This window comes from Gottfriedia acidiceleris, assembly GCF_050457485.1.
GTDB lineage: Bacteria > Bacillota > Bacilli > Bacillales > Bacillaceae_G > Gottfriedia > Gottfriedia acidiceleris_D.
The window spans coordinates 1-115,343 of sequence record NZ_JBCMJM010000015.1 but is presented as its reverse complement, the minus strand read 5'-3'; the positions used below and the strand labels follow the sequence as shown (position 1 = coordinate 115,343).

114 protein-coding genes, 3 pseudogenes and 1 other annotated feature are annotated in these 115,343 nt (G+C 32.3%); of the genes and pseudogenes, 99 read left to right on the top strand and 18 right to left on the bottom strand.

Going from position 1 to position 115,343, the window contains the following annotated elements; translation table 11 throughout:
• Nucleotides 1-377: 377 nt before the first annotated feature.
• The 3 genes and pseudogenes from ABEY15_RS15450 to ABEY15_RS15440 all read left to right on the top strand — a co-directional run.
• Complete coding sequence (locus ABEY15_RS15450; protein WP_429891050.1) at nt 378-908, top strand: hypothetical protein; 531 nt, start codon at nt 378-380, stop codon at nt 906-908.
• 166 nt (nt 909-1,074) lie between these two features.
• The gene (locus tag ABEY15_RS15445) at nt 1,075-1,431 is read left to right on the top strand and encodes a DUF2500 domain-containing protein (RefSeq protein ID WP_429891049.1); all 357 of its coding nucleotides are present in this window, start codon (nt 1,075-1,077) and stop codon (nt 1,429-1,431) included.
• A 132-nt stretch (nt 1,432-1,563) separates the two neighbouring features.
• A pseudogene (locus ABEY15_RS15440) lies at nt 1,564-1,836 on the top strand (helix-turn-helix domain-containing protein); the annotation flags it as partial.
• Nucleotides 1,837-1,967: 131 nt separating this feature from the next.
• On the opposite strand, the gene ABEY15_RS15435 reads toward ABEY15_RS15440, so the two are convergent.
• On the bottom strand, nt 1,968-2,891 hold the full coding sequence (locus ABEY15_RS15435) for a DMT family transporter (RefSeq protein WP_429891048.1): 924 nt from the start codon (nt 2,889-2,891) through the stop codon (nt 1,968-1,970).
• 231 nt (nt 2,892-3,122) lie between these two features.
• Between ABEY15_RS15435 and ABEY15_RS15430 the strand changes: the two genes are divergently transcribed.
• The 21 genes from ABEY15_RS15430 (at nt 3,123) to ABEY15_RS15330 (ending at nt 22,438) form a co-directional block, all read left to right on the top strand.
• A complete protein-coding gene (locus ABEY15_RS15430) occupies nt 3,123-3,605 on the top strand; it encodes an Lrp/AsnC family transcriptional regulator (RefSeq protein ID WP_429891047.1) in 483 nt (160 codons plus the stop codon).
• A 101-nt stretch (nt 3,606-3,706) separates the two neighbouring features.
• Nucleotides 3,707-4,024 carry a helix-turn-helix domain-containing protein gene (locus ABEY15_RS15425; RefSeq protein WP_429891046.1) on the top strand — a complete coding sequence of 106 codons (318 nt, stop codon included), beginning with the start codon at nt 3,707-3,709 and terminating at the stop codon, nt 4,022-4,024.
• Between the two features lie 301 nt (nt 4,025-4,325).
• Nucleotides 4,326-5,627: a S1C family serine protease gene (locus ABEY15_RS15420; protein WP_429891045.1), complete on the top strand. Its 1,302-nt coding sequence runs from the start codon at nt 4,326-4,328 to the stop codon at nt 5,625-5,627.
• A 535-nt stretch (nt 5,628-6,162) separates the two neighbouring features.
• A complete protein-coding gene (locus tag ABEY15_RS15415) occupies nt 6,163-6,936 on the top strand; it encodes an SDR family oxidoreductase (protein WP_429891044.1) in 774 nt (257 codons plus the stop codon).
• Between the two features lie 36 nt (nt 6,937-6,972).
• On the top strand, nt 6,973-7,722 hold the full coding sequence (locus tag ABEY15_RS15410) for a 2-phosphosulfolactate phosphatase (RefSeq protein ID WP_429891043.1): 750 nt from the start codon (nt 6,973-6,975) through the stop codon (nt 7,720-7,722).
• A 62-nt stretch (nt 7,723-7,784) separates the two neighbouring features.
• Complete coding sequence (locus ABEY15_RS15405; protein ID WP_429891042.1) at nt 7,785-9,023, top strand: acyl-CoA dehydrogenase; 1,239 nt, start codon at nt 7,785-7,787, stop codon at nt 9,021-9,023.
• A 31-nt stretch (nt 9,024-9,054) separates the two neighbouring features.
• A complete protein-coding gene (locus ABEY15_RS15400; protein ID WP_429891041.1) occupies nt 9,055-9,807 on the top strand; it encodes an SDR family NAD(P)-dependent oxidoreductase in 753 nt (250 codons plus the stop codon).
• 60 nt (nt 9,808-9,867) lie between these two features.
• Nucleotides 9,868-11,490 carry a long-chain-fatty-acid--CoA ligase gene (locus tag ABEY15_RS15395; protein ID WP_429891040.1) on the top strand — a complete coding sequence of 541 codons (1,623 nt, stop codon included), beginning with the start codon at nt 9,868-9,870 and terminating at the stop codon, nt 11,488-11,490.
• 184 nt (nt 11,491-11,674) lie between these two features.
• Complete coding sequence (locus ABEY15_RS15390) at nt 11,675-12,244, top strand: TetR/AcrR family transcriptional regulator (RefSeq protein WP_429891039.1); 570 nt, start codon at nt 11,675-11,677, stop codon at nt 12,242-12,244.
• Nucleotides 12,245-12,316: 72 nt separating this feature from the next.
• Nucleotides 12,317-12,718, top strand: a complete 402-nt coding sequence (locus ABEY15_RS15385) for an acyl-CoA thioesterase (protein ID WP_429891038.1) — start codon at nt 12,317-12,319, stop codon at nt 12,716-12,718.
• Between the two features lie 31 nt (nt 12,719-12,749).
• Nucleotides 12,750-13,817, top strand: a complete 1,068-nt coding sequence (locus ABEY15_RS15380; protein WP_429891037.1) for a phosphotransferase family protein — start codon at nt 12,750-12,752, stop codon at nt 13,815-13,817.
• A gap of 24 nt (nt 13,818-13,841) precedes the next feature.
• Nucleotides 13,842-14,621 carry an enoyl-CoA hydratase/isomerase family protein gene (locus ABEY15_RS15375; RefSeq protein WP_429891036.1) on the top strand — a complete coding sequence of 260 codons (780 nt, stop codon included), beginning with the start codon at nt 13,842-13,844 and terminating at the stop codon, nt 14,619-14,621.
• Nucleotides 14,622-14,642: 21 nt separating this feature from the next.
• Entirely contained in the window at nt 14,643-15,623 is a 981-nt protein-coding gene (locus tag ABEY15_RS15370) for a quinone oxidoreductase family protein (RefSeq protein WP_429891035.1), read from the top strand.
• 50 nt (nt 15,624-15,673) lie between these two features.
• A complete protein-coding gene (locus tag ABEY15_RS15365) occupies nt 15,674-16,852 on the top strand; it encodes an acyl-CoA dehydrogenase family protein (protein WP_429891034.1) in 1,179 nt (392 codons plus the stop codon).
• Nucleotides 16,853-16,870: 18 nt separating this feature from the next.
• Nucleotides 16,871-17,629 (top strand): 3-oxoacyl-ACP reductase FabG, encoded by a 759-nt coding sequence (fabG, locus tag ABEY15_RS15360; RefSeq protein WP_429891033.1) that lies wholly within the window; start codon nt 16,871-16,873, stop codon nt 17,627-17,629.
• A gap of 19 nt (nt 17,630-17,648) precedes the next feature.
• A complete protein-coding gene (locus tag ABEY15_RS15355) occupies nt 17,649-18,098 on the top strand; it encodes a MaoC family dehydratase N-terminal domain-containing protein (protein ID WP_429891032.1) in 450 nt (149 codons plus the stop codon).
• Nucleotides 18,095-18,499 (top strand): MaoC/PaaZ C-terminal domain-containing protein, encoded by a 405-nt coding sequence (locus tag ABEY15_RS15350; RefSeq protein ID WP_429891031.1) that lies wholly within the window; start codon nt 18,095-18,097, stop codon nt 18,497-18,499. The genes ABEY15_RS15355 and ABEY15_RS15350 overlap by 4 nt, the downstream gene beginning before the upstream one ends.
• A gap of 142 nt (nt 18,500-18,641) precedes the next feature.
• Nucleotides 18,642-19,499, top strand: a complete 858-nt coding sequence (locus tag ABEY15_RS15345; protein WP_429891030.1) for a hypothetical protein — start codon at nt 18,642-18,644, stop codon at nt 19,497-19,499.
• A gap of 383 nt (nt 19,500-19,882) precedes the next feature.
• Nucleotides 19,883-20,947, top strand: a complete 1,065-nt coding sequence (locus ABEY15_RS15340) for an undecaprenyldiphospho-muramoylpentapeptide beta-N-acetylglucosaminyltransferase (RefSeq protein ID WP_429891029.1) — start codon at nt 19,883-19,885, stop codon at nt 20,945-20,947.
• Between the two features lie 98 nt (nt 20,948-21,045).
• The gene (locus tag ABEY15_RS15335) at nt 21,046-21,870 is read left to right on the top strand and encodes a GNAT family N-acetyltransferase (protein ID WP_429891028.1); all 825 of its coding nucleotides are present in this window, start codon (nt 21,046-21,048) and stop codon (nt 21,868-21,870) included.
• 118 nt (nt 21,871-21,988) lie between these two features.
• The gene (locus tag ABEY15_RS15330; RefSeq protein WP_069032426.1) at nt 21,989-22,438 is read left to right on the top strand and encodes a dCTP deaminase domain-containing protein; all 450 of its coding nucleotides are present in this window, start codon (nt 21,989-21,991) and stop codon (nt 22,436-22,438) included.
• Between the two features lie 54 nt (nt 22,439-22,492).
• On the opposite strand, the gene ABEY15_RS15325 is transcribed toward ABEY15_RS15330, so the two are convergent.
• Nucleotides 22,493-23,887: a peptide MFS transporter gene (locus ABEY15_RS15325; RefSeq protein WP_429891027.1), complete on the bottom strand. Its 1,395-nt coding sequence runs from the start codon at nt 23,885-23,887 to the stop codon at nt 22,493-22,495.
• 687 nt (nt 23,888-24,574) lie between these two features.
• On the opposite strand from ABEY15_RS15325, the gene rsgA reads away from it, so the two are divergent.
• The 16 genes from rsgA (at nt 24,575) to ABEY15_RS15245 (ending at nt 40,158) form a co-directional block, all read left to right on the top strand.
• Nucleotides 24,575-25,621: a ribosome small subunit-dependent GTPase A gene (rsgA, locus tag ABEY15_RS15320; protein ID WP_429891026.1), complete on the top strand. Its 1,047-nt coding sequence runs from the start codon at nt 24,575-24,577 to the stop codon at nt 25,619-25,621.
• 594 nt (nt 25,622-26,215) lie between these two features.
• Nucleotides 26,216-26,953 carry a cell wall-active antibiotics response protein LiaF gene (gene liaF / locus ABEY15_RS15315; RefSeq protein ID WP_098863084.1) on the top strand — a complete coding sequence of 246 codons (738 nt, stop codon included), beginning with the start codon at nt 26,216-26,218 and terminating at the stop codon, nt 26,951-26,953.
• A complete protein-coding gene (locus tag ABEY15_RS15310; protein ID WP_429891025.1) occupies nt 26,950-27,966 on the top strand; it encodes a sensor histidine kinase in 1,017 nt (338 codons plus the stop codon). The genes liaF and ABEY15_RS15310 overlap by 4 nt, the downstream gene beginning before the upstream one ends.
• Before the next feature lie 11 nt (nt 27,967-27,977).
• Entirely contained in the window at nt 27,978-28,616 is a 639-nt protein-coding gene (locus ABEY15_RS15305; RefSeq protein WP_056476946.1) for a response regulator transcription factor, read from the top strand.
• Between the two features lie 138 nt (nt 28,617-28,754).
• Complete coding sequence (locus ABEY15_RS15300) at nt 28,755-31,952, top strand: SNF2 helicase associated domain-containing protein (RefSeq protein WP_429891024.1); 3,198 nt, start codon at nt 28,755-28,757, stop codon at nt 31,950-31,952.
• Between the two features lie 168 nt (nt 31,953-32,120).
• The gene (gene gabT, locus ABEY15_RS15295) at nt 32,121-33,485 is read left to right on the top strand and encodes a 4-aminobutyrate--2-oxoglutarate transaminase (protein WP_429891023.1); all 1,365 of its coding nucleotides are present in this window, start codon (nt 32,121-32,123) and stop codon (nt 33,483-33,485) included.
• 1 nt (nt 33,486) lies between these two features.
• Nucleotides 33,487-34,920: an aldehyde dehydrogenase family protein gene (locus ABEY15_RS15290; protein ID WP_429891022.1), complete on the top strand. Its 1,434-nt coding sequence runs from the start codon at nt 33,487-33,489 to the stop codon at nt 34,918-34,920.
• Between the two features lie 294 nt (nt 34,921-35,214).
• Nucleotides 35,215-35,718, top strand: a complete 504-nt coding sequence (locus ABEY15_RS15285; protein ID WP_429891021.1) for an N-acetyltransferase family protein — start codon at nt 35,215-35,217, stop codon at nt 35,716-35,718.
• 259 nt (nt 35,719-35,977) lie between these two features.
• Nucleotides 35,978-36,208, top strand: coding sequence for a hypothetical protein (locus tag ABEY15_RS15280; protein ID WP_429891020.1), 231 nt, complete (start codon nt 35,978-35,980; stop codon nt 36,206-36,208).
• A gap of 51 nt (nt 36,209-36,259) precedes the next feature.
• Nucleotides 36,260-36,499 (top strand): phosphatase, encoded by a 240-nt coding sequence (locus ABEY15_RS15275; RefSeq protein WP_429891019.1) that lies wholly within the window; start codon nt 36,260-36,262, stop codon nt 36,497-36,499.
• Between the two features lie 172 nt (nt 36,500-36,671).
• The gene (locus ABEY15_RS15270) at nt 36,672-36,866 is read left to right on the top strand and encodes a DUF6199 family natural product biosynthesis protein (RefSeq protein WP_429891018.1); all 195 of its coding nucleotides are present in this window, start codon (nt 36,672-36,674) and stop codon (nt 36,864-36,866) included.
• Nucleotides 36,867-37,345: 479 nt separating this feature from the next.
• Entirely contained in the window at nt 37,346-37,552 is a 207-nt protein-coding gene (locus ABEY15_RS15265) for a hypothetical protein (RefSeq protein WP_429891017.1), read from the top strand.
• A 195-nt stretch (nt 37,553-37,747) separates the two neighbouring features.
• Nucleotides 37,748-37,993: a hypothetical protein gene (locus ABEY15_RS15260; protein WP_429891016.1), complete on the top strand. Its 246-nt coding sequence runs from the start codon at nt 37,748-37,750 to the stop codon at nt 37,991-37,993.
• A gap of 12 nt (nt 37,994-38,005) precedes the next feature.
• Complete coding sequence (locus tag ABEY15_RS15255; protein WP_429891015.1) at nt 38,006-38,458, top strand: hypothetical protein; 453 nt, start codon at nt 38,006-38,008, stop codon at nt 38,456-38,458.
• Between the two features lie 48 nt (nt 38,459-38,506).
• Nucleotides 38,507-38,800: a hypothetical protein gene (locus ABEY15_RS15250; RefSeq protein ID WP_429891014.1), complete on the top strand. Its 294-nt coding sequence runs from the start codon at nt 38,507-38,509 to the stop codon at nt 38,798-38,800.
• 659 nt (nt 38,801-39,459) lie between these two features.
• The gene (locus ABEY15_RS15245; RefSeq protein WP_429891013.1) at nt 39,460-40,158 is read left to right on the top strand and encodes a YoaK family protein; all 699 of its coding nucleotides are present in this window, start codon (nt 39,460-39,462) and stop codon (nt 40,156-40,158) included.
• Between the two features lie 41 nt (nt 40,159-40,199).
• Here ABEY15_RS15245 and ABEY15_RS15240 read toward each other — a convergent pair whose 3' ends face one another.
• Together ABEY15_RS15240 and ABEY15_RS15235 are read right to left on the bottom strand one after the other, a co-directional pair.
• Nucleotides 40,200-40,904 (bottom strand): DUF554 domain-containing protein, encoded by a 705-nt coding sequence (locus ABEY15_RS15240; protein WP_429891012.1) that lies wholly within the window; start codon nt 40,902-40,904, stop codon nt 40,200-40,202.
• 26 nt (nt 40,905-40,930) lie between these two features.
• Nucleotides 40,931-41,905, bottom strand: coding sequence for an NAD(P)H-quinone oxidoreductase (locus ABEY15_RS15235; RefSeq protein ID WP_429891011.1), 975 nt, complete (start codon nt 41,903-41,905; stop codon nt 40,931-40,933).
• Nucleotides 41,906-42,124: 219 nt separating this feature from the next.
• Here ABEY15_RS15235 and ABEY15_RS15230 point away from each other — a divergent pair, with 219 nt between their 5' ends.
• From ABEY15_RS15230 to ABEY15_RS15220, 3 genes are all read left to right on the top strand, one after another.
• Entirely contained in the window at nt 42,125-42,691 is a 567-nt protein-coding gene (locus ABEY15_RS15230; protein WP_429891010.1) for an RNA polymerase sigma factor, read from the top strand.
• Nucleotides 42,666-43,181: a hypothetical protein gene (locus ABEY15_RS15225; RefSeq protein WP_429891009.1), complete on the top strand. Its 516-nt coding sequence runs from the start codon at nt 42,666-42,668 to the stop codon at nt 43,179-43,181. Before ABEY15_RS15230 ends, ABEY15_RS15225 begins: the two co-directional genes overlap by 26 nt.
• A gap of 73 nt (nt 43,182-43,254) precedes the next feature.
• Complete coding sequence (locus tag ABEY15_RS15220) at nt 43,255-43,722, top strand: hypothetical protein (RefSeq protein WP_429891008.1); 468 nt, start codon at nt 43,255-43,257, stop codon at nt 43,720-43,722.
• A gap of 76 nt (nt 43,723-43,798) precedes the next feature.
• Here the strand turns inward: ABEY15_RS15220 and ABEY15_RS15215 are convergent, their stop codons facing one another.
• On the bottom strand, nt 43,799-44,311 hold the full coding sequence (locus ABEY15_RS15215) for an N-acetyltransferase family protein (RefSeq protein ID WP_429891007.1): 513 nt from the start codon (nt 44,309-44,311) through the stop codon (nt 43,799-43,801).
• A gap of 518 nt (nt 44,312-44,829) precedes the next feature.
• Between ABEY15_RS15215 and ABEY15_RS15210 the strand changes: the two genes are divergently transcribed.
• From ABEY15_RS15210 to ABEY15_RS15195, 4 genes are all read left to right on the top strand, one after another.
• Nucleotides 44,830-45,660 carry an alpha/beta hydrolase gene (locus tag ABEY15_RS15210; protein ID WP_429891006.1) on the top strand — a complete coding sequence of 277 codons (831 nt, stop codon included), beginning with the start codon at nt 44,830-44,832 and terminating at the stop codon, nt 45,658-45,660.
• Between the two features lie 93 nt (nt 45,661-45,753).
• On the top strand, nt 45,754-46,941 hold the full coding sequence (locus tag ABEY15_RS15205) for an ATP-grasp domain-containing protein (RefSeq protein WP_429891005.1): 1,188 nt from the start codon (nt 45,754-45,756) through the stop codon (nt 46,939-46,941).
• Between the two features lie 17 nt (nt 46,942-46,958).
• A complete protein-coding gene (locus ABEY15_RS15200) occupies nt 46,959-47,699 on the top strand; it encodes an esterase family protein (RefSeq protein WP_429891004.1) in 741 nt (246 codons plus the stop codon).
• 46 nt (nt 47,700-47,745) lie between these two features.
• A complete protein-coding gene (locus tag ABEY15_RS15195; RefSeq protein ID WP_429891086.1) occupies nt 47,746-48,165 on the top strand; it encodes a DUF4279 domain-containing protein in 420 nt (139 codons plus the stop codon).
• A gap of 99 nt (nt 48,166-48,264) precedes the next feature.
• On the opposite strand, the gene ABEY15_RS15190 is transcribed toward ABEY15_RS15195, so the two are convergent.
• Nucleotides 48,265-48,936 (bottom strand): TetR/AcrR family transcriptional regulator, encoded by a 672-nt coding sequence (locus tag ABEY15_RS15190; RefSeq protein ID WP_429891003.1) that lies wholly within the window; start codon nt 48,934-48,936, stop codon nt 48,265-48,267.
• Between the two features lie 156 nt (nt 48,937-49,092).
• On the opposite strand from ABEY15_RS15190, the gene ABEY15_RS15185 reads away from it, so the two are divergent.
• Both ABEY15_RS15185 and ABEY15_RS15180 read left to right on the top strand, forming a co-directional pair.
• The gene (locus ABEY15_RS15185; RefSeq protein ID WP_429891002.1) at nt 49,093-50,034 is read left to right on the top strand and encodes an aldo/keto reductase; all 942 of its coding nucleotides are present in this window, start codon (nt 49,093-49,095) and stop codon (nt 50,032-50,034) included.
• 243 nt (nt 50,035-50,277) lie between these two features.
• Nucleotides 50,278-50,463, top strand: a complete 186-nt coding sequence (locus ABEY15_RS15180; protein ID WP_429891001.1) for a hypothetical protein — start codon at nt 50,278-50,280, stop codon at nt 50,461-50,463.
• 216 nt (nt 50,464-50,679) lie between these two features.
• On the opposite strand, the gene ABEY15_RS15175 is transcribed toward ABEY15_RS15180, so the two are convergent.
• Nucleotides 50,680-50,976: a barstar family protein gene (locus ABEY15_RS15175; RefSeq protein WP_429891085.1), complete on the bottom strand. Its 297-nt coding sequence runs from the start codon at nt 50,974-50,976 to the stop codon at nt 50,680-50,682.
• Nucleotides 50,977-51,113: 137 nt separating this feature from the next.
• Nucleotides 51,114-51,491 carry a hypothetical protein gene (locus tag ABEY15_RS15170; RefSeq protein WP_429891000.1) on the bottom strand — a complete coding sequence of 126 codons (378 nt, stop codon included), beginning with the start codon at nt 51,489-51,491 and terminating at the stop codon, nt 51,114-51,116.
• A gap of 555 nt (nt 51,492-52,046) precedes the next feature.
• Here ABEY15_RS15170 and ABEY15_RS15165 point away from each other — a divergent pair.
• The 13 genes from ABEY15_RS15165 to ABEY15_RS15105 all read left to right on the top strand — a co-directional run bounded on the left by ABEY15_RS15165 (nt 52,047) and on the right by ABEY15_RS15105 (nt 66,364).
• Entirely contained in the window at nt 52,047-52,439 is a 393-nt protein-coding gene (locus ABEY15_RS15165; protein WP_429890999.1) for a hypothetical protein, read from the top strand.
• A 368-nt stretch (nt 52,440-52,807) separates the two neighbouring features.
• Nucleotides 52,808-55,081, top strand: coding sequence for an AAA domain-containing protein (locus tag ABEY15_RS15160; protein ID WP_429890998.1), 2,274 nt, complete (start codon nt 52,808-52,810; stop codon nt 55,079-55,081).
• A 96-nt stretch (nt 55,082-55,177) separates the two neighbouring features.
• A complete protein-coding gene (locus ABEY15_RS15155) occupies nt 55,178-56,353 on the top strand; it encodes an amino acid deaminase/aldolase (RefSeq protein WP_429890997.1) in 1,176 nt (391 codons plus the stop codon).
• On the top strand, nt 56,341-57,648 hold the full coding sequence (locus ABEY15_RS15150) for a D-arabinono-1,4-lactone oxidase (RefSeq protein WP_429890996.1): 1,308 nt from the start codon (nt 56,341-56,343) through the stop codon (nt 57,646-57,648). Before ABEY15_RS15155 ends, ABEY15_RS15150 begins: the two co-directional genes overlap by 13 nt.
• 289 nt (nt 57,649-57,937) lie before the next feature.
• A complete protein-coding gene (gene efeO / locus ABEY15_RS15145) occupies nt 57,938-58,786 on the top strand; it encodes an iron uptake system protein EfeO (protein ID WP_429890995.1) in 849 nt (282 codons plus the stop codon).
• Nucleotides 58,787-58,788: 2 nt separating this feature from the next.
• Nucleotides 58,789-60,039: an iron uptake transporter deferrochelatase/peroxidase subunit gene (gene efeB, locus ABEY15_RS15140; RefSeq protein WP_429890994.1), complete on the top strand. Its 1,251-nt coding sequence runs from the start codon at nt 58,789-58,791 to the stop codon at nt 60,037-60,039.
• A 9-nt stretch (nt 60,040-60,048) separates the two neighbouring features.
• A complete protein-coding gene (locus ABEY15_RS15135; protein ID WP_429890993.1) occupies nt 60,049-61,761 on the top strand; it encodes an FTR1 family protein in 1,713 nt (570 codons plus the stop codon).
• Nucleotides 61,762-62,004: 243 nt separating this feature from the next.
• Nucleotides 62,005-62,523, top strand: a complete 519-nt coding sequence (gene msrA / locus ABEY15_RS15130) for a peptide-methionine (S)-S-oxide reductase MsrA (protein ID WP_429891084.1) — start codon at nt 62,005-62,007, stop codon at nt 62,521-62,523.
• A 116-nt stretch (nt 62,524-62,639) separates the two neighbouring features.
• Nucleotides 62,640-64,079, top strand: a complete 1,440-nt coding sequence (locus tag ABEY15_RS15125; protein ID WP_429890992.1) for an MDR family MFS transporter — start codon at nt 62,640-62,642, stop codon at nt 64,077-64,079.
• Between the two features lie 25 nt (nt 64,080-64,104).
• Nucleotides 64,105-65,040 carry an EamA family transporter RarD gene (gene rarD / locus ABEY15_RS15120; RefSeq protein WP_429890991.1) on the top strand — a complete coding sequence of 312 codons (936 nt, stop codon included), beginning with the start codon at nt 64,105-64,107 and terminating at the stop codon, nt 65,038-65,040.
• A 36-nt stretch (nt 65,041-65,076) separates the two neighbouring features.
• A complete protein-coding gene (gene ybaK, locus ABEY15_RS15115) occupies nt 65,077-65,553 on the top strand; it encodes a Cys-tRNA(Pro) deacylase (protein ID WP_429890990.1) in 477 nt (158 codons plus the stop codon).
• 37 nt (nt 65,554-65,590) lie between these two features.
• Nucleotides 65,591-65,836: a DUF1294 domain-containing protein gene (locus ABEY15_RS15110; protein ID WP_205753859.1), complete on the top strand. Its 246-nt coding sequence runs from the start codon at nt 65,591-65,593 to the stop codon at nt 65,834-65,836.
• Nucleotides 65,837-66,016: 180 nt separating this feature from the next.
• Nucleotides 66,017-66,364, top strand: coding sequence for an SMI1/KNR4 family protein (locus ABEY15_RS15105; protein WP_429890989.1), 348 nt, complete (start codon nt 66,017-66,019; stop codon nt 66,362-66,364).
• Between the two features lie 369 nt (nt 66,365-66,733).
• Here ABEY15_RS15105 and ABEY15_RS15100 read toward each other — a convergent pair whose 3' ends face one another.
• The 4 genes from ABEY15_RS15100 to ABEY15_RS15085 all read right to left on the bottom strand — a co-directional run bounded on the left by ABEY15_RS15100 (nt 66,734) and on the right by ABEY15_RS15085 (nt 70,533).
• Nucleotides 66,734-67,957, bottom strand: coding sequence for an MFS transporter (locus tag ABEY15_RS15100; protein WP_429890988.1), 1,224 nt, complete (start codon nt 67,955-67,957; stop codon nt 66,734-66,736).
• 331 nt (nt 67,958-68,288) lie between these two features.
• A complete protein-coding gene (locus ABEY15_RS15095) occupies nt 68,289-69,308 on the bottom strand; it encodes an ABC transporter permease (protein ID WP_429890987.1) in 1,020 nt (339 codons plus the stop codon).
• Complete coding sequence (locus ABEY15_RS15090) at nt 69,305-69,886, bottom strand: ABC transporter permease subunit (RefSeq protein ID WP_429890986.1); 582 nt, start codon at nt 69,884-69,886, stop codon at nt 69,305-69,307. The genes ABEY15_RS15095 and ABEY15_RS15090 overlap by 4 nt, the downstream gene beginning before the upstream one ends.
• Nucleotides 69,887-70,368: 482 nt before the next feature.
• Nucleotides 70,369-70,533, bottom strand: coding sequence for a hypothetical protein (locus ABEY15_RS15085; protein ID WP_429890985.1), 165 nt, complete (start codon nt 70,531-70,533; stop codon nt 70,369-70,371).
• Nucleotides 70,534-70,762: 229 nt separating this feature from the next.
• Here ABEY15_RS15085 and ABEY15_RS15080 point away from each other — a divergent pair.
• Nucleotides 70,763-71,371, top strand: a pseudogene (locus ABEY15_RS15080) (DUF4272 domain-containing protein); the annotation flags it as partial.
• 93 nt (nt 71,372-71,464) lie between these two features.
• On the opposite strand, the gene ABEY15_RS15075 reads toward ABEY15_RS15080, so the two are convergent.
• Nucleotides 71,465-72,157 carry a DUF899 domain-containing protein gene (locus ABEY15_RS15075; protein ID WP_429890984.1) on the bottom strand — a complete coding sequence of 231 codons (693 nt, stop codon included), beginning with the start codon at nt 72,155-72,157 and terminating at the stop codon, nt 71,465-71,467.
• A 358-nt stretch (nt 72,158-72,515) separates the two neighbouring features.
• Between ABEY15_RS15075 and ABEY15_RS15070 the strand changes: the two genes are divergently transcribed.
• The gene (locus ABEY15_RS15070) at nt 72,516-73,010 is read left to right on the top strand and encodes a GNAT family N-acetyltransferase (protein WP_429890983.1); all 495 of its coding nucleotides are present in this window, start codon (nt 72,516-72,518) and stop codon (nt 73,008-73,010) included.
• 124 nt (nt 73,011-73,134) lie between these two features.
• Here the strand turns inward: ABEY15_RS15070 and ABEY15_RS15065 are convergent, their stop codons facing one another.
• A complete protein-coding gene (locus tag ABEY15_RS15065; protein ID WP_429890982.1) occupies nt 73,135-74,319 on the bottom strand; it encodes an alanyl-tRNA editing protein in 1,185 nt (394 codons plus the stop codon).
• 174 nt (nt 74,320-74,493) lie between these two features.
• Between ABEY15_RS15065 and ABEY15_RS15060 the strand changes: the two genes are divergently transcribed.
• The 4 genes from ABEY15_RS15060 (at nt 74,494) to ABEY15_RS15045 (ending at nt 77,741) form a co-directional block, all read left to right on the top strand.
• Complete coding sequence (locus tag ABEY15_RS15060; RefSeq protein ID WP_069032479.1) at nt 74,494-74,754, top strand: autorepressor SdpR family transcription factor; 261 nt, start codon at nt 74,494-74,496, stop codon at nt 74,752-74,754.
• A 13-nt stretch (nt 74,755-74,767) separates the two neighbouring features.
• Complete coding sequence (locus ABEY15_RS15055; RefSeq protein WP_429890981.1) at nt 74,768-75,406, top strand: SdpI family protein; 639 nt, start codon at nt 74,768-74,770, stop codon at nt 75,404-75,406.
• A 124-nt stretch (nt 75,407-75,530) separates the two neighbouring features.
• The gene (locus ABEY15_RS15050) at nt 75,531-77,153 is read left to right on the top strand and encodes an ABC-F family ATP-binding cassette domain-containing protein (RefSeq protein WP_429890980.1); all 1,623 of its coding nucleotides are present in this window, start codon (nt 75,531-75,533) and stop codon (nt 77,151-77,153) included.
• 129 nt (nt 77,154-77,282) lie between these two features.
• On the top strand, nt 77,283-77,741 hold the full coding sequence (locus tag ABEY15_RS15045; RefSeq protein WP_429890979.1) for a YkvA family protein: 459 nt from the start codon (nt 77,283-77,285) through the stop codon (nt 77,739-77,741).
• A 67-nt stretch (nt 77,742-77,808) separates the two neighbouring features.
• On the opposite strand, the gene ABEY15_RS15040 is transcribed toward ABEY15_RS15045, so the two are convergent.
• Nucleotides 77,809-78,285, bottom strand: a complete 477-nt coding sequence (locus ABEY15_RS15040; RefSeq protein ID WP_429890978.1) for a nucleoside deaminase — start codon at nt 78,283-78,285, stop codon at nt 77,809-77,811.
• Nucleotides 78,286-78,688: 403 nt separating this feature from the next.
• Between ABEY15_RS15040 and ABEY15_RS15035 the strand changes: the two genes are divergently transcribed.
• Entirely contained in the window at nt 78,689-79,861 is a 1,173-nt protein-coding gene (locus tag ABEY15_RS15035) for an alpha-hydroxy-acid oxidizing protein (protein WP_429890977.1), read from the top strand.
• Nucleotides 79,862-79,927: 66 nt separating this feature from the next.
• Here the strand turns inward: ABEY15_RS15035 and brnQ are convergent, their stop codons facing one another.
• Nucleotides 79,928-81,262: a branched-chain amino acid transport system II carrier protein gene (brnQ, locus tag ABEY15_RS15030; protein ID WP_429890976.1), complete on the bottom strand. Its 1,335-nt coding sequence runs from the start codon at nt 81,260-81,262 to the stop codon at nt 79,928-79,930.
• A gap of 210 nt (nt 81,263-81,472) precedes the next feature.
• Between brnQ and ABEY15_RS15025 the strand changes: the two genes are divergently transcribed.
• Entirely contained in the window at nt 81,473-82,225 is a 753-nt protein-coding gene (locus ABEY15_RS15025; protein ID WP_429890975.1) for an ABC transporter ATP-binding protein, read from the top strand.
• Nucleotide 82,226: 1 nt separating this feature from the next.
• Nucleotides 82,227-83,753 (top strand): ABC transporter permease/substrate-binding protein, encoded by a 1,527-nt coding sequence (locus ABEY15_RS15020; RefSeq protein WP_429890974.1) that lies wholly within the window; start codon nt 82,227-82,229, stop codon nt 83,751-83,753.
• Nucleotides 83,754-84,121: 368 nt separating this feature from the next.
• Here ABEY15_RS15020 and ABEY15_RS15015 read toward each other — a convergent pair whose 3' ends face one another.
• Nucleotides 84,122-84,310, bottom strand: coding sequence for a hypothetical protein (locus tag ABEY15_RS15015; RefSeq protein WP_056477121.1), 189 nt, complete (start codon nt 84,308-84,310; stop codon nt 84,122-84,124).
• A 262-nt stretch (nt 84,311-84,572) separates the two neighbouring features.
• Between ABEY15_RS15015 and ilvE the strand changes: the two genes are divergently transcribed.
• From ilvE to ABEY15_RS14920, 19 genes and pseudogenes are all read left to right on the top strand, one after another.
• Entirely contained in the window at nt 84,573-85,463 is an 891-nt protein-coding gene (gene ilvE / locus ABEY15_RS15010) for a branched-chain-amino-acid transaminase (RefSeq protein WP_069032489.1), read from the top strand.
• A gap of 6 nt (nt 85,464-85,469) precedes the next feature.
• Nucleotides 85,470-87,137: a dihydroxy-acid dehydratase gene (gene ilvD / locus ABEY15_RS15005; protein ID WP_429890973.1), complete on the top strand. Its 1,668-nt coding sequence runs from the start codon at nt 85,470-85,472 to the stop codon at nt 87,135-87,137.
• Nucleotides 87,136-87,372: a binding site (T-box leader), on the top strand. It overlaps the preceding gene by 2 nt.
• Nucleotides 87,373-87,471: 99 nt before the next feature.
• On the top strand, nt 87,472-89,160 hold the full coding sequence (gene ilvB / locus ABEY15_RS15000; protein WP_429891083.1) for an acetolactate synthase large subunit: 1,689 nt from the start codon (nt 87,472-87,474) through the stop codon (nt 89,158-89,160).
• Entirely contained in the window at nt 89,160-89,675 is a 516-nt protein-coding gene (gene ilvN / locus ABEY15_RS14995) for an acetolactate synthase small subunit (protein WP_097977647.1), read from the top strand. The genes ilvB and ilvN overlap by 1 nt, the downstream gene beginning before the upstream one ends.
• Nucleotides 89,676-89,715: 40 nt before the next feature.
• Nucleotides 89,716-90,726 carry a ketol-acid reductoisomerase gene (ilvC, locus tag ABEY15_RS14990; RefSeq protein WP_429890972.1) on the top strand — a complete coding sequence of 337 codons (1,011 nt, stop codon included), beginning with the start codon at nt 89,716-89,718 and terminating at the stop codon, nt 90,724-90,726.
• Nucleotides 90,727-90,729: 3 nt separating this feature from the next.
• A pseudogene (locus ABEY15_RS14985) lies at nt 90,730-91,851 on the top strand (2-isopropylmalate synthase); the annotation flags it as partial.
• A gap of 41 nt (nt 91,852-91,892) precedes the next feature.
• Nucleotides 91,893-92,960 carry a 3-isopropylmalate dehydrogenase gene (leuB, locus tag ABEY15_RS14980; protein ID WP_429890971.1) on the top strand — a complete coding sequence of 356 codons (1,068 nt, stop codon included), beginning with the start codon at nt 91,893-91,895 and terminating at the stop codon, nt 92,958-92,960.
• Entirely contained in the window at nt 92,957-94,351 is a 1,395-nt protein-coding gene (gene leuC, locus ABEY15_RS14975; protein ID WP_429890970.1) for a 3-isopropylmalate dehydratase large subunit, read from the top strand. The genes leuB and leuC overlap by 4 nt, the downstream gene beginning before the upstream one ends.
• Nucleotides 94,329-94,904: a 3-isopropylmalate dehydratase small subunit gene (gene leuD / locus ABEY15_RS14970; protein WP_429890969.1), complete on the top strand. Its 576-nt coding sequence runs from the start codon at nt 94,329-94,331 to the stop codon at nt 94,902-94,904. Before leuC ends, leuD begins: the two co-directional genes overlap by 23 nt.
• A gap of 209 nt (nt 94,905-95,113) precedes the next feature.
• On the top strand, nt 95,114-95,962 hold the full coding sequence (locus ABEY15_RS14965; protein ID WP_429890968.1) for a DegV family protein: 849 nt from the start codon (nt 95,114-95,116) through the stop codon (nt 95,960-95,962).
• A gap of 952 nt (nt 95,963-96,914) precedes the next feature.
• On the top strand, nt 96,915-97,919 hold the full coding sequence (locus tag ABEY15_RS14960) for a zinc-dependent alcohol dehydrogenase family protein (RefSeq protein WP_429890967.1): 1,005 nt from the start codon (nt 96,915-96,917) through the stop codon (nt 97,917-97,919).
• Nucleotides 97,920-98,104: 185 nt separating this feature from the next.
• Complete coding sequence (locus ABEY15_RS14955) at nt 98,105-99,253, top strand: acyl-CoA dehydrogenase family protein (RefSeq protein ID WP_429890966.1); 1,149 nt, start codon at nt 98,105-98,107, stop codon at nt 99,251-99,253.
• Between the two features lie 29 nt (nt 99,254-99,282).
• A complete protein-coding gene (locus ABEY15_RS14950) occupies nt 99,283-100,434 on the top strand; it encodes a thiolase family protein (RefSeq protein ID WP_429890965.1) in 1,152 nt (383 codons plus the stop codon).
• 30 nt (nt 100,435-100,464) lie between these two features.
• The gene (locus tag ABEY15_RS14945; RefSeq protein ID WP_025568444.1) at nt 100,465-101,235 is read left to right on the top strand and encodes a 3-hydroxyacyl-CoA dehydrogenase; all 771 of its coding nucleotides are present in this window, start codon (nt 100,465-100,467) and stop codon (nt 101,233-101,235) included.
• A 276-nt stretch (nt 101,236-101,511) separates the two neighbouring features.
• Nucleotides 101,512-101,940, top strand: a complete 429-nt coding sequence (locus ABEY15_RS14940) for an SMI1/KNR4 family protein (protein WP_429890964.1) — start codon at nt 101,512-101,514, stop codon at nt 101,938-101,940.
• A 172-nt stretch (nt 101,941-102,112) separates the two neighbouring features.
• The gene (locus ABEY15_RS14935) at nt 102,113-102,325 is read left to right on the top strand and encodes a hypothetical protein (protein ID WP_429890963.1); all 213 of its coding nucleotides are present in this window, start codon (nt 102,113-102,115) and stop codon (nt 102,323-102,325) included.
• A 296-nt stretch (nt 102,326-102,621) separates the two neighbouring features.
• The gene (locus ABEY15_RS14930) at nt 102,622-102,927 is read left to right on the top strand and encodes a hypothetical protein (protein WP_429890962.1); all 306 of its coding nucleotides are present in this window, start codon (nt 102,622-102,624) and stop codon (nt 102,925-102,927) included.
• Nucleotides 102,928-103,720: 793 nt separating this feature from the next.
• Nucleotides 103,721-104,146, top strand: coding sequence for an SRPBCC family protein (locus ABEY15_RS14925; RefSeq protein WP_429890961.1), 426 nt, complete (start codon nt 103,721-103,723; stop codon nt 104,144-104,146).
• A gap of 237 nt (nt 104,147-104,383) precedes the next feature.
• Nucleotides 104,384-104,641, top strand: a complete 258-nt coding sequence (locus tag ABEY15_RS14920; protein WP_429890960.1) for a hypothetical protein — start codon at nt 104,384-104,386, stop codon at nt 104,639-104,641.
• Between the two features lie 37 nt (nt 104,642-104,678).
• Here the strand turns inward: ABEY15_RS14920 and ABEY15_RS14915 are convergent, their stop codons facing one another.
• Complete coding sequence (locus tag ABEY15_RS14915) at nt 104,679-105,521, bottom strand: hypothetical protein (RefSeq protein ID WP_429890959.1); 843 nt, start codon at nt 105,519-105,521, stop codon at nt 104,679-104,681.
• Between the two features lie 387 nt (nt 105,522-105,908).
• Between ABEY15_RS14915 and ABEY15_RS14910 the strand changes: the two genes are divergently transcribed.
• The 9 genes from ABEY15_RS14910 to ABEY15_RS14870 all read left to right on the top strand — a co-directional run bounded on the left by ABEY15_RS14910 (nt 105,909) and on the right by ABEY15_RS14870 (nt 115,030).
• Complete coding sequence (locus ABEY15_RS14910) at nt 105,909-106,940, top strand: alpha/beta fold hydrolase (RefSeq protein ID WP_429890958.1); 1,032 nt, start codon at nt 105,909-105,911, stop codon at nt 106,938-106,940.
• Between the two features lie 29 nt (nt 106,941-106,969).
• Nucleotides 106,970-107,548 carry a TetR/AcrR family transcriptional regulator gene (locus tag ABEY15_RS14905; protein ID WP_429890957.1) on the top strand — a complete coding sequence of 193 codons (579 nt, stop codon included), beginning with the start codon at nt 106,970-106,972 and terminating at the stop codon, nt 107,546-107,548.
• Nucleotides 107,549-107,743: 195 nt separating this feature from the next.
• Entirely contained in the window at nt 107,744-108,964 is a 1,221-nt protein-coding gene (locus ABEY15_RS14900; RefSeq protein WP_429890956.1) for a phospholipase D-like domain-containing protein, read from the top strand.
• A gap of 179 nt (nt 108,965-109,143) precedes the next feature.
• Nucleotides 109,144-110,175, top strand: a complete 1,032-nt coding sequence (argC, locus tag ABEY15_RS14895; RefSeq protein ID WP_429890955.1) for an N-acetyl-gamma-glutamyl-phosphate reductase — start codon at nt 109,144-109,146, stop codon at nt 110,173-110,175.
• 13 nt (nt 110,176-110,188) lie between these two features.
• Nucleotides 110,189-111,412, top strand: coding sequence for a bifunctional ornithine acetyltransferase/N-acetylglutamate synthase (gene argJ / locus ABEY15_RS14890; protein WP_429890954.1), 1,224 nt, complete (start codon nt 110,189-110,191; stop codon nt 111,410-111,412).
• A 14-nt stretch (nt 111,413-111,426) separates the two neighbouring features.
• Entirely contained in the window at nt 111,427-112,197 is a 771-nt protein-coding gene (argB, locus tag ABEY15_RS14885; protein ID WP_429890953.1) for an acetylglutamate kinase, read from the top strand.
• Nucleotides 112,190-113,353: an acetylornithine transaminase gene (locus ABEY15_RS14880; RefSeq protein ID WP_429890952.1), complete on the top strand. Its 1,164-nt coding sequence runs from the start codon at nt 112,190-112,192 to the stop codon at nt 113,351-113,353. Before argB ends, ABEY15_RS14880 begins: the two co-directional genes overlap by 8 nt.
• 156 nt (nt 113,354-113,509) lie before the next feature.
• Nucleotides 113,510-113,977 carry an NUDIX domain-containing protein gene (locus tag ABEY15_RS14875; RefSeq protein ID WP_429890951.1) on the top strand — a complete coding sequence of 156 codons (468 nt, stop codon included), beginning with the start codon at nt 113,510-113,512 and terminating at the stop codon, nt 113,975-113,977.
• Nucleotides 113,978-114,118: 141 nt separating this feature from the next.
• Nucleotides 114,119-115,030 (top strand): aminoglycoside phosphotransferase family protein, encoded by a 912-nt coding sequence (locus tag ABEY15_RS14870; protein ID WP_429890950.1) that lies wholly within the window; start codon nt 114,119-114,121, stop codon nt 115,028-115,030.
• Nucleotides 115,031-115,343 lie beyond the last annotated feature (313 nt).

Genomic DNA, 115,343 nt, shown 5'->3' with positions numbered 1-115,343 from the left:
CATACAGTTTTTCAGTAATTTCCAATTAACTTGCGAGTAAAACAAGAATAAAGCAATAAATATATTCAAAAAGAGCATATTTATATATATCTTAATTGTAATTGAACGAGAAATATATTTGACCTATAAAATGATCTGAGTATTCGAACTATGATAGAGTGAGAATAGGGTGTCTGTAAATCTTATATTTTTAGTTTGATAGTTTTTAAGTAGCATGCTTTAGTTGAATCAATATGATCGGCTATAAAGTCTTTTTTATGGAAATAAATGACAGATTAGAAATTTATTGTAAAAAAGGACCAAAATCCCCAAATACAAAAACTTATATAGTTGATACAATTAAAGGAACATTAAAAAATCGAGGATAAGGTTTCAACATGAAAACTACGAAAAAAGTATTTGTCAGAAATTTATTAGTCATTTTTTCAATGATTATTATGATTGGATTGGGAATTTTCATTTATTTTAAATCGAATTCATATCCAATAACAAAAGCTAATGAAACTAAAGTAGAAAAAATAAATTCTTCACTAATAATTGTAAGATCAGATTTAAATCAGCTAGAAAAAATATTAGAAAATGAAAATGAGAAAAATAAAGTAATTGAATTGGAACAAAAATCGATGGAGGATATCGAGAAACTAGATGAGGTATTAGAGAATTTTAAATTTAAAAAAACGCCTGATAAGGGGCTTTTATTATGGATTATTTGTGCAAATTCATCTAAAGATGCCTATTTAATGGATTTGATGAGTTATAGTAGCGGTGATCCTAAAGGAAATGAAGCATTTTCTAAAAGTACAATCGATCATCTAAATGATAGTCTTATAGAAATGAAAAATAAACATAAAGAAGCTTATAGATTCTTTAAGCGAAATGATTACTTAGAAGGTTTTTACAATCAATAAGAAAATCAATTAAAAATGCAATTAAATATCATTTAAATTATTTCAATATCTATAAGACCATATAATTATCCTTTTGATTACTTGTTGAACAAAAAGCAATGCATTAGTTGATAAATTTGATCGTAGTTAACAGCATGAAAATGGAAATGATACAAGGAGGGGTAAAATGTTTGAAGGCGAAGATTTTATGTTTACGTTCGGTCCAATTTTCATAGGTATTACTTTTGTAATTGTTATATCCATTGTTTTATTCTCAATCATAAAAGGAGTTACACAATGGAATAAAAATAATAACTCACCAAAATTAAATGTAAATGCCAAAGCTATAGCTAAAAGAACAGCAGTACATGGTGGTAGGGAACATTCTTCATATAGTAATTATTTTGTAACGTTCGAAGTAGAAAGTGGAGATCGGTTAGAATTCGAGGTAAAGGATACTGAATACGGAATGATTGTTGAAGGTGATGTTGGAGAACTTACATTTCAAGGCACAAGATATCAAGGTTTTATTAGAAACAGATAAGATCAAAGTGCTCATTAATTTTAGCTGGCCTCATTGGTATATTATTTTATAGCAACTATTGAACTAACGCTACTTTAGTTAAACAAAAATAGCAGCCATTGGCTGCCATTTTATTAAATTAATAAATACTTCTTGGAAAATGTTCTTAAGCTCGATGAGATATGTAATGAACTTAATTTATCGAAATTCAAGTTTATCAGATACTTTAAGACTCATACCGGAATTTCACCGTATCAATACTTTCTTAACTGTAAGATTGAACGCGCAAAGCAGTTGATCGAAAAAAATAGAGATATTTATTCAGCGGTATCGGAATGTAACTTTGTAGATTTAACCCATTTAAATAAACATTTCAAAAGCGTATATGGAACAACAGCATATGAGTATATGTCTTATTTAGATTAAGGAGAATTTATCATTGTTCATTTAAGAAAACAAGAATAAAATAAAAAGCCTGTATCTAAGATTACCAAGTAATCGTAGATACAGGCTTTAATAATATTTGTTAATTCAACTAAAGTACAACTGATAATACTTTAAGCTGGAGATTTCATTGCTTTCTTTACAATTCGTTTGTTTTTAGACATTCTATTTGTTTTAAAGTAAGTGAACAAGAAACTACCTAGTATAACGATTATGCTCCCAAGTCCTTGAACCCATGTCATTTTTTCATTTAATAAGAAAAACGCTAAAATGGCTGTGAAAATTGGATTGAAGTTTAGGAAAATACCTGCTGAAGTTGCCCCAATTTTTTGGACACCAATATTCCAAAAGAGCATACATAAGACAGTTGAAATAATCCCAGTATATAAAATTGAGAAAATAAATGAGCCATTCATTTTTACAAGCGTAAAATCTGTGAGATTAAAAGGGAGGATTACAACGAGTCCAAATATCCCTGAGTATAGTGTAGACATCATAGGTGATATAAGCCTTGTTGCCCATCTACTACATACCGAATAGATCCCCCATATGCATACAGCAATGACCATCCATAAATCTCCTAAATTCAATTTCATTGAGAATAGTAAATTCATATCTCCTTTTGAAAGCACAAGAATAACTCCAAAGAACGAAATAATCATCGAAAATATTTGTAAAAAGTTCATTCTCTCTTTTAAAAATAAAGATGAAAATAAAGCAATAGAAATTGTATTTAAGGTCGAAATTAACCCAACATTCATTGCAGATGTCTTTTCTAATGCCATAAATTGAAAAAGATTAAAAAGGACAACACCTGTAACTCCCATCATGAAAAGTGGAAGAATAGCTTTACGTGGTGGTAAAATCTTTTTTTCTTTCCACCATACTATTGGTAATAATAAAATAATTGCAATTCCCCATCTTAAAGTCGTCAAGGTCATGGGAGAAGCATGACCAACAAGGGATTTTCCAACGACAAAATTTCCTCCCCATAAAAAACTTGTTAATAATAACAGCAGTATATATAAGATTGGCATATCTAAACCCCCTAGTTCACTGTTCTTAAGGTTTAAAAAAAGACTTTACACAGTGATTTCTTACTATTTTTTAAATAGTTTAACATAATTCTTTGTTTTACCGTTAAAAATTTTGTATAATGGTAAAAATACAAAATAATATTAAATTAATGTATCATTTTAAAGAATATAATTCATTTTATCTGTTGGATCCAAACCATTTTCCGAATAATTGAAAGGGAGTAGATAATTGTGGAATATCAAGGAAATAAAGTGTTAGATGAAGTAGATCTTAAAATATTAGATAAGCTACAAAAGGAAAGCCAAATAAGCAATATGGAACTAGCTCGACATGTGAATTTGTCACCACCAGCTACACATGCGAGAGTTAAACGATTAGAAAATGAAGGATATATCGATCGGCAAGTTGCGATCTTAAATCAAGAAAAGCTAGGATTTGATTTACTTTGTTTTATTTTTATCAATACAAATATCCATCAAGCCGATAAATTAGAAGTGTTAGAGAGAGAATTGAAATCTATGCCTCAAGTTTTAGAGTGTCACTTATTAACTGGAGAGTATGACTATCTATTAAAAGTTGCGAACAGAGAACGAAAGGAATTGGAGAATTTTATTAGGAAGTTAAATCAACTCGGAATTACAAGAATTCAAACAAGTTTAGCTTTAAGAGAAATCAAAAATTCTACTGTTTTGCCTTTATGTGAAAAGGAATAATAATATTTTATAAACCTTACACCCTTGGTTTTAATATGAAATCATCTATTAAAAAAGGGTAATGTATGCCCTTGTTGAATTAAATCAACAGAGGTGATCAAATGAAAAATTATATTATAGCTATATCAATATTTCTTTTAGGGGTATGTATTGTAATTGGAAGTTGGAAGATTTCTAATGGATTGGGAACAAAAGCTACAACGAGTAGTGTTGAGCAGCATCATTTATTAACACAGACGGAATTAGTCGATTATTTAGGATTAAGTAAAGAAGAAATTCAAAAACTAACAGAGTTAGATGATGGAGACGGTGGTTATTCAAGTGAACTTCCTCATATAAAAATTGGCTCTGAGTTTTACTATCCTAAATCAGCAATCGATAAATGGTTAATAAATGTAGATTTAATAACGATCCCTTAATTTTGTAAAAAATAACTTTTCAATTACCGTATTTTTACAAAGGAAGAAGTTATAATTGATTAGCGAAGAAATTTTCAATAATTAAATCTTTTTTATATTTAATTACCATACAATAGTAAAAGAGTTTAAGCTGCATAAATGCGGCTTTTTCTTTTGCATTAAAGATAAAGAAAATAAAATAACTAATCTAGTTTATTTGTGGCATGAATCCATGGGGAAAAAATGATTTATTTTATAATGTAAATATGAGAAAGGGTGTTATCTCATTTTTTTGCTTTAGTGTATGTACTCCGATTGGGAGATGATCGTAAGCAAAACAAATGAAAGGATGTTTGGAATGAAAAAAAAGGCATTCGTGACCATTCCATTTTGTATTGTATTGGCGATCTTAATCGCTACATCGTTTGTGCTCACTTCGACAAATCCATCTGCACCTGATCTACTCAAACCTCAGCAATTAGCTGAAACGACAAAACCAGCGGTTGTTCGAATTGTTGATTATGCGATTGTGAAATGGACGATTACTTTAGATGATAAACGCGTAACGAGTGTGTTGAAGAAATGGGATTATAAAACTGAACTGGACGGTTTTGGATCTGGCGCTATCATTAATTCGGACGGCTATATTGTGACAAACGCTCATGTTCTCGTTTATTCTCATCAATTGTCTGATCATGATATTGTTTCAGAGGCATTTTCAATTCTTGTGGATGATGTTGCAACGGAAAATAATTGGACGCACAAATACACAGATGCGTACTTGAAACAGTATACTAGTTACGAAATCTTCCAAAAAGGCGTCGACGTGTACTTACCGACTGTAGATGATCCTATTAGCGCAGTCGTCAAAAGGTATCAACAACCTACCGATCATGGAAAAGATATGGCCCTTTTAAAAATCGATGGCTCCAACTATCCTACAATTCCCCTTGGAAACAGTGATTCCATTCAAGATCAAGATAATATTTGGGTGATTGGTTACCCAGCTGCGGCAGATTCTGAATTGCTATCCATGCATAGTTATGTTATCCCCACGATGAATAAAGGGCAAATCTCAGCAATCTCAAAAACTACATTAGCAGGTAGCCCGGTCCTTCAAATCAATGCAGCTTCTACCCATGGGAATAGTGGAGGACCCATCATCAATAACAAAGGACAATTGATTGGCTTACTCACCTTCCGAGGAGATACGGTTAATGACCAGGAAGTGCAAGGATTTCATTTTGCTGTACCTGTGAACACATTGAAAAAAGTTGTCAAAAAAGCGGAAGTTCATGACACAAAAAGCCAAACTGATAAATTGTTCAAAGAAGGATTAACTTTCTACTGGGCCGGCTATTACAAAGATGCACTGTCAAAATTTGAAGCAGTCCAACAAATCTATCCGAACCATCCAGAAGTAAAACGATACATTCATGAATCGAAACAAAAAATGGGCTCAAGCAAAATACTTTGGGCAAATCACAAAACGAGTTTTTACATTCAAGATATTGTTGCAAGTATACTAATCCTCATACTTCTTCTTTACACTTTCACGTATAACAGCAAACCAAAATCAATTACCACAACGAATCCACCATCAGCCGATAATGAATCCGATTAAACTTTAGTATGATCCTGCCCTCAACCAGCAAAGTAAACATCATAAATAATGAAAAATATATTCGAATAGAAATAGTTTTTCATAATGAACAAAACGGCTCCATTTTGCTTATCGTAGGTTGCAATTGGAACTAATAAGCGGGATAAAAAATCCTACCCAAGCCAATTGTAGAGCTACAAACAAAAGGAGCCGTATAAATGAAGGATGGTCAATAATTTATTAGTTTAAACATTTCAAAAGTTTTTTGTTGTTAGATTTACCTAGAAATAGTAGTTTTAAAAAATGCCATTTCAAAATATGTATCCTAACTAAAACTAAAATAGTAAGCAAATAATTTAGTAGAAATGAATATGGATAAAAAGTAACAAAAAAAATTAAACAAGATTTGATATTGAATATTCAGAATTTTTCTTGTATTATCTAATTAACAAACATACCGACTGGTTAGTATCTAACGTTTGTTTAAAATTAAACGAAAGTTTTGAGCAAAAATAGAGGCTTTATGAAATAAATACTAATTTTAGGAGGATTTGAAATGCACGTAAAAGAGTTATTTGATTTAACTGGTAAAGTAGCAATTGTAACTGGTGGTGGACGAGGTCTTGGTGAACAAATTGCGAAAGGATTCGCTGAAGCAGGTGCAAATGTTGTACTTTGTTCTCGAAATGTAGAAGCATGCCAGGAAATTAGTGAAGAATTGAAAAGTATAGGTGTAGAATCTTTCGCATTGAAGTGTGATGTAACAAACAAAGAGGATGTGCAAAGAGTAGTTGACGAAGCGAAAGAAAAATTTGGCCGAATTGATATTTTAGTAAACAATAGTGGTGCTTCTTGGGGAGCACCTGCTGAAGAAATGCCATTAGAGGCCTGGAATAAAGTAATGAATGTTAATGTAACCGGTACGTTTTTAATGTCACAAGCAGTAGGGAAAATCATGTTAGCACAAAAATCTGGAAAAATTATAAATATTGCTTCGATTGCTGGCTTAGTGGGAACGAATCCAAACGTAATGGATGCTGTTGGTTATAGTGCAAGTAAAGGTGCAGTGATCAGTTTTACAAAAGATTTAGCTGCGAAATGGGGTCCAAGTGGCATTTATGTAAATGCATTAGCCCCTGGATTTTTCCCGACAAAAATGTCTAAAGATGTTATTTCCCACGGAACAGATGAAATATTAGAATCTATACCACTTAAGAAATTTGGAAATGAAGACGAGTTAAAAGGTGCGGCTTTATTTTTAGCAGCGCCAGCTTCGAATTATGTGACTGGGTCTGTTCTAGTTGTTGATGGTGGAACATCGATCGTTTAATGTTTGAAACATCATAATCAAAAAGGAGTTTTGTAAATGGGCAAACTTCATATTTTAATGAAAAAAGAAGAAATTGATGATCAAAAACTAAACGATGAAAAGATAGTAGTCGTTTTTGATGTATTGCTTGCTACTTCAACAATTACAGCGGCATTAGCCTTTGGTGCTAAAGAGGTCATACCTGTAATGAATGGACAAGAGGCAGTTCTTTTCACAAATAAAAATTTGGACAAAGAATATTTATTAATAGGGGAATATGAAGGGAATACTATCGAAGGTTTTTTATCTCCTAATCCATTAACATTAAAGAAAATTGTTTCTGATCAGTCAATCGTATTATCAACAACGAATGGAACAGTGGCGTTAAAAAATTCTCAAAATGCAAAGAGAGTATATGCTGCATCGATTTTGAATGCAAATGCAGTTGCAAATCACTTAAGACAATCCTACAAAGATGAGTCAGTTATTTTAGTATGTTCGGGATCTTCTGGACAATTTAATATGGAAGATTTTTATGGAGCAGGTTATTTTATTGATTGCTTAGTAAATGATTCATGTCCTTTCGATTTATCCGATGCAGCTAAATCTGCCCATTATTTATACTTAGGGTTGAAAGAAAATTGTAATGAGATTTTAGCGGAATCGAATGTTGGTAAAATGTTAATTCACTATGGATTTGAAGAGGAATTAAAATTCGTTAGTTGTAAAAGCATTTTTAATGTTGTACCAATATTTGCTGATGGTAAAAGCGTAGTTAATGTCGATTTTTCAAAGGAAACTATTTAAATATTGTTCAATTAAACACTGTAACTTGTTAGGCAAAAACTAGTTGTGAAAGGGATGATTGAATGGATTTTTTATATTCGCAAAAAAGTAAAGAGCTTCAATTAAAATTAACAAAATTTATGGAAACTTATGTTTATCCTAATGAGCGAATATATGAGCAGCAGCTAAATGCACAAGAAACTCGGTGGAGTAATGTTCCTCCGATTATGGAAGAACTAAAACAAAAAGCAAAACAAGAAGGATTATGGAATTTATTTTTACCGGAAAGTGACCTAGGAGCAGGATTAACGAATTTAGAATACGCTCCATTATGCGAAATTATGGGACGATCTATGATTGGACCGGAAGTGTTTAATTGTAGTGCACCAGATACAGGGAATATGGAAGTTTTAGAAAGATATGGCACGAAAGAGCAAAAGGAAAATTGGTTAGAACCACTTTTAAATGGTGAAATTCGCTCATGTTTTTCAATGACCGAGCCTGAGGTTGCTTCTTCTGATGCAACAAATATAGAAGCGAGTATCAAGAAAGATGGTGATTATTATATTATCAACGGTCGAAAATGGTGGTCATCAGGGGCAGGGGATCCTAGATGCAAAATTGCAATATTTATGGGTAAAACGAATCCAGATGCATCCAAATATGATCAGCAATCTATGATTCTAGTACCGTTAAATACACCTGGTGTAAAAATCGAAAGGGTATTACCAGTATTCGGTTATGATCATGCACCGCATGGCCATGCAGAAATTACCTTTACAAATGTAAAAGTTCCTGCAAGTAATATTTTATGGGGAGAAGGGAAAGGATTTGCGATTGCACAAGGTAGACTTGGTCCAGGTCGTATTCACCATTGTATGAGATTGATTGGTGCTGCCGAACGGGCACTCGAAGAAATGTGTAAGCGTGTTCAAAATCGTGCAGCATTTGGTAAGCAAATTGCAAATCAAGGCGTAGTTCAAGAATGGATTGCAAATTCAAGAATAGAAATTGAGCAAGCTAGATTACTAACCTTAAAGGCCGCATATATGATGGACACTGTTGGTAATAAAGAGGCGAAAGCAGAAATTGCTATGATAAAAGTCGTCGCTCCTTCAATGGCTTTACGAGTAATTGACCGCGCTATTCAAGCCTTTGGAGCTGCAGGTGTATCTGATGATTATACGTTAGCTGCTCAATGGGCAAATGCCAGAACGTTAAGATTAGCTGATGGTCCGGATGAAGTGCATCGAGCGCAGTTAGCAAGATTAGAATTAAAAAAACATGCTGCAGAAAAAAACTTCTCTACAATAAAAAGTTAATTCAAATTAAATAGATTGAGAGAGGATCGAAATGAGATTAAAAGATAAAGTCGCAGTTATTACAGGCGGAGGCAGTGGTATCGGGCGTGCAACTGCTATCCGCTTCGCAAAAGAGGGAGCAAAAATTGTTCTAGCTGACATTAATGAAGTTACTGGTGAAGAAACGCTAGGTGTAATAAAAGAACAAAATCCAGAAGCTATTTTCGTTAAAACAAATGTTGCCGAAAGCAAAAGCATTCAAAATTTGATGAATCGAGCAGTTGAATATTTTGGTAGAATTGATATTCTGTTTAACAATGCTGGAATTGGAAACTCCGAAGTAAGAAGTGTAGATTTAGCAGAAGAGGAATGGGATCAAGTAATCGATATTAATCTAAAAAGTGTATTTTTAGGCATAAAATATGCAATTCCTGAGCTTAAAAAATCTGGCAATGGTGTAATAATTAATACAGCTAGTTTACTAGGCTTAAAAGGAAGGAAATATGTAAGTGCTTACAATGCTTCTAAAGGTGGAGTAATATTATTAACGCAAAATGCAGCATTAGAGTACGGAAAATATAATATTCGAGTAAATGCAATTGCGCCAGGAATAATTGATACAAATATTATTAAGGAATGGAAAAATGATGAAAGAAAGTGGCCGATTTTATCCCGTGCAAATGCTCTTGGTAGAATAGGGACTCCAGATGAAATCGCATCAGTTGCACTATTTTTAGCCTCTGATGAAGCATCGTTCGTGACTGGAGCAACGCTATCAGTTGATGGTGGAGGATTAATATTCTAATCTATTAGATTTGAAAAGTTGTTTTAAACAATATTCATGATCAGAAATGGAGAGTTATGTATGTCAACAAATAAAGTTTGGTTAGCTCACTATCCTGAATATATTGCAAAAGAACTATCAATTCCGACAAAATCAATTCCAGAAATGTTTAACGAAACTGTTGAAAATTATCCTAATCATATTTGTCTATCATTTTATGGTAAAAAAAATAATTATAAAGAAGTACAGTCGGCAGTAAAGAGATTTGCTTCTGCTTTACAAAAAAATGGCATTCAAAAAGGTGACCGTGTAGCAATCATGCTTCCAAATTGTCCACATTATGTTATTTCATATTATGGAATTCTAACTGTAGGTGGAATCGTAACCCAAGTAAATCCAATGTCTGTTAAAAGAGAGCTAAAAGAATTATTAAATGACTCAGGAACTGAAACAATTGTAGTATTAAACAGTTTGTACCCGATCGTCAAAACGTTAAGTGATGAAACAAAATTACGGAAAATTATCGTAGTAAATTTAACTGGTATAGAAGAGAATTATGACGAAGCAATAACATTTGGAAGCTTTTTGCAAAGCGGAAATCAAGAACTAAAGCCAGTTACGATTGATTCTCATGAAGATGTGGCAATTCTTCAATATACAGGTGGAACAACTGGACGTTCAAAAGGAGTAATGCTAACCCACCGAAATCTATATGCAAATATAATGCAGCAAGGTGAATTTTTTAAAGGCGCATTCAATCCTGGTTGTGAGCGGGTCTTATCTATCATTCCGTTTTTCCATGTTTATGGAATGACCGTATGTATTAATTTAAGTGTTTTCATGGCAAACGAAATGATCATCCTACCTCGTTTTGAAATTGAAGAAGTTTTAAATACAATAAAAAATGAACAACCTACGCTATTTCCAGGCGTCCCAACAATGTATGTTGCATTAATTAATCATCCTGAGTCTGAAAAATATGGGATTGATGCAATTAAGCTTTGCAATAGTGGCAGTGCACCGATGGCAGTAGAACTAATGAAGCAATTCGAAACAAAGACAGGTGCTACTATTTTAGAAGGATATGGATTATCTGAAGCGTCCCCAACGACTCATAGTAATCCTGCATTTGCAGCAAGAAAGCCTGGCACTGTGGGAATCCCTTATCCATCTACTGATTCAAAAATTGTTGACATAGCTAGCGGATTAGACGAAGTTCCAGTAGGGGAAATTGGTGAATTAATCATTAAAGGTCCTCAAGTGATGAAAGGTTATTGGAATTTGCCAGAAGAAACTGCAATTACAATTAGGGATGGATGGTTATATACTGGTGATATTGCGAGCGTCGATGAAGATGGTTACGTCTCAATTTTAGATCGAAAAAAGGATATGATTATAGCAAGTGGCTTTAATGTATATCCCCGTGAAATTGAAGAAGTAATTTATGAACATCCCTACGTAAAAGAGGCTGTTGTAATAGGTGTACCAGACTCGTATAGAGGTGAAACAGTTAAAGCAGTGATTGTACTTAAAGATGATAAACATCTTACTTTAGAAGAAATGAAGGAATACTGTAAAAATCATTTAGCGACGTATAAAGTTCCACGATTGATCGAATTCCGAAACGAACTACCTAAAACGAATGTTGGCAAAATATTAAGAAGAGCGATTAGAGAAGAGGAAAGCTCTATATATCAAGGGTAATGGATAGATAGGGTATAGGTAAAATTCTTTAATACTGCCATTACGCCCCGCGAAAAATCGAGCATCCTGCAGTGGAAATCAATCACACATACTTATTTAAAACATATAAAAATTAGATTATGATAAAACCTTCCTTGTACTATGATATAATTCTATTGAATTTTTAAGATTGCGAGGACATCTAATGAAACAAAAAATAAAGGAACACTCTATACAGCTATTTGATAAAAAAGGATTTACGAGTACATCCATTCAAGATATCGTCGAATCGATCGGAGTTACAAAAGGAACTTTTTACTACTATTACACAAGCAAAGAACAGCTTCTTATGGAAATTCACCTTCAATTTATTGATGAAGTATTAAATGAGCAGGAAGAAGTTATTAATGATTCAAAGAAAAGCTTTTCAGATAAGCTATTTGAAGTCATTTATTTAAGCTTAATGGACATTAAAAAGCAAGGTCCAAGCGCAAAAGTATTTTATCGTGAAATGAGACATTTAAATCCTGAAAGTTTAACAGAAATTAAAGCAAAAAGAGATTTATACAGATTTAATATTGAGAAACTTCTTAATGAAGGAATTAAAAATGGTGATTTAAGATCAGATTTAGACGTACCAATCGTTTCATTCGGTATTTTAGGTGTAATGAACTGGAGTTATGAATGGTATAATGCAGAAGGACAAAAAAATGCATTTGAAATAGCAAAGTCATTCCAAGAGATGATCTTAAAAGGGATTAATGTAGAGGAGTAATCTTTTGTCTCCTTCTACTTTACATACCGACCAGTTAGTATTGGTAAAAAATTGATAAAGGTAGGTTGTTTTATGGAAAAATTCACCGTTACCCCGAGATTTTGTGAAACCGATGCATTGGGTCATATTAACAATACTAGTTACTTTATTTATTTAGAAGAAGCGCGAATTAAATTCTTCCAATCGCTTGGCTATTCAATGAATCTAGATGATTGGAAGTTTATTCTAGCGTCAACAAAATGTGATTTTGTGAATCAATGTCACTTTAATCAAAAATTATCAGTATCGACCTATATTTCAAAAATAGGAAACAAAAGCTTTCATCTCGAACATGAAATTTGTTGTGAAGAGACAAAGCAAATGATTGCTACAGGTAATGCGATCATCGTATTTTTTAATTTTAAAGAACAGCGTAGTGAAGTACTTCCTGAGTTATTTAGAGAACAGCTAGAAAGGCATTTAATTGTAAAATAAACTGAATTTTCTAAAATGAAGGAGAGGTAATATGGCTGAAAAGGTAGAATTGGAAACGATTCTAGTTCGAAAAGGTGAAGAGTTAAATCCTCATGTTTTACATAAATTTTTAGCAAAAAATATTGATGATCTTCCAGATGGAGAATTAACGATTCGTCAGTTCTCAGCAGGTCATTCAAACTTAACCTATTTATTAAAAATTGGGGAATGGGAAGTTGTGTTAAGACGGCCGCCACTTGGCCCAGTTGCTCCAAAAGCACATGATATGAAAAGAGAATTTCGTATTTTATCTGAAATACATCCACATTTTTCGGCAGCGCCAAAGCCAATTTTATATTCTGAAAATGAAGTAATTGTAGGTAGTCCATTTTTCATTATGGAAAGAAAAAACGGTGAAGTATTTGACTCATCATTTCCTCCACATTTAAACGTAACAATTGAAGATCGTAAAAGATTATCTACTGTAATGGTAAATAAATTGGTTGAGTTACACTCCATTGATTATACAAAAACAAAACTCCAAGAAATAACAAAACCTGAGAATTTTATGGAAAGACAAGTAAACGGCTGGATTGGGCGGTATAACAGGGCAAAGACTAGTGAAGTTGCCGAGGTTGATCGACTAATGAGTTGGTTAATCAATAATGTACCAAAAAATCATCAGTCATCAATTATTCATTATGATTTTAAATTGAATAATTCGATGTTTAGTCATGATTTAAAAGAAATGATTGGACTGTTTGATTGGGAAATGGCAACAATTGGTGATCCGTTAGCTGATTTAGGTGTTGCTTTATGCTATTGGATTCAAAATGACGATCCAGATTTATTAAAATTTGGATTAGGTAAGCCACCTGTTACGATTCAAGAAGGATTTATTACAAGAAATCAATTTATTGAGGCATATGCAAAGAAAAGTGGCAGAGATTTATCAAACATTAATTACTACATGGCTTTCGCCTATTTTAAATTAGCAGTAATAGTACAACAAATCTTCTATCGATTTAAAGCAGGACAAACAAGTGATCAGCGTTTTGCAAAGTTTGACCAATTCGCAGAAAATCTGATTAGGATTGCCAATGATATAGCAGTTAAATAGATTCATATAAAAGGAGTGTAATAAATGAGTAAACAACATTTATTAGTAGAAGTTAATGAGCGGATTTTAACTTTAACGCTAAATAGGCCCGAAAGTCTAAATTCTTTTAGTTATGAAATGTTAAATGGTATTACTGAAACGCTTAATCAAGCAAAACTAAATCCGGAAATTAAAGCAATTGTACTAAATGGTGCAGGTCGTTCATTTTCAGCAGGTGGAGATGTAAAAACGATGGGAAACGTCACTCCAAATGCAGTATATGAACATATAGGAATCCTAAATGCAGTTATTAAAACGATTCGTGAAATCGAAAAGCCTGTAATTGCTTCAGTTCATGGATTTGCAGCTGGTGCTGGTTTTAACTTGGCTTTAGCATGTGATTTAATCATCGCAGCAGACAATAGTAAATTTGCATTAAGCTTCTCTCAAGTGGGATTAATTTCAGATGGAGGCGGTTCTTATTTCCTACCAAGGTTAATCGGACCATATTTAGCAAAACAGTTTTTCTTTACTGCAGAGCCAGTTCCTGCTGAAAGAATGTATCAGCTTGGTATGATTAACACACTCGTACCACCTGAAAATTTAGCTGATGAAACCGTAAAATTTGCAAATATTGTAGCGGCAGGACCTGGAAAAGCAAATGGTATGATGAAAAAATTAATTAATCAATCTTTTACATCTACTTTAGATGAAATGCTAGAACTTGAAAGAATTACTCAGCCATTAATGGTAGCAACTGAAGACCATCAAGAAGGTGTCGCTGCATTTAAAGAAAAAAGAAAAGCGATTTTTACTGGTAAATAAAAAACTGAAAGGAAGTTTACGATGCAATCAATTCAATTTAAACAGTTTGGTGGTCCTGAGGTATTAGAAAAGGTCGAACTTGAAAGACCAGTACCAATGGGGAAAGAAGTATTAATTGAAGTACATGCAGCAGGTGTCAATTATGCTGATACAGCGCGAAGAGAAAATCAATATGTAGTCAAAACTACTTTGCCGTATGTACCTGGTGCTGAGGTTGCTGGAGTCGTAGTGGAAATTGGAGAAGAGGTTACTTCAGTAAAAATTGGTGATCGAGTTGTTTCAATGTTGGAATGTGGTGGATACTCAGATTTTGCCGTGACAGATGAGCGGTCGATTATTCCGTTACCGATCGAAATGGATTTTAAAATAGCCGCAGCATTACCCGTCCAAGGATTAAGTGCTTACCATATCTTAAAAACGATGGGTATGTTAGAACCAGGTGAAACCGTTTTAGTTCATGCGGCAGCAGGTGGTCTAGGTACGTTAGCAGTGCAATTAGCGAAGCTTTTTGGAGCCGGCAAAGTAATCGCTACAGCAAGTACAGCCGAAAAATTACAGCTAGCTAAAGAGATGGGCGCAGATGTATTAATCAATTATACAGAAGAAGGCTGGCAACAAAAAGTACTTGAAGCTACAAATGGAAATGGTGTAGATGTTGCCTTAGAGATGGCAGGTGGCGATGTTTTTTACAAAACGTTAGATTGCTTAGCTTATTTCGGAAGATTAGTTATTTATGGTGTAGCAAGTGGCCAGCAAAGTAAATTTTACCCATCGTCTTTAATGGCAAAAAATCAATCAGTAATTGGTTTCTTCTTACCACCACTTTTGAGAAAAAAGGCATTAATTAAACAAAGCTTAGAAGAGTTATTTACATATTTAGCTGAAGGAAAATTAAAGATCACGATTGGAGAGGTATTTCCATTAAGTGAAGCAGCCAATGTCCATACGATATTGCAATCAAGAAAAACAGTTGGAAAAGTGATTTTAGAGCCGAGAAAATAATAAATTTTTGATATGAAAAAATTTGATCAGATGAAACGGGGGAAATTTAAATGCATTTACGCCTGACTGACGAACAAAAAATGATTCAAAAAACAATTCGAAAATTTGTTGAAAAAGAATTAATCCCTTTAGAAAATGAAGTACTTAGAAATGAACGTGAGGGTAGATCAAGCTTAGATCCTGCGGTTGAAAAGGAGCTACAATTAAAAGCAAAAAAAGCTGGTTTCTGGGGAATTAATACACCTACTGAATATGGTGGTGCTGATTTAGGCCAAATGATGCTAGCGATTATTTATATGGAAATTTCAAAAACATTCGTTCCTTTTAAATTTGGTGGTTATGCGGATAATATTTTGTTTTATTGTAACGAAGAACAAAAAAAGAAATACCTTATTCCTACAATAAATGGCGAAAAAAAATCATGCTTTGCCATGACGGAACCTAATGCTGGCTCTGATACTCAAAACATTAAAATGACCGCTGTAAAGGATGGGAATGAATGGGTATTAAACGGTGAAAAAACATTTATTACAGGTGGAAACGAAGCAGATTTTGTAATGGTCATTGCAATTACGGATAAAGAAAGACATCAAAAAACTGGTGGAAGAGAAGGTGTAACTTGTTTTATAGTCGACCGGGACATGGGCTGGAGGTCTGAATTTATCCATACAATGGGCGAATGGGGACCAGCTGGTTTAGTATTTGATAATGTCCGTGTGCCTGAAGAAAATATTTTAGGTGAATTAAATGGTGGCTATAATTTAGGTCTTGAATGGATTGGATTTGCAAGATGGATAGTTGGGGCCACAGCAGTTGGAGCAGCTGAACGTTTATTACAAATGGCCATTGATTATTCAAAAGAAAGGGAAACATTCGGAAAACCAATTGCCGAACGACAAGCTATACAATGGCAAATAGCGGATTCTGCTGTTGAAATAGAAGCTGCCAAATGGCTCGTATTAAATGCAGCATATACACTCGATCAAGGAGAAGACAATAGACATTTAGCATCAATGGCAAAACTATATGGTTCGAATATGGGAAATCGAGTTGTTGACCGCGTACTTCAAATTCATGGTGGAATCGGATATACAAAAGAACTTCCAATTGAAAGATGGTACCGTGAAGCAAGATTGTGGAGAATATACGACGGAACCGATGAAATTCAACGCTTAATCATTTCACGTAATTTACTAAAAGGACATGTTAAATTAGGACAATACGTTTAAAAGATGGGAGAGAAGAATATGGCAGGAAGATTTGAAGGTAGAGTAGCCTTTGTAACAGGTGGTAGTAGAGGAATAGGAAAAGGAATTGTAGAATTATTTGCAAAAGAAGGAGCAAAAATAGCGATTATTGATGTGAATGAAGAAGCACTATCACAAACTGCTTCAGAATTTAAGCAATTTGAAATATACACTAAAGTTGCAAACGTTACAAATTCCAATGAAGTTGAAACTGTTATGAAAGAGGTTCATGATAGATTTGGTTCATTAGATATTGTAGTCAATAACGCAGGTGTTATTCGCGATAATTTATTATTTAAAATGACAGACTCAGATTGGGATACTGTTATGGATGTCCACTTGAAAGGTTCATTTAATGTTGTACGTGCAGCACAAGCCTATATGGTTAAACAAAAATATGGAAGAATCATTAATATTTCTTCAACATCTGCACTTGGCAACCGTGGACAATCAAACTATGCCACTGCAAAGGCTGGTTTACAAGGTCTAACGAAAACACTTGCAATTGAACTTGGTAAATATGGAATCACATCTAACGCTGTGGCACCAGGGTTTATTGAAACTGAAATGACGAAGGAAACTGCAAATCGAATCGGTATTACTTTTGAACAGCTCGTTGAGGCAAGTTTAAGCCAAATACCAGCCGGAAGAACAGGTAAACCAGAGGATATTGCAAATGCAGTTGCTTTTTTTGCTGATGAAAAGTCTTCGTATGTAAATGGGCAAGTTTTATATGTTGCAGGTGGACCTAAAGCTTAAAAAAAATGAGGTGAATTTAATGTTTAAATCGTTTATTGGTAAACGCTCTAAATCAGTAAAAAATACTGTAGAACGTGGTGCTGTGAAAAAATTTGCTAAAGCAATTGGGGATTTACATCCAATTTATGTTGATGAAGAATATGGAATACAATCTAGATATGGACAAAATATTACTCCGACAACATTTCCTAGGGTATTTGATTATGGAAAAATAGAGAACTTTAACCTACCTAATGTTGGCCTTATTCATGGTGAGCAAACATTTGAATATAAAAGGCCACTTTTAGTTGGTGAAACCATTAATTGCTATACAGAGATAAAGGACTATTATGAAAAACGTGGTGGACATGGCTTTATGGGGTTTCTAGTACTGTCAGATAACGGAGAAGATCAAGCAGGCAATATTATATTTACTGCTAAATCAGTCGTTATCATAACTGAAGAGGTTAGGAAGGTGCTAACGGTATGACAGTATTATTAGACTTACAAATTGGCGACTCGTTGAAACCAGTCGTACTTGAACCAGTATCTCGAATGGATTTAATAAAATACGCAGGAGCATCAGGTGATTATAATCCTATTCATACAATTGATGAGGAAGCAAAAAAAGCTGGTTTACCAGGGATTATTGCACATGGCATGTGGACAATGGGGAATTTAGCAAAGCTTTTTTCAGATTATTTAGAAGTCGGATTTATTGAAAATTACTCCATAAGATTTAAAAATATGGTTTTTCTAAAGGATGTCATTACATTAAATTCAACACTTGATAAAGTTGATCAAAACATACTGCATTTTAAAGTAAATGCAAAGAATCAGAACGATGTAGTAGTTATTACTGGTAAAATTTTATTTAAATTATATGAATGATACTGAATCTAATTGGGACTTCTAAAAGGAGTCCCTTTTGTATTTTGCAATTTCAACTTTGATTAATGTTAATTTTACATTAAATAGGATTTGGATACAGTGGATTTACACATAATATTAAAAAACGAAATAGGTGAAAAAAATGGATCTTTCATTTGATAAATTATTAGAGCAATTTGATTTGAAAAAAAATGAACACCAAAAAAATTTGCATAAGGTTAACAAAAGAATAGATGAAATAGAGTCTCATATGGAAGAAATTAAAAAGCAATTACATAATTTTGACCATCAAATTGTTAATATAGAAAAAGAATTAAAAACTACACTATCAATGATTAATAGTGAAAATGAATCAAACTTACACCACAATATAGATCATAATAAAGGTCATCACCAGCAAAACGAGCATCAAGAACATGAAGACCATCAAGAGCAAAACAGACATCACAAGCATCACAAAGGTCATGAACACCATCCTGATCATCCTAATTGGGCTAAAAATTTAATCCATAATGTGGAGGAATTTTCAGCAAGTATTTTTGAGCCTAAAAATGAAAGTCATGAAAATCATCAAGAGCATCATGAACATCATGAGCATGAAGATCATCAACAAAAACAAGAGCATCAAGAACATGAACATTTCGAGGAAAAGCAACATAACTCAAGAGTAGCTAATAGGAAAAAGTATAATAATCAAAACAAAGAAAATATAAACCAGTATTCTGCAAGTACAATGGACGAAAGTCAATCAAGCGGCATAATAACTGGATTAACGAGCATTAATGAAAAAAATTACTCGGAATTATCATCAGATTTTACAAATCATATTGAAGAACAACCCCAACAGTACAATCATGGCAACGTCTCTAATCAAAAGAAGACATCGGAACAATTATTAGAAACGGATTTTTCTGATTTATCAATTGATGATTGGGAGGACTCTACTACCAACTTATCAATGTCAGAATGGTTTGAAGTTGATCCTAATGATAAAAGATAGTATTAGTTGATTTAATTCATGAATTTGGGAGCTTTAACCTATTTGATACATTAGCCAATTAAATGATATTCAACAAAATGGAGTTAGTTGGAAAACTATTTTACACAGAGTAAATGCATTACTTCAATAAGGTGAAGTAATGCATTTTTACTTTTTAAAGGAAAAACGCTTTAATTTGGTGAATTTATCAAAGAATACTTTGCCTAATTATGCATTTTTTAGCTATGAAGGTTCATAAGGATATAAAATTGAGAATAAATAGAGAGTTAATATAGTGGGGGCGATAAGGATATTCCAGTAAGCTATTTTGGTCCAAGTATGGGCTTTGTGAAAATTTATGATTATGTTAATTAGTTTGAAAAAGAAAATAGATAGGAGTTAATATGTCTAAGAAAACAATTTTATTTACCGGTGGTGGCTCTGCGGGGCATGTAACACCAAATATCGCCATTATTAATGAGTTAAATAAAAATGATTGGAATATCCATTATATTGGATCTAAAAAAGGAATTGAAAAGGAACTAATAAAAAAAATGGAATTACCTTATTACGGGATTTCAAGCGGAAAATTAAGACGATATATAGATTTTGAAAATATTATTGATATGTTTCGAGTAATAAAAGGCTGTCTTGACGCAAGAAAAGTATTAAAAAAAATTAAGCCGAGTTTAGTTTTTTCAAAAGGTGGTTTTGTTTCTGTACCAGTAATCATTGCAGCTAGCACATTGAAAATTCCAATTTTTATACATGAAAGTGATATGACACCTGGACTTGCAAATAAGATTTCCCAGCGATTTGCTACAAAAATTTTTACGTCATTTGAAGAAGCAAAAAATTATTTTCCAAAAAATAAAACAACAGTAATTGGTTCACCTATAAGAAAAGAACTATTAAATGGCTCAAGGCAAAAGGGTTTAGAATTCCTTAATTTTAAAAGTTATATCCCAATCTTAACAATTATGGGTGGAAGTTTAGGTGCAAAGAAAATCAATGAAACTGTTAGAGAGTCATTACAGGATCTAACGAAAAAGTATCAGATTGTCCATCTATGTGGTAAAGGAAATGTTGATGAAAGTTTAAAAAATATTCAAGGATATAAGCAATTTGAATACGTTCATGACGAACTAGCAGACGTATTGGCTACATCTCAAATGATTATCACTAGAGGTGGCTCAAATGCAATATTTGAATTTTTAGCGCTACATAAACCGATGATCATCATCCCACTTACGAAAAATCAAAGTAGGGGAGACCAAATCTTAAATGCAAATTCTTTTAAAGAAAAAGGCTTTGCATTAATGATGGAAGAAGAGGATTTAACAAATAAATCACTACAAGATTCAATTGAAGAACTTCAAACTAAAAAGGACTTTTTCATTACCAATATGAAATCATCGAATCAAAGTAATGCACTTGATATACTTCTTGAGGAAATAAATAGTAATTGATTCGATTAAAGCATTCTTCTAAATAAAGGAAGACATGCTTTTTTGTTGAATATCTTTAATGGGACTATGAGAAATATTGTAAGAAGAAGGTGGAAAATTTGATTACAGAAAAACAATTAAACGAAATTAACATTTTACAAGATACATGTGAAAAATTTGATGAAATAACTTTAAAGTTAAATTGGGAAATGTTAAGAAATCGAAGAAAAGATGTAAAAGAAGATTTCTTCCACTATGAAGAAAATCAATTAGTTGGATTTTTAGCGACTTACTATTTTGGAGAAAAAGTTGAAATCTGCGGTATGGTTCATCCGGATTTTCGACGAAAAGGAATTTTTTCAAGTTTGTTAAATGAAGCACTGAATTCTATAGCTCCAACCACTACCATTTTATTAAATGCTCCTGAAGCTTCCGCATCAGCGAAAGAATTTATTGGAAATCAAAAAAATTGTAACTATTCTTTTTCTGAATATCAAATGGCTTGGAAAAACCAAGAGGTAAAAGAATTTACACCAATCGTTAAATTCACGAAAGCAGAGCAATTTGATTTCGCATTTATCTCAAATTTAGATGTTGTATGTTTTGGATTTGAAAATAGTGATGCAGAGAAGTACAATCAACGCATTTTAAATGAACCAGATCGTGATTTATTTATAATAGAAGTAAATGATGAAAAAGTTGGTAAAATGAGTTTGCTTCGTGAAAAGAATGAGAGTTGGATTTATGGATTTGCAATACTTCCAGAATACCAAGGTAGGGGATATGGAAAAAATGCATTACTCCAAACCATTCAAAAAGAAAACGAGATTGGAAACGAAATACATTTAGAAGTTGCTTTAGAAAATAGTAACGCGAAGAAATTATATATCGATTGTGGATTTAGACAATATAACACTCAAGATTATTATAAAATTAGCCAATAATTTGTAAGAGACTGTCTGTTTTATAAGACAGCCTCTTTTTTACTTCAATAATAATTTTATCATTATGAAAATATCTATGTTACACTAGAAATGGATTAAATGGTAAAGGGTGAAAGTTTTGGAAAAAATAAGAGGATTTGAAGTAGCAAAAGGATTCGAAAATTGTGGAGTGAATCTTCCGAAAAGAGCAACGACTCATGCAGCTGGTTATGATATCGAATGTATTGAAGAGACAATTATAAATCCAAACGAGATCAAACTTGTTGGTACAGGATTAAAAGCGTATATGCAAAAAGACGAATTTTTAGCATTATTTGTACGCTCGTCTACACCACTAAAGAAAGGTTTAATGAAAGGAAATGGGGTAGGGGTTATTGATTCAGACTACTACAGCAATCCTTCAAACGATGGCCATATCATGATGCAATTAATAAATGTATCAAAGGAGCCTGTGATCATTCAAAAAGGTGAGAGAATTGGACAAGCTGTTTTTCAAAAGTTCTTATTAGCTGATGATGATTTCGCAGGGGAAGAACGAGTAAGTGGTTTTGGAAGTACTGGTAAATAAAAATGCAGAAATAAAAAAAGAACTCGATATGCTCGAGTTCTTTTAATTTTGTAATTAGTCTAACATTTTTGCAAGTTTTGGTGATAAAGCAAGTAAGATTAAGCCTGCAACGATTGCTGCTCCACCTACTACTAAGAATACTTGTAACATACCAAGAGTTGTTGTAAATGCAGCTAATTGACCACCAACTAAGTTTGCAATGAAACTTGATGATAACCATACACCCATTAATAATGAAGCAAGTTTAGCTGGTGCATAGCGAGATACTGCTGATAATCCAACTGGTGAAAGTACTAATTCAGCAATTGTATGGAAGAAATATGTCATAACCATGAATAACATGTTTGCTTTTACAGTAATATGATTTGGATCAGAACCTGTTTTCATAACTGCCATAATTGTGAATGCGAAACCAACACCTAATAGGATAAGACCCATTGCCATTTTCGCAGGAACACTAATGTTTTTACCATTTCTTGCCATTTTAATCCAGATCATAGAAAGAACCGGAGCGAAAAGCATGATGAATAATGGGTTAACAGATTGGAACCATGCAGATGGTACATTGAAGCTTCCAACTTTAAGATCTAAGAAACGTTCAGTATAAAGCGTTAATGATGAACCTGCTTGTTCAAATCCAGCCCAGAAAAATACTACGAATGCAGCTAGGATAAAGATAACAGTCGTACGTTGTTTTTCCTTTTTAGTAAGAGGAATATCCTTAACTGAAGCGCTGTTACCCTCTTTCACAACTTTTGCATTAGGCTTTGTACCTAAATCACCAAGATATTTTGATGCTAATAAGTTGAAAATAATTTGACCAATAATCATACCGATCGCAGCTGCTAAGAAACCATAACGGTAACCGAATAAATCATCACCAGCAGCATTTTTAGACATGAATAAAGTTTGTGCTAAATAACCAGTTACAAGTGGAGCAAAGAATGCACCTAAGTTGATACCCATGTAGAAGATTGTGAATGCACCATCACGACGTGGGTCATCTCCTTCATAAAGTTCACCAACAATTGTTGAAATGTTTGGCTTGAAGAAACCATTACCGATAATCATTAAAATTAAACCAAGGTATAAACCAGTTGAAGAATGAATACCGAATAATGCGATATTACCAGCTGCCATAATAATACCACCAATAGTTATCGCAGCACGCTTTGCAAGGAAATTATCTGTAATCCAACCACCAATGATTGGAGTGAAATATACTAGTCCAGTAAATAATCCATAAAGTTGTAGTGCCCAAGCATCTTTAAATCCAAGTCCACCTTGAACTACTGAAGTTGTTAAGTAAAGAACTAAAAGTGCACGCATTCCATAATAACTAAAGCGCTCCCAAGCCTCAGTTGCAAAAAGTAAGTAAAGGCCAGGTGGGTGTTTCGTTTTTTGATTTTGCTCGTTTGATGAAACGTTTTGTTTTGTTGCTACGCTCATTCAAATTCCTCCCTCATAAGTGCTATTCTGTGTAATTTTCTGTATGAATATTTATTGTCGCCAATTCATATACTATTCTGTCAATTTACTGTAAAAAATAATTTCCGAATTCAACAAATTTCGACAATTTGAGTTAAAAAAAATTTCTAACTTTTTTCAACAGAACAATGCTACTAAATTTATATCTAGATCCGCTAAAAATAACTTGGGACCAATTTACTATTTTAGTATAACACACAATAGCTTATTTCTGTAAAGTTTTTTATATTGTCAGACAAATCTTGCAATACTGATTTTTCTTATTAAACTAGTATTTTTAGACTTTGTCGATTGACCTGTATTAGTACAGCCTGAACAAAAAGACCTATACCTAAATAATAATAAGTTTTTGAAATATTTCAAGGGTTTTTATTATTTTTTACTTTAATATTATAAAAGTTTAATTAAACAAAAGAATGAGAATTGTCAAAAAATGTCGAAGTGATAATAGAATGTTTCGTCCTTTTTTAATATTCAATTAATTCGTATGGACGATTTTCTAAAATTTGGATATACTAAAAGTACTATATATGAAACGGAGTGATGAATATGGGAAAGTTAATTAATTTAGTTCAGAAGAAGGTAAATAGCAGAGGACAAAAAATGGAGTAAATCTTCATTATTGTCCTTATACAATTGGAGGACAAAATGAATTTAAAACAATTAGGTTGGAACGCAGCGTTCGGAGAAAAGGATCAAAATACTGTAGTTGCAAGAGTTATATCTGAACAAAGACAAATTTATAAATTGCATGATGGAGAAAATGAACTAACTGGTGAAGTTTCTGGGAAATTTCAATTTCAGGCAAAAGTAAAAAGTGATTATCCATCCGTTGGAGATTGGGTTGTAATTGAACCGTTAAAAGGTGAAAACAAAGCAATTATTCAAAAGGTATTGCCGAGAATAAGTCAATTCTCAAGGCAATCTGCTGGAGAAAAAATTGAAGAACAAATAGTAGCTGCTAATATAGATTACGTGTTTTTAGTAATGGCATTAAATAATGATTTTAATATAAGAAGATTAGAACGTTATTTACTTGTTGCTTATGATAGTGGAGCAAATCCAATTATTGTTTTAACAAAAAAGGATTTATGCACTGACCTACCAACCAAAATTGCAACAGTTGAAGAAATTGCATTTGGTGTACCGATTTATTCTGTAAATAGTACAAATGGAGAAGGTATTGAAGAACTGAAACAGCTCATTTCAGAAGGGAAGACTGTTTCATTACTTGGTTCTTCTGGTGTCGGTAAATCTACATTATTAAACGCGTTAATCGGTGAAGTAATACAAATAACTCAGGACGTACGTGAAGGTGACGATCGCGGTAAACACACAACTACACACCGCGAATTATTTTTCCTACCATCTGGCGGAATGGTCATCGATACACCAGGTATGCGCGAATTACAGCTTTGGGGTGGAGAAGAACATATCAGCTCGACATTTACAGATGTCGAAGAATTAGCTAAATCATGTAAATTCTCTGACTGTACACATGCAAATGAACCAGGATGTGCGGTCAACCAGGCAATCGAAAACGGCGAACTAGATCAACAAAGACTCACAAGCTATCGTAAATTAATGAGAGAACTAGCGTATGCAGAACGTAAACAAGACGCATCACTAGCTAGACAAGAAAGAGATAAGTGGAAAAAAATTAGTAAAATGATGAATACTAAGTCTTATAAGTAAGAGAGAAGAGTATTTATACTCTTCTTTTTCTTTTGAGATTTTGTGTCACAAAAACGGTTAATGAGTAAGGAATAAGGCAAGAATCCACGATCTACTAACTCATAAGAGGTTCATGAAGAAGTAAAAAGGCAGGAATCCGTGGTTTAGTACATCATAGTGGGTTCATGAGGAAGTAAAAAGGCAAAAATCCATGATTTAGTACCTCATAAAGGGTTCATGAGGAAGTAAAAAGGCAAAAATCCACGCTTTAGTACCTCATAAGTGGTTCATGAGGAAGTAAAAAGGCAAAAATCCATGATTTAGTACCCCATAAGTGGTTCATGAGGAAGTAAAAAGGCAAAAATCCACGCTTTAGAACCTCATAAGTGGTTCTCAAGTTAAAAAGTAAAAAAATCAAATTAACCTTACTCATAACGAGTCCAAAGTTAGTTACATAATTCTTTAAAAAAATCTCAGTCTTAAGACTGAGATAAGACAATACTTAAGTTTGTATCAAAACCATCAAAAAATAGATAAACTACATAGTAGAATAGTTAATAACAAAAGCTTTCAATTGCTATTAACAAGCTAGTTTAGTGAATAGAGGAGAGCTATATGAAGCGATTTAGACGATTGTCTAGCAATGAATTAACTGGATTATTATTCATAATTGCAGGCATTGGATTATTATTTGATCTATTTTTAAATCCTTTTGCAATAATCGCAGCTGGGGTAGGTATTTATTTATTTCAGTACGGGGCAAAAAAACGTAAAGTTTACCCTTCTACATCTGCGAATATCGCGTTTTTTGGAGGAATTATTTTATTTATCAGTAATGTATTTCAATTGAAATCAATCTTAGGGGTATTATCCTTTATTGTGATTTATGTTGGATATTTGATATTCGTTAATTCTAAATTTAATGCAAAAGTCATTATACCAAACATAGTTGAAACAACGAATACAGGTGTCTTTGAAACAAATTCTCTTATTTCAAATCGATTTTTTACAAATATCCATCTAAAGAATGATTCATTTGAGTTAGAAGATGTAGATTATTATTTTGGAATTGGAGATGTGATAATCGATCTTTCGGAGTCATTTATTCCTGAAGGAGAGACAGTGTTGGTATTAAATGGAATCATCGGTAATATTACTTTGTATGTGCCTTATGATCTAGAAGTTTCTATCCAGCATTCTACTTTATATGGCAAAATTAATATCCTTAAAAATAAATTGAACGGGTTTAACAAGAATTGTAAGTTCACTTCTAATGATTATAAAGAAGCATCAAGAAAGTTAAAAATTGTTACTTCTTTAGCAATCGGAAATATAGAGGTGACAAATAAATGAAAATTGACAAAGGTATCTTTTTATCAATATGTCTTGCTGCGTTTACATCTAGTATTTTAATCTGTGGTGTTGTTTATTATTTCGTTGATCATACTTTCCTTGATAAATTGTTCTTGTATAAAATTGGAAATTTTTCTTTACTATTAATATTATTTGTAGCAATCATAATCATATCAATTGTTTATAGTACAGCTGTTTTGAGCACGATTCGTCATAATGAAAAAGCTTTATTGGAAGGTATCGAAAAGGCAGAAAATGGAATTTATCATAAAGAAACAGAGCATTCAATTCGCTCAATTGATAACGAAATTGAATTAAAACTTCAAAAAATATCTAAACAAATAGAAGATTCAAGGAAGACCGTTCAAAAATTAGTAGATGAAAAGAAATTAATTGAATCTCAGACAATTGAAGATGTCGTAACGAAAGAGCGACATAGACTTGCAAGGGAATTACATGACTCAGTTAGCCAACAATTATTTGCGATTTCGATGATGATTTCTGCGATCAATGAACTTGGTGAAACTACGTTTAAAGAACAATTACAATATATTGAAAAAATGGCGATTAATGCGCAATCAGAAATGCGTGCACTTTTATTACATTTAAGACCAGTTCAGTTAGAAGGTAAAAGCTTAAAAGAAGGCGTAGAAAAGCTTCTAACTGAATTAACAAATCGTCAAGCACTTCAATTAAAATGGAAAATCGATGATATTACACTCTCAAAAGGTGTAGAGGATCATTTATTTAGGATTATTCAAGAAGCATTATCGAATACTTTAAGGCATGCAAATGCAAAAACTTTTGAAATACGAATTAGAAAAATAGAAGATTTTGTATTAGTTCGAATGATTGATGATGGAATTGGTTTTGATGTCGAAAACCGAAAAACTGGTTCGTATGGTTTGCAATCAATAAGTGAACGTTCTTCTGAAATTGGTGGAACGGCAAAAATAGTAAGTATACCAAAAAGAGGAACCCAGATAGAAGTAAAAGTTCCAGTAATTGAATAGAGGTGGGAAATTTGATCAAAGTCGTGTTAGTTGATGATCATGAGATGGTAAGAATGGGTGTATCTACATATTTAAGTACTCAATCTGATATTGAAGTGGTTGGTCAAGCAAGTAATGGAAAAGAAGGCGTAGAACTTGTATTAGAAAAACGTCCTGATATTGTATTAATGGACTTAATTATGGAAGTTATGGATGGAATTGAAGCGACAAAACAAATTATTTCAAAATGGCCAGAAGCAAAAATCATTATTGTTACAAGTTTTATTGATGATGAAAATGTTTATCCTGCAATTGATGCTGGTGCAATTAGTTATATGTTAAAAACATCTAGAGCTAGTGATATCGCAAATGCAATACGAACGACACATAAAGGTGGATCAGTTTTAGAACCAGTTGTTACTGGGAAAATGATGAATAGAATGAGAAAATCTACCCAACGTGAATTACATGATGATTTAACAGCTAGAGAACAAGAAGTGCTTCATTTAATGACTGAAGGTAAGTCAAATCAAGAAATCGCCGATACTTTGTTTGTTTCATTAAAAACGGTAAAAACGCATGTAAGTAATATCTTAACGAAATTAGAAGTGGTTGATCGAACTCAGGCCGTGATTTATGCTTTTAGACATGGAATTGTAGAACAAAAATAGAAATATTTACAAAAAGAAGTCAAAAATGGCTTCTTTTTTCTATTTTTATAAGAAGATTTGAAGCAATATTTTAGATAAATAAATAATTAATGGTAAGATAGTTATATTCGTTTTATTCATTTTGGAAGGAGCAGTTAATTGAAGATAAAATTGAATCATAAAATCATAAAAGAACGCTGCGGTACAGTCTCCTTCAAAAGGGGTGACTCTTTTTATCGCGCAAATAAAGTACAAATCGAAAAATATAATGATGATACTTGTATAGCAACAGTTATAGGAAATGAAGTTTTTACCGTTCATGTTATAAGAGAAGAAAATGGCGATTTTTATTGTAAGTGCACTTGTCCTAAACTAGCTTCAATTAAAACGGATTGTCAACATATAGCTGCAGTTTTAATTTCGATTTTTGAACGTCAGAAAAAAGAGGTAAATCCTACAGAAATAGATGTTTTTATAGAAAACTCCGATTTATATAGGTCGAATGGTATTTTAGAACTTTTTCATGATAAAACGTTTCGTAAAAGCGGACAATTAAAACATTTTGACGAGCGGCAAATAATTGATTTCGAGTTTATTTGCGAAGTGGTTGAAATGAATGAAGGTTATAAAATACTTGGAATTTCTATGGCATTTGGAAAAAAGAAAGTAGAAAATCTACGAAACTTTTTAAAGGATGTTAAAGTGGGGAAACCAAGTAAAATTTCGGCTGATATTATTTTTGATCCTAATTTACATTGTGTTCAAAATGAAGTTAATCGTATTTGGGACCTTTTAATAAAGTTGTTGGATGATGAAAAAATGTTTAATGATCCTCTTACTAAGAATAATGAATATATGTTAATTTCTCCGACAATTTGGAGCCAATTCATTAATTTATTAACGGTTTCAGAAAACGTTAAAATAATTGAAAACGGAAAACCGTTTAATGGAATTTCATTTACCGAAGATAAATTACCAATGGAATTTGAAATAGAGCATATAGATGGTCAATACTTTTTAACTGTAAAGGGAATTGAGCAATTAACGATAATGGAAGCTTATTCAACAGTCTTATATCGTGGAAGAATTTATAATCTTAAAGTAGATGAATTTAATCGACTTGTTGAGTTAAAACAAATAGTTAAAAACAAAGCACATGAAAAAATAAATATTCCAACAGACCAAATCCATCTTTACGTTGAGAAAGTAATTCCAGGTCTTTTAAAGCTTGGTAAGGTGCAAATACCTACTTCAATATCAAACCAATATTCAGAAACCCCGTTAAGAGCAAAGCTATATTTAGATCGTATTAAAAATAAATTACTTGCAGGGCTTGAATTTCATTATGATCGCATCGTAATAAATCCGCTAGATAAAAGAGAAATTCAACTTAGTAAAACGTTAATTAGAGATGAAGAAAAAGAATTAGAAATATTACAATTAATGGAAGATAGTTCATTTTCAAAAACGGAAGGTGGCTATTTCATACAAAATGAAGAACTTGAATATGAGTTTTTAAGAAATATAGTACCGAAACTTGAAAAACTAACTGAAATTTATGCAACGACCGCTGTTCGAAATAGAATTTTTAAAGAAAATAAGAAACCTCAAATACGCGTTAATTTAAAAAGAGAACGAACGAATTGGTTGGAATTTAAATTTGAATTAGACATTCCTGAGAAACAAATCAAAGAAGTATTATTAGCACTGAAAGAGAAACGGAAATATTATCGGTTACATGATGGTACTTTGTACTCGCTTGAAACGAGAGAATTACAAGAGATAAAGCGATTTTTAAATGCAGTACCTGAGCAAGAATTTGAATATGAAAATGTATTAAACTTACCGATAAAAAATAGTCTATATTTATTAGATTCTACGGAAGAAACTAGTTTATTTAAAATTGAAGATCGATTGCATCATTTTTACGAGAGTTTAATAAATCCTAATGAAATTGTAGAAGAAATGCCTAAAACAATGAAAAATCTGTTACGAGACTATCAAATTTTTGGGTATAAATGGATGAAGAATTTAGCTAAATTCGGTTTTGGAGGAATTTTAGCAGATGATATGGGATTAGGTAAAACAATTCAAAGCCTTGCTTATATACAATCCGTCTTAAACGAAATCCGTTCATTTAATACACCAATCCTAATTGTTTGTCCTACGGCATTAACGTATAACTGGTTAAGCGAGGTATTCAAATTTGCACCTGAAATTCAAGCACTTGTCATCGATGGAAATAAAAATGAGAGGTTGAAAATCCAAAAAGAACTAGTCAATATCGATGTATTAATTACCTCTTATTCGATGTTAAGAAATGATATAAAGTGGTACGAAAAGCAAAAGTTTCATACAGTATTTTTTGATGAGGCACAAAATTTCAAAAATCCTTTTACTCAAACAGCTAAAGTCGTAAAAAGGATAAATGCTGATCAACGGTTTGCTTTAACAGGTACGCCAATTGAAAATTCACTCGAAGAACTTTGGGCAATTTATCATGTAGTTTTTCCAGAATTATTTGGAGGGTTAAAGGAATTTAGTAATTTGACTAGGAGAACAATCTCTAAAAGGGTTCGACCTTTCTTATTAAGAAGATTAAAAGAGGATGTACTTAAGGAACTGCCAGAGAAAATCGAATCGAAGGAATCCGTCGAATTGTTACCAGAGCAAAAAAAATTATATGCAGCATATTTAGCAAAACTACGACACGACACACTAAAGCACTTAGCAGTGGATAAATTTACATTAGGCAAAAATCATATTAAAATTTTAGCTGGTTTAACTCGCTTAAGACAAATTTGTTGCCATCCAGCTTTGTTTATAGATGGTTACGAAGGTAGTTCAGCTAAGTTTGAACAGCTATTTCAACTAATTGAGGCATCAAAAATAGCAGGGAGAAGAGTGTTGATCTTCTCTCAATTTACGAAAATGTTAGATTTAATCGGTAGAGAACTATCAATCATGGGAGAACAATTTTTTTATCTTGATGGACAAACTCCGTCAGAAGAACGTTTATCTATTTGCAATCGATTTAACGCTGGTGAACATAACTTCTTTCTAATTTCATTAAAGGCAGGAGGAGTGGGACTCAATTTAACTGGAGCTGATACAGTTATTCTTTATGATAATTGGTGGAATCCTGCGGTTGAAAACCAGGCAACAGATCGAGCTTACCGTTTTGGTCAAATGAATGATGTTCAAGTGATCAAGCTAGTCGCTAAAGGTACGATTGAAGATAAAATGAATGAACTACAAGAGAAGAAAAAACAATTAATAGGAGAAATTATTGAAACGAATGGAAAACCTTCATTTAATTTAACAGAAGAAGACATTCGCGAATTATTAATGTTCTAAAATATTTGCCGCTCACCTGAGTGGCTTTTTCCTTTCACTCAAAAAAGCCCTTGACCTAGTTTTATTTCATTCTTAAAAGTTTGTAAGCGAGTATATTAATAATGAAGCTACTAATTTAATAATTTTATAGATTGAAATGAAATTATTTTTATGAGAGGGAGAGTTAGCATGAGCAATAATCGAAAATTTGTTAATGTCTCAGTAGGAGTTCCAGGGGCAAAAGGAAAAGAACTCATTGAAATACGTAATGAGTTTGTTCCAAATGGAGTTGGAAATAATACACCTGTTTTTGTAGAAAAAGCAAACGGTACGATCGTGGAGGATGTTGATGGTAATAAATTTTTAGATTTTGCTGGAGCGATTGGTACGTTAAATGTAGGACATACGCCAAAGAATGTTGTACAAGCGATTAAAGAACAATCAGAGCGATTAATCCACTCTTGCTTTCATGTAGGAATGTATAAGTCATATATTGATTTAGCAAAAAAATTAACTGAAATAACGCCTGGGAATTTTTCTAAAAAAACAATTCTATTAAATAGCGGTGCTGAAGCAGTTGAAAATGCTGTTAAAATTGCGAGGAAGTACACTGGGCGATCAGGAATTATTTCGTTTACTCGAGGATTTCATGGGCGAACTTTATTAGGAATGTCTTTAACAAGTAAAGTAAAACCATATAAATATAAAATGGGTCCATTTGCTCCAGCTACATATAAAGCTAAATTCCCTTATTTATCAAATAGACCAAAAGAGTTATCTGAAGAAGAATATATTAATTTTTGTATCTCTCAATTTAAGGATTTTCTTTTAACAGATGTGTCACCAGAAGAAGTGGCAGCGGTTATTATGGAGCCCGTCCAAGGAGAAGGAGGATTTATTGTTCCCCCAAAGAAATTTATTAAAGAAGTATATACTATTTGTAAGTCACATGGAATTTTGTTTATAGCGGATGAAATTCAAACAGGATTCGGGCGAACAGGTGAATTATTTGCATCAACGGTTTTTGAAATTGAACCTGATTTAATCACAATGTCAAAATCAATCGCAGCGGGTGTACCAATTAGTGCGGTGACAGGTCGTACTGAAATAATGGACGCGGCATCACCTGGTGAACTAGGTGGAACTTATGGAGGAAGTCCTTTAGGTTGTGTAGCAGCGCTCGAGGTGATTGAAAAAATTGAAAGTGAAAAATTATGGATTCGAGCTAGAACGATTGGAGAAAAAATTAAATCATTTTTTGATCAATTGAAAAATGATTTTCCAATAATTTATGATATTAGGGGACTAGGAGCTATGGTAGGAATCGAATTTATAGATCCTACTTCTGGTCAACCAGCAAAAGAGTTTGTTGCAGCATTAACCAAAAAATGTTGCGAAAATGGAGTCATTATTCTTAGCGCGGGTGTTCATAGTAATGTTCTTCGTTTCTTAACGCCATTAATTATTTCTGACGAGGAATTAGATGAAGGTCTGGATATTATAAAACAATCAATACATCAAGTTGCTAGCCAGCTTGTAACTGAGGTGAAATAGAATGAAAAAGCATTTTTATATAGATGGAAGTTGGGTTGAAGGGGTTAAACATGAAAATCTTGTTGCCCCTCATTCTGGTGAAGTGTTAGCTGAAATACCAATCGCGTCGATAGATAATTTGGAAGAAGCGATTAAAGCGGCTAATAACGCGAAAGCTCAAATGGAAAAGCTCAGCTCATTTGAGAGAAGTGTCATTTTAGAGCAATTAGTTGAACAGTTTAAAGAAAATCGCTCAAAACTTGCTGAAATTTTAGCATTAGAGGCATCCAAACCTTTAAAGGCTGCTTTAGGTGAAATCGATCGAACAATTGCAACATATAAAATAGCCGCGGAAGAAGCAAAAAGAATATACGGAGAAACAATCCCTCTTGATGCAGTAGCAGGTGGTGAAGGTCGAGTCACATATACAGTCAGAGAGCCAGTTGGGGTAATTGGTGCAATTACACCGTTTAATTTCCCGTTTAATTTAGTCGCACATAAAGTTGGTCCAGCAATTGCTGCAGGAAATACAATTGTTTTAAAACCTGCTAGTCAGACTCCACTCTCTGCAATTGCATTAGCTGAAATGATTGATAAAACGGATTTACCTAAAGGGGCGTTTAACCTGATTACTGGAAAGGGCTCCGAAATTGGTGATGCTTTAGTAAAACATCCTGACGTGAACGCAATTACATTTACCGGCAGTCCTGAAGTCGGTATCTCATTAAAAAACAAAGCAGGGTTAAAAAAAGTAACTTTAGAACTAGGGTCAAACTCAGCGTTGATCATCGATGAAGAAGTCAAGTTAACTGATGAATTAATCAATCGTTGTGTATGGGGAGCCTTTATTTATAACGGCCAAGTTTGTATTTCATTACAAAGAATTTTTGTACATCATACACTTTATAATGAATTCCTTTTAAAGATGAAAAATGCTACTGAATTATTAAATATAGGTTCGCCATTAGACCTTCAAACAGATATTAGTGCTCTGATTTCTAAAAAAGATGTTGCTAGAATAGATGAATGGGTTAAGCAATCACTTAAAGATGGAGCTGATCTAGTAACTGGTGGCGATATAATTGACGAACGTCTTTATAAACCTACTATTCTATCAAACGTAAAGAACAGCAGTGATGTATCCTGCAAGGAAATTTTTGGTCCAGTTGTCGTCATTAATTCATATGAACAATTTGATGAAGCAATAAATGAAGTAAACAATAGTCGATTTGGGTTACAAGCTGGAGTCTATACAAACAACTTACAAAGAGCATTATATGCTACTAAAAAATTACATGTAGGAGGCGTGCTAGTAAACGATGTTCCTACTTTTAGAGTTGATTTAATGCCTTATGGTGGCGTAAAAGAAAGTGGTTATGGAAGAGAAGGCATAAAATATGCAATACAAGAGATGACTGAATTGAAACTAGTCTCTATTAAACTTTCAGACTGCTGACAAACGCTCGCTTTCTTTGTTGCTTCGCCTGTTGAGCGGTGCTCATAACCTATTAAGGTAACTCCGCTCCTCACATGCTTCGCTCCTGCAATCAGTTTGATTATCATGGGTTTTGGAATTTGTCTTTACAATACAAGGACTGATCATGTTTAATATATGATCAGTCCTTTTTTTATTCTAAAACTTCAGAATTATATGTTATATTTGTAAGATACGAAGTAATTGGTTTACGTGAATTGTAAAAAGTCTTGTTAAAAATTTGAAACATTTATGAGCTTCGAAGGGAGATTAAGTATGGAAATTCGAAAATTAATAATTAAAGATTTACCTGAGTTTATTCGATTAAGAAGTGAAGGACTAACATTATCACCAGAAGCATTCGGGGAAAGTTTAGAAGAGTATGAAAGCAAATCAATCGAACAGCATACAAATAATTTTCCTAAGACTTTTGATAATTTTATTATTGGCGCATTCGACAAAGGCGTACTTGTTGGCGTTGCTGGCTTCTACCAAAAAAGATCTGAAAAAATGAAACATAAAGGAACAATTTGGGGAATGTATGTTACTCCAGATTACCGTGGTAAAGGTGTAGGGAAAAAAGTTTTAAGCCAAGCGATTCAAGATGCTATGGAAATTGAAGAAATACTACAAATTGAATTGGCAGTCATTTCATCAAATCAATCTGCAAAAAGACTATATGAAGCTGTAGGCTTTGATAGCTTTGGAACAGAAAAAAGAGCATTATTTGTTAATGGTGAATTTTACGATGAGGATCATATGGTTAAGATTATTAAATAAGAAGAAAGAGATGATCAAATGAATGGTTTGATCGTCTTTTTTATTTTAAAGGCTCTGTTAAAGTAGATTGTTGATTCTTATTTAACTGAATGTTAGTTAGATGAAGAAGGATTATTTTTATAATTTCGGTTGTGCTTAATGAAGGAAGTGCATGAAAAGGCGAAAAATATCTAATCGAATTTTAATAAAAAATGGTAAAATATAGTAAATACATAAGGTATTTAAATTGCAAAATAACAAAAAAAGGTAGGTGAAATCTATGGAAAGAACGCACGAATCAGAAACGACTCAAAGCAAAGTTTACATGGATGATCAGAAAGTATTTTCACCAATAGAGGATCTACAAAAAATGGAGGGTGTTATTCCTTTAAAAAGAAAAAGCTTCGAATTTGGGAAAAAACCAAAGCTAATAAGATATTTAGGATATTTCTTTATTACATTTATCGTATTAACAATGTTATTTGGGTTAGTTGCAAGCTTCTTAGACTAATAGAATATTTAATTCGGAAAGAACTATATAAGAAACCAGGGAGAATAAATTATGAAGAATCTAATCGTTGGAGGAATTGGAGTTTTAACAAGTATTTTATTATTTGGATTAACACTTATTTCGGCATCAATCTATTCTTTGTACCTATCTCAACCAGCTGGAGATGGATGGGACTCAAATATAGGAGTTTTCGGAACAGCGTTGTTTAATATTGGAACAATTCCATTGTTAATAAGTTTTGTATTCTTTATCATTGGTGTTCGTTATGTATATAAGGGAATCAAGGAGTAACCTATAAAGGGAGGATTCATTTGGAAAACTTAATGTTATTTACCCCAATTATTGTATGGCTATTAATCTTTGCTGCTATTGCCTTTGGAATTATCTTTTTTGTAAAAAAAATATTAAGAAAATAAGAAAATGAGCGAGTAAAAATCACAAAATATTTTGGAGGTCTTCTTATATGTTTATAGGAATATTACTCATTTTATTTGGATTTTTACTAATAGTGAATCCAGAAGCATTTTGGGTTGTTACAGAAAGTTGGAAATCCGATGGTGCAACAGAACCATCTTCTTTTTATAAGTGGAGTACACGTTTTGGGGGATCGATGTGTGTTTTAATTGGTGCTGCTAGTATCATCGTGTCAACGGTATAATATAAGAAGTAAAGATCACAATTAATGTGGTCTTTTTCTGTGTAAAAAATGAATGACGGGTCAATCCTTATGTAACTAAATGAAAGGTTAGTTCAATAAGGAATGGATGTTAATCTAAAATTAACGGCTAAAAAGCGTTGTTGTAATTTGTCGTTTAATTTTCATATAATTGATTAATTTCCTTATTTTAGAAATTGTATCAATTGTCATTATAATATGTGTATATAAATTAAAGGAGAGTTATAAATGGTTAATTTTAATCTTAAAGGTTTAATATTATGTATAGCGATATTTGCATTGGTTGTTTATGGTGCGTACATCTTTATAAGAAAAGCATTTAGATAATTTTAATATTGATATAACTATAAAAGAATGATTTATTAATTGACTATCGAGTTGAACAAGGAGCTTTGTTGATTTTATCGAATTATTTAATTTTAATAAATCGATTAAAATTTGCAACGAGAGGAATGGATAAGGTGGTAAAATTTTGTTTTATTATAGGTGCAATTCTTTTACTTATTTCAGGAATATTCATTGGAGCATTTCAATCTCCAGAACAACAGCGAGTAGTAAAAGAAGATTTTTTAAAATTAGGACATTTTAATAAGATTAAATTTTCTATTTGGACTGGAATTATAGGAGTTATTTTTATTGCATTTGGAAGTTTAGTTTACTATATCTAATTTAATTAACGCATGGATAAATTTAAGATCTTGAGTCGCTAAATGTGGCTCTTTTTAATTCAACATAATGGCAGTTTAGTTAAATAAGTATTTGTCGATTGTTTTTCATGAGTTGAATGATTTTATAAATTTATAATTCATATCAATTTTCCTTATAATTGCTTTATACAAATAAAAAGAGTAAAGGTTGGTTATATGACTGGATTATTTATTCAACTTATCATTTTTGTAGCAATCATAGGATTAATATTATTTATCTTCAAGGTTTTCGGAAGATATAAAATTTTTATTGCTCTAGCTATTATTTTTAGTAGTGATTTAATTTTTATCTATAGTGCTCATGGTAAATACGATAGTCAATTTTGGTCAATTATTTTGATTAGTGGTATACCTGCTTCTACAATAATTAGAAATATGTTAAAAACTAAAACTATAGAATAGAGGAGATAAAGCATGTTAAATAAGCTGGTAATCGCATTATTATCAACAATTACTTTTTCATTTTTGTTCACTTGTCTTAAGTATAAATCGCTTGGTGATGGCGATTTTTTAGGAATGTTCATGGCTGTTATCCTTTATTCTAGCGTTGTATTTGTTATTGGAGGAACCATCTTATCCATCGGCGTTGATAAATGGCACTTGAAATATAACTATCATTCAAAAATTTTGTCTTATTTAGCGAAAGTAGGAATGTATTCAGTTGCTGGAATGAGTGTTATGTTCATTCTTTATGCCTTGGAAAGTCAAAGTATAAATGAAAGTATTTTTGATGATCTTCTCGCTTTCTCACTTCTTTTGCTTTTTGGTTGTTTCGCTTCGAATGTGTTTTATCATGTTGAATTATTATTTAATTTCATTTTAAAAAAGAAACATAATAACAACATTTCAAAACCCTTATTGAACTAGCTCATGTATAATTTAAACAAGATTCCAAGGAGATGTAAAAAGAAAGTATTGCTTGAACTAATTAGAATTGTATTTATATTACTATTGTTAGGATTAATATTAAGTACATTGTTACGAAACTTATACTTATCAATGGGTGTAAATTTAGATAAATTTGGTTGGATGGGTTCGGTTGCGATTTTTTCTTTGTTATTTGTTTTATATAGAAATAAACTTCAATTTAGTGGTTGGTACACTGGAAAATCGAGAGTTAAACTTTCAAAAAAGGTAGCTACTTTACTTGTATCTGTATCGGTATTATTAATAATTTCACTACCAATCCTAAGTTACTTATTGAACTAAAGCATCCGATAGTTTAAGATCTTGGGCTACTAATGTGCGGCTTTTTTTATTCAACAAAATAGTTTAGTTACATAAGATTTTTTATACAAGAAGGAGAGGGAATAATATTAAATTAAGTAACCGTTTTTTTTAGAACAGGGTAAAGCCTATTGCTATTACTCAGATGGTACTTGGAATTCCATACATAGTATTTATTGTTTTTTCTTTAAAATCATTTCCTGTTAATTTTGTCTATTCTGGACTTATAGGAATAACGATGGCGGCTACCATGTTTTTATCGGGGATAGAGAATTATATTTTAAAAAAGAAAAGTTGGTCAATTGGCTTCTTTGTCTTATCTTTAATTATAATTTTAGTTGCAGCACAAAGCTTTTATATATCACAACTAAATAGATAATGAAATGTAGTGCAGTAATTTATGCAATTAACACAGTGCATTAGTTCGATAAGTGTTCCTAAAGGTTGTCTAATTTGACAGCCTCTTTTTTATTTCAAAAATCAACATTTTAATTTAACAGAGCCATTTTAAAAAAGCAAACAACAAAAGTGGTAAAATGATTATTTTTAAAATGTATTTGTTGGATTATTGTTCACATTTATTTACATAATAAGTGTGTTATGATTGTGCTAAGTTTAGTAATAGAAGTAGGAGAACTAGATTGAAATCTAAACAAAAAATAATTCCATCATTATCATCAAATTCAGTCTATCTTGGATTATTGTTAGCTTTAGTAGGTGGTTTTTTAGATGGGTATACTTTTATAAGTAGAGACGGTGTGTTTGCCAATGCGCAAACGGGAAATCTTGTTCTTTTGGCAATAAATCTATCATTTGGAAATTGGAAAAACTCTGTGGATTATATTCTACCTATTATAGCCTTTATTCTAGGTGTATTAGTTGCTGAATCCGTTAAACATCCACGTTTAAGAGAACTATTATTCAGCTATAGACGTTCAATTCTCTTATTAGAATGTAATGTATTATTGATTGTAGGATTATTACCTAGTAGTGTTCCTAATATAGTTGTAACAGTTTGCATCTCCTTTGTCTCATCATTACAAATTTCAACCTTCACTCATTTAGATAAATGGACATACAATTCAACGATGACAACCGGTAATATTAGAATTGCTTCACAGGCAGCATATATAGCTTTTGTAAATCAGGACAAAGAAGCAAAAACAAAATTTAAAGAGTTTCTCGTTATTATCCTTTCCTTTTCATTTGGCGCACTGTTTGGAAGTCTTTCGACAAAGTATATTGGGAATCAAGCTGTTTGGATCGCTGCAGGAGTATTAATAGTAGCGTTAATCTTATATCACAAAGACAAAGGTTATTTTAGAAAGAAACTCCATTAATATAAAAAATGAGCCCTTTTTCGGGGCTCATTTTAGTAATCTTATTTGAAAAACTGAATGAAACAAACAATAATAAGTGCAAATAAAATAGAAGGTAACATATTTCCAATTTTTATTTTTATTAAACCTAATGAATTCAAGCCAAGAGCAATTAATAAAATTCCTCCTGTACCTGAGATTTCAGCAATAATTGAATTTAATAAATGCTGTGTTACTAGATTCGGTACAAATGAGGCAAAAATGGCAATGAATCCTTGATAGATTAAAACCGGGACAGCAGAGAATAACACGCCAATGCCAAGAGTCGAAGTTAAAATGATTGATAAAAAGCCGTCCATCATTGATTTTGTATATAATATTTCGTGATTATGACGGAGTCCACTATCTAATGCTCCGAGTATAGCCATCGCACCAACACAGAATAATAAAGTTGATGTAACAAACCCTTTAGAAATAGAGCCTTCGCTTTTAGAATGAAATTTACTTTCGATAAATAGACCTAATTTATCTAATTTACTTTCAATATCTAACCATTCTCCTACAACCGCACCTAGTGATAAGCTGAAAACGACGATTAGAACTTGATTTGTTTTCATAGCTAAAGTAAATCCTATGACAATAATTACGAGAGAAATTGACTGAGTTACTAGGTTTTTCATTCGATCTGGAATTCTTTTAATAAACAAACCTAGTAAAGAGCCAAAAATAATAGCTGCTGCATTAACAATTGAACCGAGTAGTACCATGATTATCCCCTTTAACTTACATATAATTAATCTATTTTTAAGACTATTTTTCCGATATTTAAATTGTTCTCCATTCGAGTATGCGCTTCATTCACTTCTTGCCAACTATACACTGAATCGATAATCGGTTTTATTTTCTTATTCGTAAAAAGTGGTAAGACATATTTTTTGAATTGATTCGTTAAATAGATTTTTTGCTCAAGTGTTTGTGAACGCAAAGTACTCCCTATAATGGAAATTCTCTTTGTCAAAAGTGGTAATAAGTTTACATCGTTCACTTTAACTCCACCCATTGTACCAATTAAAATTAGCCTACCATTACTATTTAATGATTGCAGGTTTTGATGGAAATAGGATGCACCAATAAAATCTAAAATGACGTCCACCCCTACATGATCAGTAACTTTTTCGACTACAGTTTTAAAATCTTCATTTTTATAGTTAATCACATAGTTTGCACCTAAATCAGTACAAGCTGTAAGTTTCATTTCATTCCCTGCAGTGACAATTGAACTTGCACCAAATTCTCTTGCAAGCTGAATAGCAGCAGTCCCAACACCACTAGCTCCGGCATGAATTAATACTGTTTCATTTTCTTTTAATCTACCTAATTCAAATAAATTTAAGAATGCTGTCAAAAACACTTCAGGTATAGCCGCAGCCTCTTCGAACGAAAAATGATCTGGAATAGAAATTGCCAAATCTGAAGGAATAGAAACATACTGCGCATAACCTCCGCCTGGCAATAAGCTACAAACACGATCTCCTACTTTCCAGTTTGTTACATTAACCCCAACTTGTTCAACAATCCCTGACATCTCTAATCCTAAAATAGGTGATGCGCCTTTAGGTACGGGATACTTACCATGTTTTTGAAGTAAGTCAGCTCGATTAATAGCCGTAGCATGAACTTTTACAAGTAGTTCATGCTCACCTAAAACAGGCATATGATAATCGTCAATAAATAAATGCTTTGATTCATCAATTTGAACTGCCTTCATTCTAAAAACCTACCTTTAATTAATTTAATTCCTATCATACTATATAACTAATCGAAAGAATATTTTAAAAACTCGGATTGATGAAATTTGTATATTTTCTTAACATAATTCCTACTCACTTTTTTAAAATTAATTTTGGAGAAAAAATTTTTAAAAAAACTTCGAACTTTAATCGGTTTTTAAGTGTATATAGAGTATGTGGTGAAAGGAGGAGAAATAGTGTCTGAAAGAATTGACAAAGATCGTTTAGAAGAATTATTTAATAATCACTCGTCAATGGTGTATCGTACCGCTTACTTTTTAACCAAATCAAAAGTAATGGCAGATGATATTACGCAAGAGACGTTCATTCGTATCATAAAAAAATTCCATCTGTTTGATCAAACAAAAGCAATTGAACCTTGGATTTATCGAATGACAGTAAATATCACCCGTAATATGATACGTAAACAAAAAATTAAGAAACTTTTCGGCATTCATTATGATGTTCTAACTGAAAATGAAGTTGAACAATCAATTTTACAAAATGAAATGGAAGATCAGCTATGGATAGAGATAAATTTATTACCGCAGAAGAGTAAGGAAGTGATAGTTCTTCATTATTATTTAGAACTTAAATTAGATGAAGTGGCGGACTCTTTAAATATTCCAATCGGTACATGTAAATCAAGGCTTAATTACGCGCTGACAAAATTAAGAAATCGATTATCGAAAAACGAACTGTTTAAAGTAGAAGAAAAACTGAAAGGGGGAGAACTTAATGGTGGAAAACAATCCTATTTCTGAAATTAAACACACCCTTCAGAAGAAATTAGATCAACATAATCCTTCCGTCACATATGATCAAATATGGAATAAAGCCAATTCAAATTGGGGGTATAATCGAATTCGAAAATCGTTTGTTTCAGTTGGGATTCTTTTGTTTCTGGCATTTTCTATTTTTATTAATTCACCTATTAAAAAGGGACTAAAAGAAGACATTGGAATTACAAATGAATCTAAAAGTACTTCTGCAGATGCCAGTATTGGACTATTAATTGTAAACGGGGCAGGTTATCGATTTGAAGGTGTTTTACATAATAAGGAATTTATACTTAATGACCAAATTGGTGTAGTTAAAGAAGTTGTTAAAAATAATAGGATTCCGAAAGACAATTTTTCCTCTAATATGTTAAAGATTGGCGATAAAATTTATTTAACGAATGAAGACCCAAAAGTAATTATTGTAAAACAAGAGGACGGAACAATCTTAAAGTTTTTAAAAACTGAAAAATGATTGATAGATTGACTATTTAAAATAAAATTTGAGTCATATTAATAGTCCAATTTGAAAATAGGGAGTGTTCAAAATGTCAAAATTGTTAAGTGCATCGATACTTTTTTTCTTTCTCATTTTCACTGGATGTTCAGCAAATTATGGATTGAAAGGTAATAAACCTCCAAAAACAATGGTTCAAGTAGAGAATCAAACATATGATACGAAATTAGGTTCTTATTGTTGGATTACGAAAGGAAAAGGAGAATGTGCAGATACGGCTGGACCAGTCAAACTACTAGAGGGGAAAAAGCCGATTGAAGTAAAACCTGGCGAAACCGTTAAAATTAAAATGAATTATAATCCTAAACCAAATGAAATCCACTTGGTTCAAATAAATGATAATAAGGAAATTGAAATAGAGGTAGTGAAGAATCAATTTTCAGCACCTATTAATAAAGGGGTATATTATTATTCATATGGAGTATGGTGGATGGATAAAAAAGATGAGCACTTATCACATGGCGATGCTTTTTATGCTTTTGCTTTAGAGGTAAAATAGAATGTTTTTCGTTAGAATAAGTAAGGGTATGTTTTGAAAAATATTGTTCAAAACATACCCTTAATAGATTACTAATTTATTCTTCTGTAGGGATCTTTGGTCCATCAAGATCTAATTGATAAAAGGACAAGTCAAGCCATCTATTAAATTTATAACCTGCCTTTTTAATTGTGCCTGAATAAACAAATCCGAAGTTTTTATGCATGGCAATACTTTTTTCATTATCTGCATCAATTCCAGCAATTAAAGTCATATACTCTCTTTCTTTGGCAATAGAGATTAATTCTTTCATTAATGAAGTGGCAATACCCTTTTTTCTGTATTCACTATTTACATAAACTGAATGCTCAATCGAATATTTATAGGCAGGCCAAGCTCTAAAAGGACCGAATGTAGCAAATCCAACGACTTTTTGATCAAGTTCGAAGACTAGTATTGGAAACCCTTCATTCATCTTTTGTTCAAACCAAATTTGTCTGCTTTCTAGCGTTTGTAATTTATATGTATAAACTGCAGTTGTATTAAGAATGGCATCGTTATAAATCTCTAAAATGTCCATTAAGTCGTTTTGAGTAGCATCCCTAATCATTTTTTCTTTCCCCCCAATTTAATTTATTATCTCTTCTTATTTTAGAACTTTTTATACAAACCGTAAAATTGAAATTTATATTTGTTTGTAATAGATCGGTTTGTTCATATTAAAATCCTAATTTTTAATTGTTTATAGCTTACATTATAAACCTTGTTCCTTAGTAAATTATCTTCCAATAGTGAGAAATAGAGGATATTCATTTACCGGTTATCCTCTATATCATTATTTGACATGATTGTTCAAGAAGGAATCTAATCTATTTTCGTTGAATTAATTACAAATGATTTTTTAGACTGATGTGGTAACTGCTGGGCAAAACAATTATTTAGGCAGCTGGTTAGCATCTAAGTTTAATAGATTTAGATTAAATGTAGATGATAGAACATAGGAGTATATAAAGTTATTGAAGAATTCTCTTCCTAGTGTGAAATATATTATCAAACACTTATTTTATTAGAAGAACTTAAGCAGTTGGATTTTTCTAAAGGTAAGGTTAAAGGAGCGAGGAAGTTAAAATGAATCAATCCTATTTTTATTTAAAACTAGAATCACATCAATTACATATGTCTTATAAAAATGAAAAACGTCGCGTGCGTGTTTTATTGCCGAAAAATTATGAAGAAGACAAGGATCAAAATTATCCAGTTGTTTATATGCATGATGGTCAAAATATTTTCTACAGTAGTGAATCTTATAGCGGGTATTCATGGAAAGTGATTCCGGCAATTAAACTAAACCCTGATTTACCGAAGATGATTGTTGTTGGGATCGATAACGGTGGACAAGACCGAATTAATGAATATACGCCATGGAAAATTACTGAAAGCCCTCTTCCTGAAGATTATGAACTAGGTGGGAAAGGGGTGGAGTTTGCTAATTTTGTCATGACAGTCGTGAAGCCGTTCATTGATAAGCAATATCGAACTAAATCGGATAAATATCATACAGCGGTGATTGGTAGCTCGCTTGGAGGTAATATTTCGGCTTTTATGGGTGTTGAATATAAAGAGCAAATTGGTGGTTTAGGTATATTTTCTTTAGCCAATTGGATTACAAGTAATGCATTTGATCATTATATTGCTAGTGAAGAGTTGGATCCTGAACAACGAGTGTATATTCAAGTTGGTACTCAGGAAGGCGATGATACCGATCGTCAATTGATGTATGGAAATATGAAGCAGGCATATATCGATTGCTCGCTTAAGTATTATAAACAACTGATAAAAGGCTCTGTCCCAATAGATAGCATTTGTTTAAATATTTTTGCAGATGAAGTACATGATGAAAAAGCTTGGGCAAAACACTTACCAGAATGTTTACATTTCTTAAGTGAGAAATGGTCTTAAATGAACTGATTTATAAAGAAGCTTACATTAATTTAAAATTAAAATAAATTGTGTAAATAATAAATTTTTTGATATTAAGAAAGGAGCATTTTTATGAATTATATTTTGATCTCTCCATATTATCCAGAGAATTTCCAGGCATTTGCTCATCGTTTGAAAGCCGCAGGTGTAAATGTATTAGGTATTGGCGAAGAGCCATATGACCAATTAGGTTCGAAACTACAAAACTCTTTAACAGAATATTATCGTGTGAATAATTTAGAAGATCTAGATGAAGTGAAACGTGCTGTTGCATTTTTATTTTATAAACATGGTCCTATTGATCGCATTGAATCTAATAACGAATACTGGTTAGAACTTGATGCGCAGTTGCGTGAACAATTTAATGTATACGGTAATAAACCGAGTGACTTGAAAAAAGTTAAATATAAATCTGAAATGAAAAAGCTGTTTAAAAAAGCAGGTGTGCCTGTTGTAGATGGAAAAGTCGTTAAAACTAAAAATGAGTTAACGAAAGCCATTGATGAATTAGGACTGCCAGTTATTGCTAAACCGGATAATGGTGTTGGATCAGCTGCAACCTTTAAATTATGTTCAGAAGAGGCTGTACGCCATTTTGAAGAAGTATGGGATGAAGAACAAGTGTACTTCATTGAACCATATGTCGAAGGAGGCGTGCTTTGTACATTTGATGGTTTAGTCGATCAAAAAGGGAATATTGTTTTCCAAACAAGCTTTACATATAATGTGCCAACTCTGGAACTTGTTAAAGGTCAGTTGGATTTAGCTTATGTGATTCAAAAAGAAATTGATCCTAGGCTCGAAACTTATGGGAAAGCGATTGTGAAAGCTTTTGGGATGAAAGAACGCTTTTTCCATATTGAGTTTTTTAAATTAGAAGATGGGGATTATGTTGCACTTGAATATAATAATCGCTTAGCTGGTGGCTACACGATTGATATGTACAATTTTGCGTACTCCATTGATTTATTTGCTCAGTATGCTTCTATTGTGACAGGTGCAGAAATTAAGGAATCCGAAATCGATAACCAGTATTGTGTCGGTATAACACAGCGTGATGCTTATGAGTATAACCACGATACAAATGCTATTTATGAACGATTTGGCGACCGTGTGAAGTTTGAAAAGCGCATGCCAGATGCATTTGCGGAACTCCAAGGAAATCAATTTTATGCGATTAATGCAGATTCACAGGAAGAAGTCGATAACATCATTCGTTTTGTACATGAACGAAAAAATTGCAGCGTTGTAAACGTATAAGGATAGGAGATTTTTCAATGAATATAGAAAATTTAAGCCATTGGAGTGGGGAATTAGGACGCGAAATGCAGTTGAACAGATATGGACACAGTGGCATGCCAATCCTAGTTTTTCCTTCATCTGGGGGGACGCATTTTGAATACAATAATTTTGGAATGATTGATGTGTGTCATGACTTTATTGAATCCGGAAGGGTTCAGTTTTTTACACTGTCTACAATAGATAGCGAAAGTTGGCTACACGGCTCAAAATCGGTACATGACCGCGCATTAGCTCATGAAGCATATGATCGTTATGTGATTTCAGAAGCTATTCCATTTATTAAACATAAAACAGGTTGGTTTGATCCAATGATGACAACAGGTTGTAGTATGGGTGCATATCATGCGTTGAACTTTTTCCTAAGACATCCGGATGTCTTCCAAACAACTGTTGCACTTAGCGGTATTTACGACGTGCGTTTCTTTTTTGGAGACTACGGAAATGATCCTCTTGTATACGAAAATTCACCAAGCGATTACATATGGAATCAAAATGACGGCTGGTTTATAGATCGATACCGTTCTGCAGATATCATAATATGTACAGGACTAGGTGATTGGGAACAAGACGGGCTGCCTTCATTCTTTACATTAAAAGAAGCCTTTGAAGAAAAACAAATTAAAGCATGGTTTGATGAGTGGGGTGAGGATGTTTCGCATGACTGGGTTTGGTGGCGAAAACAAATGCCGTATTATTTAGGAGAATTATTTAAATAAGCACTTAATACTTTTTTAGGGCTACTCTATTTAGGTAGCTCTTTTTATATTTTCCAATAGAATATGTAATGAATTATTAGGGATTAATCCAACTTATTCTTGTTTTAAAGGGGAAGAAATTAAACGAATAAAAAATCCTAAAATAATCTCAACAAAGAGACCGGTAAGAACATATACTAATTGGCAATTAAGGACAGATTATGTTGAGACACTAGATGCTAGTAAACAGGCTAATGAAATAATTGCACCTCTATTAAACAAAATTAATGAATTAATTTTGTTTAAAAAGAAATATGAGTGTCAGTTTATTCTTATGCAAGTTCCAATTATAGAAAATGGATGCTGCCCAGCGTTGGTGTATGATCAAGAAATCATTAATTTTTGTTCAAAGATTGGTGCATCAATAGAAATAGACTTATATGCAAATCCATATGAGAGTGATTGGGACATTGTATTGAAGACTTAATTATCTCTCAAAGTAGTTAAAGAATGCACTAAAATTTATTAAAAAAGGCGGATTCAACAATATAGAATCCGTCTTTTAGTTTACCTTGCTATCTCATTTTTAATATAATACCCTCGATATTTTCTGAGATAAATATTCAATTCTAGGGATCATAAGGGAGTCATCTACGCTCGAAATTTTCTCTGGTTTAAACAGTTGCAGTTTCCTTAACTCATAAAAATCAAAAAGTACTTGCTCAAATGTTAATTGGTTTTTCATTAAGTACTTTAGATCAAGAATAGAAAACAACATCTGATCCTGTAATATCAAGAGTCTTCCGTTAATTTCGTTAAAGACTCCATTTCGAATACCTTCATTGTAAAAATTAAGTAACTGGTTTTCACGGGTTTGTAGCATCTCCCATAGCTTATCGTACATTAAGGGGAATGTGCCCTGAAGCTCTTTTAAAAAATCATCAGTTATAAAAAGTGCAAGTGATACTGATTGCTCAAAAATTTGTTGAAATCTAGGAGCAAATAAACTTTCCTCATTCGTCATTTCTGAGGTCATATCTTTAATATACTGCACAAATCCGTCTGTAACTCTATAAAATAAATCTTCTTTTGTAGGAAAATATTTATAAAGTGTTGCTCTACTTATTCCAACGATTTTCGCAATCTCTTCCATGCGCAATGCCTGAAAGCCGTTTGTTCGAATAGTGGGCATTAGCTTTAATATTATTTCTTCTTGTTTATGTATGAACTTTTCTGTCAGCTTATTTTCGTTGGTCACCTTACTGCCTCCTTACTGTGAGTATTATATCAAAAGTGTAATACATATTATACAAGGAAGATAAAGTAGACAAAAAATATCTTTTTTGTATAAATTGTATATTTCCTATGATACAATGACAAAGAAGTCAATTTCACTTGAAAGTGAGGATACAAAATGAAAACAAGAAAATTAGGTAATAGTGATTTAGAAGTTTCAGCAATTGGACTTGGATTGATGGGAATGTCTCCAGGAATTTACGGTTCTATAAATGACGAAGAATCAATTAAGACTATACATCGAGCTTTGGACCTTGGAGTTAGCTTATTAGATAGTGCTGACACTTATGGTAATGGACATAATGAAGAACTTCTTAGCAAAGCATTGGCGGGAAGACGCGATAAAGCTATTGTATCGACGAAGTTTACATTTGGACCTAATTGGGAGTTCATTGGCGGACATCCAGATTATGTAAAAAAAGCAATTGATGAGAGTCTTAGACGATTAGGTCTTGACTATATTGATCTGTATTATCAGCATCGAGTAGATCCTAATGTACCAATTGAAGAAACAGTTGGAGCGATGTCCGATTTAGTGAAAGCAGGAAAAGTTCGTTATCTTGGGCTTTCAGAAGCGGATTCAGACACTATTCGACGTGCAAATGCTATCTATCCAATCTCAGCATTACAAACGGAATATTCACTTTGGAGCCGAGACATCGAGCATGAGATTCTTCCAACAGTAAGAGAACTTGGAATTACTCACGTGGCATATAGTCCTCTAAGCAGAGGTTTCATTTCTGGCGAATTACGAAAATTTGAGGATCTTGATCAAAATGATATTCGCAGATTTTTACCAAGATTCCAAGGTGATAACTTCCAAAAAAATGTCGACATAGTAGACAAACTTCGTGAAGTTGCAAAGGAAAAGAACGTAACAATTTCCCAACTGGCGCTAGCATGGACTATAGCAAAAGGAGCGTTACCAATTCCAGGTACTAAACGAGTAAAATATCTAGAGGAAAATGTTGAGGCACTTAACATAGAACTGACTGAAGAAGACTTAAAACAACTTGAAGAGGTTAGTCCAGAAAACTCTGTTCATGGCGGACGCTATTGAAATTAAACTCATGAGCTTAAACTATTTAAAAGTATGCGCCTCGTATCTTTTTACGAGGTGTTCTTTAATAAAAAAAGAGTTGCCCAAGCAACTCAAGTTGTTCAACTAAATTCTCCCTTTAGTCATAATGAACGAAACGCCTCCTTTTGCTTAGCGTAGGCTGCACTTGGCAATATTGGGAGTTACCTAAAAGCCTACCCAATCCAATTGTAGAGCTACAAACAAAAAGGAGCCGTTTATATTATGATAGATAGTCAAAAAATTATTGGTTTAGACGTGTCAAAAGACATTATTTCTGTTGTTATTCCTGAAGAAGGACGTGGAGAACCACGATTTCACGGTAATATTCAAAACACACCCGAAAGCATTCGTAAACTTTTTAAGAAGTTATGCGATCCAGAAAAGCTACCCATGCATATTAGACTGTAAATCACCGTTAATTTATTTGCCTTCGTGCCAAGCTTTTGAGTCAATTATTCTTTAAAATTGGAAACTAAAAATACTTCTAATGTAAATGATACATTCACACTTAGAAATATAATTTTTAAAAACTAAGTTGGTAGTCTTACTTTGAGTCTGCTTAAAACAGGTAAATTCGGGTTTTTAAAGCCTTTTGGGTATGGTGATTTGCCAGTTTCGTTCATATCAGTTGAATAAGAACTCACATTTCCATTCGGGGAATTCATCATTATGTTCTAGAAGACACTCTTTCATTATTTTCGAATCTTCAGGTAATCTTCTCGCCATTTCTGACCACCCAACAAATTCTATTTTATTTGGCAACTCTACGATTCCAGTAATGGTATCCCAAAAAGCGTCCCAATTTTCACTATAATAAGCTGGAAATTTCAGTTTTTCTTTCAATAGCATATGCAATTCATTGCTAGTTCTTACTTTCGTTACATCAATTATTAATTTAGGTACTTTTGATTTTTTCTCTATTTCATTTTCAATTATGTATAGTAAAAGAACAAAATAAGGCAAGAAGAATAAAAAAAGAAATATTAAAGAACTTTGAACAGTAACTATCATCCTATTTCCCCTTAAATATCAAAAATTACTAAGACTACTATAGTTATTTAATTATTTGATAATTTTTCTCCAGTAATAATTTCGTATAAAGTCGCTGAATCTACTTTTGATAATTGTACATATCGGCCACTTTTAGTTATTTCCAACATGTTGTCACTTGAATTAACCCATACTCTGTAAAGTATTTGTTTTACTTGAATATCAGGATTTTTAAACTGAAAAGCCAATTCATATTCAGGATGGCGGGACATTTTCTCCTCTTTAACTTTCCATTCAGAATTTCTAAAAATTTCTTGTGCTTTTAATACGTCTTTATCTATTGTAACTTCTCTATAATTCTCGTATTTATGACTACTATATTTTTGAACCAATATCTTTTGTTTTTCAGTTTCTACTTCTTTCGAGCATCCTATTGCTGTGATCAAAAAAATCGTAATTAGGCAAAAGAAAATCTTGTTGAACTTCAGAACTATCACCTCCTGACTTCATTATACATTTTTAATGGTAATATTTGGTAAAAAAATTAAAATATTTTAATTTTTTTGCACAAAAAAAGACTGCTGAAACAGTCTTTCGTCAACTAACGGACATGTTCGTTGAAATAGGAAATTTAGATTTTAAATAAGCTAAATTTAATATTCTTTTATTTTTTTCATCATCTTCAGTATTAAATAAATCTGTTAAAGTCATTTGAAAAATAAATCCTTGCAGAAGAATCCTGGTTGAAAACAAATTAAGAATACCTACAACAAATAATATCCAACCAAAGCCTCTTAATAAAACAGGTCCAACAAAATTATTAAAATACGTTAGAGTTACAATTAATAGACCAAATCTAACTTACAATTGTAGGAGGAACCTAACTATGAAGTTAGCTTGCCTAACTCAAGTTTAGTGAGACTTACAGCAAGCTATTTTACAATTTCTAATTGGTGTATAATAGTGTGAAGAAATTGAATTTTAACGGGGTGGTAATAAAAATGAAGATTTTGTTTGATGAAACTTATACTTCCAATGACGGAAAAAGAACAAGCAGGAATATTTGGTATGGGGATGCTGATTTAACTGTTGATGGTGAATTTGGAAAAATCCTTAATCTTAATGAAGATTTTATGGAGAAATTATGCGAAATAATAAAAAATGACATATCTAAAAATGCAGCAAATAAGGCTACTGAAACTAACTGGTATTTTTATGGAAGTGGTGTAACTCAGGACACGATTGGAGACAATATCCGTCCAACAATTATGGTTCGTGAGAGGTCTGACGAATATATAACTAATTTTAATATCAGTGACCACGATTTTGCTTTAAATATCGATGCTATTCTGCTGTTTAAGGCGGATTTTGAAAAACGCTTAGCTAGCCATTGAGGAGCTACATCAGTATGGAATTTACATACTATTCGAGGGGAATGATTTCATAATGAAATCATTCTCTTTTTTCATCTGTGAGTCTTTTTTGTGGGGGAAAAGAACATTTAATTGGTACAGATTATGAATAATTACTCTTAAATTCAATGAAAAAATCAACAATATTTTAACTAATTAGATAGGTTGTAATAATTTAATAAACTGTATGAACTAGTGTATGATAAGTAAATTACTATAAAAGTTTAAACTTTCTATGGTCATAGTAAAGGAGCGTTTGTTTGTTAAAATGATATCTCAAAATTTAAGGGAGCTCATTAACGCAATATAAATCTTTAAATATCAATTTTAAAATTAATAAGGTGAAATAAATGATTGTAAATACACTAAATGACGTAAATAATTTAATTACAGAATGGCAAACTGCAATTGAAGCGGAACGAAATTATTTGAAATTTCATGGTGGGAGAAGCTATACCCTTTCAAAGGGGACTCCACTTTATCAAATTGGACAAAGTACGGTGATCTTGTTTACGATTTATGCAGAAATTTTTGTCCCAGAAGGAACGCCGGTTCGAATCAAAATAGAAAATCAAGAGTATCAAGGTGAATTGTTGTCATTTAAAGGCTCTCAAGTTGAAATTAAAATAAATGAAAGAATTACTTCAACGATTCCATATGCTGAGCTTTTTAATGAACCATGGGAGTTACTAGATCAATTAATTGAAAGACTTGAGGAAATAAAAGATTATCGTAGTAAACAAAAAAGAATTATGAAGCTAATGAATGCTGATTCAACTGCTAAACATTTAAGTAAAATGAAGAAAGAAAGTTCAACAAAGCAGGAGTTAATTTATCGTTCATTTTATAATGCAACAACATATATATGGGGACCACCGGGTACTGGGAAATCATATAATTTAACGAATATTATTTTAAAACATTACGAAAAAAATAAGTCAGTTTTAGTAATAGCTCATTCTAATGCTGCAGTAGATGTTTTAATGAAAAATGTAATTCATGAATTAGAAAAGAAAGATAAATGGAAAAGTGGCGAGATTGTCCGCTATGGGTATACAAAAGATGAGGTGTTATTACAACACGAAGATGTCCTTTCCTCAAAGCTTGTTGAAGTAAATGGAAGCATAAATCAATATGAGTTAGAAAATTTAGATGAACGAAAGCACTCCATGTTAAGAAAAGCTAGAAGAGGTGCAGCTTCAAAAAAAGAATTAGATGATTTAAGTAAAATTCAAAATAAGTTAAATAAAATTCGAGGGGAAATTCGTGAAAAAGAAAAAGAATTGGTTGATCAAGCAAAAGTGATAGGAACTACACTATCCAAATGTTCAATCGATCCTTTAATCTATTTACGCCAGTTTGATTTAGTTATTGTTGATGAAATTAGTATGGCGTATACACCACAAATCGCCTTTGCTTCAACATTAGGGAAACGAATTGTTGTATGTGGAGATTTTAAACAATTACCGCCAATTGCATCATGCTTTCATAATGAATATGTGAAAAAATGGCTACAAGAAGATTTATTTCATCATACCGGAATTGTCCAAAAAATAGAAAATGGGGAGCCATTAATTAATTTAGTTTTACTGAATCAACAAAGGAGAATGCATCCGGCCATTTCTGGATTTACAAATAATGAAATCTATCATTCTTTAGTGTTTGATCATCCTTCAGTTAAAAAAAGACAGGAAATCGCTAAACATAGACCATTTCCAATGCAAGCGAATAGTTTAATAAATTCACAATTTCTTAAAACCTATGCTTTAAAAGATTCAAATACAAATTCTAGATATAATTTAGGGTCTGCGATTATTGCAATTCAATGTATTCTTTCAAGTATAGTAGATGGGGTCAAGTCAATTGGAATTGTTACGCCATATAGAGCACAAGCAAAGTTACTAACGGCACTCCATAAAGAGATTATCGGCAAAACAAAATATCGCGAATTACCAATACAAATCGCAACAGTTCACCGATTCCAAGGAGCGGAGTGTGACGTAATCATTTTTGATTCAGTTGATACGAAACCACAATATTCTCCTGGATTACTGCTTACAGATCAAAACAGTGAAAGATTAATTAATGTTGCTTTGACTAGAGCTCGAGGCAAATTTATTCATATTGCAGATATTCCATTTATAAAAAGTAAAACAAATTCAAAAAAGACGATTAATAAGTTAATTCATTTCCAAATGGATAATGAATACAAGGTGAGTAAAGAAGAGTTTGAAAAGGTTTTTTCAAAGAGTATATCAAAGAGGTTAAGACTGTTTTCAAATGATTCAATGGAAATGAAAAATGAATTAGTAAATGATTTAAAAAATGCTAAGAAAAAAATAATTGTCTCCATGCCTAATTTATCTGAAATGTCTTTGGAAATTCGAAAACTTATCAATGAAGTTGAGATACCTATTCTCTTTATAAGTGAATCGTATTTTGAAAATCAAAAAAATAGAAGTTTTATTAAAAAAGATCAAGTACAGCCTTTCATTATGATTGATAATGAACTTTTATGGTATGGAATACCTTTGTCACATGTTAGTTTAAACCAATCAAATAACTCTGCGAGACTGAATTGTCCTTTAACATGTCAAATATTAAAAGGCTATATCGATTTTTAAAAGTTACATAGAAAGTATTCTATGTAATTTTTTTTATTCTTATTAAATAATCTTGAGCATAAATTAAAAATAAAATGCTACGGGATAGGTGAATAAATGGTCGATCGATCGGTATTTTCTAAATTGTCTATGCCATGTGCTTTTTTAGATTGGGATGCTTTTGTTCAAAATGTGGATGATATTGCAGCTAAATCAAACGGTAAGAAAATACGAATTGCTACTAAATCAATTCGTAGTGTACAAGTTTTAAAATATATTTTAGAGAGCAATGATTGTTATGAAGGGCTAATGTGTTATAACCCCCATGAAGCAGATTTTCTTGCTGAAAATGGATTCGATAATTTATTAATTGGTTATCCAACGGTTGATGTAATAGGATTAAATAAAATTGCATTACAAATAAAAAAGGGTAAAAAAATCATTTGTATGGTGGATCAGACTGAACAAATTAATATGATTGAAAAAATTGCAGCAAAAAATGAGATTGTTATTCCACTTTGTATCGATATAGATATGAGTACATCTTATTTTGGTTTTCATTTTGGCGTTAGAAGGTCACCAATAAAAGAACCTAGAGATTTAGTACCGCTACTAACTCATATTTTGCAATCCTTGAATGTGCGCTTGGAAGGAATTATGGGATATGAGGCACAAATTGCAGGGGTTGGAGATGCCGCAAAAAATAAAGTTTTGAAAAATAAAATAATCCAGTTTTTAAAGACGAAATCATTAGGTGAAATAGCGAAAAAAAGAAGAGATATTGTTAAATACATTGAAAAAGATGGCTACCACCTTGATTTTGTAAATGGTGGAGGTACTGGAAGTCTTCATTCGACGACAAAGGAAAAAGTGGTTACTGAAGTAACAGTAGGCTCTGGATTTTACGCTCCAACATTATTTGATGAATACAGAAGTTTTCAATTTCAACCAGCAATAGGCTTTGCTTTACCAATCATTCGAAAACCAGCGGATAAGATTTATACATGCACTAGTGGAGGATTTATCGCATCAGGTGCTGTAGGAAAAGAAAAATTACCAACTCCGTATTCCCCAGAACAATGTACTTTATTGCCACTAGAAGGTGCTGGTGAAGTTCAAACACCAGTTTTTTATTCAGGACATGAAGAGTTAAAAATAGGAGAAGCAATTTTATTTAGACCAAGTAAGTCTGGTGAAATTGCCGAGCGTTTTTCTCATTTATATGTAGTAAGTAAAAATAAGATCATCGACCGTTTCACAACATACAGAGGAGATAGGGGGTGTTTCCTATGAAAAGTATGTTATGGAAAAACTGGTCTGGAAGTGTAAAGTTTAAACCGAATCAAGTATTGTATCCATCATCGATTGAAGAAGTTGTAAACCTCGTTAAAAAAGCTAACTCGGAAAATAAGAAAATAAGAGTAGTAGGCTCAAGTCACTCATTTACTCCACTAATTTCAACAAACGACTATTTACTGTCATTAGATAATTTAAATGGCGTTATTTCAATCAACAAAGAGGAAGAAATTGCCGAAGTCTGGGCTGGAACTAAGCTTGAGCAATTAGGAAATGAATTATACGAATCAGGTTATTCGCAAGAAAATTTAGGTGATATTAATGTTCAATCGATTGCGGGAGCATTTTTAACAGGCACACACGGCACAGGAATTGATCACGGAATTTTATCTACACAAATCGAAGAGATGACAGTAGTATTACCATCAGGTGATCTATTAGATTGTTCAAAGACAAAAAATACAGATATTTATAGGGCAATTGGCGTATCGTTAGGTCTACTTGGCATAGTTGTAAAATTTAAAATTAGAATAAAGCCTGCTAAAACGTACCGTTATGAGAGTAAAAAAGTAATGATTGATGAAATTTATAGTAATCTACTAAATTTGAAAAAAGAAAATGAACATTTTGAGTTTTACTTATTCCCTTATTGTGATCAAGTTCAAGTAAAGATAATGAATGAAACTAGAACGAAGAAACATTCATTTAAATTTGAGAAATGGAAGGTAGCAACCATTGAAAATAAAGCATTCTGGTTATTAAGTGAATTTAGTAGAAACTTTCCAAAAAGTAGTTCTCAAATTAGTAAAATAAGTGGTAGCAGTGTTCCAAATTCAAGGATGGTCGGACCGAGTCATGAATTATTTTCAACAACTCGAAATGTAAAATTTAACGAAATGGAATACAGTATTCCAGCTGAATATATGAATGATGCGACGTTAGAAATACAAGAAGAGATAAAAAATAAACGATTTAACGTCCATTTCCCAATCGAATGTCGATTCGTAAAAGGAGATCATTTTTTAATAAGTCCTGCTTCGATGCGTGATTCAGCGTATATCGCAATCCATATGTATAAAGGAATGCCTCATCAAGACTATTTTAATAGAATAGAAGAAATTCTTCAAAGCTATAACGGCAGACCACATTGGGGAAAAATGCATTCAATGAATATAGAAAAACTAAATCATTTGTATCCATCATTATCTAATTTTCTTACTATTCGAAGTCAATTAGATAAGAATAATATTTTTGTGAATGCTTATTTAGCGAAATTATTTAAGATTGAATAATAGTTGTTGGTTATATGCCTTGCTGTTAAATGATTTAATAGTTCAGCTTTAGTACCTTAATTATATAAGAGTTAAAATTACAAAGTACGAACATTAAGTGAAATTAATTGGAAAACTTGGTCTAATTAATGGTACATTTCTAAATAGCTTAAAATGACTGAACAAGCTTCAGTCATTTTTTTATGAAAATCTAATTGAAAATATTTATCAATTGTATTATGATAAGTAATGAGAAAAGTTATCAATATCAATTACATATATTTAATTTAGATTTTTCGGGGGTATTTTTATGAAGAAGCAAACTACTATGATCGCAATTTCTCTTGCTACAAGTTTAATGATGGCAGGTTGTGCACAAAAAAGTGAAGAAGCTAGTAACGTAAAAAAAGAATCAAAAGCAGAAGCAAAAATAAATTTAGATTCTGAGATTAATAATTATAGAGATTTCGTTGTATCTCAAACGGAAGAGTTCGTATCAAATACACAGAAGTTCGTTGATGCAATTAATGCAGGAAACATGGCAGAAGCCAAACGTTTATATCCAATTAGTCGTTCATATTACGAAAGAATTGAACCAGTAGCAGAATCATTTGGCGATTTAGATCCAAAAATCGATGCACGTGAAGGTGATGTACCTGCAAATGAATGGACTGGTTTCCATAAAATTGAGCAAGTTCTTTGGGTTCAAAATACAACAAAAGGTCTTGAAAAATATACAGAACAACTTATGAAGGATGCTAACTACTTAAGGGCAAAAGTAGAAACAGCTGAAATTGATCCTGTATTATTTGTAACTGGTCCTGTAGAATTATTAAATGAAGTATCATCTTCAAAAGTTACTGGTGAAGAAGAACGATATTCACATACTGATTTAGCTGATTTTGCAGCTAACGTGGAAGGTTCAGATAAAATCGTTCAATTATTATCAGAAAAACTAAAAGCAAAAGATGCTGATTTAGCTTCAACAATTGAAACTAGATTTAATGATTTAATGACAACATTAAATACTTATAAAAAAGGTGATCAGTACGTTGATTACAAACAGTTAAAAGAAGATGAAGTAAAAAAATTGGCTCAACAAGTAGATGCATTAGCAGAACCGATTTCTCAAGTTGGGTCAACATTAGGGGTTAAATAATTATGAAAAAATTAGAAACGAATAAAGTTTCTAGAAGAGACGCATTAAAACTTATTGGAGTTGGTGGAGCTGGTATCCTTATTGGTGCAACTGGAATTGAAGCAGCTTCTGAAAAGGTAACTAATTTCTTTTCACCAGCTAAAGCGGATGCAAGAGAAATTCTTCCGTTTTATGGAAAGCAACAACAAGGTATTACAACTCCTGCTCAAGATTTTATGTATTTAGCGTCATTTAAACTAGAAACTACATCAAAAGCAGATGTCAAAACAATGTTTAAAAAATGGACTGAAGCAGCAGCGTTAATGAGTGAAGGAAAAGAACTAGGTGATTCTGAATTTCCTTCATCACCTCCAACTGATACGGGTGAAGCAACAGGTTTACAACCAATGAAGCTTACGTTTACATTTGGCGTTGGTCCTTCATTTTTTGACCGATTATCAATTCAATCAAGTAAACCATCGGGGTTAAAAGATTTACCTCATTTCCCTGGTGATGATTTAAGAGAGGAATGGAACGGTGGAGACATCGTAGTTCAAGTTTGTGCAAACGATCAACAAGTTGCTTTTCATGGCGTAAGAAACTTAATTCGAATTGGACGTGGGACTGTTAGTTTAAAATGGATGCAGCACGGTTTTCAACGTTCATCTGGAGCGGATCCATCTGGTAGTACACCTAGGAACCTAATGGGCTTTAAAGACGGTACTGGAAATCCAGATACAAAAGATGAAAAAGAAATGAATACACATATTTGGGTACAAAATGGCGATGGTCCAGCTTGGCTAACAGGTGGTTCTTATTTAGTTGCAAGACGTATTCGTATCCGAGTTGAGGAATGGGATCGTAGTTCATTACAAGATCAAGAACAAACATTTGGTCGTCACAGATCATCTGGTGCACCAATTGGTGAAGGTAGTGAATTTGCTAAAATTGATTTAAAGAAAACAGATGATAATGGGAAATTATTGATTCCTGCAGATTCACATGTTGCCTTAGCAAGAGGAAAAGGTAAAATTAAAATTTTAAGAAGATCTTATTCATATACTGACGGACTTGATATCCAAACGGGAAAATTAGATGCAGGCTTACTATTTGTTAGTTTCCAAAGAGACTTAGAAAAACAATTTATTCCTTTACAAGATAAATTAGCGAAAATGGATTTATTGAACGAATACATTGAACATAATGGTAGTGCAGTATTTGCATGCTTCCCAGGCGTTAAGAATGGAAGCTATATTGGTGAAGGATTACTTTAGGTGAAGTGCATGAAAAAAAATATATTTTTAATAGCTAGTTTACTATTTTTTAGTTTAATATTAAGTCCGTTTCATAAAACATTTGCTGAAACTGATATTCAAGAACAAGTACTTTCACATATTGGTAACTCTTTAACAGAAGTTAAAAATGGTGAAAAAGATAAAGTAAAAACAGATTTATTAGCGATTAAAGATTTAATTAAAAATGAGAAAAAAACTTCAAAATTAAATAAACTAGTAGACCAAGCGATTAAAGATATTGATCAAAATGAACTTGCAGCAGTAAAAGATGATATTCGTGGGGTAGCTTTTGAAACTGAAAAGTGGATTGAAAATACGAATGTTAAAAAAGATCTTTCTCAAATTAATCTTACTAAACTAGTATCTCATTTAAATAATGTTAAAACTTTATCAAATGAATCGAATTGGGAAAAAGCACAATCAGAGTATAAGCTTTTTGAAATTGAATGGTCAAAAGTAGAAAATGATGTTAGAAAAGCAAACAGTGGTTTCTATGGTTCAATCGAAGCAAATATGATTACTTCAAGGTCAACTTTGTTTACTGAAAATCCTTCAATTACTAAAGTTAATGATTCTTTTACAAAATTAATCGATGTATTGAATAATCCAAGTAGTGACTCAACAAAAGAAGTTAGTATTGAGAAAGCAATAAAACTACTAAATCAAACAATCAATTATGTTGAATCAAATGATACAGAGAAAGCACAATCAACGTTTAATGAATTTATACAAGATTGGCCATATGTTGAAGTAATGGTTCAATCAAATTCAATGGAATTATATAAGAAGATTGAAAATGATACATCCGTTGCATTAACTCAGTTAACGGAAAAGCCTAAATCCGCTACAACGATGAAAACATTAAAACAAATTCAAAACAATTTAAACTTAGCTACGAAGAAAACATCTTATACGATGTTTGATGCAGGGACAATTGTATTTCGTGAAGGGTTAGAAGCTTTAATTATTATTTCTGCTTTACTAGCATTAGTGTCAAAAGGTAAACAAGAATCAGCACGTAAGTGGATCTTCGTTGGTGGTGCTTGTGGTATTCTAGCTAGTTTAGTAGCCGGTTTATTATTCCAGTTCTTATTATCAAAGATCTCGGCTGGAATTAGTAATCAATTAATTGAAGGGATTTCTGGTCTTATTGCTGTTGTTTTCATGTTAACAGTAGGGTTATGGTTGCATAAACAATCCCGCCAACAAGAATATGGAAGTAAGATGAAAGAAAAAGCAAAAGCAGCAATTGCTGGCGGAGGAATTCTTTCATTAAGCTTACTTTCATTTTTCGCAGTATTTAGAGAAGGTGCCGAAACAGTCGTATTTTATATCGGTATGAGTTCTTCAATTACAGCGAAAGAATTGATTACTGGTTTTGCAGGTGGAATCATTTTACTTGTTATAATTGGAATTTTCATCTTAAAAGGAAGCAAATTTATTCCTTTAAAGCCGTTTTTTACAATTGCAAGTTTATGTATTTATTACTTGACGTTTAAATTCATTGGTCAAAGTATTCATGCATTACAAGGAATTGGCTATTTACCTGACCATATGAGTACTATTTTTCCAACAATACCTAAATTAGGGATTTATCCTTCCCTAGAAAGTATCATTCCACAACTAATTTTATTACTATTTGTCATTTGGTTGTTCGTTGGAACAAAAATCAAAAACAATAATAAGTCAATTGCTGCTTAAAACAGTATAAGAAAACAGACATAATTGTCATTCAAATAGACAATTTATGTCTGTTTTTTATCGTCTTTTCAGTTTAGTAAAAGTCCAATCAGATTAACGTAATTCATTTTATAAAAAATTGGAAAATTATGAGCTAAAATATTTAAAAATTCTTTTAAAAGAGATAAGATAAGATTAAAGAAATATAAAGGTTTTACATAATAATATTATGTAAACTAGGTGAAGTAAGGAGGATTTATGATGATTCAAAAAGCTACATATGCAGGTGGTTGTTTTTGGTGTATGGTAACACCGTTTGAGGATTTACCTGGTATACATGGTATTGTTTCAGGTTATATGGGTGGGGAAATAGAAAATCCTACGTATGAAGAGGTTAAAAAGGGGACTACTGGTCATTATGAAGTAGTTCAAATTACGTTTGACGATGAATTATTCTCATACAAAAAATTATTAGAATTATTTTGGCCGCAAATTGACCCAACTGATCCAGACGGTCAATTCCAAGATAGAGGTTCACAATATAGAGCTGCAATCTTTGTTCATAATGATTCACAGCTTAAGGAAGCAATGGAATCAAAAGAAAAATTAATTGAAAGTAATATGTTTAAGAAACCGATAGTAACTGAAATATTACAGGCAACTACTTTTTATGAGGCTGAAGAGTATCACCAAGACTATCATAAAAAAAATCCAAAACACTATAAAGAAGATCGAGCGATGTCTGGAAGAGACGAATTTATTGAATCAAATTGGAAAAAGTAGGCTTAAAAAACAATAGAAGCTCCATTAGAGCTTCTATTATTTTTAAGGGAGCATAGGAATATTTATCTATTCTAAAATATTCAATCCTTATATCTGCTCTCGAATGGAGGTATACTATGGAAACAAATCGAAGGCTAGTAACGATCGGGTTGTTGGTAGCTGTTACATTGTCTGCGATTGAAGGAACGATTATTACAACTGCCACGCCTACCATCACTACAGAATTATCTGGTGTTAAGTTGATGAGTTGGATTTTTGCAGCTTATATGTTGGCAATGACTGTAACGACACCGATTTATGGGAAGCTATCGGATTTATTTGGTCGCAAAAACTTATTAATGTTTGGTATCATTTTATTTATTTTAGGTTCAGTTTTATGTGGTTTTTCACAAAATATGGGTCAATTAATATTATTTCGTACAATTCAAGGGTTAGGTGCTGGAGCTGCATTACCCTTAACGATGACGGTAATAAGTGATTTGTATCCATTCCAAGAAAGGGCTAAAGTGCAAGGGTATATTAGTGCAGTATGGGCCGTTTCAAGTGTAATTGGTCCATTAGTTGGAGGATTTTTTGTAGACTTCATTTCTTGGAGGTATATCTTTTTTATTAATTTTCCATTCGGAATCATTTCTATTATTCTATTTTGGAAATATTATCATCAAAAAATTGACCGTAAAAATACAATTTCAATTGATTATATAGGGTCCATTCTTTTTATATTAAGTACTTTATCTGCTTTATATGCTTTAGTTGTAGGGGGAGAGCAACATAATTGGACTTCTCCAAATTTATTATTCCTTTTTGCATTTGCAATTATTTTATTTGGGTTATTTCTATTTGTTGAATCAAGAGCAAAAGAACCATTATTACCACTTTCTTTATTCAAAATCCGTCATTTAGTCGTAACATATGCAGCAATGTTTATTGCACATGCACTTCTAATCTCGATCGAGGTATATTTACCAGTTTATAATCAAAGTGTGTTTGGATTAAGTGCGACACAGTCAGGTTTAATGTTAATTCCACTTTCATTTGCTTGGACATTAGGTTCTTTTTTATCTGGGCGTTTCATTAAGAAAATGAAGGCAAGAGACATTATCCTATTAGGGGCTTTCTTATGTATTATAGGCGCATTAGGGATGAACTTTTTCCATGATTCAAAAATATTAATTTATCCATTTAATGCATTTTTAGGTCTTGGCTTTGGATTATCTTTTCCAATTTATATGATCCTAATTTCATCAGCTGTAGGAATGAACCAACGGGGCATTGCAATTGCTGCAAATTCCTTTTTAAATACTTTTTCGCAAACAATTACGGTTGCTGTGTTAGGAACCATTTTTACGATTAAGGCATCCGAAGTATTGAATGGTCAAAAATTAGTACTTAATGCTCATAATCAAATCAATCATTTATCGACAGTAAAAGCTGTTACTGCTGGTTTTGAAATCATCACTTTATTTATGGCGGTATTTAGTATTATTACGTTTATTTTCGTCTTATTTTTACCGTCTGAACAATCTGAAGAAAAAAAGGTTGAAATAGCACACTAATATAGAAAAAGAAAGCTGGGAGAGAATGAACAACACACTTAAAGGGATTTTGTACGGTGTACTTGCATATGTGGTATGGGGTGTCTTACCAATTTATTGGAAACTAATTCAAGATATTTCTCCTTTTGAAATATTAACACATCGTATTATATGGTCTTTTGTAACGTTAATACTTTTCATTCTTCTTACAAAAAAATTAAAGCAATTCAAAATTACTTGGAAGCAAGTTGTAAGTAATAAAAAAGTATTTGTTTCAATGATTGCTATATCACTATTAATTAGTACCAATTGGCTAATCTATATTTGGGCGGTCAATTCAAATCATATTCTTGATGCAAGCTTGGGTTATTATATTAATCCATTAGTTAGCATTATACTTGGTGTAATCGTATTGAAAGAGTCACTGTCAATTTGGCAAATCGTTTCAGTTTGTTTAGCAACAATAGGGGTAGGATATTTAACAATCATGTCAGGTACATTACCAATCGTAGCAATACTATTATCTTTAACATTTGCTTTTTATGGATTATTGAAAAAGATTTTAAATATCGATTCTTTTTTAAGCCTTACAATTGAGACATTATTAATTTTTCCAGTGGCCTTACTATACTTCGGTTTTCTAGCTTATAAAGGCCAAGCAGGACTTGTAGAAAGTGCACCGATTGAGCAATTATTAATAGTAGGTGCTGGATTAGTAACAATTATTCCTTTATTGTTTTTCGGTAAAGCAGCACAATTAATTCCGTATACTTATGTTGGATTTTTGCAATTTATTTCACCAACAATTAGTTTATTAATAGGGATTTTATTATATGATGAAAGTTTCTCAAAGAAAGACTTTATCTCATTTTCATTTATTTGGTTAGCTTGTATCGTATTTGCGGTCTCTACTACACCGTTTATGAAATCAATTGAACAAAAACTTAAAAATCGAAATAAAAAGCAATCAATATCTGCCTAAAAATAGATTATGTTTGTAGCATTGAAAGGAGTAAAAATGGCTGTAAGTAAAACGAATGCAATGAGAATGTTAGATTCAAAAAAAGTTAACTATACAACCTTAAATTATGATTCGAATGATGGAAAGATTGATGGGGTTTCTGTAGCAAATAAAATAAATAAAGATCCTGAATTAGTTTATAAAACACTTGTATCAATCAGTCAATCTAAGGCGATATATGTATTTGTCATTCCAGTCGAAAAAGAATTAGATTTAAAATTAGCAGCAAAAGCTGCTGGAGAAAAGAAAGTAGAATTATTACCAGTGAAAGACCTTTTAGCGAGTACAGGATATGTTCGAGGTGGCTGTTCACCAATTGGTATGAAAAAGCAATACCCTACTTTTATTGAAGAATCTGTTAATAATATAGAAGAGATTATTGTTAGCGGTGGTAAAATAGGTATACAACTTCAATTGAATGCAAAAGATTTAATACAAACAACTCGTAGCATAATAGCAAAAATTTCAAAATAAACGAGTCTTATGAGGGATCCAAATGGTAGGGTATTTTATGTTTTATTTAGTAATAGTTAACATTGTTTCATTCGCAATTATGGGAATTGATAAGTCTCGAGCAAAAAGAAAAGCATGGAGAATTCCTGAACGCATCTTATTTTTATTTGCAATTATCGGAGGTTCGATTGGTTCTATTTTAGGGATGTATTATTTTAAACATAAAACAAAGCATCCAAAATTTGTTTTTGGTTATTGGATCATCCTATTTATTCAATTTGTTATCTATTTTTTCTTCCTGTAATTTAATGGGATAGTCTTACCTTAATTGTATAAAATATTTTTATGACAATTTAAGGAGGCGAAAGAAATGGGACGTGGAAATGGTGGAAGAAAAAATAACGCTAGTCAAAAACAACCAAACTACGAAGATAAATCAAATTTATCTGAATCAAAAAAAGCACAAAAGTAAAAAAGTTAGCCTGTGATCACTTGGTTGATACAGGCTTTCTTATTGGAAGTGGGGAATAAAATGCAAAACGAATGGTTTTCAAGAATTAAAGGAATAGGTATAGATGAAGTCTCAAATGAAAATATGACGATCTATTTTATAAAAGAAGAAGATTTAAACGAGGCTAAAAAGGACTTAAGTAAAAAAATACAATGGCCAGAAAATTGGTTAATAATTGGATTCGATGACGAAACGGATGATGTTATTTTCATCAACGAGGAATCAGGGGAAGTATGTACTGCCTATGAATTTGAAAGAAAATGGGAAGTCGTCAAACTGTATTCAAGTTTGAATGAATTTTTAGCGGCATATGGATATTGAATTTTAATAAAAAAAGTGTGTTCCAACATTGTAATTAAGATGGACCACTTTTTTTATTGGAAAAAAATGGACTGCAAATAAAATCTGAAAATCGCAATTAAATTTTATAATTAACTGTACCAGTTAGGCTATTATAACCCTATTTTAAAATAGTTGATGCTTTGGAATTAGAAACTAGTGAATATGTTCTAATTCCTATAAAAATCGAATAAAAATCTTTCAGTTATTTTCAAAAAAGATCGATTATATCATCTTCAAATGAAAAGCGCTGTTAAAATACCCACAACTTAGATAGCTCAAAAATATATTTTTAATGAAAAGAGGCGCCTCTGTGTCAGTTCACCTGACATTAGAGACAGCCTCTTTTCATTACATTGATAAGTTTTGAGTTTCATTCACTAACTCTTCTTTAGATTTTTTGTCTTTATACAACAATCTAGCAAGAATTAAGAGAGAAACCGTTCCAAAAATTAAAACCATATATTGTAAACCAATTGTATCTAAAAATAGTCCTGTACTTAAAAGAACAATCTGGAATGTTACTCTATCATACATACTTCTAAATGAGAAAAGCCGACCATGATATGATTTGTCAATTGAAGTTTGGAAAACAGTTGAACAAACAGGAAAGAAGCAACCAACTGAAAATCCGAAAATTGCAAATGAGATAAGAGTCATCCAATGGTGATCTGCAAAGAAAAGTGATAGCTGAGCAAAAGCTACTAAGAAAGTTGAAAAGTATAATAATTGTTTATTCGTATACCTTTTTGTTAATCGTTTAATGACAAATGCTCCAATCATAAATGAGATACCTTCACTTGTATAAATAAGGCCTTTAACTGAAGGATCATGTTGAAGATCACTTATTTCGATTACCATTAAATTAAATCCGCCTAGGAAAAGTACTGGCACCAGGTTTAAGATAAATAAATTTAAGATTGTTGGACTTTTTCTTATGAGTGCAAATATTTCAGCAAATCCTTTGTCAGTTTTAGATTTTTTTGTCTTTTCTACATTCTTCGGCTTGATTGAAGGTTCTTCAATTCGTAAAAAGAACGTCATGAAAAATAAAAATGCATATGCTAGCATACTCATTCCGTATACATTTGTAAGACTAGTTGATACAACTAAAATACCACCAATTGAAGTTCCGGCAATTCTTGATATTGTAGAAATATTCATATGAATCCCATTTAAAGTTAATAACTGTTCATTTTTTACAATCATTGGTATAACAGCTTGAAGCGCTGGGAAGTAAAACGCAGCAGAAATTTGCAGCATAACTAAAAATAAAACCATGAAAATAATACTTTCGTATTGAATGGCAAAAAACATTAGAATCACACTTAAAGTTCGACCTAAACCACTAATTAATAAAATCTTTTTCTTTGAATATTGATCAATTAACCGTCCAGCCAAAGGACCAACAAAAACTCCTGCTAATAAACCGAAAAAAAGAATTAACGATTTAAAGAAATCAGAAGGTACATGTTTTTGCATAAATTCCAAATTTCCGATAATTCCGAACCAAAGACCTATACCGGCTCCAAATTCACCGAACAACACGATCCAAACGTTTCGGTTTTTCCACATAAAAATTTCTCCCCATTTACCCTTAATATAATTCGACAAAATCTATTATCTCATCAATAGTAATAAAAGACTATGTAAAATCGAAATAAAATTGAAAAAGTAGAATATAGGCTTAAGTTAATTGGGTTGTTGAAGTGGTGCTTGTTTACTAAATGGGAGAATAGTAGAGGAAAGAATACTGAAATTCCATAGTGAAATAGAAGTAAAAAAGGTAGAAATGGTGATGTAATTCTTTTTATTGAACAAAATGGCAGGATAGTTTAATATGATGAATGAAATTATGATCTTATTACGGAGAAAAAGGAACTTAAAGCAAAGTTCCTTTTATTCTTTACTGAAACTCTTTAATGTTCTTATTCCTTACCACGGCTTCGACAAACGTAAAGTCCGATTTCTTTATTTGTTGAATCTCTTTTAATGTTGTTTGCTTAGTTTTTGGATTAACAACATTTACTTCAGCACCTTCTAATATTCTTTTCATTACATTGCAAGATAATAATGTAAGTATAAATGCAATACTCGGTCCAAAAACAATCCATTGATCAAGCATTAGCTCTTGGTAGGAGACACCAATTAAGGAAGACCATTCATTCGTATTAGGGAGTGTGACACTGTTGACAGAATCGAGATGGATTGTTGTGCTACCACCGACAAACACTCGAACTACACCTAAGTGAACAAGTAATAGTAAGACACTAATCATTTGTTGAACAATCATGAGTAAAATTCTAGAACGTAGAAATGGCATTACGTGTTTTCGAATAATCCGAAATTTCGTTGCACCCATCGCTCTGGATGCTGTAATAAAATCTTCTTTGTTAAAATGATTCACTTCATTGCCAATCACTTGAACGAGAGATGGTAATGCAACAACTGTTAGCCAAATAATGATTGAGACTAAATAGGAAAAACCTTTTGTTGCATTACTAAATAGATTCACATCAAAGAACAGCATGACAAGAAGAATTGCTGGGATAAAACGGAATGCTCGTTCAAAAGTTGTAAAAAAAGATCTCATCTTTTTTAAATAGATCCCGTAAAAAATCCCAAAACAAACACCTAACCCAACTCGCAAGAAACTGACAAACAAACCAATTAATATGGTGTACTTCGCACCATCAATGACTGACCAAAATAGATTATGACCGAAACGATCGACACCAAATGGGTAATCTAAACTTGGTGGAAATGGAAGACCCTTTATCATTTTCCCGTTTCCATCATATAAAAGTTTTGGTGGAGCTTTAATGTGATCCTTTAAAAAGTACGTATAAAGAAAACTGAAGGTTACTAAACCAATTAGAAAAAACAGTGAAACTAGAAAAGGGTATCTCGTCCAACCTTTTTTCATTCAGATTGCTCCTTTCCTGTTAGTTTGATCGCGACTACATTAAAAATCATTTCAATAATAAAAAATGGAAAGAATAAAGTGACCAAGCAGACGTAAAATACGTCAGGTGTTTTCAAAGTTATATAAAGTAAGTGAAAAAACCCATGTATGTTAAATAAATATTCTACGATTAATAAATTAGATACAAGCAACCAAAACAAATAGTGGGAATGAGAAAATAACGTTATAACTACATTTCGTAGGATATGTTTGAAAAGTACCCCTCCATTTGACAATCCTTTTGATTTTGCAAATTCGACATATGTTTTTTTGCTTTCTTCTTCGATTGCTAAAAATGTCATTTGAAATAACATGATCCCTGGTAGAATGGACACGACAAGTATCGGTAATATATAGACTTTCTTCAACCCAGCGACAGGATCGACTATGAGGATATTCGTTTTTTTATACAACCAAATGATGAATAATTGAACTGCGAAAATGAATATCACATCTGGAATACTTTGTAAGAGGAATAGCCCCTCTTTGACGACTCTTTGCATCTTGGGTGATAAAAGATAGGTTCCATAAGAAATCAAGATACCTAGCGTGAATGTGCAGATAAAAGAAGATGATAAAATAATAAACGAATAGGTATACGGTTCTACTAAGTAACTCCATAAGGGTGTTTGCTTTGAAAAGATTCCTAGCTAAATTGTCATTTCGTTTAAATGAAGAAAGCTATGACCAAACGTTTTGATTTGTTCTAAAACAGAATGGAATAGGTCAGCTTTTGAAGTATGTAAGCTAGCTGAAAATGATACAATGATTCCAATCAAAATGATAGTAAATAGTAGATGGTAGAATTTTTTCCATAGATAAAAGCGTAGGCTCATTTGATCTTAATCTCACTCCTTTATTTCAAAATTCTTTCCAGTAATAAGCTAGTGTAATAAGTAAAGAAACGATTGTAAAAGTAAAAGACACCAGTAATGAAAATGATTTTTGAGTTACTGTAAAAGGACTAGCATTCTCACCCGTTACTTTCATACCCGTCTGTGTTTGAGTACTTAAATTAATGCTATTGGATGCCGCCACTACTCGTGAAAAATCGGATAATGATCGTTACTATCAATCCTACAAAAAACGCATAGTCAATCATTTTACCATCCATAAAATCTGAAACAAACCATGTAAGGCCAAACAGAAATCCTAGTGTAATGATTGAAAAAATAAGCTTTTTCAACTCCATCATCCTTTCAAGTTTAAAATCTGATTACCTATATTTTAAACCAATCTGGAAATTATTGTAAGAAAAATTAGAATTTAGCGACAAAACAACAGGTTAGTATAACAAAAATAAGTCGATTAAGAATAATACACAATTGGTATTGTAGTGAAGGAATCTTTATATTGATTAATAAAATTAGAGGTGATTAAGTGGAACTAACAAATGAGAGAAAAAATTAAAATCCGAACTTCAATTAAAGAAATTGGGAGTCCCGATTAACGAGAATTTTCCTTTAACAGAACAAGATAGTGATGTAAAAGTAAGAACTAAAGAGGAAATCATAGATAGAATAATAGCACTCACGATAGTATCCGCAAAAGGAATGGGTGCATCAAATGGTGAAATTGATGAATTTATCGAAGTGTTTAAAGCATTCGATTTATTTACTGATGATGAGAAAAGATTTATCGAAAAGAAAAGCCCAAAACAAAGAGATTTTATTCAATATTCATGGAAAATCGAATGTATTTGGGTTCTTTTGTGGTCGATAAATATAATTCAAGAATTGGGCATCCCTACTAACACATGTGATGTTGATTTAGTTTATGAGACAGTATTGAGTGCTACTAAGGAGGATTTAATAAAAAAATCTTCACTTAGAGGAACTAATGAAATTCTTGATAGCTTGGATTTAACATATAGAACTCACTGGGCAGTTAGAGACGCTCAATTAAAAGGATCATATATCCCATCAAACTTTAATGAAAGTGTCATTTATGAAAGACATTATGCATTTAATTGGCTTGTGAATTACATGGAAGAAGAATGGGATGCTGTTTCTACTGATACATAAAATTCAAATTCCTTATTCAACTAAAGCATTGAGTTAGTTCTATAAAAGAAAGGACTGCAGTTCATTTTTGCAGTCCTTTTAATATGAAAAAAATTATACTTTTGGAACATATTGATCACTATGACGCAGTCCACGATCGTCCTGCCTACCTTTCGGGACCAAATCGAGAAACTGGTATGTGTTATTCATCATGTCAATGCCACGAGCGTAAGTGGAGTATGTATGAAATATATTTCCTTCATCATCTTTATAAAAAACACTCACTCCTTCTCTGTCGGAACTCATCGGATTTTGCATAGTATAGTTATAATATGCTAATTTATTCTCTACTTCGTCTTCTAAAAAAGATGCTTGAAAATCAAAATTAAAATCCGTGTGCCCTGACGAATACCATGGAAATGTCCAACCCATACGTTTTTTAAATCCCTCCAACTTTTCTAATGGTCCACGGGAAATACAAACAAAGCTGACATCTCGGTGATTTAAGTGTGGAATCATCCCGCTGTAGTGGTCAGCCCAAAAAGAACAATGTTTGCACCCTTGATCCCAATTTGGACTGAACATGAAATGGTATACAATCAACTGACTTTTTCCATTAAATAGGTCTGCTAATGATACCTTACCGTTCGGACCGTCAAATATATATGACTTGCTAACGGCTTCCCACGGCAAATCTCGTCTCTGCTGTGTAAGTTCATCTCTTATCTTGGTGAAATCTTTTTCTTTCTGTAAAAGTTCTTTCCTCGATTCAAGCCATTCCTTTCTTGGCAGAACTTTGTGATCCATAACAACACCTCGTCATATCATTTTCTCATATATTCTCTACAATATCGCATCTCGTATTCATTGGAGATACAGATTATAATTCTATCGACGAAGCAAAGGAGAGTGCTACGTTAAACCGCAATATGAAAAATGAGGATTGGAAAACAATCTAATTTTATAGGACTACAGTATACGTTAGTTACACATCACAAGTTGCGTAATTGCAGCTTTTTTAAATTGTACAATTTAACATTTTAGTTTAATAAGAAAAAAGGATATCTCGATCCCTATATTGAATAAAGAGGTAACTGTGAGAGTAAAGAGAATTGGTTAAATAGAAAACAGTAATATCTTAATATTTTAAAGGCGGTGCAAATTTATGAACAGCAGTCCTATTGTGAAAGAATACTCTAATGATTATCAAGATCAAGTAGTTGATTTAATTCTTGCTATTCAGCAACAAGAATACAATATTAAGATCACCAAAGATGACCAGCCTGATTTGTTTACTATAGAAGAATTCTATCAGAATGGAAACGGGAATTTTTGGGTGGCTCTTTATGGCGATAAAGTAGTTGGTACAATCAGTCTTTTAGACATAGGGAATCAAGAAGTTGCGTTAAGAAAGATGTTTGTGGACAAAGAATACAGAGGTGCAAAATATAAAACTGCCAGTCTCTTATTAAATAATGCTATTAAATGGGCGAAAGAAATGTCAATAAAAGCAATTTATCTTGGAACAACCCCTCAATTTTTAGCAGCTCACAGATTTTATGAGAAAAATGGATTTACAAGTGTAGAAGTGACTGATTTACCTGAAAAATTTCCGGTGATGAAGGTCGATAAAAAATTCTATAAGTATTCGGTTGAATAGATAAAAATGAATACATAACAAAAAAAGAACAACCGTAGACTTGAGCAGTCCGTAGTTGTTCTTTTTAGAATGATTGTCAAATTTGACAATCATTTTCTTAGGTGAAAATTGTTTTTCTAAAGAATTACACATTTACCTGACTAAAAAGAATACGTTTTAAAGTATTTTCAGCCTCTTTTAATTGGATTGAAGTTTCAAAAGTAGCTTGTGCTTGCCCTGCACCGCCTCCACCTTTTCCTTCAACCTGTTTTAGTAAATTTTTAATTAGCTCTCCGCAATGTACATCATTATTAATCTGATTAATTAGCAATAGTTTTTGCTCTTTTACACTTGAAAAAACAAGTAATGAAGGTTTTTTCGATTGGATTGTCTTTGCGAGTGACAGTAAGTCTTTTACTGATTCTTCTTCAAATGTTTTAATAATGATATCATTCGTCGCGTTTAATAGTAACTCGTTTGAAATTGAGTTAAAAATCGTTTCTTTCATTCTCTCAATTTCTTTTTGAGCTTCTTTTAATTCATTCATCGTCGTTTCGACTTTATCCTTAACTTGATCAGTATGTGTATTAAATAATTGATTAATATTTGATAAAGTTTTACTAGTCTTTTGAACTTCTTCTAGTGCTCTAAAGCCACATTTAAAATGAAGTCGAGTAGTTTGTCTTACTTTTTCAGTTTTAATTAATTTAATTAATCCAATTTCACCCGTTTGTTTTACATGCGTACCACAACAAGCAGATAAATCTGTATGTAAAATCTCAACAATTCGTATGTTGTCTTCAACTTTTGGTAATTTGCGGAGTTGGAGTGCATTTAATTCTTCTTTATTTACGAAGTAAGTTTTTATTTCAATATTTGCAAGAATCTTTTCATATACTGCGCTTTCAATTTGATTTAATTGTTCAGCAGAAAGAGAAGGTGTATCTAAGTCAATCGTAACTGTCTCTTTTCCTAAATGAAAACTTACAGTAGGAATATCAAATAGTTCAATAATTGTTGCTGAAAGTAAATGTTGGCCACTATGATGCTGCATATGATCAATTCTTCGATCCCAATTTATTTCACATGTTGCTTCGGTTGTATCCGGTCTTGTATTTAGGACATGGATCACTTCTTCATCTTCTTCTATTAGATCAACAATTTCAATTCCATTAATTGTACCGACATCAGATGGCTGCCCGCCACCTTCAGGATAAAATGCTGAATCCTCAAGTTTGATGTGAAACAAAGAATCAACTTCTTTAATTTCTGTAATTTTAGTAAACCATTTTTTTAAAGAGGGGTGTTCAAAATATAGTTTATTTGCCATGATAATACCTCTAATCTTTTAATTTCCAAAATTTGATGTTTAATTTAAATTATATAGAAACGAAATAAAAACTTAAAATATTCTGTTTCTAATTTTAGCATAATTGACAAATAGATAAATAGATTTTAGTATTTAGTTAATTAACTAAATACTAAAATCTTAGAGGTGTAAAATGTGAACGAATTATTTAAAGCATTATCGGATCCAACTCGAAGGAAAATTTTAGATTTATTAAAAGAGAAGGATTTAACTGCTGGAGAAATCTCTGAACAATTCGATATGTCAAAACCTAGTATTTCGCAGCATCTTAAAATATTAAAATCAGCCCAGTTAATTCAAGATGAAAAAAAGGGGCAATTTATTATTTATTCTTTAAATATGACGGTTTTCCAAGAAATTATAAGTTGGGCATATAGTTTTAAAGAAAATAATTGAGAGGTGACTTATTTTGAAAAAGCATATCATTGCAATTTTACTATTTATTTGTTCACTAGTATTATGGATTATTAACTTTCATAATTTACCAAGTAAACTACCAGTTCACTGGGATTTTTCAGGAAATGTTAATAATTACGATTCAAAGATGCAAACATTTATCGAGCTCCATGCGATCATGCTTTTCGTTTATTTATTGCCAATTGTAACTCCTAAGATAGATCCAAGAAAAGAAAATTATAAGTTATTCCAAAGAAGCTTGTACTTTATGGCTACAGGGATTTTATTTATTTTCTTTTTAATTAATATGAGTGTTTTATTTTACGGACTAGGTTATAACGTTCATATCGGCTCAATGAGTTTTCTCTTTATTGGCCTTTTGTTTATGTTTCTTGGAAATTATATGCCTCATGTTCGTTCGAATTATTTTATTGGCGTCCGTACACCTTGGACATTAAGTAATGAAAATGTTTGGAAAAAAACACATCGTGTGAGCGGTAGATTATTTATGATCGTTGGTTTATGTTTCTTATTGCTTTATTTTATTCCAGTGAATAATAAAGGAATAATTGTCATTCCATTGATTATATTTTTAGTTGGGTTCACAACTATTTATTCATATATTGCCTTTAAAAAAGAAATGAAAAACTAAATTAAGCTATTTTTTTACAAAATTTGGTGATTGTTTATGAATTTCTTTTAGAAAAAATTTAATTTCCTTTTAAAATATGGTATTGTAAAGAGTAGAGCAAAAGAGTTGGAGGAATATAATTAAAATGATTACAGTTTCTAATGTTAGTTTGCGTTTTGCGGACAGAAAATTATTTGATGATGTTAATATAAAGTTTACACCAGGTAACTGTTACGGTTTAATTGGTGCTAATGGTGCAGGTAAATCTACGTTTATTAAAATTTTATCTGGTGATATTGAGCCTTCAACAGGTGATGTAATTGTAACGCCAGGTGAGCGTCTTGCAGTATTAAAACAAAACCAATTTGAATATGAAGAGTTTGAAGTTCTTCAAACTGTTATTATGGGTCATACTCGTCTTTTCGAAGTAATGAAAGAAAAAGATGCTATCTACATGAAAGAAGATTTCACTGAAGAAGATGGCATGAAAGCTGCAGAACTTGAAGGTGAGTTTGCAGAGTTAAATGGTTGGGAAGCAGAATCAGAAGCTGCAATTTTATTAAAAGGTCTTGGCATTACAGAAGACTTACATTATAAAAAAATGGCTGAATTACAAGCAGGCGAGAAAGTAAAAGTTTTACTTGCTCAAGCATTATTTGGTCAACCAGATATTCTTTTACTAGATGAGCCAACGAACAACTTAGATCTTAAAGCTGTTCAATGGTTAGAAAACTTCTTAATTAACTTTGAAAACACAGTTATCGTTGTATCACATGACCGTCACTTCTTAAATCAAGTATGTACGCATATGGCTGATTTAGATTTTGGTAAGATTCAACTTTATGTTGGTAACTATGATTTCTGGTATGAATCAAGTCAATTAGCTCAAAGATTAATGTCTGATGCTAATAAGAAAAAAGAAGAGAAAATTAAAGAACTACAAGGATTTATTGCTCGATTTAGCTCAAATGCATCAAAAGCAAAACAAGCTACTTCACGTAAAAAACTTTTAGATAAAATTACGCTTGATGATATTAGACCATCTTCTCGTCGTTATCCTTTCGTTGGATTTACGCCAGAGAGAGAAGTTGGGAATGATTTATTAACTGTTGACGGAATTTCAAAAACAATCGATGGTGAAAAAGTATTAGATAATGTACGTTTTACTGTAAATAAAGGTGATAAAATTGCGTTTGTTGGTAAAAATGACGTTGCAATTTCAACTTTATTTAAAATTTTAATGGGTGAAATGGAGCCAGATACTGGTACATTTAAATGGGGAGTAACAACTTCTCAAGCATTTTTCCCTAAAGATAACTCTGAGTTCTTTGAAAACAGTGATATGAACTTAATTGAATGGTTACGCCAGTTCTCTCCACAAGATGAGTCTGAAAGCTTCCTACGTGGATTTTTAGGACGTATGCTATTCTCAGGAGAGGAAGTAATGAAAAAAGCTTCTGTTCTTTCTGGGGGAGAAAAAGTTCGCTGTATGCTTTCAAAAATGATGTTAAGTGGAGCAAACGTATTAGTATTAGATGATCCTACTAACCACTTAGACTTAGAGTCAATTACAGCATTAAATAATGGTTTAATCGCATTCAAAGGCACAGGATTATTTACATCTCATGACCATCAGTTTATTCAAACAATTGCAAACCGTGTAATTGAAGTGACACCAAACGGTTTAGTTGATAAAGAGTGTACTTATGATGAGTTCTTAGAGAACAAGGATTTACAAAAGCAAGTAGAAGAGTTATATAATAAGTAATTTCAACTACACGGGCCTTTCACAATGAAAGCGTGAAAGGAGTGAAACCACTAATCAATTGATTAGTGGTTTTTCGTACTTTCATCTTGTTTTCATATTTGTTAAACTATAAAAAAGGGAGGAGAAATAATGTCTGAGTTAAATGAAAATAAGTTTTTTAAAAAGTATTTAAAGAAAGCTTCTTCCTATTTAGGAAATAAAGAAAAATCAACGAATTTATTGAAAAAAGCAGCTAAGCTGGCACCAGATAAAAAAGGTGCACTAGGTGAAGCTTGGGAAAAAGTAAATTTATTTATAGATTTATTTAAATCATATATTAATGGCAGTTATAGAGATATTTCCACAAAATCAATTTTGACAGTGATCGGGGCATTAATTTATTTTGTCAGTCCAATCGACGCAATACCAGATTTTATCGTCGGCTTAGGCTTTTTAGATGATGCAACGATTTTAGCGTATACATTTAAACAAATTAACAAAGATATTGAAAAGTATAAAATCTGGAAAGAAAATAATAACGAAAAAGATGATTCATCAAATTTAGTGGAAATTGAAGAGACAGAGCAAGATCATGAGTTAAAAGATTAAAATTTGTAAACAAAATTAAATTAAGGTTGCTCATTATTTATTATTGAGCAACCTTTACTTATTCCGATTAATAATGTACATGACTTTCATCTTTTGACCAAACAATGAAAGGGTTTTCAATATCTCTGACTTTAATCATTATTTGTTGACTAGGTATTGTTCGATCTTCATATGGAAGTGAAAGTTCATTATAAATATGCGCATCATCAAATCCAATTTTTGCAGCATCATCTTTTGTGAAAAAATAATATATTTTTGAAATTCTAGACCAATAGGCGGCACTTAGACACATCGGGCATGGTTCACAGCTAGTATATAAGACGGCATCCTTTAATAAATAAGTACCTAAATTTTGACATGCGTTTCGAATTGCTTGGACCTCTGCATGTGCAGTTGGATCATTTAAAGTTGTGACTCCATTTACGCCGGCACCAATTACTTTTCCATCTTGGACAATAACTGCTCCAAATGGCCCACCATTCTTATTTAATAAGTTCTCATAAGCAAGTCTTACACTTAATTTAATCCAATCAGAGTGATTCAAACTAACACCACCTTTATAGTAATAAGGGCGAAAGGTATTTACATTTATCTAATCTCTTAAATTAATATAAATAAGTAGTCAATCAAATTGGTTAATCGATTTACAATTCTTTAAATCAACCATTAATATTAAAAAGGGTATCTTACTTATTTGTACACTCTATTACAGTATTTAAGAACATATTTAATCAATATAAAGTAAGAAAATTCATTTTTTTAAGAACAATAAAAATAGAGTAAAATAATTCAAACAAAAATTTTTAATATAAAAGTAAATTCTAAACGGGATAAGAAATCTAATAAATATTCAAAATGTCGAATGATTTATTAAGAAAATTAAAGGAGTTATTTGAATCAAATTAGAATATGTAAACGGTTACAACTTTTTGAAGGATGTGTTTCGAATGAAGAATTTCGGAAATTATATTCAATTGCAAGTGTATAGTAGTGGGAAAAAAAGTGAAATTCCTGTTAGATTTGAGGATTTAGAAAAGTTAGCACAAGATCAATTAGAAGAAGGACCTTTTTATTATATAGCCGGGGGCGCAGGTAGTGAGCGCTCGATGAATGAAAATAGATTAGCATTTGATAAGTGGAAAATTGTACCGCGAATGTTACGTAATGTGGCTGAGCGTGATATTAGTATAAATTTATTTGGCAAAACATATAATTCGCCAATTTTATTTGCTCCAATCGGTGTCCAGTCGATTGCACATCCAGAAGGGGAACTTGAAGCTGCTAGAGCTGCAGCAGAATTGAATATTCCATACATTACTAGTACTGCATCAACTTACTCATTAGAAAAGGTTTCAACTGTTCTAGGAGATTCACCTAAATGGTATCAATTATATTGTAGTAGCGATTTGGAAATAGCAGCAAGTATGATGAAACGTGCTGAAGCAAATGGCTACGAAGCGATTGTTATTACACTTGACACCTCGATTATGGGATGGAGAGAAAAAGATATTGAAAATACATATTTACCATTTTTACAAGGGCAAGGTATTGGTAACTATTTAGAGGATCCTGTATTTCGCTCACGATTAAAAAAATCACCTGAAGAGGATCCACAGTCAGCAATTCTATTATGGACAAGACTCTTTGGCAATCCTGCACTAACGTGGGAAGATTTAGCATATTTGCGAAATCAAACTAAGTTACCTATTTTATTAAAGGGAATTTTACATAAGGACGATGCGATGCTTGCTCTTGAATTTGGAATGGATGGCATTATTGTTTCGAATCATGGTGGAAGACAAGTTGATGGAACAATTAGTTCTTTAGATGCATTAGAGAGTATTTGTAGTGAATTAAAAGGTAGATTACCAATTTTAATGGATAGTGGAATTAGAAGGGGATCAGATGTATATAAAGCTTTAGCAATCGGTGCTGATGCAGTATTAATTGGACGACCGTATATGTATGGCCTAGCTCTTGCTGGTAAAAACGGAGTAGTTCAAGTAATGAAAAATATTTTAGCTGATTTTGATTTAACGATGGCTTTATCAGGACAAAAAAGTATCAGTGAATTAAAGCCATCTTTGTTAGTGAAAGAAAACCTTAGTAAACATTTTTAAAAATTAAAAAGAGCGATCTCAGTGAGTGCTTAGACTAATGAGTCGCTCTTTATTTTGAAAATATAATTAAGCTGCGTTCTTTACTTCGGTATATTCTTTAACGAAAAACTTCTCCATCATACAACCAATTACAAATCCGATTAAACCAGGTATTACCCAACCGAATCCGTTACTTTGCATTGGAACAATCGATAATAATTCATTTAGTCCGTAATTTAAAAATGATGAATTGATAATCTCGATTAAGCTATAAATTCCAACAAACAAAATTGTTAATAAATAAACGGGTCTACCTTTAAATGGTAATTGATCGTGTAAAAATGCTAGTACAATCAGTGCAATTGCCATTGGATATAAAAGACCTAATATTGGAACGGATACTTTTAATATTTGTGTAAGTCCTAAATTTGCTACGAAACCACTTATAAAACATAATAAGATTGCCCATTGTTTATATGATAATTTAGGGAAAATACTATTAAAATATTGAGAGCATGATGTAATTAAACCAATACAAACACTTAAGCATGCAAGTGTAAAAATAAGTCCTAAAACAATCGTTCCACCATTTCCAAATAATTGATTCATTACTATTGTTAAGACGATTGCCCCATTATCAATTTGTCCAGTAATCGATGCTGAGGCACCTAAGTAGCCAATTATAAAATAAGTCACCGATAATAATAATGCACAAATTAAACCGAAAATAATTAAATACTTAATTTGTAATTTTTTATTTGTAACATTTAATCTTTGAAAAATATTGATGAAAACAATCCCGTAGATTAATGCGCAAATCCCATCCATTGTTTGATAGCCATCTAAAATTCCTTGTGAGACAGGGTTAGATTTGTATGTTAAGGATGCATCCTTAAAACTAGATAAGTCTGTAAACATTGCTTTAATAAAAACAATTAAAATTAAGATTAGTAAAGCCGGAGTTAAAATTTTACCAAATCTGTCAACTAATTTTGAAGGTGATTTAGCAAACCAATAAACGATACTAAAAAACATAATCGTATAAACTAATAGCCCTATTGGCGAAACAGCCAAACCTCTGGACAAAAATGGTTTAACACCCATTTCGTATGCGAGACTACTAGCTCGTGGAATTGCAAGTCCAGGTCCGATCGACAAGTAGATTGCCATCGGGAAGAGAAGTGCAAAAATAGGATGTACTCTCCTTACAAGCGTATCAAAATCACCGGATTTTGCTATTGCTATAAATGCTAAAATTGCAATGCCTGCATCTGAAATTATAAATCCGATAATTGCTGCCCATACATTCTCTCCGGCTGCTTGTCCGATGTATGCTGGGAAAATTAAATTACCAGCACCAAATAACATCGAAAATAACATAAATCCAATAAACAGTATTTCTTTTTTTGTTAAAGTATTCAAATAATTCACCTCAAACATTGTTGCTACTTAAAAATGATTTTCTCATTCTATCAAAAAACAACTCTATTTACTACTAAATCCTTTAAAATTCTTATTATTTTCATAAAGTATGAAAAAAGTTTCTTTTGTCCTAATTTTTATTACTTAAAGCATAAGAAAACTTGTCCTCTAACTATATATATTTATAGGCTTTTTTAAGGGAGGACTAGAATGATTCAATTTCAAGATATATCTTTTAGGTTTTCAAATGGAAAATGTGCAGTTCAGGATTTAACTTTTTCAATTGAAACAGGCGAATGTTTTGTTTTAATAGGACCAAGTGGCTGTGGAAAAACAACAACAATTAAATTAATAAATAGATTAATTAAACCAACTGATGGTGAAATTTTTTATAATGATAAAAACATTAAAGATTATGATGAACATAAGCTGAGGAGAGAGTTTGGATATGTACTACAACAGATTGCACTATTTCCCCATTTGAATGTTGAAGAAAATATTTCAATTGTACCAGAATTAAAAAAATGGAACAAAGCACAAATAATAGAGCGCACTCGAGAATTATTAGAATTAGTAAAATTAAATCCTTTGGAATTTAGTAAAAGATCAGTTTTAGAATTATCTGGAGGTCAACAACAGCGGGTAGGTGTAGCGAGGGCATTAGCAGGGGATCCTAACTTATTATTAATGGACGAACCATTTAGTGCATTAGATCCGATTACTAGATTACAATTACAAAAGGACCTGAAGCAATTAAAAACTAAGATTAATAAAACGATCCTTTTCGTTACACATGATTTAGACGAGGCATTTTATTTAGGAGACCGAATCGGGATTATGCACGATGGAGAACTAGTTCAAGTTGGTACGAAGGATGAAATTTTAAATAATCCAGTCAATCCTTTTGTTGAACAATTTATAGACAATTATCGTGGTAAAGCTGTTGTAAAGGAGGGAATATAAGATGATTCTCACTTCTTTTACAACAACCCTTGCAAATAGAAAAGAGCAATTATTAACGGCTTTGTTAGAGCATATTCAAATTTCAGTATTTGCACTAATTATTGCAATAATAATAGCTGTCCCGATTGGAATTTACTTAACGAGGAAGAAAGTTCTCTCTGAATTTGTAATTGGAACGACAGCAGTTATTCAAACTATACCTTCATTGGCGCTGTTAGGAATTTTAATACCATTAGTCGGTATTGGAAAGATTCCAGCGGTAATTGCGCTAAGTGTTTATGCATTATTGCCGATCTTGCGAAATACATATACCGGAATTAAGGAAATTGATCCAATCCTATTAGAGGCAGCAACTGGCTTAGGAATGAATGGTAGACAAAGACTTTTTAAGGTTGAATTACCATTAGCGCTACCAGTTATGATGGCGGGAATCCGTACTGCTATGGTCATCATTGTTGGAACTGCAACAATCGCCGCTTTAATAGGAGCTGGAGGTTTAGGTAGTTTAATATTATTAGGAATCGACCGAAACGATATGAATTTAATCATTATAGGTGCAATACCATCAGCACTTTTAGCAATTATATTTGATTTTATTTTAAGATTAATAGAGAAGAGGAGTTTTAAGAGTTTTTCATTAAGAATAATAACTGCTAGTTTTATTTTATTAGCATTATTATTTTCTCCATTAACAATTAAATCTTGGAATAAAACGGATCTAGTGATCGCTGGAAAATTAGGTGCTGAACCAGAAATAATAATGAATATGTATAAACTAATGATTGAGGATGAAACGAATCTAAACGTTGAAGTTAAGCCCAATTTTGGTAAAACAACATTTGTGTTTAATGCATTAAAAAAAGGTGACATTGATATTTATCCAGAATATACAGGTACGGTCATATCTACTTTTTTGAAAGAAAAAGCTATTAGTAATGATGCAAATGCAGTATATGAACAAGCTGCTGAAGGTTTAGCAAAAAAGTATAATCTGAGCTATTTGGAACCTATGAAATTTAATGACACTTATGCATTAGCTGTTCCAGATCACATTTCCAAACAATTTGGAATCGAAACAATTTCAGATGCAGCCAAAGTAGAAAATCAGTTAAAAGCAGGTTTCACGTTAGAATTTACAGATCGTGAAGACGGATATTTAGGACTACAAAAATTATATGGATTGAAGTTCCAAAATTTAAAAACGATGGAGCCAAAATTGAGATATGACGCAATTCAATCGGGCGATCTCTCAATAATCGATGCATATTCAACTGATAGTGAGCTCCAAAGTTATAACATGAAAGTGTTAGTCGATGATAAAAATTTATTCCCACCATATCAATGTGCACCACTTCTGAGAAAAGAAACACTTAAAAAATATCCAGAAGTCAAAAATATATTAAATAAATTAAAAAATAAAATAACGGATGATGAAATGAGAGAAATGAATTACAAAGTAAATGTTGGTGGAAAATCTGCCGAAAGTGTTGCAAGAGAGTTTTTGAAGGATGAGGGCTTGCTAAAATAAACGAAATGGACTGTCTTACTGGTCAGGGGAACTGATCTGGGCAGTCCTTTTTTTGTTGTAATACACTTAAACGTAAAGCGCTGTTCTATTACAATTAATATTTTTTAACAGATTCGTAGCGACTTTTTATTCGAGATAGATAAAATATGTGGGAGATTGCTAGTTTTCTTTTAAAGAGTAAAAATTGATGAACAGTTTATGGGGTGAAATACCATAACTGGTAGGGGGAATTTTGTACATTAATTGCACATTTGCTAGATTTATTTGCAGTCGGCCGTTTATTGCAACCTCAGACCAATCAATAAAAAGAGGGTGCCTAAATAATCGGCTACCCTCTTTTAGTTATCATACGATAAGAATTTTAATGTTTAATCATTATACGCTCCAGTTAACATCTCACTTACAAAAGAATCATTTTCCCATTCTTCATAAGAGAAATCTACTGAATACTCCTGATCGGATTTTTCGTCTTTAATCTGAATGTCAAAATGATTACTCATTACTTTCAACACTTCATTGATTTCGTTAACAGTCCCATTAATTTGTAAAGTAGCCATTTTTACTCGCCTCCGATTTTAATTTACAGAAAATTCTGTTTAAAGTAACCATATGATAATCCTTTTAAAAACATTTTTCAAGAGTAAAATTTTGTCGAAAAATTATTTTGAAAAAATGTAAAGGTTTTCATTGTTGATTTACCAATATTTATACGATTTTTGAATAAAATATGAATTTTAAATTTTCTAAAAACTTGTTGATTTATTTAGTAGATTGGAATAAAGTAAGTACAAATATTTTAACTCTTGAGGAGGATTAACCGTGACAGAGCAACAGATTTTTTTAAATGGTGAATTCGTTCAAAAACAAGATGCAAAAGTTTCTGTATATGATCATGGATATTTATATGGAGATGGAGTATTCGAAGGGATTCGCGTATATGATGGCAATGTATTTCGCTTAAAAGAACATCTCATTCGATTATATGAATCAGCAAAATCAATTTTATTAACAATTCCTTATTCTTTAGAAGAGTTAACACAAATTGTAGTTGATACAGTAAATCGAAATAATTTACATAGTGGTTATATTCGACTCGTCGTCTCAAGAGGAGAAGGGAATCTTGGATTAGATCCAACTTCTTGTCCAAGAGCAAATGTAGTTGTCATTGCTGAACAACTAGCACTGTTTCCACAAGAACTATACGAAAATGGTATGGAAATTGTAACAGTAGCAACGAGAAGAAATCGAAGTGATGTATTAAATCCACAAATTAAATCTTTAAATTACTTAAATAACATATTAGTAAAAATTGAAGCGAAACTAGCTGGTGTTCAAGAAGCACTAATGCTAAACGATCAAGGCTTTGTAGCTGAAGGTTCAGGAGATAATGTCTTTTTAGTAAAAGGCAATAAGTTAATTACTCCACCGAGTTCAGCAGGTGCATTAGAAGGAATTACTCGAAATGCAATTATGGAATTAGGTGACACATTAGGTTATGAAGTTGAGGAAAAATTGTTCACAAGACATGATGTTTATATTGCCGATGAGGTTTTCTTAACAGGAACAGCAGCTGAAGTAATTGGCGTATCTAAGGTAGATGGACGAGTGATTGGTGATGGAAAACCAGGACCAAATACACAAAGATTATTAAAAGCATTTCGTCAATTAGTAGTTGAAGATGGAGAAAAAATTTACGTAAAACAAGGGTGATAAATTGTGCGAAGTGACATGATCAAAAAAGGAATCGACCGCGCGCCGCATCGTAGCTTATTATTAGCGGCAGGCGTTAAAGAGGAAGATTTTAATAAACCATTTATAGCGATTTGTAATTCATATATTGATATTGTTCCAGGTCATATTCATTTAAGGGAAATGGCTGATGTTGTAAAACAAGCGATTCGAGATGCTGGTGGAGTTCCATTTGAGTTTAATACGATTGGAGTCGATGATGGAATCGCAATGGGGCATATCGGAATGAGGTATTCGTTACCAAGTAGGGAAATCATAGCCGATGCAGCCGAAACTGTTATTAATGCACATTGGTTTGATGGCGTATTTTATATGCCAAACTGCGATAAAATCACACCTGGGATGCTAATGGCAGCTGTTCGTACAAATGTACCAGCAGTTTTTGTATCAGGTGGACCAATGGCAGGAGGACTATCTAAAGATGGAAAGGCTCTATCTCTTGTTTCAGTATTTGAAGGTGTAGGTGCTTTTAAATCAGGAAAAATGAGTGTAGAAGAATTACTCGATATTGAAAAATCAGCATGTCCTACATGTGGATCATGTTCAGGAATGTTTACAGCAAATTCAATGAATTGCATTATGGAGATGCTCGGTGTAGCACTACCATATAACGGAACTATACTTGCAACTAGTAAAGACAGACATCAATTAATCCGTGATGCAGCCTTACATCTAATGGATTGCATTGAAAACGATATAAAACCAAGAGATATTATTACAAAAGAGGCAATTGATGATGCGTTTGCACTAGATATGGCAATGGGTGGATCGACAAATACTGTTTTACACTTAATGGCCATCGCAAACGAAGCAGGTGTTGATTACGACTTAAAGGATATAAATGACGTAGCTAGAAGAGTACCTTATTTATCTAAAATTAGTCCCGCTTCGCACTATTCAATGCATGATGTACATTTAGCCGGTGGTGTTCCAGCAATTATTAAAGAACTTACTACCATTCCTGGAGCAATCAATAGTGACCGCATTACAATTACTGGAAAAACTTTATTCGAGAATGTGCAAGAAGCTACAATCACCAATAGTGAAGTGATTCGTAAAAAAGAAAATCCTTATTCACAAACAGGCGGATTATCGATCTTACATGGGAATCTAGCCCCAGACGGTGCAGTTATTAAAGTAGGTGCGGTTGACCCTTCAATCCAAACATTTATTGGTGAAGCAATTTGTTTTGATTCACACGATGAAGCAGTTGAAGCGATTGACAATGGTCTCGTTAAAGAGGGGCATGTCGTTGTCATTCGATATGAGGGTCCAAAAGGTGGACCTGGAATGCCTGAAATGCTTGCACCAACTTCATCAATTGTCGGAAGAGGTTTAGGAACAAAAGTTGCGTTAATTACAGATGGTCGTTTTTCAGGTGCTACCAGGGGAATTGCAATCGGACATATTTCTCCAGAAGCGGCTGAAGGTGGACCAATTGCATATATTGAAGACGGCGATGAAATCATAATCGATCTATTATCAAGAAGTATTACATTATCAATTTCAAACGAAACGTTAGAATCTCGTAAATCATCATATAAATTACATGAACCAAAAGTTAAAACGGGTTATTTAGCAAGATATGCAAAGTTAGTTACTTCTGCTAATACAGGTGGAATATTAAAAATATGAAAAAGCATTGAAAGAGAAAAGTAGTTATGAAAAGGTTCTTCAGAGAGTCGGTGGCTGGTGTGAACCGATGACCTTGATTAACGAAACTCACTCTTGAGTGTCAAGCTGAATTAATTTGTAATGTAAGCTTGAACGTTGGTCACGTTATAGCCAGATTTTGGTTAGCCAAAATCCCAAAGTTAGGTTATTAACCTAAGAAGAAGGGTGGTACCGCGAAAAGTCTTTCGCCCCTTCAGCATCTGCTGAAGTGTGGAGTTATGGCTTTTTTTATTGCGAATAAATGGGTAAATTTTATCCAAAAATGGAGGGAAAAGTAGAAATGAGTCATCATTCGATGAGAACTCTGTCAAAAGAATTGTCAGGTGCAAATTTACTAATTGATGCTTTGAAAAATGAAAATGTTGAAATGATTTTTGGTTACCCTGGAGGGGCAGTATTACCATTATATGATGCACTTTATGATGCTGATATTCCTCACATTCTAGCAAGGCATGAACAAGGAGCAATCCACGCTGCAGAAGGATATGCACGTGTGACTGGTCGACCAGGAGTTGTAATCGCAACAAGTGGTCCAGGTGCAACAAACGTAGTGACTGGTTTAGCAGATGCGATGATGGATTCATTACCACTAGTTGTTTTTACTGGTCAGGTTGCTACAAATGTAATCGGAACGGATGCCTTTCAAGAAGCAGATGTTATCGGAATTACAATGCCAGTTACAAAACATAACTACCAAGTGCGTAATGTTGAAGATGTACCACAAATCGTAAAAGAAGCATTTCATATTGCTTCAACAGGTCGTCCAGGTCCGGTGGTCATCGATCTACCAAAAAATATGATGGTTGAAAAAGGAGTGAAAAAGGACGAAGTAGAAGTTCAACTACCTGGTTATCAACCGACTTATGAACCAAATTATCTTCAAATTACAAAGTTAATTGGAGCAATTGAAAAAGCTAAAAAGCCAGTCGTATTAGCTGGAGCAGGAATATTACATGCAAAAGCAGCTGATGAGTTTACTGAATTTATTAAAAAGTTCAATATCCCAGTTGTAAATACGCTATTAGGGCTAGGTGGATTTCCAGCAAATGAGGAATTATTCCTAGGAATGGGAGGCATGCACGGAACTTATACAGCAAATATGGCAATGTATGAAAGTGATTTACTGATTAACATCGGAGCAAGATTTGATGATAGGTTAACGGGTAATTTAGCACACTTTGCTAAAAATGCGGTTGTAGCACATATCGATATAGACCCTGCTGAAATAAACAAAGTAATTCCGACAAATATTCCAATCGTTGGATGTGCTAAGGAAGTTCTGAAAGTTCTATTAAAACAAAAAGTAGATAAACAAAATAATAGTGAATGGTTAGAACTACTTAAAAGCCGTAAAGAGGCCTTTCCTTTACAGTATGAACCGAGTAGAGAAGTCATTAAACCACAAACTGTCTTAACTTTACTTCATTCGATTACAAATGGGAAAGCGACGATTTCCACTGATGTAGGTCAACATCAAATGTGGGCGGCTCAGTATTATCCTTTTGACAAACCACATAAATGGATTACGTCAGGTGGACTAGGAACGATGGGATTTGGTTTACCAGCTGCAATCGGAGCACAATTTGCAAAGCCTGATGAATTAGTTGTAGCCATTGTAGGTGATGCCGGATTCCAAATGACATTGCAAGAATTGAGCATGATCAAGGAACATAATTTACAAATTAAAATTTTAATTTTAAATAATGCAGCTTTAGGAATGGTAAGACAGTGGCAATCAGCTTTTTATAATGACCGCTTCTCTAGTTCTCTATTAGACTGCCAGCCTAGTTTCACAAAACTTGCTGAAGCTTACGGTATTAAAGGGATGACAATCTCAGATCCAAATTTAGTTGAAAGTCAATTAAGAGAAGCAATTGAATTTGATGGGCCAGTTTTAATTGATTGTCGAGTACATCAAGCTGAAATCGTTACACCAATGGTACCACCTGGTAAAGGGATCCATGAAATGGAAGGGGTGAAATAATGAAACGAGTCATTACATCAACTGTATTAAATAACAGTGGCGTACTTAACCGAATTACAGGAGTGATCTCGAGAAGACGCTTTAATATCGAAAGTATTTCTGTAGGACATACAGAGCTAGATCATATTTCAAGAATTACGTTTGTCGTTCATGTAGAGGATTTACAACAAGTTGAACAATTGATTAAACAGCTTCACAAGCAAATTGATGTGATTAAAGTAGCAGATATAACAGAAGAATCAGTTATTGCTAGAGAACTAGCCTTAATAAAAGTAAGTACAAATGCAGCTACAAGAAATGAAATTTATAGTCTAATTGAACCGTTTAGAGCCTCGGTTATTGATGTAAGCCGTGATCAGATAGTCGTTCAAGTAACTGGAACTTCTGATAAGGTAGAGGCTTTGATTGAATTATTAAGACCTTTCGAACTAAAAGAAATAGCTCGAACAGGTGTAACCGCATTTACTAGATCCGCTAAACATAAGGAGCATGCTCAAAAGCTACTCTCTTATTAAATAAAAATATAAAACATAAAAAAATTGGAGGAATTTGAAAATGGCTAAAGTATATTATGGTACAGACGTGAAGGAAAATGTATTAGTAGGGAAAACGATTGCTGTAATTGGATATGGATCACAAGGTCACGCACATGCTTTAAATTTACATGATAATGGTCATAAGGTAGTTGTTGGTTGTCGCCCTGGTAAATCATGGGATGCTGCAGCAAATGACGGACTACATGTAACTACAGTTGCAGAGGCTTCAAAAGCAGCAGACGTAGTTATGATTTTATTACCAGATGAGCATCAACCAACTGTATATAAAAATGAAATTGAACCGTATCTAGAAAATGGTAATGCTCTTGCGTTTGCACACGGATTTAATGTTCACTTTGATCAAATTGTACCTCCTTCTAATGTTGATGTATTTTTAGTAGCTCCAAAAGGTCCAGGACATCTTGTTCGACGTACTTTTGTCGATGGTGCAGCGGTTCCAGCATTATTTGCTGTTTACCAAGATGTAACAGGCGAAGCAAAAAACGTAGCACTTTCTTATGCTGATGGAATTGGCTCTACTAGAGCAGGTGTTCTTGAAACATCATTTAAAGAGGAAACTGAAACAGATCTATTCGGAGAACAAGCGGTACTATGTGGTGGTGTAACTTCTTTAGTAAAATCAGGATTTGAAACATTAGTAGAAGCAGGTTATCAGCCAGAAGTAGCATACTTTGAGTGTTTACATGAATTGAAGCTAATCGTTGATTTAATGTACGAAGGCGGAATGAGCTATATGAGATACTCAATTTCTGATACTGCACAATGGGGTGATTTCGTATCTGGTCCTAGAGTAGTTGCCAATGAGTCAAAATTAGCGATGAAAGATATTTTAGCAGAAATTCAAGATGGTACATTTGCTAAAGGCTGGATTAACGAAAATAAAAATGGTCGCCCAGTTTTTAATGAAATTAATGAAAGTGAAAAACAACATCAGTTAGAAGAGGTTGGAGAAAAACTTCGTGCAATGATGCCATTTATCCAAAGAAAAGAAAAGGTCGAGGTGAAATAAAAAATGAGTAAAATTCAGTTTCTTGATACAACATTACGTGATGGCGAACAATCTCCTGGGGTTAATTTAAATCGATTTGAAAAGCTCGAAATTGCAAGACAACTAGAAGCTTTAGGTGTTGATATCATTGAGGCTGGTTTTGCCGCTTCCTCAGAAGGTGACTTTTTAGGTATTCAAGAGATTGCGAGACAGATTCGTTCTGTCTCCGTCTCAAGCCTTTCTCGAGCAAAAGATTCTGATATTAAAACAGCATGGGATGCTTTAAAAAATGCTGCAGAACCGAGACTTCATATATTTCTAGCAACAAGTGACATTCATATGAAATATAAATTAAACATGACGAGATTAGAAGTTTTGGAAACTGCTAAACATTGTGTACAGCTTGCAAAATCCTTTTTTCCAAAAGTCCAAATTTCAGCTGAGGATGCCTGTCGTACTGATCGAGCATTTCTTGCAGAATTCGCAGAGACTGCCATTAAAGCAGGGGCAGATGTAATTAATATTCCAGATACTGTCGGTTACACAAGTCCTTCAGAATACTACGATTTATTTAAATATTTACAAGAGAATGTACCTTCTTATCATAAAGCTATTTTTTCTTGTCACTGTCATGATGACCTAGGAATGGCAGTAGCGAATTCTTTAGCTGCTATACAAGCTGGAGCAACTCAAGTAGAATGCACCGTAAATGGAATTGGGGAAAGAGCAGGAAATGCAGCACTAGAAGAAATAGCCGTTGCACTACATATTAGGGAAGATGTTTACCGGAAAAATACTAATTTACGATTACATGAAATTACGAAGACAAGTGAACTTGTTAGTCGTCTTACAGGTATGGTTGTCCAGAAGAATAAAGCAATTGTTGGTACAAATGCATTTGCTCATGAATCAGGTATTCACCAAGATGGCGTATTAAAAGAGCCAACAACATATGAAATTATACCCCCATCATTAATTGGACTTTCTACAAATTCATTAGTATTAGGGAAACATTCAGGGCGTCATGCTTTTACTGATCGATTAAAAGAACTTGGATTCAACTTTTCAACAGAAATTATAAACGAAGCGTTTATTCAATTTAAAGCTTTGACAGATTCGAAAAAAGAAATTACAGATGCAGATTTATTAAACATTATTAGTAAGTGGAGCAAAAAGGAGGTTCTAAAATGAAATTAAAAATCGCATGTCTTCCAGGAGACGGAATCGGACCAGAAATTATGAGTTCAGCAGTACAGGTTTTAGAACAGATTGCACAATCTTATCAACATGACTTTACTTTTTCAACAAATTTATTCGGAGGTCACGCGATCGATGAAACAGGCACTTCATTACCGAAAGAAACATTAGATAATTGTTTAAATTCGGATGCCGTATTATTGGCAGCAGTAGGTGGACCAAAATGGGATCAAGGTGTTGAACGGCCAGAAAGTGGTTTATTAAGGTTAAGAAAATCACTTAATTTATATGCAAACATTCGACCAGTCGATGTTTACGACGAACTTGTAAATCATTCTCCTTTAAAATCTGAACAAGTAAGAAATGTAAGCTTTGTCGTTGTTCGTGAATTAACAGGTGGAATTTATTTTTCCGAACCTCGATTCCATAATGAAAATGAAGCAACTGATACGCTTTCCTATACGAGAGAAGAAATTGAACGAATTGTAAAGTATGGATTTGAGTTAGCAAAAACTAGAAAAGGTAAACTTACATCAGTTGATAAAGCAAATGTATTAGAATCTAGTAAACTTTGGCGAAAAATTGTAAATGAATTAAGTTCAAACTATCCAGAAGTAGAAGTTGAGCATATTCTTGTTGATGCAGCTGCGATGGAGTTAATTCGAAACCCAAGAAGGTTTGATGTAATCGTTACTGAAAATTTATTTGGGGATATTTTAAGCGATGAAGCTTCCATGATTACTGGTTCATTAGGAATGCTACCTTCTGCAAGTAGATCTGGCAAGGGTCCTTCATTATATGAACCAATTCACGGTTCAGCACCAGATATTGCTGGACAAAATAAGGCTAACCCTATTGCAATTTTAAGGTCCGTAGCGATGATGCTTTGCGATTTTAACTTAGTTGATGAATCAAACTCGATTGAAAACGCGATTGTTAATTCAATAAATAATGGCTATTTAACAGGTGACCTAGGTGGTAAAAGTTCAACGGTTGAATTTACAGAACAAGTAGTAAAGGAATTACAATTTCAAACAGTTGGAGGTAGTATTCGATGAAACAAACATTGTTTGATAAACTTTGGCAAAATCATGTTGTAACTGGTGAAGTGGGTAAACCACAGCTTTTGTATATCGATTTACACTTAGTCCATGAGGTAACTTCACCGCAAGCTTTCGAAGGATTGAGATTATCTAATCGAAAAGTAAGAAGACCAGAATTAACATTTGCGACGATGGATCATAATGTACCAACACAAAATCAATTAGTCATCACTGACTTAATTGCTAAACAACAAATGGATACGTTAAGAAATAATTGCCAGGAGTTCAATATTCCTTTAGCAGACATTACGGATGAGGACCAAGGCATTGTCCACGTAATTGGACCAGAACTAGGGTTAACTCAGCCAGGAAAAACAATTGTCTGTGGAGATAGTCATACATCTACACACGGTGCATTTGGAGCTTTAGCTTTTGGTATTGGAACAAGTGAAGTTGAACATGTTTTAGCAACACAAACTTTATGGCAAGTTAAGCCGAAATCAATGGGTGTGAAACTTGATGGTAAGCTTCCAAAAGGTGTATATGCTAAAGATATCATTCTCCATTTACTAGCCACTTATGGTGTATCAATGGGTACTGGATATGTCATTGAGTTTTATGGTGAAGCAATTAAAAATATGTCAATGGAAGAGCGTATGACTTTATGTAATATGGCGATTGAGGGGGGAGCAAAAGCAGGATTAGTTGCTCCTGATCAAAAAACTTTCGACTATTTAAAAGGTCGAAAATATACAGTAAATTCATATGATGAAAAATTAGTAGAATGGAAGAAATTATATACAGAAGAGGGAGCAACATTTGATAAAACAATTGAAGTAGATGTAGCAACCCTTGCACCTTACGTAACTTGGGGAACAAATCCTGGAATGGGCGTAAGAATTGATGAAGCCCTTCCAAAAGCGAAGGATGAGAACTACGAACGAGCTTATGAATATATGGGATTAAAGCCAGAAATCACACCTAATGAGATTCCAGTTCAACATGTATTTATCGGTTCATGTACAAATTCTAGATTGTCAGATTTAGAGGAAGCGGCAAATTATCTAAAAGGAAAGAAAGTAAAATCTGATGTGCGTGCATTAGTTGTTCCAGGATCAAAAAAGGTTCGTAATGCAGCGATGGCAAAAGGACTACATAAAGTCTTTATAGAAGCAGGATTCGAATGGAGGGAAGCTGGTTGTTCAATGTGTCTAGCAATGAATCCAGACCAAGTACCAGCTGGAGAACATTGTGCATCTACTTCAAACCGAAACTTCGAGGGAAGACAAGGTAAAGGAGCAAGAACACATTTAGTCAGTCCAGTAATGGCAGCGGCTGCTGCAGTACATGGTCACTTTATTGATATTCGAAAGGAGCAAGCAAATGAAACCGTTACGTACGCATAAAGGCACAACAGTATCAATTATGTTAGATAATATCGATACAGACCAAATTATTCCAAAACAATATTTAAAGCGAATAGAACGAACTGGATTTGGAGAATTTTTATTCGATGAATGGCGATATCATGATGATCGCTCACCAAATCAATCTTTTTCATTAAATAATGAGGAGCGAAAAAATGCTTCAATCTTAATAAGTGGAAATAATTTTGGTTGCGGTTCATCTAGAGAACACGCACCTTGGGCGTTAAATGATTATGGATTTACAATTATAATTGCTGGTAGCTTCGCAGATATTTTCTACAATAACTGTATAAAAAATGGTATGCTCCCAATTGTCTTAAATGATGAAATTCGCTCACAATTATCTACACTAAGTGGAAATCAAGAAATTGAAGTAGATTTGGAAAAACAAGTCGTAAAAACAGTATTTGGGAACTTTGATTTTTCAATCGATCCTGTTTGGAAAGAAAAGTTACTTAATGGCTTAGATGATATTGCGATTACAATGAAATATGAAAATGACATTGAGAAATATGAAAAATTACACGCATAACTAAAATAGGAAGTGTCTTATAAGTTAACATACTTATGAGATACTTCTTTTTAATTGCAAACATGAAGATTATGGAAAATAGGTAAGATACTCCCTATTTAATGCAAATTTGTCGATAAAATTAATTTAAATGAAAATAGTTGTTTGAATATTTGGATTATTGTTTAATAAGATTAAATACATTATTAAATTAGAGAGAGGTGATTAAATTGAACCTAAAAATTATTGTAGATAGTTCTTCGGATATTCCAGCGGATTTATTGAAGAAATACGATATTTCAGTCATTCCATTAAGGGTCTATGACCAATTAGAAAAGGAGTATCTTGATGGAATAAATTTACAATCACGTGAGTTAATGCAAAGAATGAAAAATGGAGAGAACTTTACTTCATCTTTACCTTCTTACGATGCAATTTATCAAACTTTAGTCTCGTGTAGTACAGATCAAAATTGTGTCTATCTTACTTGTTCTGGTGACTTATCTGGTACGTATAATTTTGCACAATTAGTAAAACTAGATATTTTAGAAAACAATCCAAATGGCTCTATCCATATTATCGATACTAGATCAGTATCACTAGGAATTTGCGTATTAGTTATGGAGTTAATAGAAGGCTTAAATAATAATGAATCATTTGAGAATTTAATGAAACAATTAAATCACAATATAAATAAGATCCAACATATTTTTACGATAGAAGACCTCCAATATTTAATACGAGGCGGTCGTGTCGGTAAGTTTGCCGGATTTTTAGGCGGCATGCTAAATATAAATCCGATCATGGAAGTAAGCGAAGGAAAATTTAAACCACTTGAAAAAGTACGAGGTCGAAAAAAAGCATTAAATCGAATGCTAGAGTTAATGAAGATCCGAAAAGATGAACTTAGTAAAAATGTTGGAGTTGTATATGGGGTAAAAGATGATTCCACCGAACAATTTATTAAACAATTAAAGGATCTAATTGGAAGTGAACAAATAATAGAAAACTCAGTTGGTTCAGCAGTCGGCGTTCACACTGGTCCTAGTGCAATAGGGATCTTTTTTCTAGCTAATTAAGAAAATTCATTTCGACTCTCAAAGTGGTGAGAGTTTTTTTGTTTAGTAAAACTTTCTATTTAAAAAATATATGGATATAATAAAAAAAGTTTAATAGGAAATAAGAATATATTTCTGCTACTTATAAAGAGACATGTTTATTGATGATAAAACAACTTCTGACAAAGTGAAGTGTAAAAATATTAGAAAATTTGTAATTTTTAAATTGGAAATTACTGCTATTTTGAATATAGTAGATTATTCCTGTGGAAATTAATTTTGGTAGGATAGAAGTTTAAGTTGCCACTATTTCAATAGGAAAGAACGTTCGAAAAACTAGGGTGATAATCTATGTAAATAAGGACTATTGGTGGATTGCAGTTTTTTACAACTGCATATGCAAACAAAATTACCTAAAGTGCAATTAAAATTGTTAATACTGCAAACAAATTATTTGAACAGCAATTAAAAACATCAAATGTTCAAATAAAAATGTTAAAACTGCAAATAAAATATCTAAAACTGCAAATAAGATGCTCCAATCTGTATGCAACGTTCAAAATAATCTTAAAATCTAGAGAATCTTTTATAAAAAGCTTTCAATTAGAACAAAAATAGAAGTATTTTGCAAATAATGGCCAGTTTTTTATGAATATAGATCCTTTGTGTTTTCTCACTCTAACCAGGGTATTTGAAGGAATTTCACGTACCGAAATTGAGTGAATAAAAATAAAAACACATAACTATTCGATAAAGTAAAACAAAAACCTATTAAAATCTAAATTCCTACCCTAAAACTCACAAACCATAACACTTATATCTCATAATCCACCTCCTATTTTCCCCCACAATCTTTCCTACCTAATCATTTTACTAAACCGTATTTAACTTTTTTGGTAAAATAAAAATTGAGTAAGATTGATTAATCGTCTTTTTACATATTTAAATTCTTTCATTAATAGGAGTGATATAATTGAAAGCTTATATTTTAAGAGACACTAAAGGGCCAGAGTCACTAAAATTTGAAAATGTTGAGATTGGTATTGTTCATCCTAATGAAGTAGTCATTAAGTTAAAGGCAGCATCATTAAACAGACGTGACTTTTTTATAACGCACGGTATGTATCCAGGGATGAAATTAGATGGAATTTTAGGATCTGACGGTGCTGGTGTTATTGAAGCTATAGGAGATGAAGTAACGGGGTTTTCTGTAGGTGATGAAGTTATCATGAACCCGAGCTTAAACTGGGGAGATCGTGACGATATTAATTCTGATGAATTCACTGTACTTGGAATGCCTTCTAATGGTACATTTGCTGAATTTATTAAACTAGAAGTTGAAAATGTTTATAAAAAACCTGCGTACTTGTCATGGGAAGAGGCAGCAGCAATACCATTAGCTGCACTTACTGCATATAGAGCATTAATTACACGTGGTCAATTACAAAAAAATGATACAGTATTGATTCCAGGTATTGGTAGTGGGGTAGCATTATATGCATTACAAATTGCTGTAGCATTCGGGTCAAAAGTACTAGTTACATCTAGTAGCAATGAAAAAATTGAAAAGGCAATTGAAATAGGAGCGACTGCTGGTTTTAATTACCGAGAAAATGATTGGTATAAAAAACTTCGTAAAGAATTTGGATTTGTAAATCTTACAATCGATGGAGTTGGTGGAGAATCATTTAATCGATTAATTGATTTGACTGCTCAAGGTGGAAGAATCGTATCATTCGGTGCTACAAATGGACCAGTTCCTCAAACAGTATTGCCAAAAGTGTTCTTTAAAAATATGGATATTAGAGGGACTACGATGGGAAGTCCAAGAGAATTTGAACAAATGTTGGCATTTTTTGAAGAACATAAAATTAAACCAATTATCGATCAATCATTTGAATTTACGGATGTCATTAGTGCATTACAACATATGGGTGAAGGAAATAATTTTGGTAAGATTACCGTTAAAATTGGTTAATTTGTATCGTTTTTTACAAGTTTGTCTTCAATCAAAAGAACTGAACTATACAGTTCTTTTTTTTGCTCCTTGATAAATTACAGTTAACATCATATGATTATTACAAATGTAATATTTAAAAAATTTAGTATTTTGAGTATTGTAAGCGTTTTAACGAAGTGATTAAATATTTTGGGGGGCTTATAATGAAACATTCTTACTTAACTAGAGAACATGAAATCTTCCGCACGGCTCTTAGAAAGTTCTTACAAAAAGAAGCTGTACCATTCTATGAAGAGTGGGAACAAAACAAAATGATCCCTAGAGAATTCTGGGATAAATTAGGAAATGAAGGATTTTTGTGTCCTTATGTTGACGAAAAGTATGGCGGGTTAGGTGTAGATTTTGGCTATTCAGTCATTATTATAGAGGAACTTGAGAAAGTTGGTTCAAGTTTAGTTGGTGTAGCATTACACAATGATATTGTTGTACCTTATTTGACTGCTTATGCAAATGAAGAGCAAAAAATGGAATGGTTACCTAAATGTATTTCAGGTGAATATATTAGTGCAGTTGCTATGACTGAACCAGGTGCTGGATCAGATTTAGCAAATATTAAAACAACTGCGGTAAAAGAAGGGGAATACTATATCGTTAATGGTGAGAAAACGTTTATTACGAATGGTATTCATTCAGACCTAATCATCATTGCAGTTAAAACGGATACGACAATTCGACCTGCTCATAAAGGAATAAGCTTACTAGTTGTCGAAAAAGATACAGTTGGGTTTTCTAGAGGAAAGAAATTAAATAAAGTAGGACTTCATAGCCAAGATACAGCTGAATTAATTTTCCAAGATGCTAAAGTGCCTGTAAAGAATCTATTAGGAGAAGAAGGAAAAGGCTTCTATTACTTAATGGAAAAATTACAACAAGAAAGATTAGTAGTTGCTTTAGAAGCATTAGTTTCAGCAGAAGAAATGCTGAAAGTGACAACTGAGTATGTGAAAAGTAGAAAAGCATTTGGAAAATCAATTGCTGGGTTCCAAAATACTCAATTTAAACTTGTAGAATTGGCTACTGAAATTGAAATTGGTCGCACTTTCATTGAGGACTTAATTTATAAGCATATGGAGGGCGTAAATGTTGTTAAACAAGTATCAATGGCAAAATGGTGGATTACAGATTTAGGTAAAAAAGTAGCTTCAGAGTGTCTTCAATTGCATGGTGGATATGGATATATGGAAGAATACGAGATTGCTAGACGTTTCAGAGATATTCAAATCATGTCAATTTACGCAGGTACAAATGAAATCATGAAGACAATTATTGCAAAACAAATGGGATTAAATTAATCCAGACTTAAAATTGGAGGATCAAATTTATGAGAGAAGTAGTTATTGTTGATGCTTTAAGAACACCTATTGGTAAAAGAGGCGGCAGCTTTAGCGAAACAAGACCTGATGACTTAGCTGCAATTGTACTAAAGGAATTAGTAAGTCGAAATGAATTTGATCCAAAAGAAATAGATGATGTGATTATGGGCTGTGTTACTCAAATTGGTGAACAGGCTGGTGATATTGGTAGAGTTGCTGCTTTATTAGCAGGTCTACCAATTGAAGTGCCTGGTGTTACAATTGACCGTCAATGCGGATCAAGTCAACAATCTGTTCATTTTGCATCACAAGCCATTTTAAGTGGAGATATGGACATAGTCATTGCAGCTGGTGTTGAAAGTATGACACGTGTACCAATGTTTTCGAATTTAAAAGGATCAAAATGGAATGAAAAACTAACGAATAAGTTTGGTGACTTTAATCAAGGAATCTCTGCAGAACGCATAAATGAAAAGTGGAATATCAGTCGAAGTGAGCAAGATGAATTTGCTTATAATAGCCATCAAAAAGCATTAAAAGCAATGAAACAAGGCTATTTTGAAGACGAAATTGTTGCAGTTTCTGTTACCAATCAAGAAGGTGAGCTTGTTAAAGTTATGAAAGATGAAGGACCAAGAGAAAACTCTTCTATTGAGAAATTATCTAATTTAAGACCAGCTTTTACTGAAAATGGTTCGGTTACTGCCGGAAATGCAAGTCAAATTAGTGACGGTGCTGCAGGACTACTTTTAATGAGTAAAGAAAAAGCTCATCAATTAGGATTTAAGCCAAAGTTTCGAATTATTGGGAGAACGGTAGTAGGATCCGACCCTCAATTAATGTTAACAGGGCCAATTCAAGCAACTCAAAAAGTTCTACATAAATGTGGTTTAACAATCGATCAAATCGATTTGTTTGAAATAAATGAAGCATTTGCTACAGTTCCTTTAGCATGGCAAAAAGAATTAAATGTACCATTTGAAAAATTAAATATATTCGGTGGAGCGATCGCATTAGGTCACCCACTTGGTGCTAGTGGTGCAAGGGTGATGGTTACTTTGTGTAATGCTTTAGAGAAAACAGGCGGACGTTTTGGATTACAAGCGATCTGCGAAGGCCATGGTATGGCAAATGCAACGATTATTGAGAGATTAAATTAATAACCAACAACAAACTGGGGGATTTAAAAAATGAATATTCGTGATAGTATAGCAATCGTTACAGGTGGAGCATCTGGTTTAGGTGCAGGTACAGTTAGAATGATCGTAGAAAATGGTGGGAAAGCTGCTATTTTCGATTTAAATGAAGAAAGAGCTGCTAGCTTAATTTCTGAATTAGGTGAAGAAAATGTTTGTTTTGAAAAAACAGATGTATCTTCAGAGGAGAGCGTAAAAAATTCAATTAGTAATGTTTTAACTAAATATGGTTCATTTAATACAGTAGTAAACTGTGCAGGTATTGTATTAGCTGAAAAAGTAATTAAGAGAGACGGAATTCATTCATTAGAATCTTTCCAAAAAATCATCAATGTAAACTTAGTTGGTACATTTAACGTTATTCGTTTAGCAGCTGAACAAATGATTAACAATGAACCAAATGAATTTGGTGAAAGAGGTGTTATTATTAACACCGCTTCAGTAGCAGCATTTGATGGCCAAATGGGGCAAGCAGCTTACGGTGCATCAAAAAGTGCAGTAGCTGGAATGACATTACCAATTGCTAGGGATTTATCAAGATACGGAATCAGAGTGATGAGTATTGCTCCTGGAATATTTGAAACACCAATGTTTGATGTATTACCAGAAAAAGCTAGAGAATCATTAGGTAACATGGTTCCATTCCCATCACGTCTTGGTAAGCCATCAGAATATGCACACTTAGCGAAAAGTATTGTTGAAAATCCAATGTTAAATGGTGAAGTAATCCGTTTAGATGGTGCAATTCGTATGCAGCCAAAATAAGAGTTACATGAGAGGCAGGAAGAGCAGGTTAGCTTGTTCTCCTGCTTTTTTTGTTTATGTTTGTAGTTGTTTTAAAAAATTGAAGTCTATTTGAACAAGGAATAGTAGAAGGTGAATGTTTGTCCTAGATAAAAATATTTAAATAATTGTTTAACAAACGTAGTTCATTAATTCAATATCATATGCAGTTTAATATTTACAGCATTTTTTATTATTTTAAAAGGGAAATTCCGTGATTTATTTCAAGGATTATATTGAATAGGAGGTATGAAATCTATGTGGAAAGACTTATTAAAAAATATTTCTGAAGAAGCTGAATTTAATGAGCCAGCAACTCAAAATCAAATAGAAGAAATTCAAGCGAAATTCAATCTTGAACTACCGAACGAACTAATAAATTTTCTAAAAGAAACTAATGGTATTGATGTCGGAGGGGTAAGAATTTGGTCTACAAAAGAAATAATTGAAGAAAATGTTGATCGGAGAACTGACGAGATCTTTAAGGATACATATATGCCTTTCGACTGTTTATTATTTTTTGGTGATGCAGGTAATGGTGACTTATTTGGTTTCTCTATTGTAAATGGAGACATTCAAAGTAATAATATATTCGTTTGGAATCACGAAGACGATAGTCGTACATGGATTGCTCCATATTTGGAGGAATTCTTAGTATGGTGGAGTGAAGGAACAATAAGTATTTAATTTAACTAACTCATGTGAAGCTCTTTATCTGTTAAAAGTGGCTTTTTTATTTTAAGTCAATGGCAGAATAGTACCACTGGGAAATGCTGTTTTTCATGAGTCTTTTGATTGATTACCATTTTTTTACTTTATGATAAAATAAAAATTACATATACATATAGGAGAAATAAACATGAAAAATCCAGTCAGTGCAATGTACATAATATTTGGTCTATTAATTGTAACTCTAACTTATTTTACTAGTTTTGTTGGACCGGTTATACTAAGAGGCTTTGGTTGGATCTTATTCGTGGTAGGGATTCTTAATATGTTTTCAACATATTTCAATTCAATTCAAAATCCTTTAACTGATTTATTTAACACTGAAGAAAATGAAAAAAAATGAATGAAATTAATACTAAGCTTTAATAAAATCTAAATTTACTTATTCAGCTATCATAGTGCATTAGTTGAACAACCTAAAGCTGCTTCGGTAGCTTTTTTATTATTCTAGTCAATGGCAGTTTAGTTGCTAAAGGGATGTTTTAATAAATTAATATTTATGTATTATTGAAAATTTGAACTTTGTAATTTCAGATGAGTATTTTTTAACATTTGCCCTTATTGAACTAATCAGTGTTTTAGTTGAAAAAGGAGTTTGAAAATTTATCAGCGAATAGTAACAATTGAGGTGTCGAGAAAATGTCTTTATTAAAGAAGTATGGCAATTGGATTTCTAAAAAAAATCCTAGAAGATATGATCTAGCTGAATTACTGTTAGGGATAATTTTTGTACCATCAATTATTGCTGGAATTGAATTAATTTATCACAGGTATTCTTCTTTTTGGATGATATTATTCTGTTTTTTAATTATAAATTTATATCTATTATTTGATAACTTAGTTACGAGAATATTGGGTAGATTTAATGTGAAAATTTCAAAATGGATGCATCCTGTTATTCCATGGATTTTGGTGTGTATTTATTTTGTTTTTAATGGTTTTTAATTTTAGAATAATATCGATTTTCACTATTGAGTTAACTTTTACAACATAAACATGCTTTAGATGATGATCGTAAGTTGCTAAATTGCGGCATTTTTTATTAAAGTCAATGGCAGTTTGGTTGTTGCTTAAGGAATTAAATAATTATGCTATTATTTTTTTATGTTAGGGGTCGTGCAAGTCCTTTTTTAAAAGTATTTCCAGTATTGAAGCTAGCATTGCTTTCCACCTATAGTTTCAAATATTTTCGTGTTGTTTCACACTTCTCATGACTTAATATGCTTTGCTTTGGATTACTTCAAGTAGAAGAGTTCCTTTAACCTAAAGAGAAGCATTTGAAGAATAAGGTGTCTTTTTTTACGTTTATTTTGAAAAAACGACTCAAAAGAGTCGTTTTTAAAATTACTTTTTATTATAAAAAAGGTCTGGTTTTCCACAATTTGGGCACTCATATAAATAATGTTCTTGAATTTCGTTACTAATATTTCCATTTTCGTCATTATTGGAAACGTTTGAACTACAGTTTGGACAATTAATGCTCGTTTTGGGGGATTTGTTTTTTTGATTCTCCATCTTTATCCATCCTTTCTTTGCATTTCTCTGATAAATCCTTCATATTTTACCCACTAAATTATATATCTTATTAAATAAATTTAAACTGTATTGGCAGGGTAATAAACTAATGAGAAACGAAAAAGTGAATAGATAGAATGCTTTATTGAAATCGTATACAATAAAGTTAGCCACAATTATTGATTAACTTAATATTATTGGAATCAAGAGAGGCGGTATTGAAATGGAAACTTCTAAAAAAGTAACAGTAAAAGCAACTATTAAAGCATCAATCGAAAAAGTATGGGAATTTTGGACAGAACCTGAACATATTAAAAAATGGAATAGTCCTTCAGACGACTGGCATACACCATTTGCTGTAAATGACTTACGTGTTGGGGGAGAATTCTGTTCAAGAATGGAAGCGAAAGATGGAAGTTTTGGTTTCGATTTTGGTGGGACGTATGATGAGGTAAAGAAATATGAGGTTATTACATATACTCTAGGCGATGGAAGAAAGGTTAATATCACATTTAATCGAAATGAAGACGAAACGGAAGTAATTGAAACATTCGATCCTGAAACAACTAATCCTGTTGAGTTTCAACAACAAGGATGGCAAGCAATTCTAGACAATTTTAAGAAATATGCCGAACAAACAAATATCTAGGTAGAAATACAGAGAATGATGTTTTAAAATCATTCTCTTTTTTTGGCTTATCAGGCTTATATTTACACCAAAAATAGATTTATGCAACTAACGTAACCTAATTTTCAGATTTGTTGGGTATCAGTATCTGAAATTCTATGTAAAAATCCAAAAATCCCCCAAATTACAAAGCTAGAAAGATTAGATACAATAAACTTAGAGTTTTAATGATATCCTATTTTTATTAGGAGTGTTTGAATGGCAAGGATTTGTATTCAATGTAAATCTGACATGATAGAAAATTGTAATTTAAAAGTTGATAGTATGTATGGTCATGAAATTAAGATTTATCAAAAGGGGAAAAGATCTTTTAACAATATTTCTGTAAGCCCTAAAGCAGCTGTTTGTCCAAATTGTGGCTATGTCGCATTAATTATTTCTATATTTAGAGCAGTTTTCAATATCGTAGTAATTTATAAAAGTATAGATTTTTATGGAATACATATACAGAATTAGAAGGGCTACTATGGTAGCCCTTTTTAATTGTCTTGACTTAGTTAATGCTTGAAAACAAAGGATCGATATTCACTTTCCAAGGCGAGATAGGTGATGTTCTCACCAAGGTAAAAGAAAGTTTGGTCCTAAACCGACCTTTATTTTTTATAAAAAGATTAACCTCAACTGGTATTTCAGTTTCTAATGAGGATGGCTCTAATTGCTTTGTTTGAGGCAAAGTCCACTGTATCGCTTCTATTTTTTTTAGTTTCTTTAGATCTTTTTTAATATTTTTTTGATTACTTATGGCAATTTTTTTTACCAAGCCTTTATCTTGGTTTTTAATAGAAACGAATAATACATTTAGTAGTTGGGAAGGTGGTAGGTTGTTCATATATTCATTAATTTTTCCAGCAGCTTTAAGGATCATCACATGATGAGAAAAGTCTGCTTTACCTGTCCGATGTGTCGTGCTTCCCATAAAATGAATGCAAAAATGACCACAGAAACCATTTGGAAGGGAACCTGCACCATGTGGCATTCCGTGCATGGACGCGGGGATTAGGTTTTCATCAGCTAAAATTAATACAGCCCTTCTTCGCCAACTCCAGTTCCCATCGTATATTTCCTTCATTATCCTTGTATCTTCTCTTGTTAATGGCTGAACATCTGCATGCCTACTACCAGCTCTTCGTTGTACATTAAAGCTCTTACCAGTTTCTACATCGATTACAGTGAACAACGAGTATTTTGGGATTATTTTGTTAACAGCTTCCCAATCCTGAATTTCTATTTGAAAGCTAATTGGGGTGAGTACTGGTTTGTCTGTCTTAGCGTAAGTAAAATCTGCAAAGTAAATTAATGAAAGTGACATTATTACAATAAAAAAAACTTTTTTCACAGCTAAAAATCAACTCCGATGTTTAGTAATTGATAATATCTATTTTGTGTTATTTTTTAGAAAAAAAAGCTAATAAAAATTTGGAAATATAAGATGATTAGTTTTTTTAGGGCTTTACTCATACTTCAATAATTACTTTTTAATAAATTCTTATTGAACTAACGAATGACTTAGTTGCACAACTTGAATTACTTTATATTCGAATAAACAAACATAATTGGACTAACAAATAAATGTCTTAAGGTAAATAAGGGATTAAAATGTAAAATTGATGTTCTCCGACATTGATATATCCCCTAAGTCGAATTGACAGAGCAAGATGCATAACATATAATGAGTGAGTAACTCACTCATTAACTAAAAAATATTAGAAAGGAAAAACTTTAAATGACAAAATCAAATATTTTACCCGATATTTTTTTTCGTAAATTTAATCAAAGGAAAAATGAAAAGAGGTTAGAAATTAAGACTGAATATATGATCAATGAAGAAAAGTATGTTTCTATTGGGGGGATTGATCAATGGATTACAATCCGAGGAGAAGATAGAAGAAATCCCGTTCTTTTATTGATTCATGGTGGTCCTGCCTCAACTTATACTATTTTTAGTTCTTTAATATGTCCTTGGGAAAAGCATTTTACGATTGTTCAATGGGATCAGCGAGGTGCAGGAAAAACTTTTAAAAGAAATGAGAAAGAAGGCTGTGGTAAAATTACATTACACCAGTTGGCAGAAGATGGAATTGAAGTAAGTAATCTTATTTGTAATGAACTTGAGAAAGAAAAAATTATTTTGGTTGGAAGTTCCGTCGGTAGTCTTATAGCTACATTAATGATTAAGGAAAGACCAAATCTCTATTTTGCGTATGTAGGGACTGATCAAAACTGTTATGATTATGAAAATATTGCATATCAATTGGCCATTGATGCCTTGTCTGATGCAGGGAATACGAGGGGACTGAAGAAATTTAAAGAACTAGGACCAGATCAAACAAAATGGACACAAAAAGATTTTGATAAGAGAAATCAGATATTAGTAAAATCAATAAAAAATGTTCCTAATATGGTAATGGACCTTATTTTGCCTTCAATGCTTTCATCACCACAGCATAATATAAACGATCTATTCGATATTTTTAAAGGGATGAAATTTTCGGGGGAACAATTGTTCAACGAACTAATGAATTTTAATTATGAACGGTTAGGAACAGTATTTTCAATTCCTTTCTTTATTTTTCAAGGAGACAATGATATTATTACCCCTACCAAAAATGCAGAACGATTTTTGCAAGAAATCGAAGCACCTTTAAAAGAATTTATTTATATAAATAACGCTGGACATTTAGCTTGCTTTGCTAGACCTGAGCAGTTTTTACAAGAATTAATAAATAGAGTAAGACCATTAGCAATGAATAATTAAGTAAGAATGTATAAATTGGAGTGAGTAAGTTGTTACCAAAAGAGAATAATCAACAAACTGATCGAAAGGTGCTTATAAAACAATCTGCATTGAAAATTTTTGCATTGAATGGTTATAAAAATACGAAAACAAGTGTAATTGCAACTGAAGCAAATGTTAGTGAAGGTTTAATTTTTCGCCATTTTCAATCAAAGGCAGAGTTGTTTTTTCAAATTATTGAAGGTTTAATGATTGAGTCTCAAAGTGAGCTAAGTTCATTGCAGTTTTTCCAAGGAACTCCTTACCAACTATTAGAATTATTAACTGAAAAAATGTTAGACGAAAATCATAAATATGCATTTATGATAATCCAACAAGCGAGGAAAAACACAGAAGTACCAGAAAAAGTGACTGAATTATTATCAAAATATTCACCTGATTATCTAATTGATTTACTAATACCAATATTTATAAAAGGACAAGAAAGTGGTGAATTCTTAAAGGAAGACCCACGAAAAATATTAGTATGGTATTTCAATGTGATAAATAGTTTAACTATTCAAGATTTAGTTGATAATAAATTCGGTTTACCTACTACTGATTTTTTGATGAAAATGTTAAAGGTTTAATTGGAGAAATTAAATTCATCAGTAATAAGAGAACTTAAAGGTTGTCTAATTAGACAGCCTTTTATTTAGGCCAAAAATCAACTTTTTAATATAACAGTTCCTAAATGAAAAAAATTCCATAATTGAAATAAATATGGATATTTAAGTCATTTTATTCAAAAAATACTCTTATGCCAAACTATGTAAGAGGAATCTATGAAAAAAATATTAAAATTCATTTTTAAAACTTTAGTACTCCTATTTTCACTATTGGTCATCTTATTTGCTTTAAATGAGATTGAAATGGAGAAAGCTCAAAAAAAGAATATTTTTACTGAAAAGCCAATAACTTATCCAATGGGATACAGTGATTTATCGATTTTTACGAACGGAAAGAAGTTAAATAACCAATTATTTCATGATATTAGGAATGCAAAAAAGGAAGTGCATATCTACTTTTTTTCAGTTTCTAATGATCGTGTTTCACATGAATTTTTAGATGTCTTAAAAAAGAAGAGTGATGAAGGAATTCCAGTTTATTATGCTGTTGATCGTCTTGGTGGAATTTTATTAGAACGGAAAGAAAGAAAATCTTTAATTGATCATGGAGTACATTTTACCTATTTTAATAAACCGCAATTATCTTATTTTTTTGCATCGCTAAATAATAGAAATCATCGTCGGATGACGATTATTGATGGGGAAATTGGCTATATTGGTGGGTTTAATATAGGTAAAAAGTATATAGATGAAAAAAAAGGATTAAAACCGTGGGAAGATGTTCAGCTTAGATTAGTGGGCAGCGGTGTTGAGGGCTTAGAAAAACAATTTGTACATGATTGGAGAAAAAATTCAGACCAAAAAATTACTCAAATGGAGATCAGTAAAAAAATTGGGAGAAGCCAACATCAATTTGTTTCTTATACTAAAATAGGAATTGAGCAAGAATATAGTAAATTGTTTAAACAAGCAAAACAGTCAATAACAATTTATTCTCCTTATTTTATACCGAATAATAAAGTGATTTGGGATTCATTATTAGATGCAGCAAATAGAGGAATTGAAGTGAAAATACTATATTCACATAAGTCAGATGCACTTCTAGTACAACAAGCAGCATTTCCATATATAAAGCAAGCTTGGAAAAATAACATAAAAGTCTATGGGTTTAAAAAAGGCATTTTTCACGGTAAAGTAATGAACATTGATGATAGAGTACTAATGATTGGTACAACAAATTTTGATTCCAGGTCATTCCATTTAACGGATGAATTGAATTGTTATATATATGATCAACAATTTATCAAACAGGTAGAACCAGAATTCGCTGATGTATTTAATCATGCTTTTGAAATTACGCCTACTTATATTAAAAATTTACCTTTTAAAGAAAAAATAAAAGAAAAAATAGCGAAAGTATTTGAGTTTTATTTATAGGGTAAAAAACTAGTTGTACTTTAATTTTAATTAAAGAATACAATAAAAAAATAATGAAAGATTAATCAAGAAAATTGGTTAATCTTTTTTTATTTTCAAATATTTATAAAAATACAATTGATTTTATATTTATTCATAATTATAATGAAGAATATAATTTTATAAAAGGGGATATTAAAATGAAAGTCGGTATTATGGGGGCAACCGGATATGGTGGTCTTGAACTCGTAAGATTACTATCAATGCATCCGGAAATAAGCAATATGAATTTTTATTCAACATCAGATTATACGGAAAATTTGTCTACTTATTATCCACATTTGGCTACAAGTACTAGTGGGGCAATAAAAAAGTGGAATAAAAATAAATCTATATCAGAAAATGATATTTTGTTTTTTGCTACACCACACGGAGTTAGCAGTGAGTTAATGGGAGAAATCGATTTTTCGAAAACAAAGCTGATTGATCTATCAGGAGATTTTCGATTAAAAAAAGAAGAAACATACCAAAAATGGTATAAACAGTCACATCCTTGCTTTTCAAAAACGAATCAATTTACTTACGGACTATCTGAACTTAATCGAGAAGCAATCAAACAATCCAATAATATAGCTAATCCGGGATGTTATCCAACAGCAACGCTACTCGGAGTCGCGCCATTATTGAAGGCAGGAATTGTACAGAAAAATTCAATTATAGTAGATGCTAAATCTGGAATTTCTGGAGCCGGAAAAACAGCTAATCAAACGACTCAATTTATGAATCGAAATGAAAATTTAACAGCCTATAAAATTACTGAACATCAACATATACCTGAAATTGAACAATTTATTGGATCAATTGATTCAAACCAGGATTTTATAACGTTTACACCACATTTAGTACCAATGACAAGAGGAATTTTGTCAACAATTTATGTTACTTCAACACGTGAAATTAGTAACGAAGAATTAAAAGAAATGTATAACCAAAGTTATGAAGATTCCTATTTTGTGAGAGTAAGAGACGGAGTACCTTGTACAAAAGATGTTTATGGTTCAAATTTTTGTGATTTATACGCTACTTATGACAATCGTACAAATCGAATCACAATCGTTTCTGTCATTGATAACCTTGTTAAGGGAGCGGCTGGGCAGGCAATTCAAAATATGAATATAATGTTAGGTTTGCCAGATGAAACTGGTTTACAATTTACACCAATATTTCCATAAGGAGAGATAAAAGTTGATAACAAAAGAAAAGAATATAAAAAAAATAAATGGAACAATTACATCACCAAATGGTTTTTATGCGAGTGGAGTTCATGCTGGACTACGTTATAAACGTAAAGATTTAGGATTAATTTATTCTGAGAAGCCAGCATCAGTTGCGGCAGTTTATACATTAAATTTATTTCCAGCTGCACCAATTGCGATTACAAAAAAGAGTATTGCATATAGTAATAAGCTTCAAGCTGTTTTAGTAAATAGTGGTTGTGCAAATGCATGTACAGGTAAAAAAGGAGAAGATGATGCTTATTTAATGAGAGCATGGTGTGCTGAGCATCTTAATCTACCAGAACAATTAGTAGCAATCGCATCGACTGGTGTAATCGGTGAATATTTAAAAATGGATCGATTAAAGAGCGGCATTGACAAATTAACGCTTGGTAATAAGTTGGAAGATGGAGAAGATTTCGGTCACGCAATCTTAACGACAGATACTGTTATAAAAACTACTTGTTATGAAGTATTGATTGACGGAAAGATCGTAACGATTGCTGGGTCTGCAAAAGGTTCTGGAATGATTCATCCAAATATGGCAACTATGCTTGGTTTTGTGACAACTGACGCTACGATTAGTTCTGGTCAGTTACAAACCTTATTAAAAGAAGTGACAGATAAGACATTTAACCAAATTACAGTTGATGGAGATACTTCAACAAATGATATGGTTTTAGTTATGGCAAATGGAGCTGTTGAACATGAGGAATTAACTGAAAGTCATCCAGATTGGGCTAATTTTGTAACTGCATTTCAATTAGTTTGTGAAGACTTGGCTAAAAAGATTGCTAGAGATGGTGAAGGGGCAACTAAGTTAATTGAAGTAAATGTAAATGGAGCTTCAAGCCAAAAAAATGCAAATCAAATTGCTAAAACAATCGTCGGATCAAATTTAGTAAAAACAGCTGTTTATGGTGAAGATGCTAACTGGGGAAGAATTATTGGTGCCATTGGATATAGCGGCGTCGAAGGTAATTTTAATCAAATAGATATTTCCATTAATGGTGTAACAGTATTATTTGGTAGTAAACCAGTTGAGTTTAATGAAGAAGAGGCTAAAATTGCTTTGAAAAATGAGATTATTTATATCGATGTCCATTTACACGAAGGAGATGCACTTGGTACTGCATGGGGCTGCGATTTAACTTATGATTATGTGAAAATAAATGCAAGCTATCGCACATAAGGGGGAAATAAAAATTGGAAACAGTCGTTATTAAACTTGGTGGTAGTTTAATCCATAACTTATCAAATACATTCTTTGAAAATATAAATCAATTAAAAATGAGTGGTAAAAAAGTCATCCTTGTACATGGAGGGGGACCACTTATAAATAACTTATTATTAAAGTTTTCCATTCCAGTAGAAATGGAAGACGGCATTCGTAAGACTTCATCCGAAGTTTTAGAAATTGTAGAATATGTACTAAGCGGAAAAATCAATAAAGATTTAACGATTATTTGTAATCAATATAATATTAAAGCTATTGGTCTATCAGGATGTGACAATCTATTATTGGAAGCTTCTCTTTATAATAAGGGAAAATTAGGTTGGGTTGGAGAAATTGAAGATGTTAATACGAATCTATTAAATTTACTACTTAACAATGATTATGTACCAGTTATTTCACCAGTTGGAGTGGATAAAATTGGCCAAAAATATAATATTAACGCTGACGAAGCTGCAAAAAGTATTGCCAAGGCAATGAATGCAGAATTACTCTGCTTTATAACAAATACAAATGGTGTTTTAGATCTAGAACAAAAATTGATTGAAAAGATTACGCCTAGTGAAGTTGATAAATTAATCGAACAAAAAACAATTTATGGTGGAATGATTCCAAAAGTTACGAGTGCCTTAAATGCATTAACTGTAGTAAATTCAGTGGCAATTGTTGGTGAGAATTTCTTAAATGAAAATGGAACAATTAACGGTACAGTATTTACAAAAGGAGTTGTGTTAAGTGAGTAATTTATTCCCAACTTATAATAAAAAAACAATTAATTTTCTAAACGGAAAAGGTACTTACCTATATGATGACGAAAATAACAAGTACCTAGATTTTTTAAGTGGAATTGCTGTGTGTAACTTAGGTCATTGTCATCCAAAAGTTGTAAATGCACTAAAAGAACAAGTCGAATCAATTTGGCACGTATCAAACTTATTTACAATAAAAAAACAAGAAGAGTTAGCTAAAAATTTAGTAAAAAGCTTTAAGGATGGTTTAGTATTTTTCTGTAATAGTGGTACAGAAGCGAATGAGGCAGCGATAAAATTAGCAAGAAAACATTCAGGTAAATCTCATATAATCAGTTTTAAACAAAGTTTTCATGGACGTACTTTTGGATCAATGGCTGCTACAGGTCAGTCTAAAATTCATGAAGGATACGGTGAAATGTTAAGTGGTTTTACATATGTACCATATAATAATTTGAATGCTTTACAAAATGAAATTAATGAAAATACTGGAGCAATTATTTTGGAGGTAATCCAAGGTGAAGGTGGTGTCGTTGTTGGTAATAATGATTTTTTTGAAGGGGTTCAAGCTCTTTGTAAAAAACATGAATTATTACTCATTGTTGATGAAGTACAAACCGGAGTGGGCAGAACAGGAACAATGTTTGCCTATGAACAAACTCCACTAAATCCAGATATTATTACGCTAGCAAAAGGTTTAGGGAATGGTTTTCCAGTTGGGGCAATGCTCGGTAAGAACAATTTAGCTAATACATTCTCATTGGGTTCGCACGGTTCAACTTTTGGCGGAAATTATTTAGCAATGGCGGCTGCTTTTGAAACAATCAGTATTATTAATGATATGCAATTTTTAAATAGTGTAAAAGATAAAGGACAATATTTATTTGATAAATTAGCTGAAATAAAAGAAGAGTTTCCGCAAATAGTAGAAATACGCGGTAAAGGATTAATGGTTGGTATCCAGTTAAATCTATCTGTGGAACAACTAGTGGAGCAATTTTTAAAGAATGGTTTAATCGTTGGTACTGCTGGAGCTAATGTATTAAGATTATTACCGCCGATCAATTTATCATACGAAGAAATAGATGAAGCAATCCAAATAATGAAACAAGTTCTTTCTTCTTATTTTTTAGATAGCCAAGTTAAATAATGTGTAGTATTTTTTTACTAGGAGGCATTCATGGACCTATACCATGATGCCTTTTTATTATTTAGGCCTTTCTACTTGATTATAAAAATAGATTGAAAGTTGAAATTATTTTTTAGATAATGGAATAATCACTTTTATTGGGGGAGGAGCTAGGATATGTATCATATTCGTGTAAGAGCATGTGCTTTAATTGTTGAAAATGATTCAGTTTTATTAATTCAATTTACAGATGAGGACGGAATTCATTATAATTTACCAGCTGGTGGTACCGAACCTGGTGAGACAATTATTGAAGCTGTAAAAAGAGAAGCATTTGAAGAAGCAGGTGTAGATGTTGAGGTGGGAGAACTAGTATTTGTTTCAGAAAATGCACCTCATTTGACCGGTCATAGAATACATGGATTAAGTTTAATGTTCCACTGTCATATTAAAGAAAACTCAATTCCAATGATGCCACCAAACCCAGATCCAAATCAAACTGACGTAAAGTGGATACCAATTAATGAATTAGATAATATCATCTTATATCCAAATATTAAAGATCAAATTATTCAATATGCTAAAGGTAAATATCAAAATAATCGATTAATTGAAGAATACAAATTAAAAGAACAACTAATATGATTATTCTCATCTTCTTACTTTTAATGTGAGTCCCTACATCTGATTTTAAAAAAGTGAGGGACTCAATTTTTCTACTTTTACAAAAAACAATTATACTACATTTCAACTCTACATTTATTCTTTATAAAAAAGGATGATTAAATGATAACTCTTCCAGAACAGTTTATAAAAACGATTAAAGATATCCATAAAGAAAAAGGAGAAATTTGGCTTGAGAATTTCGAAGACTTATATAATAGATGTGAAATTCGATGGAATATGAAAATATTATCTCCATATAAATTATCATATAATTTTGTAGCGCCAATTTTAATTGATGGCCAAAAAAACGCAGTTATTAAACTAGCAGTCCCAAATGAGGAATTTAATAGTGAAGTTGAAGCTTTAAAAGAGTTTAAAGATAATGAATTCGTTAAAGTTATTGATTCCGATCTTAATGAAGGAATCCTAATTTTAGAACAACTATTGCCTGGTGATACTCTTGCTACAATTGAAAATGAACAAGAGGCAATGGGGATTGCCGTCAAAGTAATGAAAAACTTATGGAAAACTGCACCTAAAAACACTAAAATACCATCCATTTTAAGTAGGGAAAAAAGCTTAAGTCGAATCGTTGAAAAATTTCCTAATGGCTTAGGCCCTATATCAAAAGAGATGTTATTAGATGCGTTTACTATTTTTAAGGAAATGAACCGAACACAATCTACAAAATACTTACTACACGGCGACTTACATCATTATAATATATTAAATGCCGGAGAAAACTCATGGAAAGTTATTGACCCAAAAGGATTAATAGGCGAAAGAGAATATGACATCATCCAGTTTCTTTTGAACAACTTAGAGGGGAAAGATATTTCTACGACTCTAGAAAATCGAATTGATCTACTAGTAAAAGAATTGAATCTTAATAAAGAAAGAGTACTGCTGTGGGGTTATTCGCATGCTATATTATCAACTTGTTGGAGTTTAGAAGATGAAGGAACGTATAATGAATATTTTTTTCAGGCTATAAATGTTTTTAAAGATTTACATAAAAAATTATTTTATTAGTATTTTATTGGCTGCTTTATCTAAACTTTAAGATCTGCAACTAAATTGCATTTTAGTTGCATAAGAAATGATATCCTGAAATTATAGATGCAATATTTGAATCACTGATAAATTTAATACCATGGTATTTCAAGAAAGTAGTCACTTTGCTTTTTTGCGGTTCAATATTCATAGCATGTATGTTTTACTTAATATTTGTAATTTAATAAGTTATTATTGTTGAAATTAAGTTGATCAACATGAGTTGCCTTGGCAGCTCTATTTTTATTCAACAAAATGGCAGGATAGTTGTATAAGAATTATCTTAAATTCT

Bases quoted from the DNA above. Each gene is read 5' to 3' on its own strand.
- ABEY15_RS15450 (WP_429891050.1), top strand. From the start codon at position 378: ATGAAAACTACGAAAAAAGTATTTGTCAGAAATTTATTAGTCATTTTT.
- ABEY15_RS15445 (WP_429891049.1), top strand. From the start codon at position 1,075: ATGTTTGAAGGCGAAGATTTTATGTTTACGTTCGGTCCAATTTTCATA.
- ABEY15_RS15435 (WP_429891048.1), bottom strand. From the start codon at position 2,891: ATGCCAATCTTATATATACTGCTGTTATTATTAACAAGTTTTTTATGG.
- ABEY15_RS15425 (WP_429891046.1), top strand. From the start codon at position 3,707: ATGAAAAATTATATTATAGCTATATCAATATTTCTTTTAGGGGTATGT.
- ABEY15_RS15420 (WP_429891045.1), top strand. From the start codon at position 4,326: ATGATCGTAAGCAAAACAAATGAAAGGATGTTTGGAATGAAAAAAAAG.
- ABEY15_RS15415 (WP_429891044.1), top strand. From the start codon at position 6,163: ATGCACGTAAAAGAGTTATTTGATTTAACTGGTAAAGTAGCAATTGTA.
- ABEY15_RS15410 (WP_429891043.1), top strand. From the start codon at position 6,973: ATGGGCAAACTTCATATTTTAATGAAAAAAGAAGAAATTGATGATCAA.
- ABEY15_RS15405 (WP_429891042.1), top strand. From the start codon at position 7,785: ATGGATTTTTTATATTCGCAAAAAAGTAAAGAGCTTCAATTAAAATTA.
- ABEY15_RS15400 (WP_429891041.1), top strand. From the start codon at position 9,055: ATGAGATTAAAAGATAAAGTCGCAGTTATTACAGGCGGAGGCAGTGGT.
- ABEY15_RS15395 (WP_429891040.1), top strand. From the start codon at position 9,868: ATGTCAACAAATAAAGTTTGGTTAGCTCACTATCCTGAATATATTGCA.
- ABEY15_RS15390 (WP_429891039.1), top strand. From the start codon at position 11,675: ATGAAACAAAAAATAAAGGAACACTCTATACAGCTATTTGATAAAAAA.
- ABEY15_RS15385 (WP_429891038.1), top strand. From the start codon at position 12,317: ATGGAAAAATTCACCGTTACCCCGAGATTTTGTGAAACCGATGCATTG.
- ABEY15_RS15380 (WP_429891037.1), top strand. From the start codon at position 12,750: ATGGCTGAAAAGGTAGAATTGGAAACGATTCTAGTTCGAAAAGGTGAA.
- ABEY15_RS15375 (WP_429891036.1), top strand. From the start codon at position 13,842: ATGAGTAAACAACATTTATTAGTAGAAGTTAATGAGCGGATTTTAACT.
- ABEY15_RS15370 (WP_429891035.1), top strand. From the start codon at position 14,643: ATGCAATCAATTCAATTTAAACAGTTTGGTGGTCCTGAGGTATTAGAA.
- ABEY15_RS15365 (WP_429891034.1), top strand. From the start codon at position 15,674: ATGCATTTACGCCTGACTGACGAACAAAAAATGATTCAAAAAACAATT.
- fabG (WP_429891033.1), top strand. From the start codon at position 16,871: ATGGCAGGAAGATTTGAAGGTAGAGTAGCCTTTGTAACAGGTGGTAGT.
- ABEY15_RS15355 (WP_429891032.1), top strand. From the start codon at position 17,649: ATGTTTAAATCGTTTATTGGTAAACGCTCTAAATCAGTAAAAAATACT.
- ABEY15_RS15350 (WP_429891031.1), top strand. From the start codon at position 18,095: ATGACAGTATTATTAGACTTACAAATTGGCGACTCGTTGAAACCAGTC.
- ABEY15_RS15345 (WP_429891030.1), top strand. From the start codon at position 18,642: ATGGATCTTTCATTTGATAAATTATTAGAGCAATTTGATTTGAAAAAA.
- ABEY15_RS15340 (WP_429891029.1), top strand. From the start codon at position 19,883: ATGTCTAAGAAAACAATTTTATTTACCGGTGGTGGCTCTGCGGGGCAT.
- ABEY15_RS15325 (WP_429891027.1), bottom strand. From the start codon at position 23,887: ATGAGCGTAGCAACAAAACAAAACGTTTCATCAAACGAGCAAAATCAA.
- rsgA (WP_429891026.1), top strand. From the start codon at position 24,575: ATGAATTTAAAACAATTAGGTTGGAACGCAGCGTTCGGAGAAAAGGAT.
- liaF (WP_098863084.1), top strand. From the start codon at position 26,216: ATGAAGCGATTTAGACGATTGTCTAGCAATGAATTAACTGGATTATTA.
- ABEY15_RS15310 (WP_429891025.1), top strand. From the start codon at position 26,950: ATGAAAATTGACAAAGGTATCTTTTTATCAATATGTCTTGCTGCGTTT.
- gabT (WP_429891023.1), top strand. From the start codon at position 32,121: ATGAGCAATAATCGAAAATTTGTTAATGTCTCAGTAGGAGTTCCAGGG.
- ABEY15_RS15290 (WP_429891022.1), top strand. From the start codon at position 33,487: ATGAAAAAGCATTTTTATATAGATGGAAGTTGGGTTGAAGGGGTTAAA.
- ABEY15_RS15285 (WP_429891021.1), top strand. From the start codon at position 35,215: ATGGAAATTCGAAAATTAATAATTAAAGATTTACCTGAGTTTATTCGA.
- ABEY15_RS15280 (WP_429891020.1), top strand. From the start codon at position 35,978: ATGGAAAGAACGCACGAATCAGAAACGACTCAAAGCAAAGTTTACATG.
- ABEY15_RS15275 (WP_429891019.1), top strand. From the start codon at position 36,260: ATGAAGAATCTAATCGTTGGAGGAATTGGAGTTTTAACAAGTATTTTA.
- ABEY15_RS15270 (WP_429891018.1), top strand. From the start codon at position 36,672: ATGTTTATAGGAATATTACTCATTTTATTTGGATTTTTACTAATAGTG.
- ABEY15_RS15260 (WP_429891016.1), top strand. From the start codon at position 37,748: ATGACTGGATTATTTATTCAACTTATCATTTTTGTAGCAATCATAGGA.
- ABEY15_RS15255 (WP_429891015.1), top strand. From the start codon at position 38,006: ATGTTAAATAAGCTGGTAATCGCATTATTATCAACAATTACTTTTTCA.
- ABEY15_RS15240 (WP_429891012.1), bottom strand. From the start codon at position 40,904: ATGGTACTACTCGGTTCAATTGTTAATGCAGCAGCTATTATTTTTGGC.
- ABEY15_RS15235 (WP_429891011.1), bottom strand. From the start codon at position 41,905: ATGAAGGCAGTTCAAATTGATGAATCAAAGCATTTATTTATTGACGAT.
- ABEY15_RS15225 (WP_429891009.1), top strand. From the start codon at position 42,666: ATGGTGGAAAACAATCCTATTTCTGAAATTAAACACACCCTTCAGAAG.
- ABEY15_RS15220 (WP_429891008.1), top strand. From the start codon at position 43,255: ATGTCAAAATTGTTAAGTGCATCGATACTTTTTTTCTTTCTCATTTTC.
- ABEY15_RS15215 (WP_429891007.1), bottom strand. From the start codon at position 44,311: ATGATTAGGGATGCTACTCAAAACGACTTAATGGACATTTTAGAGATT.
- ABEY15_RS15210 (WP_429891006.1), top strand. From the start codon at position 44,830: ATGAATCAATCCTATTTTTATTTAAAACTAGAATCACATCAATTACAT.
- ABEY15_RS15205 (WP_429891005.1), top strand. From the start codon at position 45,754: ATGAATTATATTTTGATCTCTCCATATTATCCAGAGAATTTCCAGGCA.
- ABEY15_RS15200 (WP_429891004.1), top strand. From the start codon at position 46,959: ATGAATATAGAAAATTTAAGCCATTGGAGTGGGGAATTAGGACGCGAA.
- ABEY15_RS15185 (WP_429891002.1), top strand. From the start codon at position 49,093: ATGAAAACAAGAAAATTAGGTAATAGTGATTTAGAAGTTTCAGCAATT.
- ABEY15_RS15180 (WP_429891001.1), top strand. From the start codon at position 50,278: ATGATAGATAGTCAAAAAATTATTGGTTTAGACGTGTCAAAAGACATT.
- ABEY15_RS15165 (WP_429890999.1), top strand. From the start codon at position 52,047: ATGAAGATTTTGTTTGATGAAACTTATACTTCCAATGACGGAAAAAGA.
- ABEY15_RS15160 (WP_429890998.1), top strand. From the start codon at position 52,808: ATGATTGTAAATACACTAAATGACGTAAATAATTTAATTACAGAATGG.
- ABEY15_RS15155 (WP_429890997.1), top strand. From the start codon at position 55,178: ATGGTCGATCGATCGGTATTTTCTAAATTGTCTATGCCATGTGCTTTT.
- efeO (WP_429890995.1), top strand. From the start codon at position 57,938: ATGAAGAAGCAAACTACTATGATCGCAATTTCTCTTGCTACAAGTTTA.
- efeB (WP_429890994.1), top strand. From the start codon at position 58,789: ATGAAAAAATTAGAAACGAATAAAGTTTCTAGAAGAGACGCATTAAAA.
- ABEY15_RS15135 (WP_429890993.1), top strand. From the start codon at position 60,049: ATGAAAAAAAATATATTTTTAATAGCTAGTTTACTATTTTTTAGTTTA.
- ABEY15_RS15125 (WP_429890992.1), top strand. From the start codon at position 62,640: ATGGAAACAAATCGAAGGCTAGTAACGATCGGGTTGTTGGTAGCTGTT.
- rarD (WP_429890991.1), top strand. From the start codon at position 64,105: ATGAACAACACACTTAAAGGGATTTTGTACGGTGTACTTGCATATGTG.
- ybaK (WP_429890990.1), top strand. From the start codon at position 65,077: ATGGCTGTAAGTAAAACGAATGCAATGAGAATGTTAGATTCAAAAAAA.
- ABEY15_RS15110 (WP_205753859.1), top strand. From the start codon at position 65,591: ATGTTTTATTTAGTAATAGTTAACATTGTTTCATTCGCAATTATGGGA.
- ABEY15_RS15100 (WP_429890988.1), bottom strand. From the start codon at position 67,957: ATGTGGAAAAACCGAAACGTTTGGATCGTGTTGTTCGGTGAATTTGGA.
- ABEY15_RS15095 (WP_429890987.1), bottom strand. From the start codon at position 69,308: ATGAAAAAAGGTTGGACGAGATACCCTTTTCTAGTTTCACTGTTTTTT.
- ABEY15_RS15075 (WP_429890984.1), bottom strand. From the start codon at position 72,157: ATGGATCACAAAGTTCTGCCAAGAAAGGAATGGCTTGAATCGAGGAAA.
- ABEY15_RS15070 (WP_429890983.1), top strand. From the start codon at position 72,516: ATGAACAGCAGTCCTATTGTGAAAGAATACTCTAATGATTATCAAGAT.
- ABEY15_RS15065 (WP_429890982.1), bottom strand. From the start codon at position 74,319: ATGGCAAATAAACTATATTTTGAACACCCCTCTTTAAAAAAATGGTTT.
- ABEY15_RS15050 (WP_429890980.1), top strand. From the start codon at position 75,531: ATGATTACAGTTTCTAATGTTAGTTTGCGTTTTGCGGACAGAAAATTA.
- ABEY15_RS15045 (WP_429890979.1), top strand. From the start codon at position 77,283: ATGTCTGAGTTAAATGAAAATAAGTTTTTTAAAAAGTATTTAAAGAAA.
- ABEY15_RS15035 (WP_429890977.1), top strand. From the start codon at position 78,689: ATGAAGAATTTCGGAAATTATATTCAATTGCAAGTGTATAGTAGTGGG.
- ABEY15_RS15025 (WP_429890975.1), top strand. From the start codon at position 81,473: ATGATTCAATTTCAAGATATATCTTTTAGGTTTTCAAATGGAAAATGT.
- ABEY15_RS15020 (WP_429890974.1), top strand. From the start codon at position 82,227: ATGATTCTCACTTCTTTTACAACAACCCTTGCAAATAGAAAAGAGCAA.
- ABEY15_RS15015 (WP_056477121.1), bottom strand. From the start codon at position 84,310: ATGGCTACTTTACAAATTAATGGGACTGTTAACGAAATCAATGAAGTG.
- ilvB (WP_429891083.1), top strand. From the start codon at position 87,472: ATGAGAACTCTGTCAAAAGAATTGTCAGGTGCAAATTTACTAATTGAT.
- ilvN (WP_097977647.1), top strand. From the start codon at position 89,160: ATGAAACGAGTCATTACATCAACTGTATTAAATAACAGTGGCGTACTT.
- ilvC (WP_429890972.1), top strand. From the start codon at position 89,716: ATGGCTAAAGTATATTATGGTACAGACGTGAAGGAAAATGTATTAGTA.
- leuB (WP_429890971.1), top strand. From the start codon at position 91,893: ATGAAATTAAAAATCGCATGTCTTCCAGGAGACGGAATCGGACCAGAA.
- leuC (WP_429890970.1), top strand. From the start codon at position 92,957: ATGAAACAAACATTGTTTGATAAACTTTGGCAAAATCATGTTGTAACT.
- leuD (WP_429890969.1), top strand. From the start codon at position 94,329: ATGAAACCGTTACGTACGCATAAAGGCACAACAGTATCAATTATGTTA.
- ABEY15_RS14955 (WP_429890966.1), top strand. From the start codon at position 98,105: ATGAAACATTCTTACTTAACTAGAGAACATGAAATCTTCCGCACGGCT.
- ABEY15_RS14950 (WP_429890965.1), top strand. From the start codon at position 99,283: ATGAGAGAAGTAGTTATTGTTGATGCTTTAAGAACACCTATTGGTAAA.
- ABEY15_RS14945 (WP_025568444.1), top strand. From the start codon at position 100,465: ATGAATATTCGTGATAGTATAGCAATCGTTACAGGTGGAGCATCTGGT.
- ABEY15_RS14940 (WP_429890964.1), top strand. From the start codon at position 101,512: ATGTGGAAAGACTTATTAAAAAATATTTCTGAAGAAGCTGAATTTAAT.
- ABEY15_RS14935 (WP_429890963.1), top strand. From the start codon at position 102,113: ATGAAAAATCCAGTCAGTGCAATGTACATAATATTTGGTCTATTAATT.
- ABEY15_RS14930 (WP_429890962.1), top strand. From the start codon at position 102,622: ATGTCTTTATTAAAGAAGTATGGCAATTGGATTTCTAAAAAAAATCCT.
- ABEY15_RS14925 (WP_429890961.1), top strand. From the start codon at position 103,721: ATGGAAACTTCTAAAAAAGTAACAGTAAAAGCAACTATTAAAGCATCA.
- ABEY15_RS14920 (WP_429890960.1), top strand. From the start codon at position 104,384: ATGGCAAGGATTTGTATTCAATGTAAATCTGACATGATAGAAAATTGT.
- ABEY15_RS14910 (WP_429890958.1), top strand. From the start codon at position 105,909: ATGACAAAATCAAATATTTTACCCGATATTTTTTTTCGTAAATTTAAT.
- ABEY15_RS14900 (WP_429890956.1), top strand. From the start codon at position 107,744: ATGAAAAAAATATTAAAATTCATTTTTAAAACTTTAGTACTCCTATTT.
- argC (WP_429890955.1), top strand. From the start codon at position 109,144: ATGAAAGTCGGTATTATGGGGGCAACCGGATATGGTGGTCTTGAACTC.
- ABEY15_RS14875 (WP_429890951.1), top strand. From the start codon at position 113,510: ATGTATCATATTCGTGTAAGAGCATGTGCTTTAATTGTTGAAAATGAT.
- ABEY15_RS14870 (WP_429890950.1), top strand. From the start codon at position 114,119: ATGATAACTCTTCCAGAACAGTTTATAAAAACGATTAAAGATATCCAT.